A 112791-nucleotide genomic window follows, 5' to 3' on the forward strand; every position below is an offset into this window, starting at 1 on the left:
GGACCCGGTGCGGCGCGCGAGGCGGCCCGACCTCCTCAGCGGCGTCACGGCGGCCCTTCCTGATCTCCCCCCGGGATCGGAGGCGGGCCCCGGGACGACCGGGTCGGACCCGCCGGGCGCGTCGCCTCCGATCGGTCCTCCGGTCTGTCTCCCGGTCCGTCCCCCGGTGGTCACCGGGTGCGTGGGGGGTGGTCCGGCACCCCGTACGATCTGCAGGCCGCCCGGAGTCGTGCGGCTCGATCGCGATCCAGGAGCCCCACCCGCATGGCGAAGTCCCCCGACCGGAACATCCGGCGTGCCAGCCCGTCCCGCACCCGCCAGCACCTGCGCCACGGTCTGGTGGTCGGCCTCGTGGTGCTCGTCGGTCTGGGTGTCGCCATCGCCGCCGCGGTCCTGCTCCAGCGTCAGCTGACCAGTGACGAGGGCGCCTCCGGCGACCGGTTCGTCGTCGCCGACCTGCCCGACGCCCTCGCCCTGCCGGAGGCGCCGCGCTACGTCGCGCTCGGCGACTCCTTCAGCGCGGGCCTCGGCATCGCGCCCGCCGCGGCCGAGCAGCCCGGCTGCGGCCGCTCGACGAACAACTACCCGAACCTGCTGGCGCGCCGCATCCAGGCCGCCACGCTGGTCGACGCGACCTGCGCGGGGGCGAGCACCGCCGCCTACTACGACGTGCAGGCCACCAGCGATCCCCTCGGACCGCCGCCCCAGCGCGACGCCATCACCCGCGACACCGACCTGGTGACCGTCGCGCTCGGCGGCAACGACGACGACATCTTCGGCACCCTGATCGACCGCTGCCCGAAGGTCGCCTCGCTCGATCCCGAGGGCTCGCCGTGCGTGGACTCCCTCGACGTCGACCTGCTGGCGCGCGCCGAGGAGGTGCGCGGCCGCGTGCTCGACGTGCTGCGCGACATCCGGCAGAGGGCCCCCGATGCCGTGATCCTCTACGTCGGCTACCCCATGATCTTCGAGGGCGACACGTGCGCCGCCATGGGCTTCGCCGCCGGGGACGCCGCGTACGCCAGCAAGGTCTTCGCCCGCATCGACGAGGTGCAGCGCGAGGCCGCGGCCAAGGCGGACGTGCCATTCATCAACCTGCGCTCGGCCACGGTCGGGCGGGGGATCTGCGGGGAGGACCCGCTCGTGGCCGGCTTCGAGCCCACGGCGTTCTCGGCGGCCGCCTGGCACGCCGGCTCGGAGATGGCCGGCTTCGTGGCCGACACGCTGGCCTCGGTCCTCACCGTCGGCTGACCCGCGCCGGGCGGGTCGGGACCGGGTCGGACCGGGTCGGAGTCAGGCCCGCGCGGTGGCGCGCACGGCCGCGGCCCAGCCGGGCACCACACGGTCGTAGGTCAGGTCGCCCGCCCGACGCCGTGCGGCGGCGCCGAGCCGGGAGCGCAGGTCGGCCGAACCCAGCACCGTGGCCAGCGCGGCGGCGAGGGCGACGGCGTCGCCGGGCGGGTAGAGCCAGCCCGACGTGCCGTGCTCGATCAGCTCGCGGGGCCCGCCGGCGTCGGCGGCGATCACGGGCAGCCCGCACGCCATCGCCTCCAGCACCACCTGGCCGAACGGCTCGGGGCGGGTGCTGGCGTGCACGACGGCGTGGTGACGGCCCAGCGCGCCGGGCACGTCGGCCACGTGGCCGTGCCAGTGCACGGCGGACGCCACCCCGAGCTCGGCGGCGCGGGCCTGCGCCTGCTCGCGGTAGGCGACGTCGCGGGGGAACAGCGCGTCGCCGTAGAGGTGCAGCTCGGCCCGGGCCAGTGCGCTGTCCGCCGCGGCGTCCGTGCGCAGTCGGGCCCGCGCCTCGATCGCGACGTCCTGGCCCTTCCAGGGCGAGATCCGGCCCACGAGCGCGAACGCCGGGGCGACGTCGTCGGCGGGGGGCGCGGCCGGAGCGGCCGGCAGGTCCACCGGGCACGGCACGTTGACCGCCCGTGCACGCTGCCGGGGGCGCAGCGAGTCGCGCGTGGCCTCGGAGTTCACCAGCACCGTGGCGGCGCGGGCCACGGCGGTGTGCAGCGCCGCCCGGTTGGCGCGCCCGAAGCTGTCGGCGGCGATGCGGTCGTGCACGTGCAGCACCACCGGGATCCGCGTGCCGACCAGGGCGGCCGTCATGAGCACGTGAGCCTTGGCGGAGTTGGTGTAGACGACGTCGGGTGCCGCGCCGCGCAGGTGCGCGCGGAGCCGGCGCACGGCGGCGGGCAGCGCCGTGGCCGCGCGGGCCAGCTGACCGCCCGAACCGCCGGCGGCGACGTCGGCCACCTCCGCGGCCAGGGTGAGCACCTGCACCGGGCAGCCGATGCCCTCCAGCCGCTCCCGCAGCGGGCCGTCCTCGAGCAGCAGCACCGACACGTCGAGCGCGCCGTCGTCGCCGGCCAGATCAGCGTGGGCGAGCATGCCGTGCAGGAACAGCTCGGCACCCGAGAGCGCGGCCGAGTGGTCGACCACCAGGACGCGGGGCGCCCCGGGACGTGCCGTGGCGGTCACCCGCGCCGGCCGCGGCCCTTGTCGCTGCGGTACTCGTAGTAGAGCCCGCTGTTCACCGGCACCTGGTTGAGCACGACGCCCACGAGGTTGGCGTCCACGGCCCGCAGGCCGTAGTGCGCGCGCCGCAGGTCCATCCGCTTGGTGCGCTTGGCCTGGGCCACCAGCAGCACGGCGTCGCTCACCGTCGCCACGATCGCGGCGTCGGTGACGGCCACCAGCGGCGGGGTGTCGATGATGACGCGGTCGTAGCTGGCCTTGAGCGTCTCGATGAGGTTGCTGAACACCTGGGTGCCGAGCAGCTCGCTGGGGTTGGGCGGGATCGGACCGCTCACGACGGCGTCGAAGTAGTCGCTGCTCTGGATGGCGTCCTCGAGCGGCACGCGGCCGGCGACGACGGTGGAGAGGCCCACGTCGTCGCTGACGCCGAGCAGACGCACCAGCGAGGGCCGTCGCAGGTCGGCCTCGATGAGGATGGTGCGCTGGCCGCTCTGGCCCAGCGAGGAGGCGAGGTTGGCCGCGGTGAGGGACTTGCCGTCGCCCGGGAGCGCGCTGGTGACGGTGATGACCCGCGCCGGGTTGTCGGGGTCGATGTAGGACAGGTTGGTGCGCAGCTTGCGGTAGGACTCCGCCCACACCGTGTTGCTCGGCGTCGCGTCGAGCAGCGGCTGGGCCGAGACGTCGCTGTTGGTGGGCACGTGGGCCAGCGTCGGCAGGCCGGTGGCCTCGGTGACGTCGCCGTCGTCCTTGATGGTGGTGTCCAGCGCCTCGCGCAGCGCGGCCAGCGCGACGCCGATCAGCAGGCCCAGCACGAGCCCGAGGGTGAGGTTGAGCGCCGGCACGGGGGAGCGCGCGGAGGTCGGCGGGATCGCCGGCCGCGTGACGCTGACGCGCACCGGCGAGCTGCTGTCCTCGCGGGTTCGGTCGAGGTCCTCGACCACCGAGGCGAGGTTCTCGGCCACCGTGTTGGCGATGAGCGCGGCCTGCGCCGCCGACGGGTCGTCGACCAGCACGGAGAGGAGCACGGTGTTGGGCGCCACCTCGGCGCTGACCTCGTCGGCCAGCTGCTGCGGGGTCACGCCCAGGCCCAGGGCGTCGATCGTGGGCTGCAGGACCAGCGGGGAGTCGACCAGGTCGGGGTAGGACTTCACCCGCTGCGAGGCGAACTGCCCGGCGAAGCTGAGCTCGCTGGCGGTGCCGCTGGAGTCGATCGCCACGAACAGCTGCGTGGACGCGCGGTAGACCGGCGTGGCCTGGTAGGTCAGACCGGCGGCGGCGAGGATGCCGACCAGGACGACACCGATGACGATGCGCCAGCGCCGTGCCACCACGGCGAGAAACTCGAGCATCCAAGATCCTTCGTTCGCGGTGGCCGTGCTCCCAGGCCATTCCCGGGTGAGTATCGCACGCGGAGGCCGGCCTCCACGCCAGGAGGCGCCACTCTGGGCACCGGGTGCGCAGCGTGGACCACGGCGGGCCACGACGGGCCGAGGCGGGCCAAGGCGCGGACCACGGCTGCTCGGGATGTCGGCCGGGCCCGTGCGCGCTCGGTACAGTGGAGCGCCGCGCGGTCGCGCGGTGACGGGGGACACCGACCCCAGCGAGGGAGGGGCGCACGCCATGGCCGCACGCGAGCAGCGCGGGCGTCGCACCGCCCTGCCCTCCGCTCCGTCGGAGGGCACCACCACCGCGGTCCTGGCCACCCTGCTGGCCTGCACGGCCGTGGTGCCGCTGATCCCGCTGCTGGTGCGGGTCGACCCCAACCACGTGGCGCCCACCGTGGCGCACGCGGCGCTGTGCGGCGTCGGCGCCGGCATCGCGGTGTTCCCGCGCTTCCGCCCGATGCTGCTGATCGCCTCGGTGTTCCCCTACTGCTGGCTCGTGCTGCCCTCGATCTACCAGATCGCCACCACCCAGGCCGCCTGGGGCGACGCCGGCGTCACCACGCAGTTCAGCGCGACGCTGCGCGCGCAGCTGGTGCTGGCCCTCGCCCAGGGCTGCCTGCTGGTGGGCTACCTCGCCTACGGCCGCCGCGCACCCCGGCCCGAGCTGGCCTGGCGCATCGCCCCGGGTCGCCGGCGTCGGATGACCCTGCTGGCCGGGGTCTACCTGGTCGGCGCCCTCGCGCTCACGCCGCTGCTGGTGAGCGCGGCCGGTGGGCCCGGCGCGCTGTTCTCCTCACGCAACACCGTCGGCGAGAACGCCGCCTCCGCGGGCCTCGGCACCGACACCCAGGTGCTGGGCAGCCTCGTGCGCGTGGCCCCGAGCGGGTTCGCGATCGCCGCGAGCGTGCTCGCGCTCTGGCTGATCCGCGCCACGGTGAAGGGCACCCGGGAGCGGGCGCTGGCGGTGGGCCTGAGCGGCGTGGCGTTCCTGCTCCTGCTGATCGTGGCCAACCCGTTCACGACCCCCCGCTACTTCGTGCTCGCGGCGTTCGGCACCTTCATCATCGCCCTGCTCCGACCGCGCGGGAGTCTGGTCGCCTTCGGCTGGCTCGTGATGGGCGTCGTGGCCCTGCTGCTGGCCTACCCGGCGGCCAACTACTTCCGCTACGGCGAGGCCCTCTCCGGGCCCGAGCAGATGCTCGCCAGCCCCGACTTCGACGGCTTCCAGCAGATGGTCAACACCGTCACCCTCGTCGACGCCCAGGGCTGGGACTTCGGCCTGCACCTGCTCTCGGCGATCTTCTTCTTCGTCCCGCGCGCCTTCTGGGCGGCCAAGGCCGAGCCGAGCACCTTCGAGATCGCCGGCGCCCGCGGCTACGACTTCCTCGACCTCTCCACCCCGTTCCCCGCCGAGACCTACCTCGCCTTCGGCTGGGGCGGGGTGATCGTGATCATGCTCGGCGTCGGGGCGCTGTGGGCGTTCCTGGACCGGCACTGGCTCGACCAGTCCCGGATCGCGGTGATCGCCGGCTACCTCGCCGTGGCGCAGGTCGGCATGTGGCGCGGACCGTTCGGCTCGCTGTCCGGCGTGTTCGGCTTCACCGTCGGGCTGCTCGTGGTCGCGGTCTTCCTCACCACGGGCAATCCCGACCTCGACGAGCCGGGCGACCCGAACGACGCCACGGGGCCCGACGCGGTGCTGCCGGGCGAGGTGCGCGGCGGCCAGCGACGTCGTCGTCGCGGCGCGCTCACCGGCGCGGGGACCACCGCCCGGCGCACCTCCCGCGCCGCACGTGCGCCGCTGAGCTGACCCCCGGTCGGGGCGGTGCCGGGCGCCCCGGCGTCCGCATTGGCCGATGCCCCCGCGAGGATCCGGGGCGCCGCCTACGATACGGGGGTGCGATCCCCCGTCCTCCCCCGCCCCGACGCCTCCAGCGCGGCCTCCGGCCGCCGCCGAGAGGCCCCGCGCGCCTCCTCCACCCGCGGCGACATCCAGGGCCTGCGCGCGGTCGCCGTCGGCCTCGTGATCGCCAACCACGTCTTCGACGTGCCCACCGGCGGCTTCGTCGGCGTCGACATCTTCTTCGTCCTCTCGGGCTTCCTCATCACCGATCTGCTGCTGCGCGAGCACCACCGCGAGGGCCGGATCAGCTACCTCGACTTCTACCGCCGCCGCGTGCGCCGCATCGTGCCGGTCGCCACGCTCGTGCTGGCCGTCACGATCGCCTCGACCTACCTGCTCTACAGCGGGGTGCGCGGCAAGGAGGTCGCCACCGACGGCCTGTGGGCCTTCGGGTTCGTGGCCAACTGGCGCTTCGCCGACGTCGGCACCGACTACTTCGCCAGCGGCGGCCCGGTCTCCCCGCTCCAGCACTACTGGTCGCTCTCGGTGGAGGAGCAGTTCTACGTCGTCTGGCCGACGCTGCTGGTGCTCACCCTGGCGGCCGCGGCGCTCATCGGCGGGCGCCGGCTGCGCACCCCCCTGGTCACCGCGGTCGTGCTGATCGTGGGCGGCGCGTCCTTCGTCTACTCCCTGGCCCACACCGTCGACTCGCCCACCGTGGCCTACTTCTCCACCCTCGACCGCGCCTGGGAGCTGCTGGTCGGTGCGCTGATCGCCGTCACGGCCGGAGCCTGGTCGCGGCTGCCCGACCTCCTGCGCCCGGTGCTGGCCTACGCCGGCCTGGCCGCCATCGTGGCCTCGGTGGCCCTGATCGGGGAGGGCGACCCGTTCCCGGCCCCGTGGGCGGCCCTGCCGGTGTTCGGCACGGCGGCGGTCGTGGCCGCCGGCGTCGGCCGGGAGTCGCGGCTGCTCTGGCCGCTGCAGAACCGGGTGGCCCGCTACCTCGGCGACATCTCGTACTCGCTGTACCTGTGGCACTTCCCGCTGGTGATCCTGCTGCTGGCCTACTTCCCCGACGGCGGGCTCACCTACCAGGTCGTGGCACTGGCCTCGACGCTGGTGCTCTCGGTGTTCAGCTACCACATGGTCGAGAACCCGATCCGGCACTCCTCCTGGCTCGAGCCACGCTGGAAGCGGGTCCTGCACAACGGCCCCGCCAACCACTCCCACCGGCTGGCCAACACCTGGCTCGCCATCGGTGCGGTCGTGGCGGTCGTGCTGTCCGCGGCCGCGGTGGCGGCGCCGGAGTCCGACACCGCCGACCAGCAGCTGCTCACGGCCGCCCCGGCGACGACCGAGCCGGGCCAGACCACGGTGGACGACCCGCAGCAGCAGTACCTCACCGAGCGGATCACCCAGACCCTGCAGCTGAACAAGTTCCCGACCCTCACCCCGTCGGCCGACCAGCTCGGCATCCAGCAGTGGTTCGCCGACATGGAGGACTACGGCTGCGTCGCCGTGGTCGAGGCCAACTACGGCGACTGCTCCTTCGGTGACGCCGCCGCGAAGAGCACGACCGTGGTGTTCGGCGACTCCATCGCGATCGCCTGGATGCCCGCGGTGCGCGAGGCGCTCAGCGACGTCAGCCGGATCCAGCAGCTGACGCTGCAGGAGTGCCCGCCCTTCGACATCGTCACCAACAAGTTCAGCGGTGGGGCGTTCCCGGAGTGCCAGGCGTTCCGGCCCTGGGCGGTGGGTCAGATCGAGGACCTCGACCCCGACCTGGTCATCATGTCCTCCACGATCCTCTACGCCTTCGGGGCGCTCAGCGACGGCGCCACGGGTCCCGCCGCGCTCGACGAGATCTCCGCCGGCCTCAAGCGCACCCTGCAGCAGATCAGCGCGCCCGGCCGCACGATCGTCTTCCTCTCCGCCCCTCCGGGCGCCGGCGACCTCTCCGCCTGCGCCACGAAGGTCGGCTCGCCCGACGACTGCGAGCTGCAGGTGCCCCAGGAGTGGTACCAGTACAACGACACCGTGCGCGACGTCGTCGAGGCCGCCGGCGGGGTGTTCGTCGACACCCGCGACTGGTTCTGCGTCGACGACTTCTGCCCCGGCTTCATCGGCACCACCCCGGCCTTCGTGGACGGCGAGCACCTCACCGTGCAGTACTCCAAGCAGCTCGGACCCGTACTGCGCGAGACGCTGCGGGCCGACCTCGGCGCGGCCGAGGGTGCGGGCGACAAGGGTGGCCAGGGCGGCAAGGGCGGGAAGGGCCGCCGCGGCTGAGCCGTGGATGCCCGGTCCGCCGTCCGGCCAGCCGACGGGGCGACCGGCTGACCGGCCAACCGGAGCGACAGGGGCGCGACCGGGGCGACCGGTCGGTCGCGGCGTGTCAGTCGGCGACGCGATCGGGCGCGCGGTGCCGCTTCGCGAGGCGGTGGCCGACCTTGATCAACGGCTGCTCGAGCAGCCGGTGCAGCACCCAGGCGCCGAAGACCGCGAGGCCCAGCCCGATGATCGGGGCGATCACGCCCTGGGCCACGCCGGTCGCCGGGAGCAGGGCCTGCACGAGGTTCAGCGCGAATCCGTGGGTGAGGTAGAAGGCGTAGGACACCGCCCCGAGGAACACCAGCGGGCGTGAGGACAGCACCGCGACCCCGCGGTGGCGACCCGTCACCAGGCCCGCCAGGAGCAGGGTGACCGGGAGGCCGTAGGCGACGTAGCCGGGCTGGTCGAGCTCGATCCGGTCGGTGCCCAGCTGCAGGGCCACCACGACGAGCAGCACGCCGAGGAAGACCCGTGGGCGCCCGAGCACCGAGAGCCGGCCGTACCAGCGGGCGTCGTCGAGCAGCAGCGCCAGCACGCAGCCCATCGCGATGAGGGCGTAGGGACGCAGCAGGTAGCCGACGGGGCTGAGCACCAGGGGCGCGCACGCGAAGGCGGTGCCCATCACAACCAGCCAGCCGATCCGCAGCCGCTGCGAGTGCCGCGAGCGGGCGAGCAGCCAGAAGCCCACGATCGGCCAGACGAAGTAGAACTTCTCCTCGATGCCCAGCGACCATGCGGCCGCGAACGGCGGTTCGACGCCGGTGGAGTTCAGCAGCGCCTGCTCGGGCAGGAACAGCAGGTAGTAGGGCAGGGAGTCCAGGAACGCGGCCCGGCGCTCGGGCTGGAAGCCCAGCACCAGGATCAGCACCGCGTAGCCCGCGAGCACCGTGGCGTAGAGCGGGTAGATCCGGAACACGCGACGGATGTAGAAGGCGCGCAGGTCGAGCCGGCCGCGGCGGTGCTCCTCGCGGCGCGAGAGGGTGGTGATGAGGAAGCCGCTGAGCACGAAGAAGAACGTCACGCCGGTGCCGCCGTGCAGGCGGTCCCAGAACAGCGCGTCGATGTGGCTGCTGAACACCAGCAGGATCGACACGGCGCGCAGGCCGTCGAGCTCCCCGAAGTAGCGCCGGGCCCGGTACTCCTCGTGGGTCCAGGGGGCGGTGCCTGCGCCGCCCTCGCCGCTCGTGCTGCCGGCGGTCAGGTCGGTCTCGCGGGTGCTCATCGGACTGCTCCCGTGGTGACGGAGTCGAGGACGGCGGCGCCGTAGTGCGCCCAGTCGGGGTGGGGCCGGTCGAGGCCGCGGAAGGCGCGGGCGTGGGCCAGGCGCGTGTCCCAGTCCAGCGCGACGACGGCGTGCAGCGCGGCGGCGAGGTCGCCCGTGCCGTCGGCGCCGAGCGGATCCACGGTGGTGGTGGCGGGCAGGGCGGCCACGACCTCCCGGGCCCCGCAGTGCGGGCTGAGGATCAGCGGCAGACCGGCCGCCGCGGCCTCGGTGACCACGAAGCCGAAGGTGTCGTCGAGGGTGGGCAGCACGAACGCGTCCGCGGCGCGGTACTCCGCGCGCAGCGCGACCGGGTCGAGGGTGCCGAGCACCGTGACGTTCGAGGGCAGGTCGGCCAGCAGGTGGGCGTGGAACACCGGGCCGGCCAGGCGCACGTCGACCCCGGGGACGCGGCGCGCGGCCTCCAGCAGCGAGGGGATGCCCTTGCGATGACACACCTGCCCGACGAACAGCACCCGGGGCCGCGCGTCGGGCCGGGCGGGGGCGTCCTCGCCGTCGGTGAGGCCGAAGTCGGCCAGCGACACCGCGTAGGGGTGCACCCGCACCTTCTCGGCCGGCACGCCGTGGCGGGTCATGCCGTCGGCGGTGGCGCGGCTGGGCACCAGCACGTGGTCGGCCAGGGCCAGCTCGGCCTCGATCCGCTCGACCAGGGCGTCGGGGTAGATCTCGGCCCGCGCCGCCGCACGGCCGTAGGCCTCCTCCAGCACCCGGTTGTGCTCGCGCGGGTGGGCGTCGATCGCGTTGAACACCCGCACGACGCCCGCGGGCGCCGTCGCGAAGGTCCGCAGGCTCGAGCCCGGCATCCCGACGACGACGTCGCCGGGACCCAGCGGTCGCCGCGCCAGGCGCCGGGCGACCGCGTGGTCGTAGGCGGTCTTCCACCGCCGCTCGCCGAGCTCCCAGCCGGTGCGGGGGTCGGTGACGGCCCCCACCACGCGCATCAGCTCGGGGCGGCGGCCCACGCGCACGTCGCCGGCCGCGCTCTGGCGCGCGGAGCGCTCCCGGGCCCGCGCGGCGTGGGCGCGCGCGGAGGCGCGGAAGCCGCCCTTGAGCAGGGCCAGGCCGGCGACGAACCGGTCGTCCACGACGTAGCGCGCGTCGAGCTCGCCGCGGCGCGCGGCCTCGGCGGCGATCGCGGTGATGCTGTGGTCGCGCCACGAGGCGGCGACGACGACGCGCCGGCCGGCGGGCTGCGCGTGAGGGTGCGGGAGGGGGTCCGAGAGGGGCTGCGGGGAGGCGGACGAGGGGTCGTCAACCGGCATGCGGGGGGTCATCCTGTCCGGAACGGGGGGTGGGCAGGTCGGGCTGTCCGGCGGCGGCGACGGCGGTGGCGCTCGGCGGGACGGGTTCGAGCGGGTCGCCGGCGACGGCCATCTCGAGCGCCGGGTCGGGGAGGAGGTCGTGCGGCACCGGCCCGGCGAGGTGCCCGTCCCCCATCCTGCGGCGCAGCACCTGCACCTCCATCACGTAGACCACGAGGTGGACCCCGATCCACACGCCGAGCGCGAGCTCGACCGAGTCCAGCCGCGCCGAGAGGTAGAGGGCCGCCACCGCGGCGAAGGACCACCAGGCGTTGATCGTGAACACCGGCTTGGCCAGGTCGCGGGGGAACATGATGAGCAGCTCGAAGCTGCGCAGGGTCATGGTGCTGGCCAGCGCGACGCCGATCAGCACCGAGGTGCCGCGGTCGAGCTCGAGCTTGCCGGCGAACAGGAAGTCGGCGGCCACCGGCCCCAGCGCACACCACGTGAGCAGGGCCGCCAGCGGCAGCCAGGTGAGCACCAGCGCCTCGGGACGTCGGGTCCACAGCGAGCCGAGCGGTACCCGCGCCGCCACGCCGGCGGCGGCGACGGCGATGAACGCCTGCGGCAGGATCGAGGTCGCGCTCACCGAGGTCTTGAGCATCTGGTCCACGGCGTTGAAGTGCGCGAGCGAGGCGGCCGCCCCGAGGGCGAAGATGGTCGGGCCGCCGAGGGTGAAGAAGGCGAACCCCGAGCGCGCCAGCGTGCCGTCGAACTGCACCCGCAGCTCGGCGAGGTGCTCGGCGCGGCTGATCGGACCGCACGGTGCGGTGATGCGCAGGATCGAGCGGGTGTTCAGCCCCAGGGTGACCAGGCTGGCCACGACGTTGAGCGCGGCGTAGGTGGCCAGCGGCGCGCCCGCGGCCAGCGCGGCCGTGGCCAGGGCGTAGCCGGAGAGCCGGACCACCCCCTCGTTCACCGCCAGCTGGCCGGGGTTCTCGGTGCCGCCGTAGAACCACGACATCGAGAAGCTGTTCAGCGCCAGGCCGACCATGAACAACCAGGCGGCGCCGGTGTCGTCGACGTCGACGACCCAGATGATGGCCGTGGCGATCGGCAGCGCCGCCGCGAGCACGATCCCCCGGGTGGACAGGCTCAGCCAGAACAGCCGGCGCCGCTCGACGGCGTCGCCCACCGCCACCCGGTGGCCCCCGATGGAGGCCCAGGCCAGCCCGCAGATGATCGTGAGCACGGCGCCGACGCTGATGCCGGTGCCCAGCGACACCCAGCCCGCGGGGCCGAAGTTCGAGGCGACCAGCGGCAGCAGGACGAGGCTCGCCATCAGCGAGAACGCGGGGAGGAGCGCGAACCCTGCGAGGCGTCGGACGTGGGAGATCATGGGGGGCCCTTCCGATCGGTGCGGCCTCACCCTACGCCTGCGGGGGCATGCCCGCCCCGGGATCGCCCGCCCCGATCATCCCGCCCCGATCACACGTGCCGATCCCACGCCCCGCGTACAGTGCGGCCTCGAGGTCGCGCCGCCGGTGCGACCCCGGACCCGGGTCCGGTGAGTGGAGGCAGGAGTGAGCCAGCGGTGATCGAGCGCGTCGTCGAGTGGGTGCGCACCCACAACCCGCGGCCGGTCATGGCCGTCGTGGTGCTGCTGCGCACGGTGCTGGAGTGGCTGATCCCCGGGCGCCGCCGCCGTGCGGTCGAGGCCATGCGGCTCTTCCGGCCCGAGGCCGACGCCCGCACCCTGCGCCGGCTCGCCTGGCGCCACCTGCGCTTCGCCAACTTCCGCAGCGAGGTGCGCTACCGCCCCGGCGACCTCGTGCGCCAGCGGGTGGAGGGCCTCGAGCACCTCCACGCGGCCCAGGCCGACGGCACCGCCACGATCCTCACGTTCCTCCACCACGGCTACTACGCCGGCGCGTACGCGTCGCTGGCCAACGCCGGCGTGCCGCAGACGATCGTCGTCTCGGACGAGTCGATGGCCGAGCGGCCGCCGCTGTGGTTGCGCCACCACATCAAGATGGCCGGCTCGGGTCCCGGCATCACGTTCGTGGGCGTCGGCATCGGCTTCCGCGGCATGGTCGCGGTGCTCGAGAGCGGCGCCACCCTCACCATGGCCTGCGATGTGCCGGGCCGCCACCGGGTGGAGTTCCTGGGGCGCTCGTGGTCGGGCACCACCAGCATCGCCGGACTCGCCGTCCGCACCGGCGCGCGCATCGTGCCGGTCACCAGCGAGCAGCGTGACGGCACCCCCGTCGTCGTGGTCAACCCCGCGCTCGACCCCGCGGACTTCCCCGACGCCGACGCACTCACCACCGCGCTGCTCGCCACCCTCGCCCCCTCGGCCCTGGCCTGGCCCGACGGCTACGACGTGCCGCTGCAGATGTGGCAGCCCTGGCCGGGGGCCGACCGGGCCTGAGGGACCCGGCCTCAGGGAGCGGGTTCCCGGGGGTGGAGGGTCGGCTGGACGGGGTGTCTGAGGAAATACCCCGGGCTGCATAGACAGGCATAACCCCACGGGGTTTCGTTCGTTGTGCACGTGTCCGGCCACGATCCGGTGCTGTCGGACACGACCCCCCGTCGACCTCTTCCCCCCGAGAGGCCCCCTTGTGAACCCCCTCAGCCCCACCCCCCCACCCGCCGCCCCCTTCACCGACGTGCCCGGGAGCTCCTCCACGTCCGTGCGACGTCCCACCGACCTGCCCCCGCGTGCGGCCGCCTCCTCCGCCCCCGTGCTGCCGAGCCCCGTGCTGCCCACCCTCGAGCTCCCGCCCGCCGGGGCCCGCGGCCACCGCGCCACCCTGCGCCCGGCGATCTCGCGCACGCGGCTCACGATCGTGACGATGCTCACCGACGCCCTGCTGCTCGGTGCCGCCGCGGTGCTCGCCGCCGTCGCCCGCGACCACCTGCCGGTGTTCGAGGAGGGGTACCGCGTCACGCAGTCGCTGTGGCTCATCGCCCCGGTGCTGGTCTCGATGTGGCTCGCCCTGATCGCGGCCGTCGGCGGCTACGGCTCCGAGGTGTTCGGCGTCGGCACCGACGAGTACCGCCGGATCGTGCGCGGCTCCACCCTCACCGCCGCCGCGGTCGGCATCACCTGCTTCCTGCTCGACTTCCCGCTCTCCCGCGGGTTCTTCTTCGTCGTCTTCACCGCCGGCGTCCCCGCGCTGCTCGCGGGTCGGCTCGTGCGACGCCAGCTGCTCAAGAGCGCCCGCTCGCGGGGTCGCCTCGCCACCCGCGTGCTCGTGTGCGGCACCCCCGACCACGTGGACGAGATCGCCGCCGTGCTCGGCCGTGAGACCTGGCTCGGCTACCGCGTCGTGGGGGCCCTGCTCCCGCACGACGCGATCGGGTCCGCCATGGCCGAGGGTGGCCGCACCCGACGCGGTGTGCGGGTGCTCGGCGCCGCGGACGACGTCGTCACCGCCGTGCGCGGTCACCAGCCCGACGTCGTCGTGCTGGCCGACGGTGCGGTGGGCAGCGACGACCAGGCCCGCCGCCTGGTCTGGCAGCTCGAGGACGACGACGTGCGGGTGATGCTCGCCCCGCGCCTGACCGACGTGTCCCAGGAGCGGGTGCGGATGCGCCCGATGGCGGGCCTGCCGCTGGTGCACCTGGAGAAGTCCCGCTCCCTGCGCGCCTCGCGGGCCGGGAAGCGGCTCTTCGACGTCGTCGCGGCCTCGTTGCTGCTCGTCGTCTTCAGCCCGGTGTTCCTCGTCGTCGCGGTGGCCATCAAGCGCCACGACGGTGGCAGCGTGCTGTTCAAGCAGCGTCGGGTGGGCATGCGGGGCGTGCCGTTCGACTGCGTGAAGTTCCGCACGATGGTGCCCGACGCCGAGGCCCTGCTCGCCTCGCTCAAGGTGGGCGACGGTCCGGGCCTGTTCAAGCTCGACAACGACCCGCGCATCACCGCGCCCGGCGCCTGGCTGCGCCGTTACTCCCTCGACGAGCTGCCCCAGTTGCTCAACGTGCTCAAGGGCGACATGAGCCTGGTCGGACCCCGACCCGGTCTCATCTCCGAGGCGCGCCACTACGCCGGCGGCATCGAGCGTCGGCTGCGCGTGCGCCCCGGGATGACCGGCCTGTGGCAGGTCTCGGGTCGCGCCGACCTCACCTACGACGAGTCCGTGCGCCTGGACCTGTACTACGTCGACACCTGGTCGATGGTCCAGGACCTGCAGATCCTCGTGCGCACGCTCACCGCGGTCGCCGGCGGCCGCGGAGCGTACTGAGCGTGGGGACCGCGTCCGGCACCTCCCGCACCCCCTCCGGCGCCCCACGCCACGTCGTCCACGTCACCGAGACCTTCGGCGGCGTGGAGACCTACCTGCGGTTGCTGCTGGCCTACTGGCAGGACCCCGGCGTCCGGTTCTCCTTCGTGCTCGGCGCGGAGGGGCCCTTCGCCGAGGACCTGCGGGCCGAGGGCTACGCGGTGGAGATCGTGCCCATGCCCCGCTCCACCACGCAGCTCGGCGCGCTGCGGGCCCGCGGCCCGCTGCGCCGCGCGCTGAAGCGGCTCGACCCCGACGTCGTGCACCTGCACAGCTCGCAGGCCGGCTTCGTGGGCCGGCTGGCCTGGCGGCGCACGCCGATGTTCTACACCCCCCACGCCTTCTTCTACCTGGGCCAGTCGGGGCTCAAGCGCTGGATCTTCCTCACCGCCGAGCGGGTGCTCGGACGGCTCAACGACGCCACGGTCCTGGCCACCTCGCCGAGTGAGTGGGACCGCGCCGTCGGCGACGTCGGACTGCCGCTGGACCGCGCGGTCACGGTGCTCAACGGGGTGGAGGCCGCACAGGTCGAGCCGCGCGAGGGCACCCAGGACGTGTTCCGCGTCGGGATCGCCGCCCGCGTGGCGCCGCAGAAGGACCTCGGCACCTTCCTCGAGGCGGTCGCCGAGCTGCGCCGGCGACGTCGCGCCGACTTCGCCTTCGACCTCGTCGGCGTCGGGCACTACGACGGCGACGGCGCCGTGCTCGCCGGCGCGCTGGCCTACGCCGGCGTGGCCCCGGAGGACGTCGGCATCCACCCCTGGATGCCGCGCGCCGACCTGCTGGCCTGGCTCGAGACGTGCGACGCGATCGTGCTGACCTCGAAGTTCGAGAGCTTCGGGTACCTGCTGGCCGAGGCCACCGCCCGGGGCGTGCCGGTGGTGGGCACCGACGTCGACGGCATCCGCGACATCATCCAGCACGGCCGCACCGGACTGCTCGTGCCGCCCAGCGACCCGCACGCGGTGGCCCGGGCGCTGGAGTGGCTGGCCGCGACGCCGGAGTACCCGGAGATCAGCGAGCGGGCGCTCGCCGACGCCCGGGCCCGCCTCGGCGTCGAGCGGGTCGTGCGTCAGCTGGCGCTGCTCTACCGCTCGGCCGGCGGCGACCGCGACCTCACCCCGTCGGCCGTGGGCTCGGCCCCGGCCGCCACCCGTCACTGACCACCCCAGCCCTGGGTGCGTGTCTCCCGTTGTCACCAGCGACAGGCCCCGGTTGCCGGCCTGAACCGGTGCATTCCGCTGGTGACAACGGGAAACGGCGACCCCAGGACGGCGCGGACGGGTGAGGGGTCGTGTCCTAGCGTGGGAGGTGTGCTGACCCGTGCCCTCGACGCCGTCCTCGACCGGTCCCTGATCCTGGGCTACACCCGCATCGGTCCCGCGCTGCGGCGCCGGTGGTGGCCCGCCGACGCCGCGCCGGGGTCGCTGGAGGGCCGCCACGTCGTCGTCACCGGGGCGACCTCCGGGCTGGGGGAGGCGATGGTCGTGCCGCTGCTGCGCCTGGGCGCCACCGTGCACGTGCTGGGCCGCAACCCCGCCAAGGTCGCCGACGTGATCGGCGCCGTGCGGCGTGCGCACCCCGACCTGGCGGGAGAGCCCGGGCAGGTGCTGGTGCCGGAGGTGTGCGACGTCGGCGACCTCGACGCCGTGCGCGCCTGGTGCGCCGACCTCGCCGCGCGGGTGCCGGTGCTGCACGGTCTGGTGCACAACGCCGGGGTGATGGTGCCGACGCGCACCGAGACCGCCCAGGGCCACGAGCAGGCCCTGGCCGTGCACGTGCTCGGCCCGCACCTGATGACCGAGCTGCTGCGTCCGCAGCTGGCCGCCGCCGCAGGCGCGTCCGGTCCTCAGGGTGGGGGCGCGGTCGTGGTGTGGATGTCCTCGGGCGGGATGTACTCCGCGGGGCTGCGCACCACCCCCGACACCATCGAGTACCGCGACGGCACCTACGACGGCGTGCGCGGCTACGCCCGCACCAAGCGGATGCAGGTCGTGCTCGCCGACGTCTGGCATGACCGGGTGGCGGCCGAGGGCATCGCGGTGTACTCCACCCACCCCGGCTGGGCCGCCACTCCGGGGGTCAGCGACAGCCTGCCGGGCTTCGACAAGGTGATGGGACCGCTGCTGCGCGACGCCGCCTCCGGCGCCGACACCGCGGTCTGGCTGGTCGCCACCCGGCCGGCCTCGCCGGGCCGCCACCACTTCTGGCACGACCGGGCCGCCCGGCCGACCACCTACCCCGTGCAGCGCGAGCCCGCGGCCGCCGCCGTCGCGGCGTTCGTGGCCTACGTGGAGGAGGCGACCGGCACCCGGGCGCCGGCCCGATGAGTGTCCGGTGAGTGCCCTGAGGAGTGCACCGGTGAGGCGGCGTTGACCCCCGGGGAGGGCACGGAGGGGCTGGCCGAGCCGCTGCGCTCGCGCTGGAGCCCCTCCTCCTTCGACCCCGACCACGTGCCGGACGACGCCGTCGTGGAGCGGCTGCTGCAGGCGGCGCGCTGGGCGCCGAGCTGGGGCAACCGGCAGTCGACGCGGCTGGTCGTGCTGCGGGCCGGCACCCCGGGGCACGCGGCGTTCCTCGCTCGGCTGCGCCGCGGCAACGCGGGCTGGGTGCCGACGGCACCGCTGGTGGTCCTCGTCGCCCTGCAGCGCGAAGCCGAGCCGGCGGCGGCGGGGGCGGCGTCGTCGGAGCGCGGCGGGGGGCGCGACTTCGCGGTCTACGACGCCGGGCAGGCTGCCGCCCACCTCACCCTCCAGGCGCGCGCCGAGGGGCTCGAGGCCCATCAGCTGGCGGGGTTCGACCACGCCGGCGTCGCGGTCGACCTGGGCGCGCCGCCCACGCTCGAGGTGCTGGTGGCGATCGCCCTCGGCCGGCACCGCCCGCCCGAGCTGCCCGAGCTGGCCGAGCGGGAGGCGCGTCCGCGCGAACGGCGGCCGCTGGCCGAGCTGGCGCGCGACGGCGGGTGGCGTCGTGCGTGGGGCGACCCACCCGAGGTGGGGTGAGGGATCAGGTCGGTCCTGGCAGGATCGGATCATGACCGCTCTCCAGGACTTCTCCGCCACCAGCATCGACGGCCGCGAGGTCGCCCTCAGCGACTACGCCGGCAAGGTCGTGCTCGTCGTCAACACCGCCTCCCAGTGCGGTTTCACCCCCCAGTACAAGGGGCTGCAGGAGCTGCACGAGCGCTACGCCGAGCAGGGCCTGGTGATCCTCGGGTTCCCGTGCGACCAGTTCGGTGGCCAGGAGCCCGGCAGCGACACCGAGATCGCCTCCTTCTGCGAGCGCAACTTCGGGGTCACCTTCCCGCTGTTCTCCAAGATCGAGGTGAACGGCGACGGCGCCCACCCGCTGTACCAGTGGCTGCGCAGCGAGAAGGGCGGCGCGCTGGGCAGCAAGATCAAGTGGAACTTCACCAAGTACCTCGTGGGCAAGAACGGTCAGGTCATCGACCGCTACGCCCCCACCACCAAGCCGGAGAAGCTGGTCAAGGACATCGAGAAGGCGCTGGCATCCTGAGCACCTTCGAGACCGGGACCACCGCCTCGGCGGTGGTCCCGGTGCCGCGCGAGCAGGTGTGGGCGGCCCTGGTCGACCCTGCCCTGATCGCGCACCTGACGCCGTTCGTGGCCCGGATCGAGCCCACCGGTGCGAGCGTGCCCGACGGCTTCGACCCGCTCACCGGCGACGGTCGGCAGCACTGGGCCTGGACGCTCTCGGGGATCGCCGTGGCGGGACTCGACTTCGCCGCCACGTTCACCGAGGAGATGACGTTCACCGCGCCGTCGCGGCTGGAGTTCCGCCACGACCCGCCGCGCGGGGAGAAGGAGCGGGCCGGCGTCACCGGCTGGTACGCGCTGTCCGAGCACCCCGAGGGCGCGCTGCTCGAGACGAGCCTGACGATCCGGGTCGAGCTCCCGCTGCCCCGGATGTCGGGTCCGGTCGTGCGCCGCACCATGGGCGCGGTGGTGGAGAAGATGGGCGACCGGTTCTCGGCGCGGCTGCTGGACCACCTCGGGGTCTCGGGTACTCCCGAGTAGCCCTCTAGGGTCGCAGGGGCGGCGTCGATCGGCGTCGCGCGAGGCGAGTCGAGAGGTGGACGGCGTGGACACGTCACAGCGGATCGGGGTCATCGGAGGCGGCCTGATGGGCGCCGGCATCGCGGAGGTCAGCGCGCGTGCGGGGCACCCGGTCACGGTCATCGAGGCCACCGACGTCGCCGCCAAGGCGGCCCTGGGCCGGCTCGAGGCGTCGCTCTCGCGCGCCGAGGCCAAGGGCAAGATCGACTCGGCCGCGGCCGTGCTCGACCGGATCGCGGTCGAGACCGAGCTCGACGCCGTCGCCGACGCCGCCGTGGTGGTGGAGGCGATCGTGGAGGACGAGGCCGCCAAGGTCGCGCTCTTCAAGCGGCTCGACGAGGTGCTGATCGCCCCCGACGCGATCCTGGCCTCCAACACCTCCTCGATCCCGATCATGAAGCTCGGCGTGGTCACCAGCCGCCCCCAGCAGGTGATCGGCATCCACTTCTTCAACCCCGTGCCGGTGCTCTCGCTGGTCGAGCTCGTGCCCTCGCTGCTCACCGGGGAGGAGACGATGGCCCGCTCGCGCGCCTGGGTGCAGGACTCCCTGGGCAAGAAGGCGATCGACTGCCAGGACCGTGCCGGGTTCGTCGTCAACGCCCTGCTGATCCCCTTCATCCTCTCCGCGATCCGGATGTACGAGTCCGGCTTCGCCTCGGCCGAGGACATCGACCGCGGTCTGGTGCTGGGGGCCGCCCACCCGCAGGGCCCGCTCGCCCTGGCCGACCTCATCGGCCTGGACACCACCAAGGCGGTCGCGGAGTCGCTCTACGAGGAGTTCAAGGAGCCGCTGTACGCGCCCCCGCCGCTGCTGCAGCGGATGGTCGACGCCGGTCTGCTGGGCCGCAAGGCCGGTCGCGGGTTCTACACCTACTCCCGCTGACGCCGGCCCCACCCGCCGACCGGCCCGGTTGACCGTCGGGTCCGACGGTTACTTGATCGTCACCGACGACGCCCCTCAGGGTGGCGGTATGTCCCGCACCGCCACCACGTCGTCCTACTCGATCACCATGCGCCTGTTCACCGACCCCGACCACGGCGTCGTCGGGGCGGTGGCCACCGCGATCTCGGACGCGGGCGGCATCGTCACCGCGATCGACGTCGCGGAGTCGACCCACACCCGGCTGGTGCTCGACGTCACCTGCTCGGCCGTGGACGCCGACCACGCGGCGCAGCTGCGCGACGCCGTCGACGCGGTGCCGGGCGTGGCGGTGCACAAGGTCTCCGACCGCACCTTCCTGCTCCACCTCGGCGGCAAGATCGAGGTGTCCTCCAAGGTGCCGCTGCGCACCCGCGACGACCTGTCGATGGCCTACACCCCCGGGGTCGGGCGGGTCAGCCTCGCGCTGGCCGAGAACCCCGAGGACGTGCGGCGGCTGACGGTGAAGGGCAACTCGGTCGCGGTGGTCACCGACGGCTCGGCGGTGCTGGGGCTGGGCAACATCGGTCCGGGTGCGGCGCTGCCGGTGATGGAGGGCAAGGCGGCGCTGTTCAAGCGCTTCGCGGGGATCGACGCGTGGCCGATCTGCCTCGACACCCAGGACACCGACGAGATCGTGCGCACCGTGGAGCTCATCGCCCCCGGGTTCGGCGGCATCAACCTCGAGGACATCGCCGCCCCGCGGTGCTTCGAGATCGAGCGCCGGCTGCGCGAACGCCTCGACATCCCCGTCTTCCACGACGACCAGCACGGCACGGCGATCGTCGTGCTCGCCGCGCTCACCAACGCCCTGCGGGTGGTGGGCAAGGAGCTGGCCGCGGCCCGCATCGTCGTCTCGGGCGCGGGTGCGGCGGGCAGCGCGATCGTGAGCCTGCTGCTGGCCGCCGGCTGCGTCGACATCGTGGTCTACGACCGTGAGGGCTGCCTGGTGCCGGACCTGCCCGACCTCGCCCCCGCCAAGCGCGACCTCGCCGCGCGCACCAACCCCCGCCGCGTGACCGGCAGCCTGCGCGACGGCCTGCAGGGCGCCGACGTGTTCATCGGCGTCAGCGCCCCGAACATCCTCGACGCCGACTGGATCCCCGAGATGGCCGCCGACGCCGTCGTGTTCGCCCTGGCCAACCCCGACCCGGAGGTCGACCCCGGCGACGCGGCGCGGCACGCCAAGGTCGTGGCCTCGGGCCGCTCGGACTACCCCAACCAGATCAACAACGTGCTCGCCTTCCCCGGCGTCTTCCGCGGCCTGCTCGACGCCCGCGCCCACGAGGTCACGGTGCCGATGCTGCTGCGGGCGGCCGAGGCGCTGGCCCACGTCGTCACCGACGAGGAGCTGAACCCCACCTTCATCGTGCCCAGCGTCTTCCACCCCGACGTCGCGGGGGCGGTGGCCGCGGCCATCCGCGACGCCGCCTCCCCCACCACCTGAGCCCGGGTCGGGCCGGGTCGGGTCGGGTCGCCCCCCGCCGGCGCCCCCCGGGGGGTCAGTCGGCGGCGGAGAGGGGCACCTGCTCCAGCTGCCCGGCGGGGCGGAACTGCACCAGGTCCTCCAGGGCCGCGTCGCGGGTGACGGCGTCGGGGGCGGCGACCTCCACCGCGAAGGGGTGGTCGGCGTAGGCGATCGCGGCCTCGTAGCCGGCCGGGCGCCGGTCGGCGTCCTCGAAGCGCACCCGGCCCCCGGAGATCGGCAGCGGACCGGTCGGGAAGATCGCGTCGAGGTAGGACAGGCCGCGGGTCAGGGTGGTGCGGCGGCTGTAGGTGACGGTCACCAGCCGCTGCCGGAACTGGTAGCTGCACCGCAGCTCGGTCGGTCGTTCCAGCGCGCGGGCCGGCCGCTCGACCGGGCCGCAGCGCGGGCTGCGGACGTTGAGCGAGGGGAACACCCAGGCCAGGCCCCGCAGCCCGTCGGGGGTGCCGCAGGTGCCGGTGTCGGCGATCGAGCCGTCCCAGCAGCGCACCTGGTCCGGCAGCGGCGCGGGGTCCGGGAGCGGTGCCCACAGGAGGCGCTGGCCCGTCGCCGCGGTGCCCGCGAGTAACGCCAGGGCCGGGACCAGCACCAGCACCACCCGCCAGCGTCGCCACCACCCCGGGCGGGCGTCGACCTGCACCACCGGCACCGGTGCCCCGCCCGACCCGCCGGCGTGCGCGGCGTCGGCCGGTCGGGGGGGCCCGGGGTTCAGCCGGGACAGCAGATCGTCGGACATCGGGTTCTCCAGGGGTGGGGGGAGCCGGGTCATTCTCCACGACGGGCGCCGCTCGTGGGGCGGCCGCCGCGCGAGCAGTGGGTGAACGGCGAGGAGATTTACCCCCCGGGACGTCGCCGTCGCGGTGTGGCCGGGAGCACACTGGAGGGGTGTCCTACGGAGTGCTCGCCTCGAAATCCGCCACCGTGATGGTCGAGTCGCTGCCCGGATCCGGCAGCTCCAGCGGGCCCGGCACGGCGTCCGATGCGGTGCTGGACCGCTTCCGCGCGGCGTGGGGGTCGGCGTGGGTGCCGGCCCGGCTCACGCTCACCCGCCTGCACCTCAACCTGATCCCGACCCGGGCCGTGCCGGGGCTGGCCATGGTCGACCTCGACCTGCCCGACATCGTGCGGGTCGAGCTCAGCGGCGCCCGGCTGTCGAAGGAGATCGGTGTCGTGCTCGCCGCGCACCGGCTGCAGGTGCGCGTCGTCGGGGCCTCGACCCTGGCCCAGCTGATCGCCAGCACCGCCGAGGCCGCCCGCACCGCGCCCCGGGCCGCTCGTCCCCGCCCGTCGGCTCCGTCCGCCCCGGGCGGGGCGGTCGCGCAGCCCCCGCGGGCCCCGGGGACGCCGGGAACGCCGGGAACGCCGGGAGCACCGGGAGCACCGCGTCCGGCGGAGCCGTCGGGGCGTGCGACCCCGGGTCCCGCCCGCGGCGGCGGGCGCCACGTGCCGGCCTGGCTGCGGACGCCGGTGGAGGAGCACTCCTCCGTGCGGGGTGGTTGGTGACGCCCGTCACTTGACATCTCCAACCCTCTTGTCAAGCGGCTTTACATCCCCTACCTTGATGTAAACCTTGCGAGCGGGCCGCGGCCCGCTCGCCCCAGGACACCCAGGACAGGGGGCATCGATGGAGATCGCCAACAGCACCGTGCCGGTCGGGTCGACCGAGCAGTGGAAGGACAAGAAGCGCTACCTGTGGCTCATCGGCCTGGTGGTGCCGTCCCTGGCGTTCGTCGCCGTCGGGATGCACGAGCTCACCGGCTGGGGCGTGTGGTTCTGGATCGGCCCGATCGTGATCCTCGGCATCGTGCCGATGATCGACCTCGTCGCCGGGCTCGACCGCAGCAACCCGCCGGACGACGTCATCGAGGAGCTCGAGAACGACCGGTACTACCGCTGGGTGACCTACCTCTTCCTGCCGATCCAGTACGCCGGCTTCATCGGCGCCTTCTGGCTCATCACCCAGGGCGATCTGTCCACCTGGGACAAGATCGGCCTGGCCGTCTCGATCGGCTGCGTCGGCGGCATCGGCATCAACACCGCCCACGAGCTCGGGCACAAGCGCGAGGCCAACGAGCGCTGGCTGTCCAAGATCGCCCTCGCCCAGGTGGCGTACGGCCACTTCTACATCGAGCACAACCGCGGTCACCACGTGCGCGTCGCCACGCCCGAGGACCCCGCCTCCAGCCGGCTGGGCGAGAACTTCTACCAGTTCTGGCCCCGCACGGTCGGCGGCTCGCTGAAGAGCGCCTGGCACCTGGAGAAGAAGCGCTACGCCCGCAAGGACACCCACCCCTTCCACTGGGGCAACGACGTGCTCAACGCCTGGCTGATGACCGCCGTGCTCTGGGGCGGGCTGGTGGCCTGGCTCGGGATCGAGATCCTGCCGCTGCTCGTGCTCCAGGCCGTGATCGGCTTCTCGCTGCTCGAGGTCGTCAACTACATGGAGCACTACGGCATGCTGCGCCAGAAGGTCGGCACCGCCGAGCGCCAGCGCTACGAGCGGGTCGACCCCTCGCACTCGTGGAACTCCAACAACATCGCCACCAACGTGCTGCTCTACCACCTGCAGCGCCACAGCGACCACCACGCCAACCCGACCCGCCGCTACCAGACGCTGCGCGACTTCGAGGAGAGCCCGGTGCTGCCCACCGGCTACGCCGGCATGATCGTGCTGGCCCTCGTCCCGCCGCTGTGGCGCAAGGTGATGGACCAGCGCGTCGTCGACCACTTCGGGGGCGACGTGTCGCGGGCCAACATCGTGCCCCGCAAGCGTGAGCGGATCCTGGCCAAGTACGGCGTCGCCCCCGCCGCCGTGGTCGAGGAGCCCGTGGCCTCCGACCACACCCCCGGCGCGGTGGCCGAGGTCCTGGCCGCCCGCTGCCCCGGCTGCAGCTACACCTACGAGGTCGAGGTGGGCAACGAGCTCGAGGGCTTCGCCGCCGGCACCGCCTGGGCCGACATCCCCGACGACTGGACCTGCCCCGACTGCGGCGTGCGCGACAAGGTCGACTTCGTGCCGGTGGACCCCCAGGACCGGGTGGGTGCCTGAGATGGGACGCATCCACGTCGACTACGACAAGTGCGAGGGCCTCGGCATGTGCGAGGCCATGGCCAGCGACTACTTCGAGCTCGACGACGACGAGCAGATGCACGTGCTCGCCGAGGAGGTGCCCGGCGCCGACCGCGCCCGGGTGAACGCCGCGGTGCAGGCCTGCCCGGTCCTCGCGCTCACCCTCGAGTGACGCGGGGGACGACGAGCCCCCTCCGGACGCCCGCCCCCGTCCCGGGTGGCGGGCGTCTGGCTACCCTGGAGCGTGTGAGCACTCCGGCGCCGACGACCCGCGCCCGGCTGGTCGAGGCCGCGGGGCGGCTCACCGCCGAGCACGGGTGGGCGCAGGTCACCATGGCCCGCCTGGCCGACGAGGTGGGGGTCAGCCGCCAGACGGTCTACAACGAGGTGAGCGGGCGCGCCGGCCTCGCCGAGGCGATGATCGAGCGTGAGCTCGAGCGCTTCCTCGAGGTCGTCACCGGCGCCTTCGACGCCCATCCTCCGCCGGGCCCGGCGGCGCTCGTGGCGGCGATCAGCGACGCCTGCCTGGGCTGCCTGCACCTGGCCACCGACAACGCCCTGCTGCACGCCATCGTCTCGGCCACCCACGGCGCCGACACCGAGCTGCTGCCGCTGCTCACCACCCACGCCGGCTCGCTGCTCGAGGCCGCCAAGGCCGTGGTCGTGGAGCGGGTCCGGCCCTACGAGCACGGCCTGGCCGACGACCGGCTGTCCCCGGTGGTCGACATGGTGGTCCGGGTGGTGCTCAGCCACGTGATGCAGCCCTCCGCCGACCCCGGCTCCACCGCCGCCGACCTCGCCTGGCTCGCGGCGCGGGTGCTCGGCACCGCCCCTCCGGCCTGAGCCCCGCCGCCCTCCGCGGGGTGGGGTGGTCGGTTCCGGCCCGCCGTCCTGGGGTGGCTCGATACCCTGAGGGGCGGAGGTGGAGGCGATGTCGCAGGGGAGGCTGCGCTCCGGGATCCCGCGCGCGCGGCTGGTCCCGGCGGCGCTGGTGACGGCGGTCGTGGTGGCGGCGTGCGCGGCGCCGCGTGCCTCCGACGACGCCGGCTCCGCCGACGGCTCCGGGAGCGGCGCCACCCCGGCCGGGGGGCCGACGACGCCCGCTCCGGACAGCCCGACCGACACCACGACCGGCAGCCCGACCGACACCGGGCTCGATCCTGCCCTGGCGATGCCGGCCCCCGGCCCGCGCACCGAGCCGCTGGCCAGCGCCGACGTGCTCGTGCAGGCCGCCACCCCGCTCGGAGCGGACGTGCAGGCCCGACTCGCGGCGCTCACCGGCGTCACGGCGTCGCTGCCGCTCTCGGTGGCCCAGGTGAGCGTCGAGAGCCAGGTGTACACCGTGGCCGCCGTCGACCCCGCCGAGTACCGCCGGTTCACCGCCGCGCGCAGCGCCGAGCTCGACGAGCAGTGGGCCCGGGTCGCGGCCGGCGAGGTGGCCGCCGACACCCCGCTGCGCGCCAAGGACCTGGTCGACGACGCCGGGTTCCTGCCCCTCACGATCGGCGACACCACGCGGCGGCTGCACATCGGCGCCTGGGCGCCCCAGGTGCCGGGCATCGACCTGGTCGTCAACGAGCGCGTCGGGGAGGCCCTCGGGATGCCCGCCGACAACGCCGTGCTGCTCTCCACCGGCACCACCGCGCCGCAGGTCGTGCGCCGACCCGTGGTGCGCACCGTGGGCGACCGCGCCTCGGTGCAGAACCTCGACGTCGTCGCGCGGCTGGGCCTCGACCCCGGCGCGGTGCAGACCGCGGTGCTGGTGGGCGCCTTCAGCGACGCCGTCGGCACCTTCACCTACACCCCGATCGGCGGGGGCCGGGTGGCGCCGGACCCGGCCTGGGTGCGCGAGCACATCCGCACCGAGGTCGTGCCGATCCTCGGGTCGGTCACCTGCAACAAGGACCTGTTCCCGCAGCTGCGGGCCGCGCTGGCCGAGGTCGTCAGCCGGGGCCTGGCCGACGAGATCAACCCCGACGAGTACGCCGGGTGCTACTACCCCCGCTTCATCGCCGGGTCCTCCACGCTGTCCAACCACTCCTTCGGCCTCGCGCTCGACCTCAACGTCCCGGGCAACCAGCGCGGCACGGTGGGGGAGATGGACCGCGACGTCGTCGACATCTTCAAGTACTGGGGCTTCGCGTGGGGCGGCGACTGGAACTACACCGACCCCATGCACTTCGAGCTCGCCCGGATCGTCCGGCCCGGCTGAGGCCCTCGGGTCCGGTCACCCTCAGCCGTGGATCCGGGCTCAGTCGTGCAGCGCCGCGCGGATGCGGCGCGCCATCTCGGCCATCGTGGTGCGGGCCCGCACCGGGTCCTCGGTGAGGAAGTAGTGGTCGACGCCCGGCGTGAGGTCGTACCAGACCTCGACGCCGGCCTCGCGCAGTCGCGCGGCGTAGCGGTCGCCGTCGGGGCGCAGGGTGTCGCGCTCGGCCACCAGCACCAGCGCGGGCGGCAACCCGGTGAGGTCGGGGGCCAGCACCGGGGAGGCGTAGGGCTCGGTGCGGGTCGCCGGGTCGGGGAAGTACACCCGCCGCACGAGGCCGCGCAGCTGCGGCGAGATCATCCCGCCGCGCACGGGCACCTCGCCGGCCAGGTCCAGCGCCGGGATCGCCAGCACCTGCAGGCGGGGACGGAAGCTGCCGGCGTCACGCGCCTGCAGCGCCACCGACGCCGCCAGCCCCCCACCGCTGGAGAAGCCCCCGACCGCCACCGGGGCGGACGCCGCCACGGCGGCCGCGACGTCGTGGCACTGGTGCTGCGCCACCGGGTAGGTGACGTAGGGGCCGGTGCGGAAGTCGACGTTGAGCACCCGCACGCCGGCGGTGGCGGCGACGTAGCGGCACCACCAGTCGTCCATCTGCGGGTAGCGCATCAGCCAGGCGCCGCCGTGGAAGTGCACCAGCGCCGGGGTGGTGTCGTCGTGCTCGGGGCCCGGGCGGTACTCCCAGGCCGTGACGCGTCCGTGGCGCGTCTCGAACCGGCGCCTGGTCGGGCGGGGCAGCTCCTGACCGGCGAAGCGCAGGTCCTCGCCGTAGCGCACGGTGAAGCGCGCCGAGGCGTGCAGGAGCATGGCCTGGATCCGATCCGACGTCCTCACCGGCGTGGTTCGGTGCCGGGCCGCCCGCGGATGCCGGCGCTCTCCCGCGCCCGGGGGGCGCTGGCTAGGGTGCTGGTCATGCGCGCAGCCCAGGTCGTCACGCTCACCGGTCCCGACGACGTCGTCGTCAACGACGTCCCCGAGCCCGTCCCCGGCGAGCACGACGTGCTCGTGGAGGTGGGTGCCGTCGGGGTCGCCTTCCCCGACCTGCTGATGACGCGGGGGCAGTACCAGATCAAGCCCGAGCCGCCCTTCACGCTCGGGGTCGACGTCGCCGGCACCGTGATCAGCGGCGGCGGGTTCGAGCCCGGCACCCGGGTGGCCGCCGTCGGCGGCTGGGGCGGCGCGGCCGAGCGGGCACTGCTGCCGGCGGCCTTCACCTTCCCGCTGCCCGACGAGCTGTCCTTCGCCGAGGGTGCCGCGCTGCCGATGAACTACCTCACCGCCGAGTTCGCCTACGAGCAGCGGGCGCAGCTGCGCGCCGGGGAGACGGTGCTGGTGCACGGTGCCGCCGGCGGGCTCGGCACGGCGATGATCCAGGTGGCCAAGGGCATGGGTGCCACCGTGATCGCGGTGGCCAGCACGCCGGAGAAGCAGGAGTTCGCCCGCGCCGCCGGCGCCGACCACGCGATCGGCCTCGACGGCTTCAAGGACGCCGCCAAGGAGCTCACGGCCGGTGTCGGGGTCGACGTCGTGGCCGACATCGTGGGCGGCGAGGTGTTCCTCGACTCCCTGCGCAGCCTCGCCCCGCAGGGCCGGTTGCTCGTGCTCGGCTTCGCCGCCGGGCAGGGCATCCCCGAGGTCAAGGTCAACCGGCTGCTGCTCACCAACACCGACGTGCGCGGCGTCGGGTGGGGCGAGTACGCGATGCGGCGTCCCGAGTACATGGCCGCCCAGTGGCAGCGGCTGCTGCCGATGATCGCCGGCGGCGCGGTGAAGCCGCCGATCGGTGCGGTCTACCCGCTCGCCGAGTTCGGTCGGGCGCTGGTCGACATGGACGAGCGCCGCGCGCTCGGCAAGCTGGTGGTCGACCCCACGCGATGACCCCCACCGGGGGTGTCGACCCGGCCCACCGCCAGACGCCGTTCGCGGTCCGGCTCGAGCACGGCCCCACCGGGGCGCGGGCGCTCGTGGAGGCGGGTGACGTCGAGGTGGCGGTGGTGGTGGACGTGCTGTCCTTCACCACGACCACCACGATCGCGGTGGCGCGCGGGGTGGAGGTGCTGCCTCTCGCCTGGCGCGACGACCGCGCCGCCGCCCATGCCCGCGCCCATGACGCCGTGCTGGCGCTGGGTCGGCTCGAACGGCAGGCGCTGCCCGAGGCCGAGCGCGCGGGCGCGGCGAGCCTGTCCCCGGCCGCGATGCTCGCCTACGACGGCGCCCGGCGGATCGTGCTCCCCAGCCCCAACGGCGCCACGATCGCCGCGCTGCTCGCCGACGGCGGCGCGCAGGTGGTCGCGGCTAGCCTGCGCAACGCCGCCGCGGTGGGCCGGCACCTCGCCACCGCCGTCGGTTCGGGCGCCCGGGTCGCGCTCGTCGCGGCGGGCGAACGCTGGCCCGACGGCACGCTGCGCCCCGCGATCGAGGACCTCGCGGGCTGCGGCGCGGTGCTCGCCGCGCTCCTGGCAGCCGCGCCCGGCACGTCGGTCTCACCCGAGGCGCGGCTCGCCCTCACCGCCCTCGCCGACCTCACGCCCGAGGCCCTGCTCACCTGCGCCAGCGGCGCCGAGCTCGTGGCGAAGGGCTTCGCCGACGACGTCCGCGCGGCCTCGCAGCGCGACGTCGACGACGTCGTCCCGGTGCTCACCGCCCCCGGCCCCGCCTTCCGCCCCCACTGATTCCACGGCGCCGGTGGTGCTCGCCGTCGTGGGAAGGACGTCAGGTACCTGACGAATTGTCGGGGGGCCGCGGCGGGGTGGCAGTGGGGACCGGCGGCCGGACCTCAGACCGGCAGCAGCGGGTGGATGGCGACCTCCCCGGTGAGCAGCGGACCGACGACGGCGAACGCCTCGCCGATGTGGGGCTGGGTCATGTGGGCGTCGAGGTCGGCCTGCGACTCCCACTCCTCCACCGTCACGTAGACCCCCGGCTGGCCGGCCGAGGCGTAGACCTCGTACTTCAGGCAGCCGGCGTCGCCGCGGGAGGCGGCGGCCAGCCCGGCGAGGGCGGGGCCCACCTCCGCGGTGCGCTCGGGGTCGGTGGGGATGGTCGCGACGACATGCAGGCTCATGGGCGCGACAGTAGTACGCACCCACGACGCACCCGTGGACGCGGCCGGTGACCACCCGGGGGTCTGGGGGAGGTGCCCTAGGCTCGGGAGGCGTGAGCATCCTCGACGACGCCCGTGCGGGCATGGACGACGCCATCCGTCCCCAGGACGACCTGTTCGGCCACGTGAACGGCCGCTGGTTGGCCGAGACCGAGATCCCCGCCGACCGCTCCAGCTGGGGCCCCTTCGTGCAGCTCGCCGACGTGGCGGAGGAGCAGGTGCGGGTCATCATCGAGGAGCTGGCGGCCCAGCCCGACGCCGGTTCCCACCCCGACGACGCCCGCCGGATCGGCGACCTCTACGCCTCCTTCATGGACGTCGCGGCGATCGAGGCCCGCGGTGCGGAGCCGATCCGGCCGCTGCTGGCCGCGGTCGAGACGCTGCACGACGTGCGCGACCTCGCCGCGTTCCTCGGGGAGTTCGAGCGCATCGGCGGTCACGGCATCTTCGGGTCCTACATCGACAACGACGACAAGGACTCCGAGCGCTACGTCATGAACCTCTACCAGGGCGGTCTCGGCCTCCCGGACGAGTCGTACTACCGCGAGGAGAAGTTCGCCCCGCAGCGCGAGGCCTACGTCGCCTACCTCGAGAAGCTGCTCGGCCTGGCCGGGGTCGACGACGCCGCCGCGGCCGCCGCGCTCGTGCTCGACCTCGACACCCGGATCGCCGCGGGGCACTGGGAGCGCGCCGAGACCCGCGACGTGCAGCGCACCTACAACCTGCTCACCCACGACGAGCTGGTGGCGCTGTGCCCCGCCTTCGACTGGGACGCCTACCTCACCAACCTCGGCGGTGGCCGCGAGGTGCTGGCCGAGGTGTGCGTGCGCCAGCCCAGCTTCTTCGCCCACCTGTCCACCGTCCTCACCGAGGTGCCGATCGAGTCGTGGCGCACCTGGCTGGTCAGCCACGTCGTGCGCGCCAGCGCCGCCTACCTCTCGAGCGACTTCGTCGAGACCAACTTCGACTTCTACGGCCGCACCCTGTCCGGCACGCCCGAGCTGCGGGCCCGCTGGAAGCGCGGTGTCGCGTTCGTGCAGGGCGCGGTGGGCGAGGCCGTGGGCCGCGAGTACGTCGCGCGCCACTTCCCGCCGACGTCCAAGGCGCTGATGGACGAGCTGGTGGCCAACCTGCTCGCGGCCTACCGCGACTCCATCGCCGAGCTGGACTGGATGACCGAGGAGACCAAGCAGCGGGCCTACGACAAGCTCGCCACCTTCCGGCCCAAGATCGGCTACCCCGAGACCTTCCGCGACTACGCAGCCCTCCGGGTCACCCGCGAGGACCTGCTCGCCAACGTGCACGCGGCGGCGTCCTTCGAGACCGACCGCCAGCTGGCGAAGATCGGCGCACCGGTGGACCGCGACGAGTGGTTCATGCTGCCCCAGACCGTCAACGCCTACTACAACCCCGGCACCAACGAGATCTGCTTCCCGGCCGGCATCCTGCAGAAGCCGTTCTTCTCCCCCGACGCCCACCCGGCGGAGAACTACGGCGGCATCGGTGCGGTCATCGGCCACGAGATCGGCCACGGGTTCGACGACCAGGGCGCGCAGTACGACGGCGCCGGCAACCTCAACGACTGGTGGACCCAGGCCGACAAGGAGGCCTTCCAGGTCAAGAGCCGGGCCCTGATCACGCAGTACGACGGGTTCGAGCCGCGCACGCTGCCCGGCGAGCGCGTCAACGGCGCGCTCACGGTGGGGGAGAACATCGGCGACCTCGGCGGTCTCACGATCGCCCACCGCGCGTTCGTCATCAGCCAGGGCGGCAGCGCCTCGGTCGAGGACCGTCGTCGGCTCTTCCTCAACTGGGCCTACGTGTGGCGCACGAAGCGGCGCAAGGAGCAGGAGCAGCAGTACCTCACCGTCGACCCCCACAGTCCGGCGGAGTTCCGCGCCAACATCGTGCGCAACCTCGACGAGTTCCACGAGGTGTTCGCGACCGCGCCGGGCGACGGGCTGTGGTTGGAGCCCGCCGCGCGCGTGCGCATCTGGTGAGGCCGCCAGGCCCGACCCCCTGACCCGACCCCCGGCCCGATCCTGAGACGACACGACCCCCGCCCGGAGCCCCGGGCGGGGGTCGCGCCGTTCGGTGCGGGGGTCAGCGCACGACGACGGTGACCGGCTTGGAGTTGGAGCTCTGCACGGCCTCGGAGCCGACGAACTTGGCCACGAAGCGGTAGCGGCCCGGCAGCAGCGGGTTGCGCACCTGGATGGTCACGGTGCCGTTCTGCCCGGCGTCCAGGCCGGCGCCGCTCAGCTTCTTGCCGTTGGCGTAGAGGGTGACCCGACCGGTGGGCTCGACGTTGCGCCCGGCCTTCACCACGACCTTGAACAGCGGCCGCTCCCCGCCGCGCAGCAGCTGCGCGGTGGTGGTCGTGGGCGAGGAGGTCAGGGTGATGACGTTGGAGCGGGCGGTGCCGTCCTTGTACCCGGCCCGGCGGGCGGTGACGACGACGATGATCACGCCGCCGAGGTCGGCCTGCCGCACGGTGTAGGTCGTGGTGTCGGCGGCGATGGGGTCCACGGCGCCGTCGACCGCGCGGAACCAGCGGTAGCTGAAGGTCGGCGTCGGGGTGCCGGTCCAGGTGCCGGGGGTGACGGTGAGCTTGGCGCCCACCTGCGGCTTGCCGCTGAGCACGGGCGCCTTGGTGTTGGCGATGGCGTCGCCCTGCAGGCCGGTGACGGGGTCGCTGGTGGAGGTGCCGGAGGACAGCAGCGCGGTGGCGGTCTCGACGACGCGGATCTCCTGGGCGACGTCGGCGGCCTGCACGACGTAGGTCGTGCCGGTGGCGTCGGCGATCGCCTGCCCGCCGCGGGTCCACTGGTAGGACACGCTGTCGGGCTCGGGGTCCCAGGTGGCCGGGGTCGCGGTGAGCGTCTCGCCGACCTTCGGGGTGCCGGTGATGCCGACCGGGCTGGTCGGGGTGATGTCACCGCCCGGCAGGCACAGCGGGGTGCCCGGCAGGCACGTCGCCGCCGAGGCGGGCGCCAGCGGGGCGGCCACGAGCAGGCCGCCGCTGAGCAGGGCGGCGGCGATCAGGGGAAGGGCACGGGAGCGGACCATGGCGGTCACAATAGGCGGGTCCTCCCCGCTGTGACGCCGTTTCGGCGTGCGGCGCCCGCAACTGGCGCCCCTCTGGCGGGGTTCTTGCGCGGATCCTGACCCGCCGGGCCGGGTCACCCGGGTCAGCCGAGTCAGCCGGGTCGGCCGGTCTCGCCGCGCCGGCGCTCCTGCTCGGCCTCGATCCGGGCCGCCACGGTCGGCGCCTGCTCGAGCACGCTGCTGAGGCCGCGCGGGGTGAGCACGAACGCCTCCACCGGGCCGACGGCGGTCACGGTGGCGGTGCGGGGCGCCCGCCCGTGCAGCAGCGACATCTCGCCCACGAGCTCGCCGGGCCCGACGTGGGCCACCACGACGCCGTCGACGCTCACCTCGGCGCTCCCGCTCAGCAGCAGGAAGGCCTGGGGGTCGACGGCGCCCTCACGCACCAGCACGGTGCCGGCCGCCACCCGCACCTCGTCGAGCAGCGGGGCGAGGTGGTCGAGCTCGCGGGGGCTGCAGCCGGCGAACAGCGGCAGTGCCGCCAGCCGTGCGGTCTTCGGGTCGTGGGCCATGGGACCTCGCGGGGGCGCGTCGGGGTGGGGAGGCCGGCCCCCGGTGGCCGGACGAGGGGAACGAAAGCAGGTCCGGGGTCCCCGCGTCCAGGGCCGGACGTGGACGGCGGTCCCCCGGATCGGCCCCGGATCAGCCCGGGATCAGTCCCGGATCAGCCGTGATCAGCCGTGATCAGCCGTGATCAGGAGGCCAGGGTCTCCAGCGCGGCAGCGCGGCGGGCCCACTCGCGGTGCACGCGCTCGGCGACCACGGGCGAGAGGTTGAGGATGCTGGCGAGGTCGCGCGGCGTCAGCACGAAGGCGACCACGGGGGTCAGCGCGGTGACGGTCGCGGTGCGCGAGCGGGTGCGGTCGAGCAGCGAGATCTCACCGACGAGCTCCCCGCCGCTCAGCTCGGCCACCACGACGCCGTGGGCGCGCACCTCGGCGCGACCCGAGGCGAGGAGGAAGGCCTGGGGCTCGATGGCGCCCTCGTGGGTGAGGGTGGCGCCGGCCGGCAGCGCGACCTCGTCGAGGTGGGCGCCGATCTCGAGCAGCTCCTTGGTGCTGCAGCCCTCGAAGAGCGGCAGCTGGGCCAAACGGGCGATCTTGGGGTCGATGCGAGCCATGGGTGAGCTCCTCGGACGCTGGTGACGGGGTGGTGCCGGTGCGTCCCGGACCGGACCCTGCCACGGTAGGCCGCGCGGTGCGGCGGCGCTGTTCCGTGCTTCACAGATCGGCTGTGAGGTGCCCGACAGCCCCGCGCCCCCGCGGGGTGGTGCGGACCGACGCCGCCGCTGTGGAGGACCGCGCGGGCCTGTCGGGACCGGCTGGTAGACACGGGCCCCATGAGCACCCCCACCGGCGTCGGCACGATCCCCGTCCGCGAGCAGGCCGAGGCGCACCTGCGCGCACTGGTGGGCCACGACGACGCCCGGCTGCGCGAGGACCAGTGGGCCGCGATCGAGGCCCTCACCGAGCAGCAGCGCCGGGCACTGGTGGTGCAGCGCACGGGCTGGGGCAAGTCGGCGGTGTACTTCGTGGCCACGCTCCTGTTGCGCGCCCGCGGGGCGGGACCGACGGTCATCATCTCGCCGCTGCTGGCCCTGATGCGCAACCAGATCGCGGCCGCCGAGCGCGCGGGCATCCGGGCGGTCACGATCAACTCCACCAACCTGGAGGACTGGGAGGAGGTCCACGCCGCCATCGCCTCCGGGGCGGTCGACGTGCTACTCGTCAGCCCCGAGCGGCTCAACAACCCCTCCTTCCGCGACGACGTGCTGCCGCGCCTGGCCGCCACCTGCGGCCTGCTGGTGATCGACGAGGCCCACTGCGTGAGCGACTGGGGTCACGACTTCCGCCCCGACTACCGGCGCATCCGCACCCTGCTCGGCGAGCTCCCGGCCGGCATCCCGGTGCTGGCCACCACCGCCACGGCCAACGCGCGCGTCACCGCCGACGTCGCCGAGCAGCTGGGCACCGACGCCCTGGTGCTGCGCGGCAGCCTCGACCGCGCCACCCTGCGGCTGGGGGTGCTGCGGCTGGCCACCAACGAGCAGCGGCTGGCCTGGCTGGCCGACCACCTGGCCGAGCAGCCGGGCTCCGGCATCGTCTACTGCCTCACCGTCGCCGCCACCGCCGAGGTCGCCGAGTACCTGCGCTCGCGCGGCCACGACGTCGCGGCCTACTCGGGCCAGACCGAGACCACCGAGCGGCTCGCGCTGGAGGAGGCGCTCGCCGCGGGTCGGGTCAAGGCGCGGGTCGCGACCAGCGCCCTGGGCATGGGCTTCGACGCGCGGCTGGGATTCGTGGTCAACCTCGGGGCGCCGTCGTCGCCGGTGGCCTACTACCAGCAGGTCGGCCGCGCGGGCCGTGGCACCGACGACGCCACCGTGGTGCTGCTGCCGGGGCGCGAGGACGCCGACATCTGGGCCTACTTCGACTCCCTGTCCTTCCCGCCCGAGCCCACCGTGCGGGCGGTGCTCGCCGCGCTCGCCGACGCCGGGCGTCCGCTCAGCACCCAGGCGCTCGAGCCGCTCGTCGAGCTCAGCCGCACCCGGCTCGACCAGCTGCTCAAGGTCCTCGACGTCGACGGCGCCGTCCGGCGGGTGCGCGGCGGGTGGGAGACCACCGGCCGGGAGTGGCACTACGACGCCGAACGCTACGCCCGCGTGCGCGAGGCCCGGGAGCGCGAGCGGGCGGCGATGCTGGCCTACCAGGCCACCACCGGGTGCCGGATGCGGTTCCTGCGCGAGCAGCTCGACGATCCCGAGGCCGCCGACTGCGGGCGCTGCGACACCTGCGGCGGGCTCACCCTCGACGCCGGGACCTCGGCGGAGGCGGTGGCCGCCGCCGGGTCGCTGCTGCACCGACCCGGCGTGGTCGTCGAACCGCGCAAGCTGTGGCCCACCGGCGCCGCCGCCCTCATCGGGGGGCGCAAGGGCAAGGTCGTCGGCCCCGAGGAGGGGCGGGCGCTGGCCCGGCTCACCGACCTCGGGCACGGCCCCGCGCTGCGCGCCCTGTTCCGTCCGCCGCTGCAGGCCGGGGCGCCCGACCCGCGCGGTCTCCCCGACCTCGCAGGGGTGCCGGGCCTGCCCGACCTCAGCGAGCTCGTGGAACCGGCCTGGCTCGACGAGGTGGAGGGGCCCGCCGAGCCGAGCCCGGCGCGCCCGGAGGTCCCGGCGCAGGCCGCGGCGCCGGCCGCGCCGCCGGCACCGGCCCGGGCGGTCGGGATCCCGCCGCAGCTGGCGCGCGCGATGGTCACGGTCCTGCAGGACTGGGCGCCCCGGGTCGACGGCCTCGTGGTCGTGGAGTCCGCCACCCGCCCCGGCGTGGTGGAGGACCTCGCGGCCGGCGTCGGACGCACGCTGGGGCGTCGGGTGGTCGGTCGATGGGCCCTGGTCGATCCGGGCGTGCGGCCCGGCCAGGGCGCGGCCAACTCCGCGCAGCGGGTGGCGGCGGTGATGCGGCGCGGTGCGCTGCGGCTCGACCCGGGCATCGACGTCACGGGCCGACGCCTCCTGCTCATCGACGACCTCGTGGTCACGGGCTGGACCCTCACCTGCGCCGGCGCGGCGCTGCGCGAGGCCGGTGCCGAGGCCGTGCTGCCGCTGGCCCTGGCGGTGGAGCGGTGACGCGGCTCGGGACTGGGCTCGGGACCGGGCTCGGGACCGGGCTCGGGACTGGGCTCGGGGCGGGGCCGGCGCTCGGCCCCGCCGCGTAGGGTCGCGGCATGCGCGTCGGCCTCACGATCCTCACCGATCTCCCCTGGCGGGAGGCGCGGCCGCGGTGGCGCGCCGCCGAGGAGATGGGCTTCGACCACGCCTGGACCTACGACCACCTGGTCTGGGGCGGCCTGCCCGAGGCGCCCTGGACCACGCCCACGCCGGTGCTCGGCGCCGTCGCCGACCTCACCGAGCGGATCGGGCTCGGCCTCATGGTCGCCACCCCCAACTTCCGGCACCCCTACCAGCTGCACCGCGACGCCCAGGCGCTGGAGGACCTCGCCGACGGCCGCTTCCTGCTGGGGGTGGGTGCGGGCGGCAGCCGCGACGCCACGATCCTGGGCGCGCCCGCCCTGCCCCCCCGCGAGCACGCGGAGCGCTTCTTCGAGTTCGCCGAGGCGCTGGTCCGGTTCCGGGAGGAGGACCACGTCACGCTGTCGGGTCGCTGGTTCCGCACCGACGACGCTCGCACCCTGCCGCCCCTGCGCCGCACCCCGCTGATCCTGGCGGCCAACGGTCCGCGCTCGATCCGGTTCGCGGTCGCCACCGGCGACGCCTGGGTGACCACCGGCCCCTGGGGCACCGACACCGACACCTGGTGGGGCGCGCTCACCGAGTCCGCCGCCCTGGTCGACGGTCTGCTGCGCGAGCGCGCCGCCGCCGGCCCCGCCGGTGCCGACTTCCGGCGCTACCTGCTGCTCGACACCGCGCCCGGCCCCGACTCGCCGGGTCGCACCGCGCTGGCCTCCGTCGAGACCGCCGAGGAGATGATCGCGCGCGCCGAGGCGCTGGGGTTCACCGACGTCGTCCTGCACTGGCCGCGCCCCACCGAGCCCTACCGCGCGAGCGAGCAGGTGCTGGAGCGCTTCGCCGCCGAGGTGCTGCCGCGCCTGCAGGATCCGGTGCAGGGCTGAGGCGTCGTGGTCGTCGTCCTCCACATCGGCGCACCCAAGTCGGGCACCACCGCGCTGCAGAGCCGACTGCAGGCCCACCACGCCGTCCTCGCCGACGCCCGCGTGTGCGTGCCACGGGCACCGGCCGCCGACGGCGAGACCACCCTGGCCTTCCGGGCGGCGCTCGACCTCACCGGCGTCCACCTGGGTCGGGGTCCGGAGTACGCCGCCGGCTGGTGGTCGCGCCTGGTCGACGCGGTGGCCGGGCAGTCGCACGCCGTGGTCAGCCACGAGGCCTTCGTGCGCGCCGACGACGCCGCCGCGGCCCGGGCGGTGGGCGAGCTCGGCGGGCCCGCGCGGGTGCGGGTGGTCTACACCGCCCGCGACCTCGGTCGCGGGCTCACCTCCACCTGGCTGGAGGGGCTCAAGCACGGCACGACCCGCACCTACGCCGAGCACGCCGCCGCAGCCCGCGCGGGGTCGCTGCCGGTGATGCGCGGCCTCGACCTGCCGGCGGTGGTCGGGCGCTGGGCCGACCACGCGCCGGTCACCGTCGTCACCGTGCCGCCCGAGGGGGCCGACCGGTCGCTGCTCTGGACCCGGTTCGCGCAGGCCTGCGGCCTCGACCCCGCCCTCGCACCCGGCGAGCCCGCGCGCGAGAACCGCGCGGTGGGGGTGGCCCAGGCCCAGGTGCTGCGCCTGCTGCACGTGCACCTCGACGGCCGCAGCGCCCGGGGCCGGGGCCTGCACGCGGTGGTGCGCGACGTCGTCGCCGAGCGGGCGCTGGCGGGGGGCGAGCGGGTGCGCCCCGCACCCCACGACGTCGCCTGGCTCACCGAGCGCGCCGCGGAGCACACGGCCTGGCTGGCCGCACCGGGCACCCGCTTCCCGGTCGACGTCGTCGGCGACCCGGCCGACCTGCGCCCGGCGGCGATCGACCCCGCCGGGTGGACCGACCCCGACGAGCCCACCCCCGCCGTGCTCGACGCCGCGGTGCACGCCCTGGCCGTCCTGGTGCGTGAGCTGCGTCGGGCCCGGCGCCGCGCGGAGGACTGAGCCCGTGGGGTTCGTCCCGCTCACCGGCCCGGCCGCCTGGGAGCCCGGCCCGCCCGGCTCGGCGCGACAGAGCACGGTGACCTTCACCGGCGGCGGTCGGGAGGTGCCGATGCAGATGCGGGCCGCGGTGCCGATCCTCGCCCGCGCCCGGCGTCAGGACGACCTCCACCCCACCGTGAGCCTGCTCTCCGGGGCGGTGCTGCTGGCGATGAAGGTGGTGGCCGAGGGGCGGCTCGCGCCGGACGCCGACGGCGGCTGGGCGCTCACCGCGCTCGGCCCGGGCGAGCGCGCGCAGGTGGTCGGCCTGGTGCGGGCCCACCCCGAGGTGCCCGACGCCGCCGCGTGGGTGCCGCAGGTGATGGCCGCCGTCGCCGACACCCTCGCCCCGGGCTCCCCGACCACCCGGGCCGTGGCCGCGCGCCGCGGCCGGTCCGCCCTGAGCCCCGGCGGATCGGGCGGGTCCGGCGGGTCCGGGTACGACCGTGAGGCCTTCGCGGCCCGGCTCCAGCAGCGGGTCGAGCGGCAGCGCGACCGGGCGGCCGCGGGGCGCGACCCGGACGCCCTCGACCGTCCGCGCCGGGCCTCCGACCTGCCCCACCTGGTGCGCCTCGCCCTCCGCATCGAGGCCGAGGAGGAGGACCTGCGCGCCGGCCGGGTGCGGCTGGTGGTGCAGGTGCACGACGAGACCCGTGCCTGGCACTTCTGCGACGCCGCCGCGCTGTGGGCCGACGACCCGGCCGAGGTCGGCTTCGGCGAGCGCGCCCGGCTGCACACCACCCTCGCGGTGCGGCGCGCGGCCGAGGCGTGGTCGGTGCTCGACCGGTTGCTCGACCTGGCGGTGCCCGACGAGCTCGAGCTGGACGCCGTCGAGATCGGCGACCTGCTCGAGCACGGCGTCGCGGCGCTGCGCGGCCACGGCATCGACGTGCTGTGGCCGCGCTCGCTGGGTCGCGACCTCGTGGCCGCCCCGGTGCTCGACACCCGACCCGTCACCCGCGAGCGGCCGCTGGGCAGCCGTGAGGAGCCGTTGCAGGACCCGCTGCTCGGCACCGAGGCGGTGGCCGGGTTCCGGTGGCAGCTGGCCGTGCACGGCGATCCGCTCACCGAGGAGGAGATGGACGACCTCGCGGCCGCGGCGGCCCCGATCGTGAAGCTGCGCGGCACGTGGACCGTGGTCGACCCCGCCACCGCGCGGCGCGCCCGCAAGCGGCTGATCCGCAGCGTCACCCCGGCCCAGGCCATGGCCGCCGCGCTCACCGGCGTCGCCGTGCTCGACGGGGTGGAGCAGCAGGTCGTCGTCGCCGCGTCGCTGCAACGGGTGCGCGAGCAGGTGCTGGCGGCCGCCTCGCGCGACCCCCTGCCGGCCCCGGCGCTGCTGCAGGCCACCCTGCGCGACTACCAGCGCCACGGCCTGACCTGGCTGCACGACCTCACCCGGCTGGGGTTCGGGGGATGCCTGGCCGACGACATGGGTCTGGGCAAGACGATCACGGTGATCGCACTGCACCTGCACCGTCACGCCGACCCCGGCACCCGGGAGGCTGATCACGGGGCCGGGCCCCTGCTGGTGGTGTGCCCGGCGAGCCTGCTGGGCAACTGGGCCGCCGAGCTGGCCCGCTTCGCCCCGCACCTGCCCGTGCGGCGGTTCCACTCCCAGGCCCGCGACCTCACCGACCTTCCGCCCGACGCCGTCGTGCTCACCACCTACGGCACCGCCCGGGTCGACGCCGAGCGACTCGGCGCGGTGCCCTGGGGTGTGGTGGTGGCCGACGAGGCGCAGCACATCAAGAACCCCGCCTCGGCCACCGCCAAGGCGCTGCGCACGATCGGGTCCCAGGCCCGGGTCGCGCTCTCGGGCACCCCGGTGGAGAACGCGCTCGTCGAGCTGTGGGCCATCCTCGACTGGGCCACCCCCGGCCTGCTCGGCAGCCGCAACGCCTTCCGCAAGGCCTGGGCGCAGCCCATCGAGTCCGGCACCGAGCCCGCCCGGGCCCGCCAGTTCGCGGACCTGGTCGCGCCGTTCCTGCTGCGGCGTCGCAAGAGCGACCCCGGCATCGCCCCGGAGCTGCCGGCCAAGACCGAGACCGATCATCCGCTCACGCTCACCCGCGAGCAGGTCGTGCTCTACGAGGCCTTCGTGCGCGAGACCCTGGAGCGCCTGGCCAGCCTCGACGCCGATGCGCGCCGGGGCCTGATCCTGGCGCTGCTCACCGGGCTGAAGCAGATCTGCAACCACCCGGCCCACTTCCTCAAGGAGTCGGGCGGCCGGATCGCGGGCCGCTCGGAGAAGCTGGACCTGCTCGAGGAACTGGTCGCCACGGCCGTGGCCGAGGACGGCGCGGTGCTGGTCTTCACCCAGTACGTCGCGATGGCGCGACTCGTCGGCACCCACCTGGACTCCCTCGGGATCGGTCACCAGCTGCTGCACGGCGGCACGCCGGTGGCGGAGCGGGAGGCGATGGTGGCCCGCTTCCAGGCCGGGGAGGTGCCGGTGTTCCTGCTCTCCCTCAAGGCCGGTGGCACCGGCCTGAACCTCACCCGCGCCGACCACGTCGTGCACCTGGACCGCTGGTGGAACCCCGCGGTGGAGGAGCAGGCCACCGACCGTGCCTACCGGATCGGTCAGACCCGGCCCGTACAGGTGCACCGCATCCTGATGCGCGGCACGGTGGAGGAACGGATCGCCCAGCTGCTGGCCCGCAAGCGCGGCATCGCCGACGCCGTCCTGGGCCGCGGCGAGGCGGCCCTCACCGAGCTCTCCGACGCCGAGCTGCGCGACCTGGTCGTCTACCGGCCGGAGGCCTGAGCCGGTGCGCGCGTTCCCCCCGATCGAGGCGCGCCGTGGCGCCTGGGGGCGCACCTGGTGGGCCAAGGCGTGGCTGCGGGGCGTGGAGGAGGCGGCGTTCAGCGACACCGACCTCACCCTCGCCCGCCGGCTGGCCCGCAGCGGGGTGATCGGCGGGATCGTCGTCGGCCCGGGGCAGGTCGTGGCGGCGGTGCCGGACCGGCGCGGCATCGTCACCGGCGCCTCGCGCGGCCTGGTCACCGTCGAGGTGCGCGTGCCGGCCTTCGACGACGAGGCCCGGGCGGCGTTCGCCGAGGCCGCGGCCGCGGCGTCGGGTCGGGTCGCGGCGCTGCTGGGCGGCGAACTGCCCCACGACCTCGTGGAGGCCGCGGAGGAGCTGGGCGCCGAGCTGGTGCCCTACGGCACCGAGCTGGAGTGCCGCTGCACCTGCGTCGGCTGGCTCGACCCCTGCCCCCACGCCCTCGCGGTGCTGTGCCAGGTCACGTGGCTGGTGGAGCACGAGCCGCTGCTGCTCCTGCTGCTCCGCGGCGTCGATCGCGAGGAGCTGCTCGACCGGGTCGCCGCCCTCACCGCCCGCCGGGCCCCCGACGTGCCCGTGCTGCCCGGCGTCGGGTGGGAGGAGGGCGAGCCCGAGGCCGCCGCCGACCTCGAGACCGACCTCGACCTCGCCGAGGCCGCCCTCCACGCCGCCCGCGACCTGCTCGCCCAGCTCGCTGCGGAGGAGCACCGCGAGGAGGCTCCCGGGGGGTGACGTCGTACCAGTGAGGACGGTCGGAGGCGTCAGGGGGTGGGGGCGAGGGCCCGGTGGGCCATCTCGGCGAGCAGCACCCGCATCCGATCGGTGGGCAGCAGGCCGCTGTGGGGGGTCGAGTTGATGAGGCCGAAGGCGGCGTGCGCACGGGCCCGGGCGGTGTCGAGGCCGACGACGACGCCGAGCCCGGCGTCGCGCTCCTGCAGCACCCGGGCCCAGAGGTCGACGTAGGAGCGCTGCAGCGCCCGCACCCGCTCGCGGGCCTCGGGCGGCAGGGAGGACCAGTCGCGGTCCTGCACCACGATCAGCGCGCGGTGACGCAGCGCGAAGTCGACGTGCCAGGCGATCAGCGCCGCGAGGGCGGCCTCGGCGCCGTCGGCGTCGTCGACCCGCTGCTCGCCCACGCCGAGCAGCTGCTCGGAGATCGAGACCAGCATCTCGGCGAGCACGGCGTCCTTGCCGGCGAAGTGCTTGTAGAGCGCCGGCCCGGAGACGCCGCACGCGGCGCCGATGTCGGACACCGAGACGCCGTGGAAGCCGCGGGCGGCGAAGAGCTCCGCTGCGGTGGCCAGGATCTGCTCGCGCCGGGAGGCGGGCGCGGGGGTGTCCTGGCCACCGCTCGGAGGTGCTGGCATGGAGGAAGGTTAGCCAGCGTTCACCGGCTCGGCGGCCGGCGTCTCCTCCACCTCCGCCCCCGGGCCGCGGTAGCCGCGCCCCGGCAGGGCCAGGGCGGCCGCCGCCGCGCCCACCAGGCAGAGGATCCCGATCAGCAGGCAGCCGGCCGAGAGGCCGTCGAGGAAGGCGGCGTCGACGACGGCTGAGACACCGGGCACCTCGGCGGCCACGACCTCGGCCGCGCCCACCGACTCCTCGACGGCGGCGAGCTGCGCGGGGTCGAGGGTGCCGCCGAGCTGGTCGGCGATCCGGTCGGCGTACAGCGAGGCGAACAGCGAGCCCACGATCGCGACGCCGAGGGTGCCGCCGAGCTCGCGGGTGGCGTCGTTGACCGCCGAGCCGACGCCGGCGCGGGCCGGGGGCAGCACCTGCATGATCGACTCGGTGGCGCAGGTGCTGACCAGGCCCAGGCCCAGGCCCATGAGGATCATCTGGGGCACGATCGTGGTCGGGTAGGACACGTCGACGCCGGTGGTGCTGATCCACAGGAACGAGCTGCCGAGCAGCGTGAGGCCGCCCGCCACGACGGTGCGGGTGCCCAGGCGCGGGGCGATGAGCCCGCCCACCACCGAGGCGATCGCGATCGAGGTCGCCACCGGGATGATGCGGGCGCCGGTGCCGAGCGGGGAGTAGTCGCGCACGAACTGGAAGAACTGCGTGATCAGGAAGATGAACCCGAACAGCGAGAAGAACGCGATCGTGACGGCTCCGCAGGCGGCGCTGAAGCGGCGGTCGAGGAACAGGGTGACGTCGAGCATCGGGTGCGCGGCGCGGCGCTCGACGAGGATGAACAGCACGAGCAGGGCGGCCGCGACGCCGAACCCGACCAGGGTGGGCGAGGAGGTCCAGCCGCGCTCGGGCGCCTCGATGATGGTGAAGGTCAGCAGGCCGAGCATCGCCACGGAGACGCCGAGGCCGGGCACGTCGAGGGCCGGCACGTCGGGGTCGCGGGACTCCGGCACGAACAGCACCGTCATCACGATCGCGATCAGGCCGACCGGCACCAGGGCCCAGAACACGCTGTGCCAGGAGAAGTGCTCCAGCAGCGCGCCGCCGGTGACCGGGCCGAGCGCCACGCCGAGGCCGGTGGCCGCCCCCCACAGGCCGAGGGCGGCCGCGCGCTCGCGGCGCTCGGTGAAGGTGTTGGCGATGATCGACAAGGTGGTGGGGAAGATGATCGCCGCGCACACGCCCATGACGAACCGCAGCGAGATGAGGGCGCCGCTGGAGTCGACCAGGGCGGCGACGCCGCTGGCCAGGGCGAAGCCGGCGAGGCCAAGGATCAGGGCGGGTCGGCGGCCGAACTTGTCCGACAGGCTGCCCATGGCGAGCACGAGTGCGGCGAAGGCGAGGTTGTAGCCGTCGACGATCCACAGCAGCTCGCGGGTGTCGGCGTCGAGCTCGCGGGCCAGGCTCGGCAGCGCGACGTTCACGATCGTGGTGTCGAGGTTGATGGTGAGGGCGGCCAGGCAGACGGTGGCCAGGATCAGCGGCTTGCGGAGGGCCGGGCCGCCGGCGGTACGGGTGGGTGAGGACATCGGGGGCTCCTGGTGCGGGGTGCCACGACGCCCCATGTGGACGCCGTCAACATGAAGGATGACCGTGAGTGTGGACGGTGTCAACATCCCGGCGGTGAACGGTAGGGTGGGCGGGTGACCGCCACCCGCTACCACCACGGCAACCTGCGCGAGGCCCGCGCGCAGGCCGCCGTCGAGGCCGCGCGCGAGCACGGCCCGGACGGCCTCGCGATCCGCGAGCTGGCCCGCCGGGTCGGGGTGTCCCACAACGCCGCCTACCGCCACTTCGCCGACCGCGAGGCGCTGGTCGACGTCGTCGCCCAGGTCGCGATGCAGGGCCTCACCGACGCCATGGCCCGCCGGCAGGACGACGTCGATCGCACCGCGCCCGACGACGTCCCGCCCTCCCCGCAGGAGCGCGCGCGCGCCCGGCTGCGCGCCACCGGCCTGGGCTACGTCGACTACGCCCTGGCCGAGCCGGGGCTGTTCCGGGTGCTCTTCACGGCCTATCCCGAGGCCCCCGACGCCACCCCCGACGCCGACGACCCCTTCGGTCGCCTCAACCTCGCCCTCGACGAGATGGTCGAGGTCGGTGCCCTCGACCCCGCGCGTCGGCCCGGCGCGGAGATCGCCTGCTGGTCGGCCGTGCACGGGTTCTCGATGCTGCTGCTCGAGGGCCCCCTGCGCGGCCTCGACCCCGACACCCGCACCGCCTGCCTCGACGTCCTCCTCGACACCCTCGACCGGGGCCACCCCGCTGCCTGAGGTTTCGCTAGTTGCAACGGCCCCCCGGTGACCACGGGAGGTCAGGGGCCGAGGAGGCCGTCGTCGAGGAAGCGGGCGACGGCGGGGTGGTAGCCGGGGGGTTCGAGGAGGAAGGAGTCGTGGCCCCAGGGCGAGGCGATCGTGCGGTGGGCGACGTCGTAGCCGCGGGCGGCGAGCTGCTCGGCGATGCGCGCGGAGTGGGCGGGCGGGAAGCGCCAGTCGGAGTCGAAGGAGATCAGCCCGACGGCGGGCAGGTCGGCGTCCTCGCGCGGCACGACGGGCAGGTGGTCGGGGAAGGGGTCGAGGTAGTCCATGACCCGGCTCAGCACCAGGTAGGTGTTGGCGTCGAAGCGGGTGAGGAACCGCTCGCCCTGGTGGGCCAGGTAGTGCTCCACCGCGAAGTCGGGCTCGAGACGCCGCTGCGCCCCCACCGTGTCGCGGTCGCGCCCGAACCTGGTCTCCAGCGACTCCGCCGAGACGTAGGTGAGGTGGGCCAGCATCCGCGCCGCCCGCAGCCCGGCGGCGGGCACGACGTCCTTCTCGGCATAGCGGCCGCCGTGGAAGTCGGGGTCGCCGAGGATCGCCTGCCGGGCCACCGAGGAGAAGGCGAGGTTCTCGGTGGAGAGTCGCGAGCTGGCCGCGATCAGCAGCGCCCGATCCACCTCGCCGGGGTGGTCGAGCACCCACTGCAGCGCCTGCATCCCGCCCAGCGACCCGCCGACGACGGCGTGCACCCGCGCGACCCCGAGGTGCTGCAGCAGCCTGCGGTGCACCGCCACGAGGTCGACGACGTCGAGCAGCGGGAAGTCGGGCCCGTACGGCAGCCCGGTGTCGGGATCGGGCGAGCCGGGGCCGGTGGTGCCCCGGCAGCCGCCGAGCAGGTTCGCGCACACCACGTGGTAGCGGTCGGTGTCCACGGCGCGGCCGGGGCCGATGAGGGTGTCCCACCAGCCCCGGCGCGCGGGATCGCCGTGGTGTCCGGCGGCGTGGGCGTCGCCGGTGAGGGCGTGGCAGACCACCACCACGTTGTCGGCGGTCGGCGCGGCGCCGTAGGTCTCGTAGGCGACCTCGACGTGGCGCAGCTCGACGCCGCTGTGCAGCCGCAGCGGGTCGGCCGCGGTGGCCACGACCGCCCGCCGCGTGTGCACCTCGCCCAGGCCGGGCGGGGGGTGGTGATCGGTCATGCCCGAGCCCTCTGCAACCCGCGGTCTACTTGGCCGCGGTGAGGGCCTGGTCGAGGTCGGCGATGAGGTCCTCGACGTTCTCGATGCCCACCGAGAGCCGCACCAGGTCCTCCGGCACGCCGGCCGCCTCGAGCTCGGCCGGGGTGAGCTGGCTGTGGGTGGTGGTGGCGTTGTGGATGGCCAGCGACTTCGCGTCGCCGATGTTGGCGAGGTGGCTGAACAGCTGCAGCGCCTCGACGAACCGCTTCCCGACGTCGCGCCCGGACCGCACGCCGAAGCTCACCAGCCCGCCGTAGCCGCGCCCGGTGAACACCCGGTCGGCCACCGGCTTGGCGGCGTCGCCCTCCAGGCCGGGGTAGCTCACCCAGCTCACGGCCTCGTGCTGCTGCAGGAACCGCGCGATCGCCAGGGCGTTGCTGCTGTGCCGCTCCATGCGCAGGTGCAGGGTCTCCAGGCCCTGCAGGAACAGCCAGGAGTTGAGCGGGGCGATGGAGGCGCCGGTGTTGCGCAGCAGCACGGTGCGGGCGCGGATGATGTAGGCCAGCTCGCCGACGGCGTCGGTCCAGACGACGCCGTGGTAGGCGGCGTCGGGCTGGGTGAGGCCGGGGAAGCGGGCGGCGTGGGCGGCCCAGTCGAAGGTGCCGGCGTCCACGATCACGCCGCCGATGCTGGTGCCGTGGCCGCCGATGTACTTGGTGGCCGAGTGCACCGACACGTCGGCGCCGTGGTCGAAGGGCCGCACGAGGTAGGGCGTGGGCGTGGTGTTGTCCACGATCAGCGGCAGGCCGTGGGCGTGGGCGGCGTCGGACCACGCGCGCAGGTCGACGACGTTGAGCCTGGGGTTGCCGACCGTCTCGGCGAAGACCAGCTTGGTGCGCTCGTCGACGTGGGCGGCCAGGCCGGCCGGGTCGTCGGGGTCGACGAAGCGCACCTCGATGCCGAACTGCGGCAGCGTGTGGGCGAAGAGCGCGTAGGTGCCGCCGTAGAGGGTGGAGAGCGCCACGATGTTGTCGCCGGCGTAGGTCAGGTTGAGCACGGCGTAGGTGATCGCGGCCGACCCGGAGGCGGTGGCGAGCGCCCCGACGCCGCCCTCGAGCTGGGCGATGCGCTCCTCGAACACCGACTGGGTCGGGTTCATGATCCGGGTGTAGATGTTGCCGGGCTCGGCGAGCGCGAACAGGTTGGCGGCGTGCTCGGTGTCGTTGAAGACGTAGCTGGTGGTCTGGTAGATCGGCACCGCGCGGGCGTTGGTGGCGGGGTCGGCCTGCTCCTGGCCGGCGTGCACGGCGAGGGTCTCGGGACGGTAGGTCATGGGGTCACTCCGGTGCGTCGGGGGTCGGGCTGGGCTCAGCCGCTCTTTTGAGAATAAAGTAGATTGACATGAGCGCCAATGAGCAGGCGCCGCGGATCCGCTTCAACGCCTTCGACATGAACTGCGTGGGCCACCAGTCCCCGGGGCTGTGGCGCCATCCGGCCGACCGGTCGCGCCACTACCGCGACCTCGACTACTGGACCGACCTCGCCCGGCTGCTCGAGGGCGGAGTGTTCGACGGCCTGTTCATCGCCGACGTGCTCGGCACCTACGACGTCTACGGCGGTGACGACGCCGCCACCCTGCGCGCCGGCACCCAGGTGCCGGTCAACGACCCGCTGATGCTGGTCTCGGCGATGGCCCACGTGACCGAGCACCTCGGCTTCGGCGTCACCGCCGGCACCGCCTACGAGCACCCCTACCCCTTCGCGCGGCGGCTCTCGACGCTGGACCACCTCACCCGGGGCCGCGTCGGCTGGAACGTCGTCACCGGCTACCTGCCGTCCGCGGCGCGCAACATGGGCCACGACGACCAGCGCGAGCACGACGAGCGCTACGACCACGCCGAGGAGTACCTCGAGGTGCTCTACAAGCTCTGGGAGGGCTCCTGGGACGACGACGCCGTGCGGGCCGACGCGGAGAGCGGCGTCTTCACCGACCCCGCCAAGGTGCACCCGATCGAGCACCACGGCCGCTGGTTCGACGTGCCCGGCATCCACCTGTGCGAGCCCTCGCCGCAGCGGTCGCCGGTGATCTTCCAGGCCGGCTCGTCCCCGCGCGGGGTCGCGTTCGCGGCGCAGCACGCCGAGGCGATCTTCGTGGCCCCGCCCACGAAGGCGCTGCTGGCCGAGACGGTCTCGCGCATCCGCGCCGCCCTGGTGGAGGCCGGACGGGCGCCCGACTCCGCGCGCATCTACGCGCTGATGACGGTGATCACCGACGCGACACCGCAGGCCGCCCGGGCCAAGCACGAGGACCTGCTCTCCTACGCCGACCTCGAAGGCGCGCTGGTGCTGTGCTCGGGCTGGATGGGCGTCGACCTCTCCCGCTACCGCCTCGACGAGCCGGTGGGCAACATCCACTCCAACGCCATCCAGTCGGCCGTCGCGGCGTTCAACCAGGCCGACCCCCACGGCGAGGAGTGGACCGTGGGCGACATCGCCCGCTGGGCCGCGATCGGCGGCCTCGGCCCGCGCATCGTCGGCTCGGGCGAGGAGGTCGCCGACGAGCTCACCGACTGGGTGCGCGAGACCGGCGTCGACGGCTTCAACCTCGCCTACGCCGTCACCCCCGGCACCTTCGCCGACGTCGTTCAGCACGTCGTGCCGGTGCTGCAGGAGCGGGGTCAGTACCCCCGCGCCTACCCCACCCGTCCCGACGGCGCCCCGACCACCCTGCGCGACCAGCTCTTCGGCCGCGGCCACCGGCTGCCTCCCGAGCACCACGGCGCGCGCTTCCGCCGCCTGCCGGTGTAGTCCGGCCGCCGTCTGCAACGTCCCCCGGCGACCCCCTCGACCCGGCGGTTAATGATCGCTAACCTGGGCCGGTGAGCACCCCGGATCTGCGCAGCCTCACCGCCGAGCTGCACGAGCGCCTGGCCCGCGTGCGGCAGGGCGGCAGCGAGGCCGCGCGCCAGAAGCACACCGCGCGCGGCAAGCTGCTGGCCCGCGACCGCATCGACCACCTGCTCGACCCCGGCAGCCCGTTCCTCGAGCTCGCACCGCTCGCGGCCTACGGGATGTACCACGACGACGACCCGTGGGCGGTGCCCAGCGCGGGCCTGGTCGCCGGCATCGGGCGGGTGCAGGGGCGGTTGGTGATGATGGCGGCCAACGACGCCACGGTGAAGGGCGGCACCTACTACCCGATGACGGTCAAGAAGCACCTGCGGGCGCAGACCGTCGCCGCGGAGAACCGGTTGCCGTGCCTGTACCTCGTCGACTCCGGCGGGGCGTTCCTGCCGCGCCAGGACGAGGTGTTCCCCGACCGCGAGCACTTCGGCCGGATCTTCTTCAACCAGGCCAACATGAGCGCCCGCGGCATCCCCCAGCTGGCCAGCGTCATGGGTTCCTGCACCGCCGGCGGCGCCTACGTGCCCGCGATGAGCGACGAGACCGTGATCGTGGCAGGCCAGGGCACGATCTTCCTGGGCGGACCGCCGCTGGTGAAGGCCGCGACCGGCGAGGTCGTCACCGCCGAGGAGCTCGGCGGCGGCGAGGTGCACGCCCGCACCTCCGGCGTCGTCGACCACCTCGCCGAGGACGACGACCACGCCCTGGCCATCCTGCGCGGCATCGTCGACACCCTCCCGCCCGACCCCGAAGCCCCCTGGGAGGTGCGCCCGCCGGAGGAGCCGCTGCTCGACCCCGCCGACCTGCTCGACGTCGTGCCGGCCGACACCCGCACCCCCTACGACGTGCGCGAGGTGATCCGTCGCGTCGTCGACGGCTCGCAGTTCAGCGAGTTCAAGCAGCTCTACGGCGAGACCCTGGTGTGCGGCTTCGCCCGGATCTGGGGCCACCCGGTGGGCATCGTGGCCAACAACGGCATCCTGTTCAGCGAGTCGGCCCGCAAGGGCGCGCACTTCGTGGAGCTGTGCAACCAGCGCGGTATCCCGCTGCTGTTCCTGCAGAACATCTCCGGCTTCATGGTCGGCCGGGAGTACGAGAACGGCGGCATCGCCCGCGACGGCGCCAAGCTGGTGACCGCCGTGGCGTGCAGCGTCGTCCCCAAGCTCACCGTGGTGATCGGCGGCTCGTTCGGCGCGGGCAACTACGGCATGTGCGGGCGCGCCTACGACCCCCGCTTCCTGTGGATGTGGCCCAACGCCCGGATCTCGGTGATGGGCGGGGAGCAGGCCGCCACGGTGCTGGCCACCGTCGCCGGCCGCGAGAGCGACGAGGAGTTCAAGGCCCCGATCCGCGCGCAGTACGAGGAGCAGGGCTCGGCCTACTACGCCACCGCCCGGCTCTGGGACGACGGCATCATCGACCCCGTCGACACCCGCCGCGTGCTCGGCATGGCGCTCGCCACCGTCGCCCACGCCCCCGTCCCCGAGCCGTCCTACAGCATCTTTCGGATGTGAGTGCGCCCATGACGATCCAGACCGTCCTCGTGGCCAACCGCGGCGAGATCGCGATCCGCGTGATGCGCACCGCCGCCGCGATGGGCATCCGCACCGTCGCGGTCTTCACCGACCTCGACTCCCGCGCGCCGCACGTGCGGGAGGCCGATGAGGCCGTGCACGTGGGGAACTACCTCGACGTCGACGCCGTGGTGGCCGCCGCCGTGGCGGCCGGGGCCGACGCGGTGCACCCCGGCTACGGCTTCCTCTCCGAGCGCGCCCCCTTCGCCGCGGCCGTGGCGGCGGCGGGGCTCACCTTCGTGGGGCCGTCGGCGCAGGTGATCGAGGCGATGGGCCGCAAGGACGCCGCCCGCGAGATCGCCGTGGCCGCCGGCGTGCCGGTCGTGCCCCGCGGCGACGGCGACGGCGTGCCGACGTCGTTCCCGGTGCTGGTCAAGGCCGCGGCCGGCGGTGGCGGCAAGGGCATGCGGATCGTGCGGTCGGCCGCGGAGTACGACGAGGCGGTGATCGCCGCCCGTCGGGAGGCCGAGCGCTCCTTCGGCGACGGCACCCTGCTGGTGGAGAAGTACGTCGAGCGAGGCCGGCACCTGGAGGTGCAGGTGCTCGCCGACGCCCACGGCACGGTGGTGCACCTGGGCGAGCGCGACTGTTCCAGCCAGCGCCGTCACCAGAAGGTGATCGAGGAGGCGCCGGCCCCCGACCTCGACGCGAGCGTGCGCAGGCTGATCCACGAGTCGAGCGTCGCCCTGGCCCGGCAGGTGGGCTACACCAACGCCGGCACCGTGGAGTTCCTGCTCGACGTCGACACCGGGGAGGCCTACTTCCTGGAGATGAACACCCGGCTGCAGGTCGAGCACCCCGTCACCGAGATGGTCACCACGATCGCCGGGCAGCCGCTGGACCTGGTGGAGCAGCAGCTGCGGGTGGCGGCCGGCGAGCCGCTCGCCTTCGGCCAGGACGACGTCGTCGTGCGGGGTCATGCGATGGAGGCCCGCGTCTACGCCGAGGACGCCTTCGCGGGCTTCTTGCCGCAGGCCGGCACCGCCACCCACGTGGTGTGGCCCGAGCGGGCGCGGGTCGACCACGCCCTGGAGGGCGGGCAGGTCGTGAGCACCGCCTACGACCCGATGCTCGGCAAGGTGATCACGTACGGCGAGGACCGCGAGCAGGCCCGCCGCGCGCTCGTGGACGCCCTCGACGAGACCGCGATCCTGGGGCTGACCACCAACGTCGGTTACCTCCGCGTGCTCGCCGACACCCCGGAGTTCACCGCCGGCGCCCTCGACACCGCGTGGCTGGACCACCACACCCTCCCCGTCCCCGACGACGCCGCCGCGCGGATGCTGGCGGGCGCGACGCTGCCGCGCGCCGACGGCGCCGGCCCCTGGACCGCCGACGGCTTCCGCTCCGCCGGCGGCCCGGCATCCCTGGTGGAGCACGGCCGCGAGCTGCCGGCGACCACCGGGCACTGGTACGGCCGCGATCTCGACGACGGACTGCTGCGGCTGGAGAACGACCCCTGGGCGACCGCGCCCCGCGTCGGCTTCGTGCGGCGCGGCGCCCGCACCACCGAGGTCGTCGTGGCCGGTCAGCGCCACGTGTTCGCGCCCCGCGAGACCGCGTGGACGGGCACGAGCGCGGGCGACGGCACGCTCACCTCGCCGATGCCCGGCACCGTGCTCGACGTCCGGGTGGGGGTGGGAGCGAGCGTCGCCGCCGGCGACGTGCTGGGCGTGGTGGAGGCGATGAAGATGGAGCTGGCGATCACCGCACCCTTCGACGGCACCGTCACCGGGGTCGAGGCGGTCGCGGGCCGTCAGGTGGCGCTGGGCGCCCCGCTGTTCACGGTGGAGCCGGCGTGACCGGCCCGACCGGCCTGCCGATGCGCGTGCCCCTGCCCGGCCTGCCGGCCCCGACGACGCGCGTCACCGTCTACGAGGTGGGCGCCCGCGACGGGCTGCAGAACGAGTCGGGTGTCGTGCCGCTGGCGGTGAAGGCCGAGCTGATCACCCGCCTGCTCGACGCCGGCCTCCCGGTCGTGGAGGCCACCAGCTTCGTGCACCCGCGCTGGGTGCCGCAGCTGGCCGACGCCGCCGACCTGATGACCTCCCTCGCCGACTCCCTCGGTGACCGCGCCCGCGACCTGCCGGTGCTGGTGCCCAACGAGCGCGGGCTCGACCGCGCGCTGGAGCTGGGGCAGCGCCACGTCGCGGTGTTCGGCTCGGCCACCGAGACCTTCGCCCGGCGCAACCTCAACTGCGGCTATGACGAGCAGTTCGCGATGTTCGCCCCCGTGGTCGAGCGGGCGCTGGCCGCGGGCGTGCGGGTGCGCGGGTACCTCTCGATGTGCTTCGGCGACCCCTGGGAGGGCCCGGTCGCCCTCGAGCGCGTCGTCGCCGCCGGCGTCCGGCTGCTCGAGCAGGGCGCGGAGCAGCTGAGCCTCGGCGACACGATCGGCGTCGGCACCGCCGGGCACGTCGAGGCGCTCGTGGCCGCCTTCGACGACGCCGGCGTGGGCGTCGACCGGCTCGCGCTGCACTTCCACGACACCTACGGCCAGGCGCTGTCCAACGTGCAGGCCGGGCTGCGGGCCGGCGTGCGGACCTTCGACGCCTCCGCGGGCGGCCTCGGCGGCTGCCCCTACGCGCGCAGCGCCACCGGCAACCTCGCCACCGAGGACCTGCTGTGGTTCCTCGACGGGCTCGGGGTCGAGCACGGCGTCGACCTCGCCGCGGTGGCCGCCACCAGCGCCTGGCTCGCCGACCACCTCGGCCGCCCCAGTCCCTCGGCGGCCGCCCGCGCCCTGGCCCCGCAGGCGACCACCACTACGATCCAAGGGTGAGTCGCCGGGTCTTCCTCCACATCGGCGCCCCCAAGACCGGCACCACCTACCTCCAGGACCGGCTCGCGCTCAACGCGAAGGCGTTGTCCGCCCACGGGGTGCACGTCCCCGCCCGCAACGCCGTCACCAGCCCCGGCCTGAGTCACTTCCGTGCCGCGCTCGACCTGCTCGACCAGGACTGGGGCGGCCCGCCCGGCCACGCCGACGGTGCCTGGGACGCGCTGATGAAGCGGGTACGGCGCCTGGACGGCACGGTCGTGATCAGTCACGAGATCCTCGCGCCCGCCGAGCCCCACCAGATCGCGCGCGCCAAGCAGGACCTCGCCGGCGCCGAGCTGCACATCGTCTACACCGCCCGCGACCAGGGCCGGCAGCTGCCCGCCGCCTGGCAGGAGAGCATCAAGCAGGGCCGGTCGTGGACCTACAAGCGCTACCGCCGCCGGCTGCAGCGCGGCACCCCGTGGTTCGCCCGCGCGTTCGACCTCCCCGCGGTGCTCGCCGCCTGGGGCGAGGGGCTCCCGCCGGCGCACGTGCACGTCATCACCGTGCCCCACGGTCGCAGCGACGCGCTGTGGGAGCGGTTCGCCGCCGTCGTCGGCATCGACCCGGCGTGGGCGCCGAAGGAGAGCGAGCGCCTCAACCGCTCCCTCGGCGTGGCCGAGACCGCGGTGCTGCGCAAGCTCAACCAGCGGCTGGCCCGCACCAGCCGCCACTCCGAGCACGACGCGCTCGTGCGCGACCTGCTGGCCGAGGGCTACCTCGTCAACCGCGACGGCACCCGGCTGCGGATGCCGCCCCGCATGCACCCCTGGGCCGTCGCCCAGGCCGAGCGCTGGATCGAGTGGCTCGAGGGCAGCGGGGTCGACGTCGTCGGCGACCTCGCCGAGCTGCACCCGGCCCCGCCGGTGCCCCGGCAGGACTACGTCGACCCGGACCGCATCGGCGCCAAGGCCCAGCTGGCCGTCGCCCTGGACGCCCTGGCCCTGATGACCTCGGAGGCCGCGCGCCGCCCCGATCCCGACGACGGCGTCACGAGGAAGGTGCGCGAGCGCTGGCGCGAGCGGCGCCAGGACTGAGCCGCCAGGACTGAGCCGCCGTGCCCCGGCGGCTCAGTGTGGTTCAGCGGGGGCGGGGCAGCCACTCCCGCTTGGCGTAGCGCCCGATGCGCCAGGTGGCCCAGGCGTCGGCGCTCAGGCCCACGACGCCGCCCAGGAGCGGCACGCGGCGGCCCACGGTGGTGGCGACCCGGCGTCCGGCGACCCGACCGATCAGCTCGCCCGCCACGGCCGTGGCGATCGTGGCGTCCAGCGCCGGCAGGTGGGCGGGGGCCGTGGCCAGCGCCATCGGCGGGGCGGGGATCTGCTTCTTCTTCAGCGCCTCGTTGATGCGGTCCTCACCCAGGATCGTGACCAGGATGGCGTTGCGCACGCGCGGGTCGGCGAGGTCGTAACCGCGCAGGTGGGCGATGCCGGCCACCATCCGGCACTGCAGCAGGGTGAGGCCGGTGATGTTGGCGGGCACGGTGACGGTCATCGTGACCAGGCCGCCGAGGTTGGTGAGCAGGCCCTGCATGCCGGCGTAGCTGACGTGGTTCTCCACGACCTCGCGCACCGCGCGGTCGACGTCGCCCTGCTGTTCGGCCAGCTGCTTGTCCGCCGCCGCGGCCGCGCCGGGCAGCGGGCCCACACCGTCGATGGCGCGGGTGAGCGCCTGCCGGACGAAGCCAGTGGTGAGCCCGGGGGCCACCTCGGTGATCCGGGGCGCCAACTGACGCGCTGCCTGCTTGCCGACGTTGCGAGCCACACCCATGCCTCCACCCTACGAAAGGGCCGGGAATCGGGTCCTCTAGGTTCACCCCATGCGCTGGCCGCCGGTCGATCCGCCCCCGACGGCGTGGGTGTTCCCCGACGCCGACGCGCTGGCCGGGGTGGAGGACGACCTGGTCGCGCTCGGAGCCGATCTGGAGCCCGCGAGCGTGCTGGAGGCCTATCGCCGCGGCCTCTTCCCGATGCCCGTGGGCGACCCCGGGGCCCGGCACTCGCCGATCGGCTGGTGGAGCCCGGAGCGTCGGGGGGTGCTGCCGTTGGACGGCCTGCGGGTCTCGCGGTCGCTGCGCCGCGCGTGCCGCGACTTCGAGGTGCGGGTCGACACCGCCTTCGACGCCGTGATCGACGCCTGTGCCGACCCGACGCGGCCGCACGGCTGGATCGACGACCGCATCCGTCGGGCCTACCTGCGTCTGCACGAGCTCGGCTGGGCGCACTCGGTGGAGGCCTGGCGCGACGGCCGGCTCGAGGGCGGTCTGTACGGCCTGGCACTCGGCGGGCTGTTCGCGGGGGAGTCGATGTTCCACCGCGCCCGCGACGCCTCCAAGGTCGCCCTGGTCGGGCTCGTCGACGTGCTCGGCGGCGCGGCGGGGGCCGCCGAGGGCCGGCTCATCGACGTGCAGTGGAACAGCCCCCACCTGGCGAGCCTCGGCGTCGTGGAATGGCCGCGGGAGGAGTACCTGGCCCGCCTGCCCGACGTGCTCGCGGTCGCGCTGCCCACGGGGCTGGCCCCGGGCGCGCCGTAGGGCCTGCACCTGATTCACTGGTCGCCGTGCGGGTGAGGCGGACGGGCGAGCGGCGACGACGCGTGTTGCCTGGGTTGCCCGGTTTGCCTGGTCTGCCCGCCGTGGCGGCCGCGGCCCTGCTGGTGGCCGGCTGCACCACCACCTCGGCCACCCCGGTCGACGCCACCGCTGCCCCCACCGACGCCGCCCCGGGCCCGTTCTGCGCGCAGTGGCGGGTGATGGTCGGGCTGCAGCCCGACGACGTCGACGGCGGCCGGGTCGAGGAGGTCCGCGCCGCCGCGCGCGAGCTGGCGCGCATCGGCACGCCCGGCGACATCCCGCGCAGCGCCCGCGAGGGGTTCGTGCGCTATGTCGCCGCGCTCTCGGTGCTCACCGAGGAGCAGGCCCGCGACGGCGCCGCCGCCCCGCTCGGCGACGTCACCGCCGCGCTCGGGCTGGCCGTCTCCGACGGCGGCGACCTCGCCGCCGTACGCGACTACGGCGCCGGCACCTGCTTCAGCTGAGGTCGGCCGGCGGCGTCGCCGCCGACGCGGTGGCAGCCCTCAGATGACCTGCGGGTCCTGGCCGTCCTCGCTCACCATCGGCCGTCCGGCGGCCTCCCAGTCGAGCATGCCGCCGTCGACGTTGACGGCGTCGTGGCCGTGCTGGGTGAGGTACTGCACCGCCTGGGCGGAGCGGCCGCCGGCCTTGCAGATCACCAGCAGCCGCCCCGCGGGCACGTCGCCGATGCGCACGGGCAGGGTCGAGAGGGGCAGGTGCACGGCGTTCGGCGCGTGACCCGCCTGCCACTCCACGACCTCACGCACGTCGAGCAGGACGGTGCCGTCGGGGAGGTCGTCGGGGACGTCGGACACGGTGATGCTGGAGATGCTCACGCTCTCCAGCCTCCCACGCCACCCCACCCTTCCCGGGTACCCGGGCACGTGTCCCGTGCGCTCGCCCTGCGCTCACTCCTGCGCTCACTCCTGGGCGAGCAGGTCCTCCATGGTGGCGATCTCGGCCTGCTGGCCCTCGATGATCTGCCGCGCCAGGTCGACCGCAGGGGCGTAGGTGCCGTCCTCGACCTCGGTCTGCGCCATCTCGATCGCGCCCCGGTGGTGGGCGATCATCGCCTCCAGCCAGCGCTGCTCGAAGTCGGTGCCCGCGGCCGCCAGGGCGTCGAGCTCCTCGCCGCTGAGCATGCCGGGCATCGAGGAGTCCATGCCCTCCATGCCCTCCATGCCGTCCATCCCCGACATGCCGTCCATCGAGTGGCCTGCGTGGTCGCCGGCGTTCACGTGGTCGCGCATCGTCGCCGGGATCGGCTCGCCCCAGGCCTGCAGCCAGTCGACCATCTGCTCGATCTCGGGGGCCTGGGCCGTGCGGATCTGCTCGGCCAGGGTCGCCACCGCCGGCGTGAGGTCGCGGTCGAGGGTGAGGTCCACCAGCGACAGGGCCTGGGCGTGGTGGGGGATCATCTGCGTCGCGAACGCGACGTCCTGCGCCGAGTGCTCGGTGGTGGAGGTCGCCGACGAGCCGGCGGGCTCGGCGTCGCCGCAGCCGGTGGCGCCGAGGGCGAGGGCGGCGGTGAGGACGAGCGCGGTGCCGAGACGGCGTGCGGGCAGGCGGAACGGGGTCGTGCGGGTCATGTGGGTCTCCGTGGTGTGGTGCGGATGAGGGGGCGGTGACGCGCGGCGGCGTCGCGGGCCCTCCTCAGCAGCGCATCACCAGGGGGATCCCGGGCGGGGGCCGACGCAGGCAGGCCCCGGGGGGACGGCGCAGCACCGCACCGGCGCGGGGCAGCCGCAGCCACCACCGCTCGGCGCGGGCGCGCAGCAGCAGGACGGCGACCCCGAGGGCCGCCACCGCGAGCAGTGCGCCGCACAGCAGCGCGAGCCCGCCGTGACCGTGCGCCTCACCGGACCCGGCGGACGCTGCCGATCGCGTCGTCGTTCCCTCCTCGGCGGACGCCGCGGCGTGATGACCGGCCGCCGTCATCGACGTCATCGACGTCGTGGCCCCGGTCGGGGCGGCGGCGTCCTCCGGGCAGCAGGTGCGCCACAGGTGGGCGGCCAGGCCGATCGCGAGGGCCGCGACGAGCAGCAGCACACCGGCGCGCCACCGGCGCTGGTGCGGCCCGGCGGCGGGCCCGCTCGACGTCGCGGACATGGTCCGACCAGGGTATCCGGGGGTCCCGGCACCCGGAAGGGCTACTTGAGCAGGCGGCTCATCCGGCGGTCGGCGAGGGGCTTGCCGCCGGTCTGGCAGGTGGGGCAGTACTGCAGGCTGGAGTCGGCGAAGGAGACCTCGCGCACGACGTCGCCGCACACCGGGCACGGTTGCCCCGTGCGGCCGTGCACGGCGAGGTTCGACTTCTTCTCGCCCTTCAGCTCGCTGGCCGCCAGACCGCGGGAGCGGTCGACGGCGTCGCCGAGGGTGGTGCGGATGGCGTCGTAGAGCACCGCGCGGGCGTCGGGCGACAGGCCGGAGGCGGGGGCGTAGGGCGACATCCGGGCGGCGTGGAGGATCTCGTCGGAGTAGGCGTTGCCGATGCCCGCGATGGTGCCCTGGTGGCGCAGCACGCCCTTGATCTGCTTGCGGCCCTCGCGGTCGAGGATCGCATCCAGCACGGCGGGGGTGAAGTCCTCGCCGAGCGGGTCGGGGCCCAGGCTCGCGATGCCCGGCACGTCCTGGGGGTCGCGCACGAGGTACATCGCCAGGCTCTTCTTGGTGCCGGCCTCGGTGACGTCGAGGCCGGTGTCGTCGTCGAGCACGATCCGCACCGCCAGCGGCGACTTCTGGCTGGGGCGCGGGGGCAGCGCGGGCACGGCGTCCTTCCAGCGCACCCAGCCGGCACGGGCGAGGTGGAACACCAGGTGCAGCCCCGAGGCATGGACGTCGAGGAACTTGCCGTGGCGGGTGACGTCGTCGACCAGCGTGCCCTGCAGGGCGCTGACGGGCGGGTCGAAGGTCTTGAGCGCGCTGAACGCGGCGAGGTGCACCGCGACGATCGCGCGGCCGTCGAGCCGGCCCCGCAGATCCTGGGCCAGCGCCTCCACCTCGGGCAGCTCGGGCATGTCGAGCAGCCTAGTGCGACCGGCCCGGGCGCGTCGGGCGCAGAATCTAGGGAATCGCCTAGAGAGGCCGATACGGTCCGATCGTGGATCCCGTGCGCAACCCCTACGCCCCCGGCGCCGGCCAGCGCCCGCCCGAGCTGGCCGGGCGCGACGACCAGCTGCGCGCCTTCGACGTCGTGCTGGAACGGGTGGCGCGGGGTCGTCCGGAGCGCTCGCTGGTGCTCACCGGCCTGCGCGGGGTCGGCAAGACGGTGCTGCTCAACGCCCTGCGCGGCCAGGCGGTGCGGGCGGGCTGGGGCACCGGCAAGCTCGAGGCGCGCCCCGACCTGCCGCTGCGTCGTCCGCTGTCCTCGGCGCTGCACCAGGCGGTGCGCGAGCTCGGCCACGGCCGCGCCGACCAGGTGGAGCACGGCCTGGGCGTGCTGCGCTCCTTCGCCGAGCGCGCCGCCGGGACCGAGGCCAAGCTGCGCGAGCGGTGGAGCCCGGGCATCACCGCGCCGGCGGTGCGGGGCCGCGCCGACTCCGGCGACATCGAGATCGACCTGGTCGAGCTGCTCACCGACCTCGGAGGGCTCGCGGCCGAGGCGGGGCGCGGGCTGGCGGTGTTCATCGACGAGATGCAGGACCTCGCTCCCGACGACGTCTCCGCGCTGTGCGCGGCCTGCCACGAGATCAGCCAGTCGGGCCTGCCGGTGATCGTGGTCGGCGCCGGCCTGCCGCACCTCCCGGCGGTGCTCTCGGCCAGCAAGTCCTACTCCGAGCGGCTGTTCTCCTACCACCGCATCGACCGGCTCTCCCGCGAGGAGGCCGACCGCGCGCTCACGGCGCCCGCCGCCGAGGAGCGCGCCGAGTACACCGCGCAGGCGCTGAGCGACCTCTACGCCGTGACCGGCGGCTACCCCTACTTCATCCAGGCCTACGGCAAGGCGGTGTGGGACCTCGCGCCCGGCACCCCGATCACGGCCGAGGACGTCGCCGTGGCCGCGCCCGAGGCCGAGGCCGAGCTGGCCGTGGGGTTCTTCGGCAGCCGCTTCGAGCGCGCCACCCCGGGCGAGCGCGACTACCTGCGCGCGATGGCCGACGTGCAGGCCGCGGCCCTGTCGGGTGGAGTGTCGGGTGCTGGGTCGGGCGCCCCGGACCCCGTGGCCGCGGTGGCCACCGCCGACGTCGCCGCCGCCCTGGGCCGCACCCCGCAGGCGCTCTCCCCGGCCCGCGACGCCCTGCTCAAGAAGGGGCTGGTCTACGCCACCGAGCGGGGGCGCGTCGCCTTCACCGTGCCCCACTTCGGCCGCTACCTGCGCGACCACGCCTGAGCCCGGACCGATCGGGGCTGCGAGCCCCGATCCGCGGGCGTGACGACGCCGCGCGCGGCGTGGCATCGTGCTCCCATGACCGCCCCGCCCCCGGAGCCGGCCGCCGTCCCCGACCGGCCGGGCGCCCCGGCGCCGCAGGTGGTCGCCCACCGCGGGGCCAGTCATGACAACGCCGAGCACACCCTCGGCGCCTACCTCGCCGCGATCGAGGCCGGGGCCGACGCGCTGGAGTGCGACGTGCGGCTCACGGCCGACGGCCACCTGGTGTGCGTGCACGACCGCGACCTGCGCCGCACGGCCAGCAGCCGGGGTGTGGTGTCGACGATGGACCTCGCCGAGCTGCACGAGCTCGACTTCGCGGCCTGGAAGAACCCGTGGGCCGACCTCGACGACGAGGCCCCCGAGCGCGACGACGACCTCGACGGCGTGCTCACCCTGCGGCGGCTGCTCGAGACCGTGGCCGACGCGGGCCGACGGGTGGAGGTGGCGATCGAGACCAAGCACCCCACCCGCTTCGGCGGACTGGTGGAGCGCCGGCTGGTGGAGATGCTCGGCGACTTCGGCTGGGACCGCGCCGGCGCGCCGGTGCGGGTGATGAGCTTCTCCTACACCGCGCTGCAGCGGGTGGAGCGGCTCGCGCCGGAGGTGCGCCTGGTGCAGCTGCTCGAGCGCGCCCAGCTGTGGCCGATGCTGCGCCGCGTGGTGGGGTCGGACTGGGTGATGGGCCCGGGGATCGCCCTGCTGCGCGAGAACCCCGCGCTCGCCACCCGGATGCAGCGCTCGGGCCACGACGTGCACGTGTGGACGGTCAACACCGAGGAGGACCTGCAGCTGTGCCGGCGCCTCGGGGTGGCCGCCGTGATCACCGACCGACCGGGCTGGGTGCTGGAGACGCTGGGACGCTGATGGCGCGGGCGCCCGGGCGGGTCGGTAGGTTGCCCCCATGGCCAAGCGCTCCCGCCAGAAGTCCCAGCCCGTCGCCGCCGGCGAGGTCGGCCCGCGTCAGCCCTGCCCGTGCGGCTCCGGCAAGCGCTACAAGGCCTGCCACGGCTCGGGCGACGCCGTCTACGTCGCGCGTCCCTTCGAGGGGCTCGCGGGCGAGTGCGACCTGGTCGCCCTGCGCGAGCTGGTGCCGGCCGCCACCGCCCCGCTGCAGGTCAAGGGCACCGACAAGGTGGTGCAGCTGTGCACCCTGCTGCCGATGGCGGTGCCGGCCATGGCGCGCGACAGCGGCCAGGTGTGGCTCGGCCTGCAGGTGCAGCACGCCTACGGCGACCCCTCCCGCGACCTCGGCGCGGTGCTCGAGCAGGCCGTCGCCGCCACCGAGCCCGGCCTCATCGGCCTCACCGAGGCCCCCGGCCCCGGCCCCCGCCTGCAGGACCTGCTCGAGAACACCACCCTCGAGGTCACCGTGCACGACGGCTTCGACTTCTGGGTGGCCGACATGCCCGACGCCGAGGGCCTGGACGCCGCCCTCGAGCAGGCCAACGCCGCCGCCACGCCCACCGCGCGCCTCACCGGCGTCGAGGCCGGCTACTGGACCAACGTCGGCACCAAGGAGCACCTGCGCTGGGTGATGCCCGAGCCCGAGGACGAGCTGCTCGCCGCCCTCGCCCGGCTCCACGTCGCGGGCCGCGACCGGATCGTGCCCGACGCCCGCCTGGTCGGCATGTTCCGCGCCCACGGCCTGCTCGTGCCCGTGTGGGACCTCCCGGTGGGCACGGGCGCTGAGGCCCTCGAGGAGCCGGCCGTCGCCTTCCGGGCCGCCCTCGACGAGGCGCTGGCGCTGGGCACCGACCTCTCCGCCGAGGAGCGGGCCGCCCGCAACGGGTTGGCCAACCGCCAGGTCACCATCCGCTGACACGCCGGCCCCGCTGAGACCCCCGCTGAGACCTTCGCCGGGGGCGGCCTCCGGGCGGCCGCACCCCGGGGACGGGTCCGGTCAGGAGAAGCGGGCGACGAGGGCGTCGCCGAGCGCCTGCACGTTGCGCAGGGCGTCGTTCCCGGCGTCGGGCTCGGTGTAGACGATGGCGTACACGCTGGTGCCGTCGGGGGAGAAGGTGAAGGCGGCGTAGTCGGGGTCGTCCTTCACCGTCGTGGTCCACGCCACGACGTCGCCGACGTCGGCGCGGCGCACCTCGCGGTTGCCGTCCATCGGGTCGGGGTAGCGGCCGGCGCCCTCGCGCTCGGTGTAGAGCTTCACCAGCCCCTCGCTGCGCACCAGGGTCAGGCCCAGGGTCGGCACGGTGGCGGCGTCGGCCGTCGCGGTGCCCTCGGGGGCGTAGACGCAGGCCGACTCCGAATCCGACTGCCGGCGCTCGGCGTCGTCCTCGCCCAGCAGCGCGGCGTCGTCGCCGATGAGCGCCACCGCGTCGTCGAGGGTGAGCACGTCGCACGGCTTGGCGGTGGCGACGTCGAGGCCGCTCGGGGCGTCCTCGGGGTCCGGCAGGTCGGGACCCTCGCCGGAGTCACCGGGCTCGCTCGGGTCGTCGGTGGCGCCGGGGGTGTCGTCACCCGCGTCCGGGTCCGGCGTGGCGTCGTCGGTGCTGCCCGGCGTCGCCGGGTCGTCGGTGGGGCCGGCGCCCTCCGACGTGGCCGCGGCGGACGCGCCGTCGCCGGCCTCGGAGTCGTCGCCGCCGCAGCCGCTCAGCAGCAGGGAGGAGGCGAGCACGACGGCGGCGCTGCGGCGCGCGAGGAGCGTGGGGGTGCGGAGGAGGCGCATGGCCCCAGGCTAGGCGAGCACCCGGGCCCCGCCGAACCGGCGGGAGGAGGATGGAACGCCCCCGCCCCGCCCGGTCAGCCCGGTCAGCCCGGTCTGCCCGGTCTGCCCGGTCAGTCCGGATCGTCGGCCCGGCGCAGCCGCCAGGCGCCGAGGTGTCCGTAGCCCTTGGCCGCGAAGCCGCGCACGCGCCGCAGCCGCAGGTCGGGGTCGGCCTCCAGGGCCGTCCTCGCGCCGGCGTCCACGAGCACGGTGTGGGGTCGGGCGCCGGAGGTGAGCCGCGCGGCGAGGTTGACGGTGGGCCCGAAGACGTCGCCCAGCCGGGCGACCACCTCGCCCCAGGCCAGTCCCGCACGGACGTCGGGGAAGGTGTCGTCGGGGTCGGCGGCGCGCCGGGTGAGGTCGAGCAGCACCCGGGCGGCGGCGTGCACGTCGTCGGAGACGAAGAGCACCTCGTCGCCGATGTTCTTGATGACCCGACCACCGGCCGCGACGACGGCCGCGGTGACGGTGGCCTCGAAGCCCTCGAGCCACTCCACGAGCTCGGTCTCCTCCAGGGAGGTGCTGCGGGCGGTGTAGCCGACGATGTCGACGAACCCGACCGCCGCGCGCACCGTGGGGCTGGTGGGGTCGTCCTCGAGCAGCCGTCCCGCGGCGCTGGCGAGGTGGCGGCGCCAGACGTAGGCCTGCAGCGCCTCCACGCGCGGCAGGACCTCCTCGACGAGCACGGGGTATCCCGCGGCGGAGGCGCCCGGGTCGGCCGCGGCGGTCTCGATCGCGACAGTGGCCAGCAGGCTGGTCTGCCACTCCGCGAGCCGCGCGAAGCTGCGACCCCACGTGCGCACCAGCGCGTCCTGCCGCTCGGGGGTGAGGATGCCGAGCGCGACGAGCTCGCGGGCCAGCCGCAGGGCGTCGACGTCGGCGGAGGTGAAGGCGACCTCGTCGTCGGGCACCTGGGCGAAGCCCAGCAGGCCCCACAGCCGCTCGGAGTCGAGCTGGGGGACCCCCGAGAGCCGGTTGACGTCGAGGCGCGTGAGGCTCGGCGTCTCCCCGAGCACGAGCGCCTCGAGCACCCCGGCGGCCTCCCCGAGGCTCACCGGCGTGCCCCGGCCGGCGGCGCGCTCGTCCAGGGCGGGGTCGGCGGGGTCCTCGGGGGTCACCGGGGTCGGCCCGAGCGGGGGGATCGGCGGCGCGTCAGTGGCCGACGCGCTCCTGCACCAGGGCGGTGACCTTCTCGCGGAAGCTGGGCATCTCCTCGAGGAGCTCCTTGAGGTCGCTGTCGGTGAAGTGGATCGCGACGAGCGGGGTGAGCGCCACGATCGAGGCGGTGCGCAGGGTGTGGCCCACGATCGCGGCCTCGCCGACGATGTCGCCGGGGCCGAGCTGGGCGATCTCGCTGCCGTCGCGGCGCACGGAGACGCTGCCCTCGAGCAGGATGTAGGCCTTGTCCGCCGGGGTGTCCTCCCAGATCGGCGACCAGCCCTCGGGCAGCTTCACACGGCGTCCGTGCGCGCTGATCCGAGCCACCTCGCGGGGAGTGAAGGAGTCGAAGAACGAAGCCATCGGGAGACCTTTCGTCGAAGGGGCGTGAACGTCGTCACGCGCCGGGTGCAGTCTTGTCGGTGCCCGGGGTCGTGTCCAGCGCGGGGTCGCCGCGTCTCGCGGGGGCGAGGTCGCGCCACCAGCGAGGGGGCGCGAAGGCCCACGGCACGCGCGCCAGGGGTCGGGCCAGGGCGAGGGACACGGCGAGTGCCAGGGCGGCGGCGAGCGGCACCGCCACGAGACCGGCGAGGTCGCCGGCCCCGGTGAGGCCCATGCGGTCGACCGTCACCGCGAGGACGTGCAGCACCACGACGTGCAGCACGTAGACCTCCAGGGTGCGGCGCCCGCAGGCCGCCAGCGGCGGGGCGAGCCGGGTGCGCGAGAGCGCCACCGCCGCGGCCAGGCCGCCGGTGCCCATCAGGGCGACGGTGAGGGGGAAGAGCCCGGGCAGCCGTGCGACCTCCTCCACCGGGACGCCCAGCAGCTGCGGCACGGTCGAGACGGCGGCCGCGGCGAGGATCAGGGCCGCGGCGGCGAGCGCCGCGGTGCGGGTCGCGAGGTCGCCCAGACGCCACAGGGCCGGGCGGGCGAGCGCCCCGACGACGAAGCACACGAGGAACCGGCCCGCGGAGTCCCACACGAAGAACTCCACCGGCAGCGGCGCGGCGGCGACGACTCCGCACAGGACCGCCGCCGCCGCAGCCAGCCAGGCCAGGCCCTGCCGGCCCGAGGCGTGCCACAGCAGCCGGCACAGCGCCAGGAACAGCGGCAGGGCCAGCAGGTACCAGGTGGCCGTGCGTGGTGCGTACAGCAGCGTCGTCCAGGTGCCGGCCCGGTCGAGCGGACCGCCGACGCCGGGCAGCACGAGCAGGCCGAGGACGACGGTGGCGACCACCGACCACAGCAGGTAGGCCCACAGCCAGCCGGCCAGCTTGCGGCGCCACAGCTCGTCCCACGACCGGGTGAGCCAGGGGCCGGCGAGCATCCCCGAGATCAGGAAGAACAGCGGCAGGCGCAGCGGCACGAGCGCGGTGCTCAGCACCTGCCACGCCTGCGTGCCGGGCAGCACCTCGGCCATCCAGAACCGAGCATGGTGCACCACGACGAGCGTGATCGCGATCCCGCGGGCGACGTCGACCCAGGCCTGCCGCCCCGACGGGTGCGACGACGGGTGCGACGACGGGGGCGACGTCATCGCGCGCGTCGTCCGCCCCGCCTCAGGCGGGCAGCGGGTCGCGGGCGATCGGGCAGCTCATGCAGCGCGGCCCGCCGCGGCCCGAGCCCAGCTCGGAGCCGGCGATCGGGACCACCTCGATGCCCGCGGCCTCCAGGCGGGCGTTGGTGGCGTCGTTGCGCTCGTAGGCCACCGCGACCCGCGGGCCGAGGGCGAGGGTGTTGTTGCCGTCGTCCCACTGCTCGCGCTCGGCGGTGACGGGGTCGAGGCCGGTGTGGATGCGGTGCAGCGCGTCGATGCCCATCGCCTCGGCGGCCGCGGCCAGGAAGGGGCGGGGCGCCGCGATCGCGAGCCGGCCCTCCTCGCCGCGGGTGACGGCGTGGGCCACCAGGGAGTCGGCGACGTTCTCGTAGACGATCATCTGGTCGACGTCGACCATCGTGCAGATGGTGTCGAGGTGCATCGTGGCCCGCTCCTGGGCGATCGGCACCGCGAGCACGGTGTGGGCCAGGTCGTCGTCGAAGACCTGGCGGGCCAGGCGCTCCACGCCGGCCGGGGTGGTGCGCTCCCCGACGCCGACGGCGATGACGCCAGGGGCCAGCAGCAGGACGTCGCCGCCCTCGACGTGCTCGAGGTGGTGGCCGTGGATGCGCGGGGTGCCGGCGAAGCGCGGGTGGTGGGTGTAGATCAGCTCGGTGAGCTGGGTCTCGCGGCGACGCGCGGGCATGGCGAGGGAGGTGATGGCCACCCGGTCGCGCACCCACACCGAGGAGTCGCGGGTGAAGAGCAGGTTGGGCAGCGGGTCCACCAGGAACGCGTCGGCGTCGAGCAGGGAGGTGACCAGGCCGAAGCCGCCGCGCACCTCGTCGTTGCGGATGCCGGCGGTGAGGTAGGAGGTCAGCTCGGCGGGCGTGGCGTCGGAGAGGAAGCGGTGCAGGTAGTCGTGGAGCGTGTCGCCGAGGTGGGGATCGTCCAGCGTGGTGTCGATCGCGACGGCGCGGGCCTCGGGCACCTCCAGGCTCTGGGTGAGCAGGTCGGTGAGGTAGAGCACCTCCACGTCACGGTCGCGCAGGGCCTGGGCGAAGGCGTCGTGCTCCTCCTGCGCCCGCGCCACCCACGGCACGCCGTCGAAGAGCAGCCGGTCGTTGTTGCGCGGGGTGAGACGGCTCAGCTCCTTGCCCGGCCGGTGCAGCATGACCGTGCGCAGCCGGCCCACCTCGCTGTCGGCGCCGTGCGGGGCGGGGGTGCGGGCGGCGGCGACGTCGTCGGGCATGGCCGCAGCCTAGGGAACCCCGGATTGTCTGACAATCTGCGGCGCGGTCGGGGGGCCGCCGTCGCTCAGCGGACGAGCTCGACCACCGTGAGCCCGGCCAGCAGGCCGCAGACGCCGGCGCCCGCGAAGTGCAGCACGTGGATCGGGACGACGCGCAGCAGGCTGCGGCCCACCACGACGGCCAGGCCGCTGACGGTGAGCAGGGCCGCGAGCGCGCCGAGGAACACCGCCACCGGGGCGTCGTAGCGCGCCGATAGCGAGAGGGTGAGCAGCTGGGAGAGGTCGCCCCACTCGGCGGCGAAGAGCACCACGAAGGAGGCCAGCACGGCGCGCCAGCCGTCGGCGGGGCGGGCCTTCTCGCCGAACTCGGCGCCGTCGTCCTCCTCCGCGGCCCGGCGGTGCTTGAGGCCCTCGCGCACCAGCAGGGCGGCGCCGGCGAGGAACAGGGCGATCGAGGCGCCCTTCACCACGCCCTCGGGCAGCACGGTGACGACCTTGCCGAGGGTGACCGCCACGGTGGTCTGCACCGTGAAGGCGAGGCCGACGCCGATCCACACCAGCAGGGGGCGGTACTTCGTGGCGAGCACGAGGGTGGCCACGAAGGTCTTGTCGGGCAGCTCGACCAGGAAGATCGCACCGAAGGTGAGGAACAGCGCGGCGAGGTCCATCCGGCCATCCTCCCAGCGACTACCGTGACCCCATGATCGTGGGGGTGCTCGCCGGGCTCGCGCTGGTGGTGGCCGTCGCGGCCCTGGTGGTCGCCTGGCGCGCCGCCCACCCCCGGCCCCGGGCCGACGGCGCCGACCTGCCCACCGACGTGGCCGGCCTGCGCCGGGAGGTGGCCGCGCTGCGGGCCGAGAACGCCGGTGCGGTGCGCCACGTCGGCGTGGTGCGCTACGACGCGTTCGGCGACATGGGCGGGCACCTGTCGTGGTCGGTGGCGCTGCTCGACGACGCCGGCGACGGCGTCGTCCTGACCGCCATCCACGGTCGCCAGGACACCCGCAGCTACGCCAAGCCGGTGGCGGCGGGGCGCTGCGTGCAGCCCTCGCCCGAGGAGATCGAGGCGATCCTCCAGGCCCGCGGCGAGTAGCGGCTCAGGGCTCGAGGGTGTAGCCGACGCCCGGCGTCGTGATGAGGTGGCGGGGCCGGGAGGGGTCGGCCTCGAGCTTGCGGCGCAGCTGGGCCGCGTAGACGCGCAGGTAGTGCCCCTCGTGCAGGTACGCCGGTCCCCAGACCTCGCGCAGCAGCTGCTCGCGGGTGACCAGGCGGCCCAGGTGGCGGGTGAGCAGCTCCAGGAACGCCCACTCGGTGGGTGTCAGGCGCACGTCGACGCCGTCGCGGGCCACCCGCTTGCGGGCCAGGTCGATGCGCAGGTCGCCGACCTCCACCACCGCGGCCGCGGGGGCGGGCTCGGCGGCACGCCGCACCGCGGCCCGCAGCCGCGCCATCAGCTCGTTCATCGCGAACGGCTTGGTCACGTAGTCGTCGGCGCCGAGGTCGAGCGCCTCCACCTTGTCGTCGCCGTGCTGGCGCGCGGAGAGCACGACGATCGGCACGCTGGTCCAGCCGCGCAGGCCGGCGATCACCTCGGTGCCGTCGAGGTCGGGCAGGCCCAGGTCGAGCACGACGACGTCGGGGTGCTCGGTCGCGGCCGCCTCCAGCGCCGAGCGACCGTCGGCGGCCGTCACGACGTCCCAGCCGTGGGCGCGCAGGTTGATGGCCAGCGCCCGGGCCAGGGCCGGCTCGTCGTCGACGACGAGGACCTTCACACCGCCACCTCCCGATCGGCGGGCTGCTCGGGCACGGGCAGCCCGTGCCGCGGCAGGGACAGCACGAGCGTGAGGCCGCCGCCGGGGGTGTCCTCGGCCACCAGCCGCCCGCCGAGGGCCTCGGCGAACCCGCGGGCCACCGCGAGGCCGAGCCCGAGGCCGCCCGGGCCGTGGTCGTCGAGCCGTTGGAAGGGGGCGAACATCGCCTCGCGCCGGTCGGGCGGCACCCCGGGCCCGCGGTCGACGACGAGCACGTCCACGGTCTCGGGCAGCACCTGGGCCAGCACCCGCACCGGTCCGCGCGCGAGTCCGATGTCGCCGGCGTGGCGCACGGCGTTGGACACCAGGTTGGCCACCACCCGCTCCAGCAGCCCGGCGTCGGTGACGACGACGGGCGCCGGCTCGGCGACGTCGAGCACGACCGTGCCCGGCGGGTGGCCGGCCACCGCGAGCGGCAGCACCTCGTCGAGGCTGCGCTCGCGCAGCACGGGCGCGACCAGCCCCGACTCCAGGCGCGAGAGGTCGAGCAGGTTGCCGATCAGCGCCTCCAGGGCGTCGGTGGAGGTCGCCAGCGTGGTGACGAGCTCGGCGCGGTCGGCCCCCTCGACCCCGCCGACCAGCCCCTCCACGGCCGCGCGGATGGTGGCCAGCGGGGTGCGCAGGTCGTGCGAGACCGCGCGCAGCAGGGCCGTGGAGGTGGCCTGGGCGCCCTCCAGGGCCGCCGCACGCTGCTCGCGCTCGCGCAGCCGCCGGTACTCCAGCACCAGGCTGGTCTGCACCGCGAAGGCCTCCACCACTCGCTGGTCGCTGGCGCGCAGCGGCTCGCCGCGCAGGCACAGCACGTGGTCGTCGTCCACGCGGACGCGGGTGTCGCCGGCGTCGGGGGAGCAGGCGTGGTCGGGGCCGCTGCTGGCCACCACCTGCCAGGCGCCGACACCGGGCGGCACGCGGCCCAGCAGCGAGACCGAGCGCTGGGCGAAGACCTCCCGCACCCGGGCGGTGATCGCCTCGGCGGTGTCGGCGCCGGTGAGCACCGAGCGCGACAGGGAGGACATCGTGGCGGCCTCGGTGCGGGCCCGCACGGCGTCGGCGGCACGGCGCGAGGCCCGGTCGACGACGGTCGCCACGCCCGTGGCCACCGCGAGGTAGACCAGCAGCGCGATCAGGTTGGCCGGCTCGCCGACGGTGAGCACCCCGGTCGGCGGGGTGAAGAAGTAGTTGAGCAGCACGAAGCTGACCACGGCCGTGGCGATCGCGGGCAGCAGGCCGCCGATCAGCGCCACGAGCACGGTGCCGGCGAGGAACAGCATCTCGGCCAGCGGCAGCTGGTCGGTGTCCTCGAAGGCGCGCAGGAACGTGAGCAGCAGCGGCGGCAGCAGCACGGTGACCAGCCACGCCGCCACCTGGCGCTCCCGGCTCAGCGGAGACAGCCGCGGGGCGCGCCGGGCGGCCCCGCCGATCTCGTCGTGGGTCACCAGGTGCACGTCGATGGCCCCGGCCAGGGCCGCGATCCGATCGCCGGTCGTGCCGGTGAACAGGCGTCGCAGCCGCGAGTGCCGCGAGACGCCGACCACGATCATGGTGGCGTTGCTGCCGGTCGCGAAGTCCACCACCGCGGCCGCGACGTCGTCGCCCACCACGGAGTGGAAGGTGCCTCCGAGGCTGGCCACGAGCTGCTGGGCCCGGGCGATCCGGGTGTCGTCGGGGCGGGTGAGCCCGTCCTGGGCGATGACGTGCACCGCCAGCAGCTCCGAGCCGGCCGCGCGCTGGGCGAGCCGCGCGCCGCGTCGCAGCAGGGTCTCGGACTCCGCGCCGCCGGTCACCGCCACCACGATCCGCTCGCGGGTGGGCCAGGGGTGCTCGATGCGGTGGGCGCGGCGGTAGTCGCCCAAGGCGTCGTCCACCCGGTCGGCCAGCCACAGCAGGGCGAGCTCGCGCAGGGCGGTGAGGTTGCCGAGGCGGAAGAAGGAGGTGAGGGAGGCGTCGATGCGGTCGGCGGGGTAGACGTTGCCGTGGGCCATCCGGCGGCGCAGCGCCTCGGGCGACATGTCGACCAGCTGGATCTGGTCGGCGGTGCGCACGACCTCGTCGGGCACGGTCTCGCGCTGCCGCACCCCGGTGATGCGCTCCACCTCGTCGTTGAGCGACTCCAGGTGCTGGATGTTCACCGTCGTGACGACGTCGATGCCGGCCGCGCGCAGCTGCTCGACGTCGCCGACCCGCTTCTCGTGGCGGCTGCCCGGCACGTTGGTGTGGGCGAGCTCGTCGACCAGCACCACCGCGGGGCGCCGGGCGAGGATCGCCTCGGTGTCCATCTCGCTGAACCTCGCGCCGCGGTGCTCCACGACCCGGCGCGGGATCACCTCCAGGCCGTCCAACATCGAGGTGGTGTGGGGCCGCTCGTGGGTCTCGACCACCCCGACGACGACGTCGGTGCCGCGCGCGAGGCGGCGCTGGGCCTCCCCGAGCATCGCGTAGGTCTTGCCGACCCCCGGGGCGGCGCCGAGGTAGACCGTGAGCCGGCCGCGGCGGGTGGCGTCGACCGGGGTCCCCGGGTCCTGGGCCTGCGCACCGTCCACGGGATCCACTATGGCGCGTCGTCCGCGCGGGCGGCGGTCACGGAAAGGTTGAGTTCCAGCACGTTCACCCGCGGCTCGCCCAGGAACCCGAGGGTGCGGTCCCGGGTGGCGTCGGCCACCAGCGCGCGCACGACGTCCTCGCTCAGCCCGTTCTCGCGCGCCACGCGCGGCACCTGCAGCGCGGCGTAGGCGGGGGAGATGTCGGGGTCCAGGCCCGAGCCCGAGGCCGTCAGCGCGTCGGGCGGCACGGTGGCCGGGTCGACGTCCTCCCGGGCTGCCACCTCGGCGCGCCGCTCCCGGACGGCCGCGATCAGGTCGGGGCTCTCCGGGCCGAGGTTGGAGCCGTAGGTGGCCAGGGTGTCGTAGCCCTCGCCGGCGGCCGAGGGCCGGGGGTGGAACAGCCGGGGGTCGTCGTTCACCTGGCCGATCAGCGACGACCCGACGGCCTCGGAGACCGAGGTGGTGCGGGTGCCCTCGGCGGTGAGCAGCGAGCCGCGCGCCTGCCAGGGGAAGGCCACCTGGGCCACACCCGTCACGAGCAGGGGGTAGGCGAGGCCGGTGACGACGGTCATCGCCACGAGCAGCCGCAGGCCGGCCAGGGAGTGCCGGAGCAGGGCGTACAGATCGGACATCGGGTTCCTCGGATCGGGTCGGTGCGGGTGCGGGTCGGGGCGGGCGGCTCAGAGCCCGGGCAGCGGCGAGAGCAGCAGGTCGAGCAGCTTGATCCCCACGAACGGGGCGATGAGGCCGCCGACGCCGTAGATCAGCAGGTTGCGGCGCAGCAGCGCCTCCGCCCCGGCGGGCCGGTAGCGCACCCCGCGCAGCGCCAGCGGGATCAGCGCGATGATCACCAGGGCGTTGAACACCACCGCCGAGAGGATCGCCGACGCGGGGCTCGAGAGCTGCATGATGTTGAGGACGTCCAGCTGCGGGAAGGCCACCACGAACATCGCCGGCAGGATCGCGAAGTACTTGGCGACGTCGTTGGCCACCGAGAACGTCGTGAGCGCGCCGCGGGTGATGAGCAGCTGCTTGCCGATCTCCACGACCTCCAGCAGCTTGGTGGGGTCGGAGTCGAGGTCCACCATGTTGCCGGCCTCCTTGGCCGCGCTGGTGCCGGTGTTCATCGCCACCCCGACGTCGGCCTGCGCCAGCGCGGGGGCGTCGTTGGTGCCGTCGCCGCACATGGCGACCAGCCGACCGCCCTCCTGCTCGCGGCGGATCAGGGCCAGCTTGTCCTCCGGCGTGGCCTCGGCCAGCACGTCGTCGACCCCGGCCTCGGCCGCGATCGCGGCGGCGGTGACGGCGTTGTCGCCGGTGATCATCACCGTGCGGATGCCCATCGCCCGCAGCTGGTCGAACCGCTCGCGGATGCCGTCCTTCACGACGTCCTTGAGGTGGATGACCCCGAGCAGCCGGGCCGGGGCGTCGCCGATCCGCTCGGCCACCACCAGGGGGGTGCCGCCGGTGCTCGACACCGCGGCCACGTGGGCCTCGATCGCCGCGGCGGCCGGGTCGTCCCCGCCGGTGCCACCGGCCACCCAGGCGATCACGGCCGAGCCGGCGCCCTTGCGCACGAGCCGGGCGGGTCCGGTCGCGGTGGCGGGGAGGTCGACGCCGCTCATGCGGGTGGTGGCGGAGAACTCCACGAGCTCGGTGCCGGCGGGCAGGTCGGGTCGGGTGCGCGCGGCGTCGCTCAGCACCAGCTCGACGATCGAGCGGCCCTCGGGCGTCTGGTCGGCCAGGGAGGACAGCAGCGCGGCCTCGGCCAGGTCGGCCGGGTCCACCCCGGGCACGGGCAGCAGCGCGCTGGCGCGACGGTTGCCGTAGGTGATCGTGCCGGTCTTGTCGAGCAGCAGCACGTCGACGTCGCCGGCGGCCTCCACGGCGCGTCCGGACATCGCCAGCACGTTGCGCCGCACGAGCCGGTCCATGCCGGCGATCCCGATGGCCGAGAGCAGGGCGCCGATGGTGGTGGGGATCAGGCACACGAGCAGCGCGATCAGCACGAGCACCGGCTGCTCGGTGTCGCTGTAGTCGGCGAAGAAGTACAGCGTGCCGACCACGACGACGAACACCACGGTGAGCGCCGAGAGCAGCACGTTGAGCGCGATCTCGTTGGGGGTGCGCTGACGCTCGGAGCCCTCGACCAGCGAGATCATCCGGTCCACGAAGGAGTGGCCGGGTGCGGCGGTGATGCGCACGACGATCCGGTCGCTCAGCACGGTCGTGCCGCCGGTCACCGCGCAGCGGTCGCCGCCGGACTCGCGGATCACGGGGGCGGACTCACCGGTCACGGCCGACTCGTCCACCGACGCGACGCCGTCCACGACGTCGCCGTCCCCGGGGATCCGCTCGCCGGCCTCGACCACCACCAGGTCGCCCACCCGCAGCTCCGTGCTGGGCACCTCCTCCAGCTCCGGAGCGGGTGCGCCCGGGTCGGTGCCGCGCAGCCGGCGGGCGGTGGTCTCGGTCTGCAGGGCGCGCAGGCTGGCGGCCTGGGCACGGCCGCGACCCTCGGCCACCGACTCGGCCAGGGTGCCGAACAGCACGGTGAGCCAGAGCCAGACCGTGACCGACCAGCCCAGCGTGCTGGGGTCCAGGGCGGCGAGCACGGTGGTGGCCACCGCGCCGACCTCGACCACCAGCATCACGGGGGTGGCGAGCAGGGCCCGGGGGTCGAGCTTGCGGAACGCCCCGGGCAGGGCCTCGAGCAGCTGGGCCGCGCTGAGGACGCCGCTGCTGCCGCCGGCGTCGGGGCCGGCCCCGGGGGTGACATCGGGGGTGGCATCGGGGGTGGGCGTGACGACGTCGCTCATGACAGTGACTCCGCGATCGGGCCGAGTGCGAGGACCGGCACGTAGGTGAGTCCCACGACCACCAGGGCGACCCCGGTGAGCAGGACGACGAACAGGGGCTTGTGGGTGGGCAGCGTGCCGGCGCTCGGGGGCGCGGGCGGCGTCGCGGCGAAGCGGCCGGCCAGGGCGAGCACCAGCAGGATCGGCACGAACCGGCCGAGCAGCATGAGCGTGCCGAGCAGGGTGTTCCAGAACGGGGTGTCGGAGGTGAGCCCGCCGAAGCCGGAACCGTTGTTGTTGGCCGCGGAGGTCACGGCGTACACGGCCTCGCTCAGCCCGTGGGGCCCGTCCTCCTGGAGCCCGGCCAGCCCGGCGGGCACGCTGAGGGCCAGCGCGCCGCCGACCAGCACCAGGGTCGGGGTGAGCAGCACGTAGCCGGCCACCAGCACGATCTCGCGCTGCCCGATCTTCTTGCCGAGGTACTCCGGGGTGCGGCCCACCATCAGGCCGCTGAGGAAGACGGTCACGACGGCGAGCATCAGCATCCCGTACAGACCGGAGCCGACCCCGCCCGGCGCGATCTCGCCCAGCATCATGTTGAACATCGCGATGCCGCCGCCGGGGGCGGTGAGGGAGTCGTGCATCGCGTTCACCGCGCCGGTGGACGTGCCGGTCGTGACGGCGGCGAACAGTGCCGAGGCGGCGGTGCCGAACCGCTGCTCCTTGCCCTCCATCGCGCCGCCGGCCAGCGTGGGCGCCGTGCCGGGGCCGGCCATCTCGGCCCAGGTCAGCAGGGCGATCGAGCCGAGCAGCAGGATCGCCATGACCGCAGCGATCGCCGCGCCCTGGCGCCGGTCGCCGACGATGATCCCGAAGGCCCAGGCCATCGAGAACGGCAGCACGAGGATGAGCCAGAGCTCGAGCAGGTTCGACAGCGGCGTGGGGTTCTCGAAGGGGTGCGCGGAGTTGACGTTGTAGAACCCGCCGCCGTTGGTGCCGAGCTCCTTGATCGCCTCCTGCGAGGCCACCGGGCCGCCGGTGAGGTGCTGGGAGCCGCCGGTGAGGGTGTCGAGGAGCCGGGCGGGCTCGAGGTTCTGCACCGCGCCCCAGGCCACCAGCAGCACCGCGGCCACCACCGCGGTGGGCAGCAGCACCCGGTACACCGTGCGCACGACGTCGGCCCAGAAGTTGCCGACGCACCCCTGTCCGGCCTCGCCGTCGCGCCGGGCCAGGCCGCGGGCGAACGCCGCCGCCACCGCCATGCCGACGGCCGCGGACAGGAAGTTCTGCACCGTCAGCCCCGACATCTGGATCAGGTGGCCCAGGGCGGCCTCGCCGGAGTACCACTGCCAGTTGGTGTTGGTCACGAACGAGACGGCGGTGTTCCACGACCCGTCGGCCGGCAGGGCGCCGAACCCGAGGGAGAGCGGCAGGTGCTGCTGCAGCCGGCCGAACGCGTAGAGCGCCAGGATGCCGACCAGGCTGAACCCGAGCACCGAGAGGGCGTAGGTGCGCCAGTGCTGGTCGGCGTCGGGGTCGACCTTCAGCACCCGGTAGGTCACCCGCTCGAGGGCGAGGTGGCGGGGCGGGGTGTACAGGTGCGCCAGCAGCCGGCCCACGAAGGGCACGACCAGGGCGACGAGCAGGACGAGGGCGAGGATCTGGGCGATCGCCGGGCCGGTGGCGCTCACCGGTCGAGGACGCCGACCAGGAGCGCGAGCAGCGCGAACGCCACCAGCGTGATCAGCACGTAGAGGACATCGGTCACCCCCTCATCGCAGCCCCCCGGACGCCGCCCTCACGGCCCCCTTGACGCTTCCTTGACGCCCCCTGGCCCCCTCTTGACGCCCCTCCTGACGGTCCTGTGGTCGCCGTCTCCCGTCGTCACAAGCAAACGGCATGCGATCCGGCCGAGTTCGCCTGCCGTTTGCTTGTGACGACGTCCCTCGGTGACCCTGAGCGGGCGTGAGGGTCAGACGTGGCCGGCGACGGCGTGGGGCCGGTAGCCGGAGCCGAGGACGTCCAGCTCGTCGGGGGTGAGGGTCAGGTCGACGGCGGCGAGGGCGTCGGTGAGGTGCTCGGGACGGGTGACGCCGACGATCGGGGAGGTCACCCCGGGCTGGGCCATCACCCAGGCCAGCGCCACCTGCGCGCGCGAGACCCCGCGTCGCTCGGCGACGGCGGCGACGTCGGCCACGATGTCGGCGTCCTCGGGCCGGTACAGCGTGGCGCCGAAGGCGTCGGTCTCGCTGCGGGCGGTGCTGGTGTCCCAGTCGCGGGTGAGGCGACCGCGGGCCAGCGGCGACCACGGCAGCAGCCCGACCCCCTGGTCGCGGCACAGCGGGTTCATCTCCCGCTCCTCCTCGCGGTAGAGCAGGTTGTAGTGGTTCTGCATCGACACGAACGGCGTCCAGCCGTGCCGCTCGGCGACGTGCTGGGCCTTCGCGAACTGCCACGCCCACATCGACGACGCCCCGAGGTAGCGCACCTTCCCGGCCCGCACGACGTCGTGCAGCGCCTCCATCGTCTCCTCGATCGGGGTGGCGGGGTCCCAGCGGTGGATCTGGTAGAGGTCGATGTGGTCGACGCCGAGGCGGCGCAGGCTCGCGTCCACCTGGTGCAGGATCGCGGCCCGCGAGAGCCCCGCGCCGAGCGGTCCGGGGTGCATCCGACCGTGCACCTTGGTGGCGATCAGCACCTCCTCGCGGCGGGCGTAGCGGGCCAGCAACCGGCCGGTGATCTCCTCCGAGGAGCCGCCGGAGTACACGTTGGCGGTGTCGAACAGCGTGACGCCGGCCTCGACGGCCGCGCGCACCAGCGGGGCGGCGTCGTCCTCGCTCATCACCCAGGGGTGGCCGCCGCGGGCGGGGTCGCCCCAGCTCATGCAGCCCAGGGTGACGGCGGAGACCTGCAGGCCGGTGGCACCGAGTCGGAGGTAGCGCATGGGTCCATTGATCCACCCGACGCCAAACCTGCTGGTTTCGCGGCCCTCCCCCGCGGAAGAGTGCGGTCCATGAGCCGCCGCCCCCACCGCCCGGTCGGGTTCCTGCCCCGCCGACGCCGCCGCGAGCGCCGCAAGCGCGACTGGGGCGAGGGCCTCGACGTCGTCGACTGCTGCGACAGCCCCTGCCTGATCGCCCACCTCGGGCTGGTCCTCACCATGCTGGTGCGCACCGCCGGCGGGTACTTCCGGGTGCCGCCGGTCACCGATGCGCCGTCGTCGCAGCGGGTGGTGCTGCGGGCGCTGCGCAGCTACCAGGCGCACGTCTCGCCGCGCCGCGGCCCGGTGTGCCACCTGGAACCCACCTGCTCGCGCTACGCGATCATCTCGGTGCGGCAGCGGGGCCTGCTGCGCTCGATCCCCGCGATGCGGGCGCGGTTCCGGGCCTGTGCGCAGGCGGGCCGGGCGGGCCGGGCCTGATCGGCAACCGATCGGGCGCGCGGCGCGTCTCCCGAGGGTGACCCCGTTGCGCGCCGCGCCCCCGCTCCCCCTGCTCCTCCTGGTCGGGCTGCTCGGGCTGCTCGGGCCCGTCCTGGCGGGGTGTGGCCTGCCGTCCCCGGGCGGCGGCCCGCAGGACCGGCTGACGCCGGCAGCAGAGACGACGACGCGCGCCCCGCGCGTCCCGATCACCCCGCTGCCGCGCTCGGAGTGGCGCCAGGGCGACCTGCCCGCGCTGTTCCCGGCGGTCGACCCCGGCGAGGGGCTGCCCGTCGGGCAGGTCGGCACGCTCTCCGACGGCACGGTGGTGAGCCTGGGACAGGGTCCGGCCGGCGAGGTGCTGGTCACGATCACCGGCCCCGACGGGCTGGCGCGCAGCCTCGCGCTCGGGATCGACGACCCCGCCGCCGTGCACGTCCGCCCCGATCCGCTGCCCCTCGCGCCGAGGGAGGTCCCGGGCGGGGTGGACGCGGGGTCTGCGGTGGTCGTGCACGAGGACCTCGGGCACGCCACCCGCGACGTCGTCGTGGCGGTGTCGTCCGACGGCGACCTCGTGGCGCTCCCGCCACCCGCCCCGGGGCTGCGTGCGAGCCGCGGCGGCCCGGAGGAGCCCACGACCGTGGTGTGGCAGATCCCCGACGGCCGGCTGGTCACGGCTCGCACCCGCCCCGAGACCCTGATCGCCCGGCTCACGGCCTGGGAGTGGACCGCCGACGCCGAGGCGTCGCCGCGGCTGGTGCCCACCGACCTCGGCGTGCTCTGCCTCGACCTGGCACGCGCCGAGTACGGCCGCTGCTGAGCGTCGCGGGCGCGGCCCGGCGCCCTACGATGAGCCGGTGAGCGCCACCCTCGTCGCCAAGGACCTCAGCGGCGGTCACGGCCACCGCGTGCTCTTCGAGGGCCTGGACCTCACCGTCGCCGCGGGCGACGTGGTGGGGGTGGTCGGGGCCAACGGCGCGGGCAAGTCCACGCTGCTGCGCCTGCTCGCCGGCGTCGACGCGCCGATGGCCGGCCGGGTGAGCACGGCCCCGGCCGACGCGTTCGTGGGCTGGCTGCCCCAGGAGCACGAGCGGGTGCCGGGGGAGACGGTGGCCGCCTACGTCGCCCGGCGCACCGGCTGCGCGGAGGCCACCGCGGCGATGGAGGCCACCGCCGCGGCGCTCGGCTCCGACGATCCGGGCGCCGACGACGCGTACGCCGTCGCGTTCGACCGGTGGATGGCCAGCGGTGCGGCCGACCTGGAGGACCGGCTCGGCCCGGTGCTCGCCGACCTCGGTCTGGCCGACGGCGTCGTGCACGGCGGGGCCCTGATGACCGACCTCTCGGGCGGCCAGGCCGCCCGGGTCGCGCTCGCCGCGCTGCTGCTCAGCCGCTTCGACGTCGTGCTGCTCGACGAACCCCCCAACGACCTCGACCTCGACGGCCTCGCCCGGCTCGAGACCTTCGTGCAGGGCCTGCGCGGCGGGGTGGTGCTGGTCAGCCACGACCGCGAGTTCCTGGCCCGCTGCGTCACGCGCATCGTCGAGCTCGACCTCGCCCAGCACCAGGTCACCGTCTACGACGGCGGCTACGAGACGTTCCTCGAGGAGCGGGCGGTGATGCGGCGTCATGCCCGCGAGGCCTACGACGAGTACGCCGCCGCCCGCGCCGACCTCGTCGCCCGTTCCCGCACGATGCGCGAGTGGAGCAGCCAGGGCGTGCGCAACGCGATGCGCAAGTCGCCCGACAACGACAAGATCCGGCGTCGCGCGGCCACCGAGTCCTCGGAGAAGCAGGCCCAGAAGGTGCGCCAGATGGAGTCGCGGATCGCCCGCCTGGAGGAGGTCGAGGAGCCCCGCAAGGAGTGGGTGCTGCAGTTCGACATCGCCCGCGCCCCCCGCTCCTCCAGCGTCGTCGCCACCCTCGACGCCGTCCTGGTGCGCCGCGGCGACTTCACCCTCGGGCCGGTCTCGCTGCAGGTCTCGGCCGGCGACCGCATCGGCATCACCGGACCCAACGGCGCCGGCAAGACCACCCTGCTGCGCCTGCTCCTCGGCGACCTCGCCCCCGACGCCGGCCGCGCCAGCCTCGGGGCGTCGGTGGAGGTCGGCGTCATCGACCAGGCCCGCACCGGCCTGGCCGACGACCTCCCGCTCGGACGGGCCTTCGAGGAGGTCGTGCCGGACCTCACCACCGAGCAGGTGCGCACCCTGCTGGCGAAGTTCGGGCTCAAGGCCGACCAGGTGGGCGCCCGCGTGGCCGCGCTCTCGCCCGGCGAGCGCACCCGCGCCGCGATGGCGCTGCTCCAGGCCCGCGGCGTCAACCTGCTCGTCCTCGACGAACCCACCAACCACCTCGACCTGCCCGCCATCGAGCAGCTCGAGCAGGCCCTGGACTCCTACGACGGCGCCCTGCTCCTGGTCTCCCACGACCGCCGGCTCCTCGCCGGCGTGAGGCTCGACCAGCGCTGGGAGGTCGACGCCGGCGCCGTCGTCGTCCGCGCGTAGGCGGTGGGTCGCCGTCCCCCGTTGCAACTAGCGAATTGTGCAACAGGGACCGCGGTACCCACCGCGGCCCCCGCACATTTCGCTCGTTGCAACGCACCCCCGGCGACCACCGACGGGCCGGGAGGGTCAGCGGGGGACGCGCACGAGCACGCGGCCGTGCAGGCACTCCATGTGGAGCTCGCGGCCGGCGCCGATGGAGTCGCCGTCGAGCTGGCGGGGGGTGTCGACGGCGGCGCGGATGGACACCGTGCGGCCGGTCATCCGGTTGACGGTGTCGTCCACCCGACGGCGCTTGGCGAGCACGCGCAGCGCGAGCGGGATCCAGGAGAAGAAGGTGCGCGGGTAGAGCAGGACGACGTCGAGGCGGCCGTCGTCGATCACCGCGTCGGGCAGCAGGGGCATGCCGGCCTGGAGGTAGCCGACGTTGCCGACCAGGATCGTGCGGGCGCGGTGCTTGGTCCACTCCCCGCCGTCGACGCTGAGCTCGACCTTCACCGCGGGGAACATCAGCGACTTCAGTGCCGAGAGCACGTAGGCCAGCCAGCCCACGCGCTTCTTGATGTCCTCGTTGACGCCCTCCATGATCGCGGCGTCGAAGCCCATGCCGGCCATGACGAGGAAGTGGGAGTCGGGGCGGTCGGCCAGCTCGCCGTCGCCGGTGACGCGCACCATGTCGATGGCGCGGTCCTGGCCGGTGAGCGCGACGTCGATGGCGGCGCGCAGGTAGAGCGGCAGCTCGAGGTTGCGGGCCAGCAGGTTGCCGGTGCCGGCGGGGATGATGCCCACCGGGATGCCGGTGCCGGCCAGCTCGGCGCACACCTCGCGCACGGTGCCGTCGCCGCCGCACACGATCACCAGGTCGGCGCCGGCCACGGCGGCCTGCTCGGCCTGCCCGGTGCCGGAGTCCTCGGGGGTCGTGAGGTACCAGGTGGGCTCCTGCCAGCCGGCCTCCACCGCCAGGCTGCGCACGGTCTCGCGGAACACCGCCTCGTCCTCCACCTTGATGGGGTTGAGCACGACGGCGAGGCGGCGCGTGCTCGGCACGGCCTGCGGCAGGGGGTCGCTCTTCTCGGCGTGGCTGCGCGGCAGGGGGGAGTACACCGCCAGACCCAGCAGGACGACGGCCGCGCCCAGCAGCGCCCCGCCGACGACGTCGCTGGGGTAGTGGCGCCCCAGCAGCACCCGGTCGAGGTACACCGCGAGCGCCACCAGCACCACCAGGCCGGTGAGGGCGCGGCGCAGCTGCGCGCGGCGGATCAGCATCGAGCCCAGCACGAGCACCACCCCGCCGAGCGCGGTGATGGAGGAGGCGTGGCCGGAGGGGAACGCGGGGTTGGTGAGCAGCTCCTCGGGGTGCTGCCACACCGGCCGGTCGCGGTCGGTGAGCGCCTTGAGCAGCGTCGTGACCAGCGACGTCGTCAGCACCGTGCCGGCGGCGAACCCCGCGGCCCGGCGGTGACCCTTGGCCACCAGCGCGATCGCGAGCACGACCGTGATCACCGTGATGCCGATCGTGCCGAAGGCGTCCTCCACGCCCAGCAGCAGCTGCCGCAGCCCGCGGTCGTCCACCGCCCAGGTCTCCGCGCCCTCGCCGCGGTGGTCGAGGTCCACCAGCCAGGCGACGTCGGTCAGCACCGCCGCGGTGAGCGCGGCCAGCGCCGCGAGCAGCCCGACGACCCAGGTCAGCAGCTGGCGCGGGGGTCGCTCGATCACGCCCGTCAGTATGGCGACGTCGCGGCCCGACGCCGAGTCCGGGCGGGTGCGACGCCGGTCACCGCGGGTCGATCCCCAGCGAGGTGTCGATGCGCTCCATCATCGCGGTGAGGGTCTCCAGCTCGGCGGGACGGGCGTAGGCGTTGAGCTGCACGACGTAGAGGCCGACCTCGGCGGGCACCACGGCGGTGTACTGGATGATCGTCAGCGGGGAGTCGCCGGCCGGGATCGTGCCGGCGTAGCGCACGGCGTCGAACCCGGCGAGCCGGAACCGGTCGGGCTCGTCCACCATCGCCTCGAACCCCGGCAGCTCGAGCAGCTCGTTGGGGGCCAGCTCCAGCAGGCGGGCGGGATCGACCGCCGCCGACCCGAGCTCGATGGCCAGCATGAGCACCCGCGGTGGCTGCTGCGGGTCGGTGCCGCCGTCGAACACGAGCGCGCCGTAGGGGGCGTAGGGCGGCTGGTCGGGGGTGAAGGTCCAGCCCGGGGCGCGGGGGACGTCGAGGAACCCGGTCGAGGGGGCCACGGTCCGCTGGGTGGCCCCGAGCCCGGCGAGGTAGGTCGCGATCGTCTCCCTGCCCGTGGTGCCGTCCGGGGTCTCCGCCGGGGTGCCGGGTGCACTCGGGCTCGTGGTCTCCGCCGGGCTCTGCGGGGCCTCCGGGGTCGTGGGGGTCTCGGAGGGGGCCTCCGTGCTCGCCGAGGGGGAGTCGGCCGATGCTCCGCCGGACCGCACGCCGGCGTCGCCGCCCGAGCAGGCGCTGATCAGCAGGGCCGTGACGGCGACGGCGGCGACCCGGGCGACCCGGGTGCGAGGGCGGGGGCGGTGCGGCTGCATGGGGTCTCCGGGGATCGTCGAGGGGCCTGACGGCCGACGTGCAGGGCTCCGAGGTCCCACGTGGGGGCACCCTAGGCCTGCGGACCTCGGGGCGTCGAGGGCCGCCAGCCCCGCGCGACGGCGGCGGGGGAGCGCCGCGGGCCCGGGTATCCGCATCGCCCGGGTGGTCGCTGCCCGATAGCCTCACGGGTGTGATCGATCCCCGTGTGCTGCGTGACGACCCCGACCTCGTGCGAGCCGCCCAGGCCAAGCGCGGGCTGTCCGCCGACGTCGTCGACGACGCGCTCGCCGCCGACGCCGACCGCCGTGCCGCCATCGCCTCCTTCGAGGCGCTGCGCGCGGAGCAGAAGGACCTCGGCAAGTCGGTGGCCAGGGCGGCCGGGGACGAGAAGGCCGCGCTGCTGGAGCGCACCCGCGCCCTGGCCGCGCAGGTGAAGGAGGCCGAGGCGGCGCGGGTGGCCGCCGACGAGCGCTGGAGCGCCGCCCTGATGGCGATCCCCAACCTCGCCGCGCCCGAGTCGCCCAGCGGTGGTGAGGACGACTACATCGTGCTCGAGACCGTCGGCACCAAGCCGGAGTTCGACTTCGAGCCCCGCGACCACGTCGAGCTCGGCCGGCTGCTCGGCGCCTTCGACCTCGAGCGCGGCGCGAAGGTGTCGGGCTCGCGGTTCTACTTCTACACCGGCATCGGCGCCCGCCTGCACCGCGCGCTGGTGAGCATGGCGCTGGACCAGGCCGCCGCCGCCGGCTTCACCGAGGTCGTGCCGCCCTCGCTGGTCAAGCCGCGCGCGATGGAGGGCACCGGCTTCCTCGGCCAGGCCGCCGACGACGTCTACCGCATCGAGGGCCAGGACCTCTACCTCGTCGGCACCTCGGAGGTGCCGATGGCGGCCTTCCACAGCGACGAGATCCTCGACGCCGCCAGCCTGCCGCTGCGCTACGCCGCCTTCAGCCCCTGCTTCCGCAAGGAGGCCGGCTCGCACGGCAAGGACACCCGGGGCATCTTCCGCGTCCACTGGTTCGACAAGGTCGAGATGTTCGTCTACACGACCCTGGCCGACGCCGAGGCCGAGCACGCGCGGCTGCTGGCCTGGGAGAAGGAGTTCATGGACAAGCTCGAGCTCCACTACCGCGTCATCGACGTCGCCGCCGGCGACCTCGGCACCTCGGCCCGGCGCAAGTTCGACTGCGAGGCCTGGATCGCCAGCCAGGGCCGCTTCCGCGAGCTGACGTCGACGTCGAACTGCACCGACTTCCAGTCCCGCCGCCTCGACACCCGGATGCGCGACGGACAAGGCGAGTCGCAGCCGGTGGCCACCCTCAACGGCACGCTGTGCTCGACCAACCGCCCGATCATCGCGCTGCTCGAGACCCACCAGCGCGCCGACGGGTCCGTGCGGGTGCCGGAGGCGCTGCGACCCTACCTCGGCGGCCTGGAGGTGCTCAGCCCGATCGGCTGAGCGCGCCCCCGATGACCGCGACCCCGCGCCCCGACTGGACCCCGCGCCTGCTCGCCCTCGACATCGACGGCACCCTGCTGGCCTGGGTCGAGGACGCCGGCGCCACCTACGAGACCATCGCCCCGCGGCTGCAGCGCGCCATCGACCGCGCCTGGGAGGCCGGCGCCCACGTCGTGCTGTCCTCGGGCCGCTCGGCGCACGGCATGACCCGCATCGCCGACCTGCTGTCCCTCAAGGGCCAGCCGGCCGACCAGCCGCTGTGGATCGTGGCCTCCAACGGCGCCGTCATCGTGCGCTACACCGTGGGCGGGGAGCCGGAGGTCGTGCACGAGGAGACCTTCGACGCCGGCCCGGCCGTGCGGGCGATCCTGGCCGAGCACCCCACCGCACGGATGGCGGTGGAGGAGCGCGGCCTGGGCTACCGCGTCACCACGCCCTTCCCCGAGGGCGAGCTGACAGGCGAGATGATCCTCACCGACGTCGACGAGCTGGTCGCCGACCCCGTGAGCCGCGTGATCGTGCGCGACCCCGACGCCACCGCCGAGGACTTCCTCAGCCTGACCTCCCGGCTCGGCCTGCACGGCACCGACTACGTCGTGGGCTGGACCGCCTGGCTCGACCTGTCTCCGGTGGGGGTCTCCAAGGCCTCGGGCCTGGAGCACGTCTGCGCCGCGCTGGGGCTCACCGCCGCCGACGTGCTGGCCATCGGCGACGGCCGCAACGACGTCGAGATGCTGGCCTGGGCCGGGCGCGGCGTCGCGATGGGCCAGGCGGTGGAGGAGGTGCGCGCGGCGGCCGACGACGTCACCGCCACCGTGCACGACGAGGGGGCGGCGGTCGAGATCGAGCGGTGGTTCGGGTGAGCGCTGCGGTCCCCGTGCTGCCCGAGCGGCTGCAGACCGAGCGGCTCCGGCTCATCCTCATCAGCCCCGACGACGCCGCCGCCATGCAGCAGGGCCGCCACGACGACGTGCGCTGGCACCCCGAGTACCCCCGGCCCGACGACGTCGCCGCGGCCTCGATGGTGCGCACCGGCGCGAACACCTTCGGGCCGCGCCACATCGTGGCCGGCACCCAGGCGGTGGGGTCCATCGGGTTCCACGCCCCGCCGGAGCTGGCGGGCGAGGAGCTCGAGGTCGGCTTCGGGCTCGTGCCCGCGGCGCGCGGTCGCGGCTTCGCCCGCGAGGCCCTGCTGGCCCTGGTCGGGGCCGTGGAGGAGCGGGGGCTGCGGGTGCGGGCCTCGGTGGCCCCCGACAACCGCCCCAGCCTGCGGGTGCTGGCGGCCTGCGGGTTCACCGACCTGCGGGGCAGCGACGAGGACGGGCACCTCGTCATGGCGCGCGTGGTGACGCGGCCGTGACCGCCCCCGAGCCCGCTCGCCGCCCCCGGCTGGTCGCCACCGACCTCGACGGCACCCTGCTGCGCTCCGACGGCACCCTGTCGGACTACACGCGGCGCGTCATCGCGGCCACCGACGAGGCCGGGGTGCCCGTCGTGTTCGTCACGGGGCGGCCGCTGCGCTGGATGCACCACCTGTGGGACGCCGTCGGGGCCCACGGGCTGGCGATCCTCGGCAACGGCGCGATCGTCTTCGACGTCGCCGCGCGCGAGGTGCGGACCCTGCACGGCTTCGCCCCCGACCCCGGTCTGGCCGTCGCGGAGCGGATCCGCGCGGCGGTGCCCGGCGTCGAGCTCGGGCTGGAGGACCTCGAGGGTCTGCTGGTCGAGAACGGCTTCGAGGGTCACCGCGCGGGGGTGCGGGTGGGCCCCTTCGCCGAGCACTGGCGCGCCCCGGCGGTGAAGCTGCTGGCGCGGCACACCACGATGCCGCCCGAGGAGCTGCAGGCCGCGGTGGTGGCCGCGGTGGGCGACGACGCCACCGCCACCTGGTCGATGCCGGGCCTGGTCGAGATCAGCGCGGCCGGGGTCACCAAGGCGTTCGCGCTGGCGCGGGTGTGCGCGGAGCTCGGCATCGACGCCGCCGACGTCGTCGCGTTCGGCGACATGCCCAACGACCTGCCGATGCTCGGCTGGGCCGGGACGGGCATCGCCGTCGCCAACGCCCACGAGCAGGTGCGGGCCGCGGCCGATCGCACCGCCCCCGCCAACGACGAGGACGGCGTCGCGCGCACCGTGGCCCCGCTGGTGGGGCTCACCGGCGATCTGGTCTCATGGGAGGCGTGACGCCCACCCCCACCTCCGACCGACGCGCCCCGCGCGCCGCGGTCGCGCTGGTCCTGAGCGCCCCGGTCCTGATGATCGCGGTCCTGGCCGCCGTCCTGTCGCCCTCGGTCGCCGTCGCGGCCCCGGCCGCCGCGCGGCCCGAGGCCTCGGTCGAGATCTTCACCGGCGTCGCCCAGGGCGGGTTCACCGCCGTTCCGGGTGACCGGACCTCGCAGCGCCTGCGGCTCACCGTCGAGGAGGTGTGGGGCGACAGCCTGCTGCGCGCCACCGAGATCGACGTCGTCGTGCCGCGCACCTTCGTGCAGCGCTGCGACCGCTCCGGTGCGGGTGACCGGCCGCCGGCCGTCGACGGTGTGCGCTACGTCGTGCGGGCCCAGCGGGTCGGGGGGGCGCTGACCGCCACCCGGTGCGCCCAGATCAAGGTCCTCACCACCGCCGAGCGGCAGCGGCTGCTCGACGTCTACGGTCAGCCGCGTCCGCCCGAGACCACCCCCGGCGGCGAGGGCCCCGCCACCCTGGACCCGGTCGTGTTCACCTGCCCCGACGACGACGCCGTGCTCGGCGAGGTCGAGGACGAGCGGGCCGCCTGCCCGTCGTTGGCCGACACCGAGGACGCCGGCCGCGCCGCCCTGCCCGGCGCCGCGGTGGCGCTGGTGGGCCTGCTCGGGCTCGTGGTCGCCCGCTGGGGAGCGCGCCGCGCGCGACGCTGAGCCGGCCGGCTCAGGGGCGCCTCAGAGGTACATGCCGCCCGAGGAGCCGGGACGCTCCTCGCCCTGCGGGGCGGGTGCGCCGGGGGTGCCGGCGCCGGGACCGAGGGCGCCCTGGGGCAGCGCCCGCCGGATCTGCTCGAACTGCGCCCGGGCGGCCATCTGCTGGGCGGAGATCGCGGTCTGGATGCCGTGGAACAGGCCCTCCAACCAGCCCACCAGCTGGGCCTGGGCGATGCGCAGCTCGCCCTCCGAGGGCGTGGTGCCCTCGGCGAAGGGCAGCGAGAGCCGCCGCAGCTCCTCCACGAGCTCGGGGGCCAGGCCCTGCTCGAGCTCGGTGATCGAGGACTGGTGGATCTCCTTGAGGCGGTTGCGGCTGGCCTCGTCGAGCGGGGCCGCCTTCACCTCCTCCAGCAGCTGGCGGATCATCGACCCGATCCGCATGACCTTGGCCGGCTGCTCCACCAGGTCGGTGAGACCCCGCTCGCCGTCGTCCTCGCCCGGCGCCGCCCCGTCGATCGGGGCGGTGGCCATGAGGATGATCGGCTGCTCGCCGTCACCGGTGGGGGCGGCCTGCGACTCGGGCTGCTGGTCCTGCGTCATGATCCCCACCGTAGCCAACCCCTCCGACCACCCACGCCCCTCCCGGGGTGGGGCCCGGCCCGGCTCGGGGGCGTGTGGCGTCAGAGCGTGAGGACGATCTTGCCGCTGTGGCCGCCGGCGTCCATCAGCTCGTGGGCCTGGCGCACCTCCTCCAGCGGCAGTACCCGGTCGATGATCGCGCGCACGGCGCCGGACTCGACCAGCGGCCAGACGTGCTCCTCCACCGCCCGGCAGATGGTGCCCTTGCCGGCCACCGGACGCCCGCGCAGCGACGTCGCGATCACCGCGCCGCGCTTGGCCAGCAGGGTGCCGATGGGCAGCTCGCCCTTCGCGCCGCCCTGCATGCCGATGATCACCAGCCGGCCCTCGGTGGCCAGCGCCTCGACGTTGCGGGGCAGGTACTTGGCGCCCATGTTGTCGAGGATGACGTCGGCGCCCCGGCCCTGGGTGGCCTCGCGGGTGCGGGCCACGAAGTCGTCCTCGCGGTAGTCGATGGCCAGGGTGGCGCCGAGGTCCTCGCACAGCTGCCGCTTCGCGGCGCTGCCGGCGGTGGTGAGCACGCGGATGCCGAGGGCGTGGGCCAGCTGGATCGCCATGGTGCCGATGCCGCCCGCACCGCCGTGCACCAGGAAGGTCTCCTCGGCCTGCAGCCCGGCCACCATGAACACGTTCGACCACACCGTGCAGGCCACCTCGGGCAGCGCGGCGGCGGTGACCAGGTCGATCCCGGCGGGCACCCGCATCACCTGCGGGGCCGGCACGACGACGCGCGAGGCGTACCCGCCGCCGGCCAGCAGCGCGCACACCGGCTGCCCGACCTCGAGGCCGGTCACGCCCTCGCCCAGCGCGGCGACGGTGCCGCTGCACTCCAGGCCGATGACGTCGCTCGCGCCCGGCGGCGGGGGGTAGAAGCCCTGGCGCTGGAGGGTGTCGGCGCGGTTCACCGCGGTCGCGACGACGTCGATCGCCACCTCGCCGGGTCCGGGCTGCACGTCCGGCAGCTCGGCCACCTCCAGCACCTCGGGTCCACCGGCACCGTTCGTCACGATCGCGCGCATCACTCCTCCTCCTCGCTGTCGTCGTCGCTGTCGTCGCCGTCCTCGGCGTCGTCGTCCGTGGTCAGGGCGCCGCCCAGGGCGAGCGGGTCGACGTCGTCGGGCTCGACGTCGTCGTCCTCGACCTCCGCGGCCGGCTTGTCCCAGGCCTCGGCCAGCTCGGTGGCCCGCGCGGCGAGCCGCTCGACGGTCGCGGGCCCGGCGCCGCGGCTCGCGGCCGCATAGCCCAGCAGGTAGGCGGTGACCGGGCCGGCGAGCCGGTCGACGTTGTCGTGGGCGACCTCGGCGAGGTCGTTCACCAGGCCCTCGTCGACCTCGGTCTCGAGGTCGAGCAGATCGCAGAGCTCATCGATCCAGTCGTGGAGGTTCACGGGCACCAGCCTGTCGAGCGCGCCCCGCGCGCCGCAACCCGGGTCACCCCGGCGGGCGTCCGCCCAGCCCGTCGGACCTCAGGCGTCGGCGAGGTCGCGCAGGTCGTCCCACCCGTCGACGTCGCGGTGCTCCTCGCCGCGCGCCGCCTCGGGGATGAGTCGCAGCGCGTCCAGCAGCACCCGCAGCGGCAGCCCGTGGCGCTCCTCCAGCCCGGGCACGGCGGCCGCGACGGCGTCGCGGCGCGCCACGAACGCCAGCTGCCGGCGTCCGTCGGGATCCACGAGCACGGCGCCGTCGCCGCCCTGCGCGGCCGTGCGGCGCAGCCGCTGCACGGTGCCGAAGGTGACGCGCGGCATGTCGACCGCCAGCACCACCAGCCACGGCGCGGTCGCGAGGTGCTCCAGACCGGCCCCCAGTGCGGCGACGGGGCCCCCGAAGGCGGGGTCCTCGCGCACGAACGTCACCGGACGCTCGGTCGGCACCGGGTCGCCCACCACCACCACGTCGGCGGCGTCCACGACGGCGTCGAGGGCGTGGGCCAGCAGGGTGCGGCCGTGCAGCTCGATGCCGGCCTTATCGACGCCGCCCAGCCGGGTCGCGCGCCCGCCGGCGAGCACGATCGCGCCGCACGACTCCCACATGCCCTCCAGACTGCCAGCGATCGGGCCGCGACGTGCCACTCTGGTGCGGTGAGCGACGTGATCCGCATCGCCCTCGTGCAGACGGCGGCCGACCTCGACCCGGCCGTCAACCGCGCCCGCCTGGCCGGGACGGACACCGGCGACGCCGACCTGGTCGTGTGGCCCGAGGCGGCGGCCCGCGACTTCGGCGCCCCCGGCTCCGACGTCGCCCCCTACGCCGAGTCGCCCGATGGCCCGTTCGCCACCGCGCTCGAGGCCGCGGCGGGGTCGGCCGTGGCCGTAGCGGGGATGTTCGAGACCGGCCCCGACCCCGAGCGGCCCTTCAACACCCTGCTCGTGCGCGGCGCCGGCGGGTCTGTCCGCGCCTCCTACCGCAAGGTGCACCTCTACGACTCCTTCGGCTACCGCGAGTCCGACCGCCTGGCCGCCGGCCCGCTCGAGCCGTGCGTGGTCGACGTGCACGGCTGGCGGGTGGGTCTGATGACCTGCTACGACCTGCGCTTCCCCGAGTGGGCCCGGCTGCTGGTGGACGCCGGTGCCGAGCTGCTCGTCGTGCCCGCCGCCTGGGTGGCCGGCCCACGCAAGGTCGACCACTGGCGCACGCTGCTGCGCGCCCGCGCGATCGAGAACACCGTGTGGGTGGCCGCCTGCGGGCAGCCGGCCCCCCGCTACACCGGCCACTCGGTCGTCGTCGACCCGTGGGGCGAGGTGCGGGCCGAGGCCGGCGACGGCGAGCAGGTGCTGCACGCCACGATCACGCGCGACGTGCTCGACGACGCCCGCGCCACCAACCCCTCGCTGCGCAACCGGCGGCTCGGACCGGCGGCGAGCCGATGACCGGGTCCGAGGGGGCGACGCCGGTAGGGTCGAACGACGTGCCCGCCCCCACGACCGAGACCTCCACCGCCGGGACGCCCGCGCCCCCCGCGTCCGCGAACCCGTTCGCCGCGCTGGGGTCGGATCCCTCGGGCCGGCTCGCGCGGCTCGGCACGGCGGCGTGGCCCTGGCGGCTGGGCGCGCTGCTGGGCGTGCTGGCGCTCGCCGCCCTTGTGGCCGCCGCGGTGCCCGTGGGCCCGGACTGGTGGGCCGACGCCGGCGCGGTCACGATCTCGACCCTGTCCGCCGCTGCGCTGGCCGCGCGCGTGGGCGGCCGGCCGCTGCGCCTCGGCGGCCTCGCGCTCGTGCTCGGCGCGCTCACCCTGGTGCTCGACACCGACCCGCTGCGCGCCGGCGCCGCCGTGCTCACCTGTGCCGCCGCGGCGATGCTCGGCGTCGTCGTCACGGTGCCCGCCGCCACCTACGGCGCCGCCGTGCGCGAGGCGCTGCTCGCCGTCCTGGTCGCGGCCGCCGGCGGCCTGGCCGCGCTGGGCTACGCCCCCGGCGTCGACCTCACCCGCTTCGAGTACGCCTCCTTCGGCATCGCCCTGCTCGGCGTGCTCGGCGTCGTCTACCGCCTCGGCGCGGGCTTCCACGGCCTCGGACGCCGCGGCCAGGCCATCGCGCTGGTCGGCGCCCTCGGGGTGCTCGGCACCGCTCTGTACGGCGAGCTGCTGCGTCGCTACGGCACCCCCGGACTGGTCGACCAGCTCACCGACGTCGTGGCCTGGAGCCGCGACACCCTCGGCGCCTTCCCCCGCCCCATCGCGACCCTGCTCGGCGTGCCGGCCCTCATCTGGGGGGTGCACATGCGGGCCCGGCGCCGTCAGGGCTGGTGGCTGTGCGCTTTCGGCGTGACCGCCACCGCCGCCGCCGCCAACGGCTTGGCCAACCCGGCCACCGACTACACCGAGGCCGCGCTCGTGGTCGCCTACGGCCTGCTCCTCGGCGCCGTCGTCGCCTACCTGCTCGTGCGCGGCGACCAGATGGTCACCGGCGGCGGCAGCTCCCGCGGCCGTCGCAGCCGCGTCGCCGAGCGCAGCACCGCCGTACGTCCCGAGCCGAGGCGCACCGCCACCTTGCTCTGAGCACCGCCGTGGGTGGTGGCCGTCTCCCGTTGTCACCAGCGGCAAGCCCCGGTTTCGGGCCGATATCGGTGCATTCCGCTGGTGACAACGGGGACGAGCAGCCCAGCGTCAGGCGAGGGGCTCCCACTCGGAGCCGTTCCAGCGCCACCTGCCGTCCTCGCTGATCGCGCCGGGGGTGGGCTGGCCGGCCGGGTAGGCCGGGGTGCCGACCGGCACGGCGGCGGTGACGTCGGGGTTGGGGCGGGCCACCGGCGTCTTCTTGTAGCGGGCCTGGCGCTGGGCCACGCGCTCGCGGGCCTTCGCGACCAGCTCGGGGTCGAGCGCGTCGAGGGCGGTGAGGCCCTGCATGCGGCGCATGACCTGCTCGTAGCCGTCGGTGGAGCCGTCGAAGAACACGACGTTGCCCACGCCGTCCTTGGCGACGTCGCGCAGGGTCTCGGTCCACATCTGGAACGACAGGACGCCGGGGTCCACCCCCTGGGCGGCGAGCTCGTCGGCGGCCTCGGCGAAACCGGCGGCCAGCGCCCGGCGGAACGACGCCAGTCCCTCTCCGCGCAGCCGGGCGGCCTCGGCCTCGTTCTCGGCGGCGATCTTGATCGCCGCACCCTCGGCCTCGGCCTCCTTGGTGCGCCGGATCAGCAGCGCCTGGCCCTCGAACTCCGCGGCTGTCTGGGCGTTCTTGGCCGCGACCACCCGCGACATCGACTGCATGACCTCGGCGTCGAAGGCGATGTCGTTCACCGTGAGGTCGATCAGGGTGTAGCCCCAGGAGGCCAGCTGCTCGTCGAGGGAGTCCTTGGCGTGGGCCACGATCGTGCCGCGTAGCCCCAGCACCTCGGCCTGCAGGTTGGTGGCCACGAACTCGCGCACCGAGGCCTCCACCGCGCTGGTGAGGGCGGTGGAGAAGGCGCGGGAGTCGACGAAGGCGAACGCGACGCGCTGGATGGTCTCGGCCTGGTGGTCGGAGACGGTGAAGATGATGGTCGCGGTGAAGTGGACGTTGGCCTGGTCGCGGGTGATCGCCGCGAACTGCAGCTGGGCGGTCTGGTTCTGCACCGGCACCTTGGAGTGGATCTGCTCGAGGAGCGGGATCACGAAGTTCAGGCCGGGGGAGAGCACCCGCCGGTACTTGCCGAACATCGTGACGACGCCGACGTGCGCCTGGTCGATCGTGCGGATCGAGAGCACGGCGAGCAGCACCAGCAGGGCCAGCAGGACGAGTGAGACGATGCCGGCGGTTCCGAGAGAGTCCATGGGACGCCTCCTCCTAGCGGGCGCGGGGCCCGGTCGTGTGGGTGGGCCCAGCATGGTGCCCCGGGGGCGCCGTTGTCATCGCGTGGATCGCCGCTGGCAGAGGGGGCGGGATTCGAACCCGCGGTAGGTCTCCCTACGACCGCTTTCAAGGCGGTTCCGATCGGCCACTCCGGCACCCCTCCACGGCCCGCGCGGCCGAGGCCGGAGGACCGGCGCCGAGTCTAGGACGTCAGGGGTGCAGGACCACCAGCACGTCGCCCTCCTGCACGACGTCGCCGGGCGCGACCTTGATCTCCGCGACGGTGCCGCCGTGCTCGGCCAGCACGGGGATCTCCATCTTCATCGACTCCAGGAGCACCACCTCCTGGCCGGCCGCGACCGGGTCGCCCTCACCGACCCCCACCTGGAGGACGGCGGCCACCATCTCGGCGACGATCTCGATGCGCTGTGCAGCCATGCAGCCGAACCTAGGCGTTACCGCCGGGTACCCGAACTCGCCCGGCCGGGGCCGGCGGTCCGCGCGCCGGCGGGCCGCCCGGCGGGTGGGGGCGCTCGGGGAGAATGGCGGGGTGAGTGCCGAGTCCGTCCCGCCCGCCCCCGCCTCGCAGTACCGTCTCGCGCCGGTGCTCGCCACCCGCCTGGTGGGCAGTGCGCTGGTCGCGCTGGCGCTGGTCGTCTTCCTGCTCACCGCGCTGTCCTTCGCGCTGGACTGGCCGCGCGACCCGATCCTGGTCGTGGTCGGACTCGGTCTGGCCGCGGTCTTCGGCCTCGGCGGCTGGCTGCGGGGCCCGGCCAGCGTCGTGCGGCTCGACGACGCCGGCTACCGCGTGCGCCTCATCCGGGGTGCCGGGGTGAAGCAGGGCGCCTGGTCGGAGGTCTCCGAGGCCTCCGCGCAGACCCGGCACGGGCTGCGCGTCGTCGTGCTGGAGCGTCACGACGGCCGCGAGACGGTGATCCCCGTCGACGCCCTGGCCGCCGACCGGGAGCACTTCGCCGACGCCGTCCGCGCGCGACTGCGGGCCGCCCACGGCTGACGCCCCGCCGGAGCGGGCCGGGGTCGGCCGACGGGCGGGCGACGGGCGGGCGACGGGCGGGCGATTCGCCCCGGGCCCGCGCGGCGCGCTAGCCTGAGGCCGCGACTGCGGTGCGAGCCGATGGTCGTGTGGAGGCGTCGCCTAGTCCGGTCTATGGCGCCCGCCTGCTAAGCGGGTTTGGGGTAAAACCCATCGCGGGTTCAAATCCCGCCGCCTCCGCGTCGAGCCCGTCACCGCTCCGGTGGCGGGCTCCGAGGTTTTCCCCCGATTCCCACGGTTCCCGATGGTTTGGCCGCCGCGGTGGCAGGGTATCGATGAGCCACGCGTGCGGATCGGGCTGCACCGGGTGCTCGACACCATCGACTGTGAACGGTCCTGGTGCGGTGCGTGGCGCTGAGGCCGCGGATCGTGTCAGGGCCCGGGGGGCCGGTCGGCCCGAGGAGGAGAAGCAGGGATGCGCATGCTGAAGAAGGTGGCTCTGGTCCTGGCCAGCGCCACGATGGTCGTGGGACTGGCCTCGGTCGAGGCCCCGACGGCCCACGCCGGCGACACCGGATGGGGTTGCGGCAACTGCCGTCCCGGCCGCTGAGGCCGGCACCGACCACGACGACGAGGGCGCCCTCCCGGCAGCGGGAGGGCGCCCTCGTCGCGTCCTGCTGTGGCGGACGGGCTGCCCGTGGGCGGTGGCTCAGTCCCCGTCAGGTGGGATCGCCGGGTCGTCGGTGGGGTCGTCGGTGGGGTCGGCCGGCTCCTCCAGACCGGTCACCTGCGCCCGTCCCATCGTGTAGCCCAGCTGGAAACGCGTCTCGGCGTCGTACTCGGCCTTGAGGTCGGCGACGTAGCCGGCGAAGGTGCGGGGGCTCACGCCCAGCCGCTTGGCGCTGACGGGGTCGGAGTGGCCCTCGATGAGCATGCGGATCGTCATGGCCCGCTGTTCGTTGGCGATGTCGGCGAGCACCGCGCTCTCCCGGTCGCCGAAGGGGCGGGCGCGCTCCCAGCTGCGCTCGAACATGTCCACCAGGAAGGCCACGATCGCCGGCTCGCGCACGGCCAGCGCCACCGAGTGGTCCTCGGTGGCCGGGATGATGGCGATGCGCCGGTCGGCGATGATCATGCGCCGGAAGAACTCGTCGAGCGTGCGCACCTGGGCCCCGCGTGCCGTCACGGCCGCGACGTACTTCTGCGTGACCGAGGAGCGCCGTGCGCTGTGCTGGTAGAGCGTGCGCAGCTTCGCGCCGCGCTCGAGCAGCGCGGTGTCACGCAGCGCGGCGGCGGCGATGGTCTGGGCGTCGCGCCCGATCTGGGGCTGGGCGGTGAGCACCTCCTCGCGTGCCTCGGCCACCATGCCGGCGATGAAGGGGTTGATGGTGGTGGCCCGCAGGTAGGTGAACAGGTCGCTGCTCTGCGCGGCGGGGGAGCGGCGGTAGGCCTGAGCCAGGGTGCCGAGCGCACGCGACAGGGCCGCGGACTCCTCCAGCAGCCGGGTGCCCTCCTGGGTCATCGGTGACACGACGCCGGCCTGCACGGTGGCCGGGTCGGCCGCACGCCACACCTCGCCCTCGCGGTGCAGCAGGCCGAGCTCGACCAGCACGTCGAAGGCGGGTCGCTCGGCGGCGTCGTCGGCCAGCCGGGGGTCGTCGGCGCGCAGGCCGTCCTCGGCCACGGCGTCCTCGTAGAGCCCGACGGCGGTGGACTCCAGCAGTGCGCGCTCGTGGGGCCCGGGGGTGTTCACGCCGGTGTCCTCTCGCCTGGGGGATGGGTCCGACGCGCAGGTGCGTCGGAAGGGGCGGGGGGCCTCGGCGTCCGTGCGGGCGCCGTCGTCCCGCATCGTGCCACAACGGGTTCGGCCCCGCCCCGGAAACCGGGACGGGGCCGAAGGCCGGTGATGCGGTGGGGGTCAGAGACCCAGGCGCGAGCGGAGTCCGTCGAGCTCGGTCCAGAGCACGGCGGGCAGCTGGTCGCCGAACTCCTCGAACCACTCCTGGATCTGCGGGATCTCGGCCTTCCACTCCTCGGCGTCGACCTTGAGGGCCGCCTCGAGCTGGGCCGGGGTCATGTCGAGACCGTCGGTGTCGAGGGACTCAGGCGTCGGGACGTGGCCGATCGGGGTCTCGACCGCGGCGGCCTGACCGTCGATGCGCTCCACGACCCACTTGAGCACGCGGCTGTTCTCGCCGAAGCCGGGCCACAGGAAGTCGCCGTCCTCGCCCCGGCGGAACCAGTTGACGTAGAAGATCTTCGGCAGCTTGGCGGCGTCGTTGTCCTTGCCGACCGAGATCCAGTGGTTGAAGTAGTCGCCGGCGTGGTAGCCGATGAAGGGCAGCATGGCCATCGGGTCGCGACGCACCACACCGACCGCACCGACGGCGGCCGCGGTGGTCTCGCTGGACAGGGTGGCGCCCAGGAAGGTGCCGTGGGTCCAGTCGCGGGCCTCGAAGACCAGCGGGATGGTGGTCTTGCGGCGACCACCGAACAGGATCGCGTCGATCGGCACGCCGCGCGGGTCGTCGTACTCGGGCGCGAGGATGTCGCACTGCTTGATCGGGGTGCAGTAGCGGCTGTTCGGGTGGCTCGACAGCTCCTCGCTGTCGGGGGTCCAGGGCTGGCCCTTCCACGAGGTGGCCTGGGCCGGGGTGTTCTCCAGGCCCTCCCACCAGATGTCGCCCTCGGGGGTCAGCGCCACGTTGGTGAACACCGAGTTGCCCTTGTTGATGGTGCGCATCGCGTTGGGGTTGGTGTGCTCGTTGGTGCCGGGCGCGACGCCGAACAGGCCGTACTCGGGGTTGACGGCCCACAGGCGGCCGTCCTCGCCGATCCGCATCCAGGCGATGTCGTCGCCCAGCGTCTCGACCTTCCAGCCCGGGATGGTGGGCTGCAGCATCGCGAGGTTGGTCTTGCCGCAGGCGCTCGGGAAGGCGGCGGCGATGTACTTGACCACGCCCTGGGGGCTGGTGAGCTTGAGGATGAGCATGTGCTCGGCGAGCCAGCCCTCGTCGCGGGCCATCACCGAGGCGATGCGCAGCGCGAAGCACTTCTTGCCCAGCAGCGCGTTGCCGCCGTAGCCGGAGCCGTAGGACCAGATCGCGCGCTCCTCGGGGAACTGCACGATGTACTTGGTGTCGTTGCACGGCCAGGCGACGTCGGCCTCGCCCTCGGCGAGGGGGTGGCCCACGGAGTGCACGGCGCGCACGAAGTCGCCGCCGGTCTCCTCGAGGCGGCGCAGCACGTGGGTGCCCATGCGGGCCATGACGCGCATGGAGACGGTGACGTAGGCGGAGTCGGTGAGCTCGACGCCGAACATCGGCTTCTCGGCGTCCAGGTGGCCCATGACGAAGGGGATGACGTACATGGTGCGGCCCTTCATCGCACCGTCGTACAGACCCCGCATGAGGTCCTTCATCTTCTCCGGGTCCATCCAGTTGTTGGTGGGCCCGCAGTCCTTCTCGTCGACCGAGCAGATGTAGGTGCGGTCCTCCACGCGCGCGACGTCGATCGGGTCGCTGGCGGCGTAGAAGGAGTTCGGCTTGATGGCCGGGTTGAGACGGGTGAACGTGCCGGTCGCCACCAGGGCGTCGGTCAGCTCGGTCCACTCCTCGTCGGAGCCGGTGCACCAGTGGATGCGGTCCGGCTTCATCAGGGCGGCGACCTCGGTGACGAAGTCGATGATGCCCTGGTGGGTCGTGGGGGCGGCCTGGGTGGCGGTCATGCGGTACCTCTCGCGCATTCTCGGCCGAGAGGGGCCCCGGCCGGCCGTCGAGCGTGTCGACGGTGTTGTCGTGGAGAAGATCGCCGGCTCCGTTGCGTGGCGGTCTCGTCTTGATGTGGGGCCCGCGAGGAACGCCCGATCGTCGAGCCGACCCCGCGATTCGCCGAGGGTATCCAGCGAGTTCGGGGCCCTCCTATTGGATCGATCCAGGACTCGTGATCCAGATCACGACCGCTTGCCGGCCTGCAAGCACCCCCGGTGGTCACCCGCCCGCGCGAGCCGACGGTGCGTCCCCGGTTAGGCGCCCTCGCGCGCCGTCCGCTATTGTCGTGGAGTCCTCGCCGCTGGCCTGGACGGGCGCCCGTAGCTCAACGGATAGAGCATCTGACTACGGATCAGAAGGTTTGGGGTTCGAATCCCTACGGGCGCGCAACCAAGTAACATCCACTGAAGGGCCTCTGACCTGCGGAAACGCAGCGCAGAGGCCCTTCGGCGTTGACGGGGTGAGGTGGATCAGTCCACACAAGGAGGCCGGTGTGGTCCACACAAAGACACTCGCGTCGGACCCGAGGACGACGCCGCACCCGGTGATGGGCAGGCCCGGTGAGAGTGGAGTGGATCACCCCACGCCGAGTTCTCCTGGTCCGGACCCCTCGGCGAGAACCCCGGTGCGCGCCAAGCAATCGTGGATGGCACGCCGCGGCCGGTCCCGCTCTCGCGGCCAACCGTGATCGGGCCGGTTCGTCGGAAGAGGCCAGTAGGTTCTTCCCACCACGCCGGTGTTTTGACCCGACAGTGTGAGGTGCTCACTGCTGTGGGTGTCGTGGACAGTTGCGTGGACCGGGCGTGAGAGCGGAGAGCGGGATGGAGACCGTCAGCCTGTGGGGCCAGTCCGGATCCCACCTGCCCCTGGAGCGTCCTGCTGACATCAGCGCTCTGCGAGCCTTCCTGCGCACGGCACCCACCAGCGCCGCCGACCGCAGCGACGCCTCGTTCGAGGCTGAACTCCACATCGTCGGCAACCGCATCTGCGCCCGGGTCGAGGGAGTGACGCTGGGATGGATCCCCGACAACCTCGCCCCCGGCTATCGCCCCGTCTTGCAGCGGTTGCTCGACCAAGGTCTGCGTCCCACCGTGACCGCCCGCTGGAACCTCTACGGAGACGCGCTCACCGAGAGCGACGCGTACTACGACCGAGATGACCCGCTGGGATCCAACGGGGCGCTTGCGCTCGGGCTTCCCCACCTCATCACCCCCGCCAACCAGCCGCCGTCCGCTGCCCATCTCGCCCTGCCCGTCGGTCACCGCCTCAAGGTCGCGGTGGGTGCCACGGCGCCGGAGGGGGTGTGGCGCCCGTGGGTGCAACGCCACGGTGGTGCGTGGGTGCACGCCACCCTGCACACCCGCACCGAGCAGCTCGCTCGCACTACCCGAGACATCGTCGAGGTCAGGGTCGACTCGGTCCTGATAGGGACCCTCACTCCCGCCTCAAGCAAGCGCCTCGTTCCACTCATCGGACTCATCGCCGCCACTGGACGGCTCACGGTGGCCCGCGGCCTGATCCAAGGCAACAGCCTCGCGGTCGAGATGGTGATCGCGGTCGTGAAGGCGGCAGAGGTGTCCGAACGCTGGCTGGCCGCCAACGGTCTCACCGGACGCGCAGCTACCGCTTCCGTCCCCGGTGTTGCAGAAGCCCAGGCGACTGCATCTCCGTCCGTCGTACGCGAGCCTGGCTTCTACCCCGACCCGGATGGTGTAGCAGATCAAAGGTTCTGGGACGGCCACGAATGGACGAGCCGCATCCGCATGAATCCTCACTGAGATGAGCCGATCGCCGACGTGGTCGCTGTGAAGGTTCACGCCTACGAACAACTGGTACTCGGACGCCAGTGGGGCCATTGCTGGTCCGCGGGTGAATGCGGCATGACGTAACGCCAACGCGTGCGAAACCGGTCGGACTCGCAGAACCGGCGTCAGGTGCGACCAGTGGTCAGGTACCCGTCACACATCGGCCGAGTCGCAGTGTTCCGGGTGGCGTCGCCGCCACCGCCAGCAAGGCAGTTCACCTCGGCCCGTCCTGCTCATTCAATCGTGTCGGGTGTCACGGAGGCGGCCGGCACCCCTGCCCGCGATGGCCCCGACCACCATCCCGAAGACCGCGCTCACGAAGAGTGCGTACGCCTGATCCGTGATCGGGCCGCCGGCGATGAGGCGCAGCGGCACCGTGAGGGCGAGCGCGGCGAGTGCGGCAAGCGCGCCATGGATCGCCGGCCGGCGGGCGATCCCGACGCGTGTCCCAGCGACCACGAAGCCGGCGGCACCGACGAGGGAGAGCCAGAACAGGCCGAGGGTGGCGTTGAGTCCGGAGGCGAGAGGCGAGAGCAGCTCCCCGATGATCAGCACCGTGAACCCGGTGGAGGCGCCCTTGATGAGCGCCGCCTCATCGACCGCGCGACCGCGCGCGGTCATGGCATGGTCCAGGTCAGGCACGAGCGCACGAACGGGTCGTTCTGCTGGAGGAGGACGTCCCACGGCGCCTGCGCCACCACCGCGTTGTCATGCACGACGGCGACACTGTCCGCCGTGCGCACCCACTCATCGGCGGTGCATGCGGTCGTCAGGACGCTGCACAGGTGAGGCACGACGCGGAGCAGGTCAGGGAGCAGCCTGCCCAACGTGGGGTCGAGATCTCCGTCGATGACCAAGAGGGGGCGCTCGAGGCCGAGGGCACGCGCGAGCGCGACCCGCCGCCGGTCCGAGACGGACAGGACGGATGTGGGCGCCTCCGCGAGCGCGGACATCCCCACCAGGTCGAGCCAGTCACGCGCCCGATCCTCCGGGATCCCGGCCAGGGCACGATGCGGGCTGCAGAGGTTCTGGAGCACCGTGAGATCGAGGAGTACGCCGTCGCTCTGTGGCACGTAGGCGACGTGTTGAGGCACGCGCCGCCGACGCCGCCCGGTGATGCGTTCTCCCAGCGCGAGCAGCTCGCGGACGATCACGGTCTTGCCTGCGCCCGACGGGCCGAGGAGGACGACCCGCTCACCGTCATCGATGCGGAGTGTTCCGTGGACCGGGTGGGCGAGTTCGGCCAGCCTCATCGTGGAGCTCCTGTGACGGGGGGGACGACCGACGATCCGGGCTCGGGGCGGAAGGCGTCGGCGTAGCGGACGTCAGCCTCGTCCATCAGCACCCGGATCTCCTCGTTCCACCGAGCGAGGGATCGGTCCAGAGTCAGCCGCGTGCGGATGTCGTCACGTAGGGCGGTGTAGGTCGTGCGCGGCGGCACGATCGCCGTCACCTGCCCGATGTACCAGCCGAGTGAGGTCCGCACAGGACCGAAGAGCGCGCCGCGAGGTGCGGCGAAAGCGGCGGCCCCGAAGGCCGGATCGAGGTCGCTGCGCCGGAGCAGTCCGATGTCCCCCCCGATATCGCGGCTGCTGGCGTCCAGGCTGGAACGCGCGGCCTCGGTGTCGAACGCAGCGCCAGCCCGCAAACGTGCTGCGACACCGAGTGCGGCCTGGCGTGACGCCGTCACGATGGTGCGGATCCGTCGTGTCTCCGGCTGAGCCCAGGCCTGCGGGGCGCTGTCGAAGGCAGCCCGGACCTCCTGGTCCGACACCTCGACATCGGCCGTGACGATGTCGAAGAGTCGTTGTCCCGAGAGTTGTCGCCGGATCTCCTCCCGCACCTCCTCCTCATCGATCCCGAGCTCTGCGAACTCGGCTGAGAACGCCGCGCGAGCATCCGATGCCGTGCCGTATCGGCTCTTCAGGTAACGGTCGAACGCGGCGTCCACCTCCGACTCGGACACCGTCACACCCGCGTTCCCTGCGGCATCGTCGAGCACGAGTGTGGTCGCGAGTGCCTGAGCCGCCCCACGGCGGTAGTCGCCGAGCTCGTCCTCGGCCGGCGCAGCAAGTCCGTAGACCGCCGCAAGCACTCGGGCGCGTTGATCGACGGCGTCCTCGGTCACCGTGGTGCCCGCGATCACGAGCGCCGCTCCCGGAGGCAGGGAGGCCGCCCCCGAGGGGTCGTCCTGGGTCCGGGCCCTCGCCGCTGCTGCGATCCCGAGCGCCACCACGACGAAGCCCACCAGGACCACCAGCCGGCGTCGGGACCAGCGTGTGCTCCCACGAGGCTCACCCGGATCGGTCTCACCCGGATCGGTCTCACCCGCCTCGAGCACGTCCACCTCGGGCTCCACCGCCTCGTCGATCACTGCCTCCTCAGTCCCCGGTCCGTGTCGCCGGGCGCCCACCAGTGTGCGTCGGGAGCTCGGCGAAGGCTTTGGCCGCTGGAACAAATTGCGACCCCGAATTGGTCTGGTGTTCCGTTTCCGGAGTCCTGTGACGCCGATTACAGTCACGCCGCCGCCTGCTCCGGAAGCCCGATCTCAGGACGGCGAGGCATTCCATGAAGGAGACGCCCGTGGTCGCCGCAACCCCCCGTTCGGGGGGTCTTCGCCCCCCGAACGGAGCGGTGAGTGGGGGTCGTGGCCGGGTGTGGCGCCGGTTACACATAGTCGAGCGAGTGACAGAGAAGAGAGGTGAGTCGGCATGGATGAACGTTCAAAGCACCGTGCGGTTGCGACGGCAGACAGCGGCGTGGTGTCCGCGCCCACAACTCCTGGGCTGCCGGTGGAGGCGGCTCCAGCGAGCGAGCGTGCGCCCCGCAACAACCCACTCCTCGGAGCCCTGCGTGAGACGGGCGAGATGATGGTGCTCGCCAAGGAGGTCGTCGTCTCCGCCGTCAGGGAGCCGCGGGGCTACTGGGGCGAGGTGCGCGAGCAGATGTTCGCGATCCTCAAGCTGTGCATCATCCCTCTGACGGTCTCCTGCATCGCGTTCGGTCTCGGCGCACCGGGGCTGCAGGGTGGCAACCTCTACAGCCTCTTCGGCATCCCCGAGCGGCTCGGCTCCTTCTTCATCATGGCCAGCATCCGGGAGTTCGCTCCGTGGATCGACGCCATGATCGTCGCCGGCGTGGTCGGCACCGCGATCACCGCCGACCTCGGCGCCCGCCGCATCCGTGAGGAGATCGACGCGCTCGAGGTGCTCGGCATCGATCCGGTCCGGGCTCTGGTGATCCCCCGCGTCATCGCGCTGACGATCATGACCGGTCTGCTGGTCATCTTCGCCCTCTGCTGCGGTGTGATCGGTGGCTTCATCGCCGCGGTGCCGATCCTCGACGCGACCCCGGCGGCGTTCGTGACCAACTTCTGGTCGAACGCCTCGACTGTCGATCTCATCGGCAGTGTCCTGAAGACGACCATCTTCGGGTTCCTGATCGGTGTCATCTGCTGTTTCAAGGGCCTCAACGCGAAGGGCGGATCGATCGGCGTCGGCCGGGCCGTCAACCAGGCGGTCGTGATCAGCTTCGCGGTGATCTGGATCTTCAACTACGTCTTCACCACCATCATGCTCGGGCTCTACCCCGGCATCCAGGTCGCGAGGTGATGGCGTCATGACCATGGTCGAGCCCACGAACTCGGAGCCGATGTCTGCACCCGCGAGCCGTGCGCAGGTCAAGGACGACGACTACGTCGACTTCTCGCCCGCGTCCCTGCGACGCCAGCTCACCGGATCCTTCACCACCTTCGGTGAGTTGGCACGCTTCTCGCTGGCCGCCCTGCGCGCCATCCCGGGACTGCGTCACTACCCCACCGAGGTCTTCCGCCAGGCAGCCATCCTGATCCTGTCCAGCGGATTGATCATCTTCCTGATGATGTTCGTCATCGGGGCCCAGTGCGGCATCGAGGGCAGCTACACCCTCAAGCAGATCGGTGCACCCCTGTATTCGGGCATCTTCACGGCCTGGTGCGGCCTGCGCGAGATGGGGCCCTACATGTGGGGCTACATCCTCGCCGCCAAGGTCGGCTGCGGCCTCGTGGCGGAGATCGGCTCGATGCGGATCTCCGAGGAGATCGACGCCACCGAGGTGATGGGCATCGATTCCATGAGCTACATCGTGGCCTCGCGCATCGTCGCGGCCTGGCTCGCGATGCCGTTCCTCTACGTCACCGGTCTGGCGCTCATGTTCCTCGCCGAGAAGCTCGTGGTCGTCGACCAGCTCGCCTCGGTGTCACCAGGTGGCTACTCCTTCATCTTCTGGCTCTACCAATCGCCAGGAGACCTGCTGTTCTCACTCATCAAGATCATGGCGATGGGGACGGTCATCATCTTCGTCGGCTGCTTCTTCGGCTACAACGCGACCGGCGGACCCGTCGGCGTCGGCCGCGCCACTGCTCGCTCGATGATCCTCAACATGGTGTTGATCCACATCATCGGCCTGCTCGGCACCCAGCTCTTCTGGGGGCTGTCCCCCAACGCTCCCATCGGCAATTAAGGACGACAACATGACCGCCACCATGCCCTCTCGGGACGACGTCGCCACCGAGGGTGACAACGCTGTCGAGGTCCGCAGGCTGGAGAAGTCCTTCGGCAGCTTCAAGGTCCTGCAGGGACTGGACCTCGACTTCCGACGCAACTCGATCACCACGGTGCTCGGCCCCTCCGGTACCGGCAAGTCGGTGCTGCTCAAGCACATGGTCGCGCTGCTCGAGCCCGACGCCGGCGACATCGTCTTCTTCGGCAAATCCGTGTCCAGCATGACGCGGCAGCAGAAGTACGCGATGCGCCAGCGTTACGGGGTGCTGTTCCAGGACGGTGCGCTGTTCGGGTCGATGAACATCTTCGACAACGTCGCCTTCCCGCTGCGCAAGCACACGGACAAGGACGAGGACGAGGTGCGTGACATCGTCCTGCGCCGCCTCAGCGAGGTCGGCCTGGAGGCCTCGTTGAGCAAGTACCCCAGCGAGGTGTCCGGCGGCATGCGCAAGCGGGCGGGCTTCGCCCGGGCCCTCGTGCTCAACCCCGACGTGGTGCTCTTCGACGAGCCGGACTCCGGCCTGGACCCCGTTCGCACCTCGCTCCTCAACGACCTGATCCTCGACGTCCACGCCGAGTACGGCGGCACCTACGTCCTGGTCACCCACAACATCCCCACCGCTCGCAAGGTGAGCGACTACGTGGGGCTGGTGTGGCAGGGCAAGCGCATCCACTACGGCCCGACCGAGGAAGCCTTCGACTCCGCCGACCCCTTCGTGCGCCAGTTCCTCGCTGGTGACTCCGCCGGCCCGCTCGGGATGGACTGATGGCGGCGACGACGAACACAGTCCGGCCGCGCCTGCTGCTCCTCGCAGCCGGTGCTCTCGTGCTCGGCCTCGCGGTGATGGGCGGGCTCCGTCTCACCCGGGGCGACGGCTACCAGCTCCAGTTGGTCTTCCCCTCGGCCCCGGCCGTGGTGAAGGGACTCAAGGTCCAGGTGGACGGCTTCGATGCCGGCCAAGTGACCGATCTCGACGTGCGTGACGGACAGGCGGTCATGACCGTGACGCTGGAGCCGGAGTTCGACGACGTACCGGAGGGCTCGACCGCGAGCATCGAGTGGAAGGCGGTGCTCGGCGAGCGGGTCGTCCAGATCACGCCGGGTCCCACCTCTGGTCGCCCGCTGCCTGACGGTGCGATGGTCCGCGGCGACGACCGAGTGGAGATCGACCAGGTCCTCGCCGCGCTCGACGCGCCGACCCGCGCGCGACTCGAGTCGACGATCGTCTCGCTCGACAGCGTCCTGAAGAACCGGGGAGACGACGTCAACGCGACGCTCGAGAGGCTCGGGCCCGCCGTGAAGGCACTCTCCGCGGTGCTCGGTGGTGTCGGAGCCGACGGCCCGGCGATCCGCAACGTCGTGACACGGTCCGCGGACCTCATGGCGGTCCTCGACGGCAACTCCGAGGAGATCCGTTCGATCATCCGGGACCTGGACGCGCAGCAGTCGGCGCTCGCCACCGAGGACGACACCATCTCCGAGGCGCTCGCCGAGCTGCCCTCGACCCTCCGGCAGGCCCAGGACACGCTGGGCAGCGTGCCGCCGGCGGTGGGTGCCGTGAGCCCGTTGCTCGGTGAGCTCACGCGTTCAGCGGACGAGCTGCCCGCCTTCCCCCGTGAGGCGTTGCCTCTCCTCGCCGACCTCAACCCGGCCCTGGCCGATACACGGGTCGCGATGCAGCGCCTCTCCTCGCTCCTCGGGATCTCTCCCGAGTTGCTTCGCAGTTCGACCCAGCTCCTGCCTCAGGTGAACGATGCGGCCGGGGGTGTGTTGCCCACGCTGGCTTTCCTGCGTCCCTACACGCCGGAGATCACGGGCTTCTTCACCAACTGGGCCTCCGCCGGACAGCAATACCTCGGTGACTACCACGTCGCCCGCATCAAGGTGCAGGAAGGCACCACGACCCCGATCGACCTGCTCAATTCACCGCCTCCCGGCGTGACGCAGGATGAAACTCCCCTCCCCGGCAGCAACGTGGGTCAGGGCTGGACGGACGCCACCGGAGGTCGCATCCGATGAAGAGAAGGAAGCAAGGTGCCGTGCACTTCCTGCGTGCCCGACGTCGCGCCGCGCTCGGCGTGGTGGGCGTCACCGTCGGAGCGCTCGTCGCTACCGCTGCATCCTCGGCAGCCGATGACTTCGGCGGCTCCGGCGAGGAGCTGACGCTCTTCGCTGAGACGACCGACGCCGGCGCCCTGATCGTCGGCAACGACGTGCGGATGTACGGGGTGAAGATCGGGGTCATCGACGACCTCGAGGTCGTCGACAACGCACGGGCTCGTCTCACGCTCGCGCTCACGACGACGCAGACCCCGATCCACCAGGACGCGACGCTGCGCATCCGACCGGTCAGCCTCCTGGGCGAGCGGTACATCGAACTCACGCCGGGGAGCCCCGGCGCGCCTGTGGTGGACGACGGCGACACACTCCCTGCCGAGCAGGTGTCGCGCGCGGTGGATCTCGACGAGGTCCTGGACGCGGTGGACGAGCCCACGGGTGAGGCGCTCTCCATGCTCCTGACCACCCTCGGTCAGGGTCTGGCCGGCAACGGCGAGAACACCTCCGACGCGATCGCGAGCCTCGCGCCCTCCATGGAGCAGGCGGACAAGCTGGTCGCGGTCCTGGAGGACCAGACCAGCACCTTGCAGCAGCTGGTGGACTCGTTCTCCCCGGTCGCCGCCGCACTCGCGGTGAACCAGGGCGGCACCACCGACGCGCTGTTCGACTCGGCCGCTGAGCTCCTCAACGCGACCGCGGACGAGCGTTCCGCGCTGGAGGCGACACTCGAGGAGCTGCCGGCGACCCTGCGCACCGCGGAAGGCACGCTGGACCGGCTCTCGACTCTGTCGGACGAGACCATCCCCGCACTCCGCTCGGTACAGCCGTTCACCTCCCAGCTCGAGCAGGTGGCCGACGAAGCAGGTGCGTTCGCGACTGCGGCCCAGCCCGCCATCGAGAGCATCCGTCCGGTGCTCGTCGAGGCCAGGAAGCTCGTGGACCAGGCGACGCCGCTGGTGTCCCAGCTCGCTGGCAGCAGCGACGCGATGTTCGCGAACGCCGCCAACGGCTCCCGGTTCCTGCTCGACCTGACCGACCGGCTCGACGGCCTGCTGGACTTCATCACCTACTGGTCGCTGACGACGAACGGCGAGGACGGTCTGTCCCACTACTTCCGTGTCCAGCTCATCAACCACCCCGACACGGTCACCTCGCTCGACCCCACCGGCACCCTGCCCGTCGACCCCCTGCAGCCAGGAGCACTCGGCGACCTCGACGTGCCGGTCCTCCCGGGGCTGCTGGACGCGGTCCCGTCGGTCCCTGACGTCCTCGGAAGCCTGCCCGGGCTCGGCGGCGGCAAGGGAGGCCTCGGCGGCAGTGGCACCTCAGGCGGCCTCGGCGGCCTGTTCAACTGGCGTGCCGCCGACGCCCAGGACAGTGCCACGGGGCTCTCGATCTCGCAGGAGGAAGCGTTGTTCTCGATGTTGACCGGAGGTGCCTCGTGAGTGGCTCCTCGCGTTCTGGATGGCGACAGCCCACCGTCCTGGCCGGTGCCGGCCTGATGGTGTTCTTCGTGATCTCGCTCCTCGTGGCGTTCACCGTCCAGAAGGGCGTGCCGGGCAAGAGCTACACCTACGCCGAGGTCGCCTTCGAGGACGTCGGGTCCCTGCGTGTCGGTGACGACGTCCGCCTCCGCAGCGTGCGGGAGGGTCAGGTCTCCGCGATCGAGGTCGGCGACGAACACGCCATCGTCCGCCTCCAGCTGCCTGCGGACATGACACTCCACCGGGATGCGACGGCCACGATCCGCGCCCGTTCCGCCCTCGGGCAGGCGTACGTCGACCTGCAGCCGGGCAGCGAGTCGGCGGGTGACCTGGGCAATGACGTCCTCGGCCTGAGCCAGACTCGCAGCCAGGTCCAGCTGGACAGCCTCCTCGACGTCTTCGACGAGCGCACCCGCGCTGCCGGCGCAGCCGCGGCGCGCGAGGCCGGACTCGGGGCAGCACGCCATGGACAGGATCTGAACTCCTTCCTCAGCACGGCCCCCGACACCTTGGCAGACCTCGCGGAGGTCTCGGACGCCCTCAGCTCCGACGACGCGGACCTCGCGACGACGCTGCAGGCAGCGGCGACGCTCTCGGAGCACCTGCGCGCCAGCAGCACCGAACTCGCCACGCTCATCGAGTCGAGCAACGCCGTCCTCGATGCGTTCGCTGTCGACGACACCGACCCGCTGCGCCGCACGCTGCGTGCGGCACCGTCGACCCTGAGCGACGCACGCAGCGCTCTCGACGCGCTCCAGCAGCCCGTCGAGTCCGCGACGTCCGCGGTGAGGGCGCTGCGCCCGGGGCTCGACGACCTCGGACGCCAGACCTCGTCCTTGCGCCAGGCACTCGTCAGCGGCACGACCACCCTGGACCAGGTGCCGCCCGTGGCCGAGTCGGCCCTCCCGGCGGTCACGTCCCTGACGGGGACGGCGTCGGACCTGCGGCCGCTCTCGGTCCAGCTCTCCTCGACCTTCGATCGTGCCAGGCCCTTCACCGCGGGTATCGGCGACTACGGCACCAACGCCGGTCTGTTCTTCGAGTGGTTCGCCGACGCCCTGTCGCAGAGCCTTCCGAACGGCGACCACTACCTGCGCTTGGACCTCGTCACCGGACCGTCGGCGATCGCCGGCACCATCCCCGGGCCGTCGCCGCTCACCCCGAACAACCCGTATCCCGGCCCGCGCGAGGCCTACAACGAGGGAGGACGCTGAGATGCAGATCCCGGCCAGATTGCGACGCCTGAGCACGACGCAGGTGGGGGCCATCGCCGTGGCTCTCGCCCTGGTGATCGGCACGCTCCTCTTCCTCAAGACCCAGATCGGCGTTGCGCTGCGTGCGGGGGAGACGGTCACCGTCGAGTTCTCCCGCGACTACAAGGTGCGGCCCAACGTGACCCGGGTGAAGGTCGCCGGCGTTCCGATCGGCGTCGTCACCGACGTCGAGGCTGCGGGTGACGGATCCCGCGTGACCCTCAAGGTCGACGAGGGGATCCGCGAGCTGCTGGGGAGCGAGCCCTCCGCGGCGATCCGGCCGACGACCATCCTCGGTGGCAACTACTACATCGACCTCAAGCCGGGAGGCGACCGCGGCGTCGCGGCGCAGGGCCCGATTCCCGCGACGCGGACGACTGTGCCGGTCGAGCTCGACGCGACGGTCGGGATGCTGACCCGGCCCGCTCGCGACGCGGTCCGCCAGGACATCGCCCTCGTCGACGACATCTTCTCCGGCCCCGCGACCCCGGCGCTGCGACGGTTCGTCCGCACGACGCCCCCGGCGCTGCGAAGTTCCGCGCTCCTGCTGCGCGCCGTCGCCGGCACCCGTCCGGCGCAGGACCTCACCGACGCGATCAGCGGTCTGGACTCCGTGGCGCGGCAGCTCACCGAGGACCGGGAGGCCCTCGCCGCGGACATCGAGGGACTCGCGACCGTGGCGTCTACCTTCGCCGACCGCTCCGCCGACATCCGCTCCGCCGTCGACCGGGCACCGCAGACGCTCCGCAGCTCGCGCAGCGGTCTCGAGCGCCTCGACTCGGTCCTTGCGGAGGTCATCGAGACCAGCGAGGTCGCGATGCCCTCTGCTGAGGCGCTCACGTCCCTGCTACGCACCGCGCCCGGCGATCTGAGCGAGGTGCGGCCGGTCGTGCGCAACCTGCGGCCCCTGATGAAGGACCTCAGCCCCGCCCTGGCGGATCTCGACCCGAGCGCCCGCAAGCTGCAGACGGTCGTCAACGACGTCAAGTCGCCGGTGATCTCCCGGATCAACGGGCCCGTGCTCGACACCCTCAACTCGCCCGTGGGCGGTGCGGACTCGCCGCTGGGCTACGAGCAGATCGCCTACATGTTCACGATCCTGAACCTCAACTCCATGACCACCGATTCCAACGGAGCCATGATCAACTTCCAGCCGGGCGTGGGCCCCGACACCGCCACCGAGTTCGGGATCCCCCGGACCACCACCGACGTGGGCAGCCGACTCCTGAGCCTGTTCTCGAGCGAGGGACGATGACGGGCCGGATCTCCCGCGCCTGGGGGCAGTTGAGGCGCACACCCGGCTTCGGCCGTGACGTGGTGACCGTGGTCCTGACGATCGCGATTGGGATCGGCGTGGCCGGCTTCCTGCTCGTGCAGCAGCGCATCCAGTGGCCCTGGGCCGAAGACTTCACCTTCCAGGCCCGTTTCGTCGAGGCACCGGCCATCAGCCCCGGCAACGGGCAGGAGGTCCGGATCGCCGGCGTCCCGGTGGGAGAGATCACGCACGCGTCGGTCAGCCAGGACGGCGAGGCGCAGCTGACCTTGACGATCAAGCCCGACTACGAGGTCTACCGCGACGCCCAGCTCGTCCTGCGGCCCAAGAGTCCGTTGAACGAGATCTACGTCGAGCTGTACCCGGGGACACCGGAAGCCGGACCTCTGCCGGAGGACGGCGTGGTCGCCTCGACGCAGACCGCGGCGCCGGTGCAGGCCGACGAAGTGCTGCAGAACCTGGACGGCACCACGCGGTCCGCGATCACCACGCTGCTGTCCCAGTCCGACCAGGCCCTGGCGTCCTCGGAGGTGTCCCTCGCGCCGGGCCTGGATGCCACGGGTGACACCCTGGAGCGACTCCAGGCCGTGTCCGACGCCCTGGACTCGCGACGCGCAGCCCTGGCCGAATTGGTCACCTCGCTAGGCGTGGTGGCTCAGGCGGTCGGTCACGATGACGATCGCCTGGCCGCGCTTGCCGTCGATGCCCAGGAGACGTTGGCCGCACTCGACGCCAAGAACGAGCAGCTCGACGGGTCACTGGCGGCGCTTCCCGATTTCGAAGCGAGCCTGCGTGACGCGACGTCGAGGATCTCGACGTTGTCCGACGAGCTCGTGCCGACCTTGCAGAGCGTGCGCCGCGCGAGCGGTGAGCTGCCGGGGGCGCTGACGCGCCTGCGTCAGACGCTGACCGACCTCGCGGACCTCAGCAGCGTCGCCGGCCCGCTCGTCGAGGATGCCCGGCCGTTGGTGCGCGACCTGCGCCCGCTCGCCGCCGCGGGCAACCGGAGCCTGGCGTCCCTCCTCCCGTTCACCGGGCGTCTCGACTCGATCACGGCTCGCATGATCGACCGTCTCGACTACCGGGGCGACGGCCGGTTGGGATATCTCCAGGACTTCCTCGCGAACACCACCAGTGTGGGCTCGCTGCGCGATGGGAACGGCGGCATCTTCCGAGCCGAGCTCGTTCAGTCGCCCCAGTCGCTCCTGCAGTTGACCGATGGAGGTAACGGACAGTGAGAATCCGTCGAAGTGCGCTGCCCAAGTGGCGGCTCGGCACGATCATCGCCTTCTCGATCGCGATGGCCATCGTCTTCCTCTTCCTGTGGTCCAACTCAGGAGGTCGGCTCCCGGTCGGCGGCAGCGACTACCAGGTGACGCTCCAGTCGCAGGACCTGCAGAACCTCGTCGAGAACTCCGACGTCACCATGGCGGGTGTCAAGGTGGGCAGCGTCCTCGCCGTCGACGGCCGTGGGGAGAACGCGACGGCGGTGATCGCGCTGGACGACGAGGTCGTGCCGCTCCACGAGGGTGCGACATTCGCGCTGCGGAGCAAGACCCTCGTGGAGGAGACGTACGTCGACCTCACCGACGGCACCGGCGGCGAACTGGCGGACGACGCCGTGCTGCCGTTGTCGGCGAACTCGTCGTCGGTCCACCTCGACCAGGTGCTGGCCGAGCTGACGCCGAAGGCGCGTGAATCCCTCGGCAGCCTGGTCCGGGGGGCCGGGCGCGCCACGGATGATCGCGCGATCGACATCCACGTCCTGCTCGCCGGAGCCGGTGTCCTGGGCGAGGAGGGCCACGACGCCCTGAGCGCACTCGCAGAGCAGCAGGCTGATCTCGTCCGCCTGAGCCGCACCAGTGCGCGGGTGCTCGCCGCGTTCGACGAGCGCCAGGGCCAGGTCGCCCACCTCGTGACGATGGCCCAGCGGAACATGCTCGCCACGGCGCGCCAGCGGTCGTCGCTCGAGGACACGGTGCGCCTCCTGCCCGGCGTCCTGGACAGCGCGTCCGAAGCCGCGCCGGCACTGCAGACGCTCGCCTCCGACCTCGGGCCACTGGCCTCCTCGCTGGAGACGGCCGCTCCGGGACTCAACGACGTCCTCGCCCGGCTCCCCCAGACGACTGCCGAGCTGCGCGACACGTTCCCCGTCGTGAGCACCGTCCTGACGAAGGCGCCCGCCACGCTCGACCGGATCCCGGCGCTGGACTCGGAGTTGGAGCCGCTGATCCCGAACGTGTCCGACGCCCTCACCGATCTCAATCCGATGATCGGCTACCTCAGCCCGTACGGTCGCGACCTCGCCTCCTTCTTCGCCAACGACTCGTCCGTCTTCGGTCTGAAGGACGAGACCAGCCGCTTCGTACGAGTGTTCGCGGTCCTCAACTCCACGAGCCTGGTCGGAAACCCGATCCCCACCACCGGTATCGGCGGTGTCGGTCAGAACCCGTACCCGGCACCGGGTACGCTCGGCGATCCCGACGTCCGCTTCGGCGGGGACTACCCGAAGGTGGAACGCGAGGAGTGACGGTCCGGTCCGATCAGGCAGCAGGACGCTCCGGCTCTCGGATGGTCGCCGGAGTGCTCCTGGTGATC

105 protein-coding genes and 3 tRNA genes (1 of these 108 running past the window's edge) are annotated in these 112791 nt (G+C 73.9%); 62 read left to right on the forward strand and 46 right to left on the reverse strand.

Features of this window, described 5'->3' with window-relative positions; genetic code table 11:
- The first annotated feature begins 264 nt into the window (after positions 1–264).
- Positions 265–1251 carry an SGNH/GDSL hydrolase family protein gene (locus ACERUJ_RS18015; RefSeq protein ID WP_370250269.1) on the forward strand — a complete coding sequence of 329 codons (987 nt, stop codon included), beginning with the start codon at positions 265–267 and terminating at the stop codon, positions 1249–1251.
- 42 nt (positions 1252–1293) lie between these two features.
- Here the strand turns inward: ACERUJ_RS18015 and ACERUJ_RS18020 are convergent, their stop codons facing one another.
- A complete protein-coding gene (locus ACERUJ_RS18020) occupies positions 1294–2490 on the reverse strand; it encodes a glycosyltransferase (protein WP_370250270.1) in 1197 nt (398 codons plus the stop codon).
- Entirely contained in the window at positions 2487–3836 is a 1350-nt protein-coding gene (locus ACERUJ_RS18025) for a polysaccharide biosynthesis tyrosine autokinase (RefSeq protein ID WP_370250272.1), read from the reverse strand. The genes ACERUJ_RS18020 and ACERUJ_RS18025 overlap by 4 nt, the downstream gene beginning before the upstream one ends.
- 271 nt (positions 3837–4107) lie before the next feature.
- On the opposite strand from ACERUJ_RS18025, the gene ACERUJ_RS18030 reads away from it, so the two are divergent.
- Complete coding sequence (locus ACERUJ_RS18030; protein ID WP_370250273.1) at positions 4108–5682, forward strand: hypothetical protein; 1575 nt, start codon at positions 4108–4110, stop codon at positions 5680–5682.
- 87 nt (positions 5683–5769) lie between these two features.
- Complete coding sequence (locus tag ACERUJ_RS18035) at positions 5770–8004, forward strand: acyltransferase family protein (protein WP_370250274.1); 2235 nt, start codon at positions 5770–5772, stop codon at positions 8002–8004.
- A 106-nt stretch (positions 8005–8110) separates the two neighbouring features.
- Here ACERUJ_RS18035 and ACERUJ_RS18040 read toward each other — a convergent pair whose 3' ends face one another.
- Genes ACERUJ_RS18040 through ACERUJ_RS18050 form a run of 3 tightly spaced genes read right to left on the reverse strand, consistent with a single transcriptional unit; the run spans position 8111 to position 11968 of the window.
- The gene (locus tag ACERUJ_RS18040) at positions 8111–9268 is read right to left on the reverse strand and encodes an acyltransferase family protein (RefSeq protein ID WP_370250276.1); all 1158 of its coding nucleotides are present in this window, start codon (positions 9266–9268) and stop codon (positions 8111–8113) included.
- Positions 9265–10590 (reverse strand): glycosyltransferase family 4 protein, encoded by a 1326-nt coding sequence (locus ACERUJ_RS18045; RefSeq protein WP_370250277.1) that lies wholly within the window; start codon positions 10588–10590, stop codon positions 9265–9267. The genes ACERUJ_RS18040 and ACERUJ_RS18045 overlap by 4 nt, the downstream gene beginning before the upstream one ends.
- Positions 10580–11968 carry a hypothetical protein gene (locus ACERUJ_RS18050; protein ID WP_370250279.1) on the reverse strand — a complete coding sequence of 463 codons (1389 nt, stop codon included), beginning with the start codon at positions 11966–11968 and terminating at the stop codon, positions 10580–10582. The genes ACERUJ_RS18045 and ACERUJ_RS18050 overlap by 11 nt, the downstream gene beginning before the upstream one ends.
- 195 nt (positions 11969–12163) lie before the next feature.
- Here ACERUJ_RS18050 and ACERUJ_RS18055 point away from each other — a divergent pair, with 195 nt between their 5' ends.
- From ACERUJ_RS18055 to ACERUJ_RS18095, 9 genes are all read left to right on the forward strand, one after another.
- Positions 12164–13000 (forward strand): hypothetical protein, encoded by an 837-nt coding sequence (locus ACERUJ_RS18055; RefSeq protein ID WP_370250281.1) that lies wholly within the window; start codon positions 12164–12166, stop codon positions 12998–13000.
- Positions 13001–13262: 262 nt separating this feature from the next.
- Positions 13263–14813 carry a sugar transferase gene (locus ACERUJ_RS18060; protein WP_370250282.1) on the forward strand — a complete coding sequence of 517 codons (1551 nt, stop codon included), beginning with the start codon at positions 13263–13265 and terminating at the stop codon, positions 14811–14813.
- Positions 14814–14815: 2 nt separating this feature from the next.
- On the forward strand, positions 14816–16015 hold the full coding sequence (locus tag ACERUJ_RS18065; RefSeq protein ID WP_370250283.1) for a glycosyltransferase: 1200 nt from the start codon (positions 14816–14818) through the stop codon (positions 16013–16015).
- Between the two features lie 150 nt (positions 16016–16165).
- Entirely contained in the window at positions 16166–17182 is a 1017-nt protein-coding gene (locus tag ACERUJ_RS18070; RefSeq protein ID WP_370250284.1) for an SDR family NAD(P)-dependent oxidoreductase, read from the forward strand.
- Positions 17183–17224: 42 nt separating this feature from the next.
- Positions 17225–17854 carry a nitroreductase family protein gene (locus ACERUJ_RS18075; RefSeq protein ID WP_370250285.1) on the forward strand — a complete coding sequence of 210 codons (630 nt, stop codon included), beginning with the start codon at positions 17225–17227 and terminating at the stop codon, positions 17852–17854.
- 31 nt (positions 17855–17885) lie between these two features.
- Entirely contained in the window at positions 17886–18368 is a 483-nt protein-coding gene (locus ACERUJ_RS18080) for a glutathione peroxidase (RefSeq protein WP_370250286.1), read from the forward strand.
- A gap of 32 nt (positions 18369–18400) precedes the next feature.
- A complete protein-coding gene (locus tag ACERUJ_RS18085) occupies positions 18401–18889 on the forward strand; it encodes an SRPBCC family protein (protein WP_370250287.1) in 489 nt (162 codons plus the stop codon).
- Positions 18890–18953: 64 nt separating this feature from the next.
- Complete coding sequence (locus tag ACERUJ_RS18090) at positions 18954–19811, forward strand: 3-hydroxybutyryl-CoA dehydrogenase (protein WP_370250289.1); 858 nt, start codon at positions 18954–18956, stop codon at positions 19809–19811.
- A gap of 88 nt (positions 19812–19899) precedes the next feature.
- Positions 19900–21294 carry an NAD-dependent malic enzyme gene (locus ACERUJ_RS18095; protein ID WP_370250290.1) on the forward strand — a complete coding sequence of 465 codons (1395 nt, stop codon included), beginning with the start codon at positions 19900–19902 and terminating at the stop codon, positions 21292–21294.
- A gap of 55 nt (positions 21295–21349) precedes the next feature.
- Here ACERUJ_RS18095 and ACERUJ_RS18100 read toward each other — a convergent pair whose 3' ends face one another.
- On the reverse strand, positions 21350–22069 hold the full coding sequence (locus ACERUJ_RS18100; RefSeq protein ID WP_370250291.1) for a hypothetical protein: 720 nt from the start codon (positions 22067–22069) through the stop codon (positions 21350–21352).
- Between the two features lie 149 nt (positions 22070–22218).
- Between ACERUJ_RS18100 and ACERUJ_RS18105 the strand changes: the two genes are divergently transcribed.
- The 5 genes from ACERUJ_RS18105 (at position 22219) to ACERUJ_RS18125 (ending at position 26615) form a co-directional block, all read left to right on the forward strand.
- Complete coding sequence (locus ACERUJ_RS18105; RefSeq protein ID WP_370250292.1) at positions 22219–22836, forward strand: hypothetical protein; 618 nt, start codon at positions 22219–22221, stop codon at positions 22834–22836.
- A gap of 121 nt (positions 22837–22957) precedes the next feature.
- Complete coding sequence (locus ACERUJ_RS18110; RefSeq protein WP_370250293.1) at positions 22958–24382, forward strand: fatty acid desaturase; 1425 nt, start codon at positions 22958–22960, stop codon at positions 24380–24382.
- Position 24383: 1 nt separating this feature from the next.
- Positions 24384–24575, forward strand: a complete 192-nt coding sequence (locus ACERUJ_RS18115; RefSeq protein ID WP_370250418.1) for a ferredoxin — start codon at positions 24384–24386, stop codon at positions 24573–24575.
- Between the two features lie 74 nt (positions 24576–24649).
- Complete coding sequence (locus ACERUJ_RS18120; protein ID WP_370250294.1) at positions 24650–25246, forward strand: TetR family transcriptional regulator; 597 nt, start codon at positions 24650–24652, stop codon at positions 25244–25246.
- Positions 25247–25334: 88 nt separating this feature from the next.
- Positions 25335–26615 carry a M15 family metallopeptidase gene (locus tag ACERUJ_RS18125; RefSeq protein ID WP_370250295.1) on the forward strand — a complete coding sequence of 427 codons (1281 nt, stop codon included), beginning with the start codon at positions 25335–25337 and terminating at the stop codon, positions 26613–26615.
- Positions 26616–26654: 39 nt separating this feature from the next.
- Here the strand turns inward: ACERUJ_RS18125 and ACERUJ_RS18130 are convergent, their stop codons facing one another.
- Entirely contained in the window at positions 26655–27479 is an 825-nt protein-coding gene (locus tag ACERUJ_RS18130; RefSeq protein ID WP_370250296.1) for an alpha/beta hydrolase, read from the reverse strand.
- Positions 27480–27584: 105 nt separating this feature from the next.
- On the opposite strand from ACERUJ_RS18130, the gene ACERUJ_RS18135 reads away from it, so the two are divergent.
- Positions 27585–28550 carry an NADPH:quinone oxidoreductase family protein gene (locus tag ACERUJ_RS18135; protein ID WP_370250297.1) on the forward strand — a complete coding sequence of 322 codons (966 nt, stop codon included), beginning with the start codon at positions 27585–27587 and terminating at the stop codon, positions 28548–28550.
- Positions 28547–29344: a 2-phosphosulfolactate phosphatase gene (locus ACERUJ_RS18140; protein ID WP_370250299.1), complete on the forward strand. Its 798-nt coding sequence runs from the start codon at positions 28547–28549 to the stop codon at positions 29342–29344. The genes ACERUJ_RS18135 and ACERUJ_RS18140 overlap by 4 nt, the downstream gene beginning before the upstream one ends.
- A 104-nt stretch (positions 29345–29448) precedes the next feature.
- Here the strand turns inward: ACERUJ_RS18140 and ACERUJ_RS18145 are convergent, their stop codons facing one another.
- Positions 29449–29736 carry a putative quinol monooxygenase gene (locus tag ACERUJ_RS18145; protein WP_370250300.1) on the reverse strand — a complete coding sequence of 96 codons (288 nt, stop codon included), beginning with the start codon at positions 29734–29736 and terminating at the stop codon, positions 29449–29451.
- 92 nt (positions 29737–29828) lie between these two features.
- Between ACERUJ_RS18145 and ACERUJ_RS18150 the strand changes: the two genes are divergently transcribed.
- A complete protein-coding gene (locus tag ACERUJ_RS18150) occupies positions 29829–31775 on the forward strand; it encodes a M13 family metallopeptidase (RefSeq protein ID WP_370250301.1) in 1947 nt (648 codons plus the stop codon).
- 103 nt (positions 31776–31878) lie between these two features.
- Here the strand turns inward: ACERUJ_RS18150 and ACERUJ_RS18155 are convergent, their stop codons facing one another.
- The 3 genes from ACERUJ_RS18155 to ACERUJ_RS18165 form a co-directional block, all read right to left on the reverse strand.
- Positions 31879–32844 carry an Ig-like domain repeat protein gene (locus ACERUJ_RS18155; RefSeq protein WP_370250303.1) on the reverse strand — a complete coding sequence of 322 codons (966 nt, stop codon included), beginning with the start codon at positions 32842–32844 and terminating at the stop codon, positions 31879–31881.
- 131 nt (positions 32845–32975) lie between these two features.
- Positions 32976–33395 (reverse strand): cyclic nucleotide-binding domain-containing protein, encoded by a 420-nt coding sequence (locus tag ACERUJ_RS18160; RefSeq protein ID WP_370250304.1) that lies wholly within the window; start codon positions 33393–33395, stop codon positions 32976–32978.
- Positions 33396–33577: 182 nt separating this feature from the next.
- Positions 33578–34003 carry a cyclic nucleotide-binding domain-containing protein gene (locus tag ACERUJ_RS18165; protein WP_370250305.1) on the reverse strand — a complete coding sequence of 142 codons (426 nt, stop codon included), beginning with the start codon at positions 34001–34003 and terminating at the stop codon, positions 33578–33580.
- A 219-nt stretch (positions 34004–34222) separates the two neighbouring features.
- Between ACERUJ_RS18165 and ACERUJ_RS18170 the strand changes: the two genes are divergently transcribed.
- The 5 genes from ACERUJ_RS18170 (at position 34223) to ACERUJ_RS18190 (ending at position 42104) form a co-directional block, all read left to right on the forward strand.
- Positions 34223–36508, forward strand: coding sequence for a DEAD/DEAH box helicase (locus ACERUJ_RS18170; protein WP_370250306.1), 2286 nt, complete (start codon positions 34223–34225; stop codon positions 36506–36508).
- 98 nt (positions 36509–36606) lie between these two features.
- Positions 36607–37512, forward strand: a complete 906-nt coding sequence (locus ACERUJ_RS18175) for an LLM class flavin-dependent oxidoreductase (RefSeq protein WP_370250307.1) — start codon at positions 36607–36609, stop codon at positions 37510–37512.
- 6 nt (positions 37513–37518) lie between these two features.
- Positions 37519–38547 carry a hypothetical protein gene (locus ACERUJ_RS18180; RefSeq protein ID WP_370250308.1) on the forward strand — a complete coding sequence of 343 codons (1029 nt, stop codon included), beginning with the start codon at positions 37519–37521 and terminating at the stop codon, positions 38545–38547.
- 4 nt (positions 38548–38551) lie between these two features.
- Positions 38552–41353 (forward strand): DEAD/DEAH box helicase, encoded by a 2802-nt coding sequence (locus ACERUJ_RS18185; protein ID WP_370250309.1) that lies wholly within the window; start codon positions 38552–38554, stop codon positions 41351–41353.
- Between the two features lie 4 nt (positions 41354–41357).
- Complete coding sequence (locus ACERUJ_RS18190; protein ID WP_370250310.1) at positions 41358–42104, forward strand: hypothetical protein; 747 nt, start codon at positions 41358–41360, stop codon at positions 42102–42104.
- Positions 42105–42133: 29 nt separating this feature from the next.
- Here ACERUJ_RS18190 and ACERUJ_RS18195 read toward each other — a convergent pair whose 3' ends face one another.
- Together ACERUJ_RS18195 and ACERUJ_RS18200 are read right to left on the reverse strand one after the other, a co-directional pair.
- Positions 42134–42739 (reverse strand): TetR/AcrR family transcriptional regulator, encoded by a 606-nt coding sequence (locus tag ACERUJ_RS18195; protein WP_370250311.1) that lies wholly within the window; start codon positions 42737–42739, stop codon positions 42134–42136.
- Between the two features lie 9 nt (positions 42740–42748).
- Complete coding sequence (locus ACERUJ_RS18200) at positions 42749–44317, reverse strand: MFS transporter (protein ID WP_370250312.1); 1569 nt, start codon at positions 44315–44317, stop codon at positions 42749–42751.
- Positions 44318–44431: 114 nt separating this feature from the next.
- Between ACERUJ_RS18200 and ACERUJ_RS18205 the strand changes: the two genes are divergently transcribed.
- Positions 44432–45061, forward strand: a complete 630-nt coding sequence (locus ACERUJ_RS18205) for a TetR/AcrR family transcriptional regulator (RefSeq protein ID WP_370250313.1) — start codon at positions 44432–44434, stop codon at positions 45059–45061.
- 41 nt (positions 45062–45102) lie between these two features.
- On the opposite strand, the gene ACERUJ_RS18210 is transcribed toward ACERUJ_RS18205, so the two are convergent.
- Positions 45103–46245, reverse strand: a complete 1143-nt coding sequence (locus tag ACERUJ_RS18210; RefSeq protein WP_370250314.1) for a homoserine O-acetyltransferase — start codon at positions 46243–46245, stop codon at positions 45103–45105.
- A 25-nt stretch (positions 46246–46270) separates the two neighbouring features.
- The gene (locus tag ACERUJ_RS18215; RefSeq protein WP_370250317.1) at positions 46271–47557 is read right to left on the reverse strand and encodes an O-acetylhomoserine aminocarboxypropyltransferase/cysteine synthase family protein; all 1287 of its coding nucleotides are present in this window, start codon (positions 47555–47557) and stop codon (positions 46271–46273) included.
- 68 nt (positions 47558–47625) lie between these two features.
- On the opposite strand from ACERUJ_RS18215, the gene ACERUJ_RS18220 reads away from it, so the two are divergent.
- From ACERUJ_RS18220 to ACERUJ_RS18240, 5 genes are all read left to right on the forward strand, one after another.
- Complete coding sequence (locus ACERUJ_RS18220) at positions 47626–49032, forward strand: LLM class flavin-dependent oxidoreductase (protein ID WP_370250318.1); 1407 nt, start codon at positions 47626–47628, stop codon at positions 49030–49032.
- A 71-nt stretch (positions 49033–49103) separates the two neighbouring features.
- Positions 49104–50642: an acyl-CoA carboxylase subunit beta gene (locus tag ACERUJ_RS18225; RefSeq protein ID WP_370250319.1), complete on the forward strand. Its 1539-nt coding sequence runs from the start codon at positions 49104–49106 to the stop codon at positions 50640–50642.
- An 8-nt stretch (positions 50643–50650) separates the two neighbouring features.
- Entirely contained in the window at positions 50651–52504 is a 1854-nt protein-coding gene (locus ACERUJ_RS18230) for a biotin carboxylase N-terminal domain-containing protein (RefSeq protein WP_370250320.1), read from the forward strand.
- Positions 52501–53484: a hydroxymethylglutaryl-CoA lyase gene (locus ACERUJ_RS18235; protein WP_370250321.1), complete on the forward strand. Its 984-nt coding sequence runs from the start codon at positions 52501–52503 to the stop codon at positions 53482–53484. Before ACERUJ_RS18230 ends, ACERUJ_RS18235 begins: the two co-directional genes overlap by 4 nt.
- On the forward strand, positions 53481–54560 hold the full coding sequence (locus ACERUJ_RS18240; RefSeq protein WP_370250323.1) for a hypothetical protein: 1080 nt from the start codon (positions 53481–53483) through the stop codon (positions 54558–54560). Before ACERUJ_RS18235 ends, ACERUJ_RS18240 begins: the two co-directional genes overlap by 4 nt.
- A gap of 43 nt (positions 54561–54603) precedes the next feature.
- Here ACERUJ_RS18240 and ACERUJ_RS18245 read toward each other — a convergent pair whose 3' ends face one another.
- Complete coding sequence (locus tag ACERUJ_RS18245; RefSeq protein WP_370250325.1) at positions 54604–55293, reverse strand: EcsC family protein; 690 nt, start codon at positions 55291–55293, stop codon at positions 54604–54606.
- Between the two features lie 49 nt (positions 55294–55342).
- On the opposite strand from ACERUJ_RS18245, the gene aat reads away from it, so the two are divergent.
- Complete coding sequence (gene aat / locus ACERUJ_RS18250) at positions 55343–56056, forward strand: leucyl/phenylalanyl-tRNA--protein transferase (protein WP_370250327.1); 714 nt, start codon at positions 55343–55345, stop codon at positions 56054–56056.
- An 83-nt stretch (positions 56057–56139) separates the two neighbouring features.
- Positions 56140–56559 (forward strand): hypothetical protein, encoded by a 420-nt coding sequence (locus ACERUJ_RS18255; protein WP_370250329.1) that lies wholly within the window; start codon positions 56140–56142, stop codon positions 56557–56559.
- Positions 56560–56598: 39 nt separating this feature from the next.
- On the opposite strand, the gene ACERUJ_RS18260 is transcribed toward ACERUJ_RS18255, so the two are convergent.
- From ACERUJ_RS18260 to ACERUJ_RS18275, 4 genes are all read right to left on the reverse strand, one after another.
- Complete coding sequence (locus ACERUJ_RS18260) at positions 56599–56931, reverse strand: rhodanese-like domain-containing protein (RefSeq protein WP_370250331.1); 333 nt, start codon at positions 56929–56931, stop codon at positions 56599–56601.
- Positions 56932–57015: 84 nt separating this feature from the next.
- Positions 57016–57684 carry a DUF305 domain-containing protein gene (locus tag ACERUJ_RS18265; RefSeq protein WP_370250332.1) on the reverse strand — a complete coding sequence of 223 codons (669 nt, stop codon included), beginning with the start codon at positions 57682–57684 and terminating at the stop codon, positions 57016–57018.
- A 64-nt stretch (positions 57685–57748) separates the two neighbouring features.
- Positions 57749–58204 (reverse strand): hypothetical protein, encoded by a 456-nt coding sequence (locus tag ACERUJ_RS18270; protein WP_370250333.1) that lies wholly within the window; start codon positions 58202–58204, stop codon positions 57749–57751.
- A gap of 41 nt (positions 58205–58245) precedes the next feature.
- On the reverse strand, positions 58246–59112 hold the full coding sequence (locus tag ACERUJ_RS18275; protein ID WP_370250334.1) for an Fpg/Nei family DNA glycosylase: 867 nt from the start codon (positions 59110–59112) through the stop codon (positions 58246–58248).
- A gap of 83 nt (positions 59113–59195) precedes the next feature.
- Between ACERUJ_RS18275 and ACERUJ_RS18280 the strand changes: the two genes are divergently transcribed.
- The 3 genes from ACERUJ_RS18280 (at position 59196) to ACERUJ_RS18290 (ending at position 62286) form a co-directional block, all read left to right on the forward strand.
- Complete coding sequence (locus ACERUJ_RS18280) at positions 59196–60425, forward strand: ATP-binding protein (protein ID WP_370250335.1); 1230 nt, start codon at positions 59196–59198, stop codon at positions 60423–60425.
- A gap of 75 nt (positions 60426–60500) precedes the next feature.
- Positions 60501–61331: a glycerophosphodiester phosphodiesterase family protein gene (locus ACERUJ_RS18285; protein WP_370250337.1), complete on the forward strand. Its 831-nt coding sequence runs from the start codon at positions 60501–60503 to the stop codon at positions 61329–61331.
- 37 nt (positions 61332–61368) lie between these two features.
- Positions 61369–62286, forward strand: a complete 918-nt coding sequence (locus ACERUJ_RS18290; RefSeq protein WP_370250338.1) for a DUF5926 family protein — start codon at positions 61369–61371, stop codon at positions 62284–62286.
- Positions 62287–62367: 81 nt separating this feature from the next.
- On the opposite strand, the gene ACERUJ_RS18295 is transcribed toward ACERUJ_RS18290, so the two are convergent.
- The 6 genes from ACERUJ_RS18295 to ACERUJ_RS18320 all read right to left on the reverse strand — a co-directional run bounded on the left by ACERUJ_RS18295 (position 62368) and on the right by ACERUJ_RS18320 (position 67801).
- Positions 62368–63147 carry a hypothetical protein gene (locus ACERUJ_RS18295; protein WP_370250339.1) on the reverse strand — a complete coding sequence of 260 codons (780 nt, stop codon included), beginning with the start codon at positions 63145–63147 and terminating at the stop codon, positions 62368–62370.
- A gap of 110 nt (positions 63148–63257) precedes the next feature.
- Positions 63258–64304: an adenylate/guanylate cyclase domain-containing protein gene (locus ACERUJ_RS18300; RefSeq protein ID WP_370250341.1), complete on the reverse strand. Its 1047-nt coding sequence runs from the start codon at positions 64302–64304 to the stop codon at positions 63258–63260.
- Positions 64305–64338: 34 nt separating this feature from the next.
- Positions 64339–64707 carry a Crp/Fnr family transcriptional regulator gene (locus ACERUJ_RS18305; RefSeq protein WP_370250342.1) on the reverse strand — a complete coding sequence of 123 codons (369 nt, stop codon included), beginning with the start codon at positions 64705–64707 and terminating at the stop codon, positions 64339–64341.
- A 34-nt stretch (positions 64708–64741) separates the two neighbouring features.
- Positions 64742–65881 (reverse strand): acyltransferase family protein, encoded by a 1140-nt coding sequence (locus ACERUJ_RS18310; RefSeq protein WP_370250344.1) that lies wholly within the window; start codon positions 65879–65881, stop codon positions 64742–64744.
- 22 nt (positions 65882–65903) lie between these two features.
- Positions 65904–67133: an arginine deiminase gene (locus ACERUJ_RS18315; RefSeq protein WP_370250346.1), complete on the reverse strand. Its 1230-nt coding sequence runs from the start codon at positions 67131–67133 to the stop codon at positions 65904–65906.
- Positions 67134–67198: 65 nt separating this feature from the next.
- Entirely contained in the window at positions 67199–67801 is a 603-nt protein-coding gene (locus ACERUJ_RS18320; protein WP_370250347.1) for a TMEM165/GDT1 family protein, read from the reverse strand.
- A 32-nt stretch (positions 67802–67833) separates the two neighbouring features.
- Here ACERUJ_RS18320 and ACERUJ_RS18325 point away from each other — a divergent pair, with 32 nt between their 5' ends.
- Complete coding sequence (locus tag ACERUJ_RS18325; protein WP_370250348.1) at positions 67834–68226, forward strand: DUF4446 family protein; 393 nt, start codon at positions 67834–67836, stop codon at positions 68224–68226.
- Between the two features lie 4 nt (positions 68227–68230).
- Here ACERUJ_RS18325 and ACERUJ_RS18330 read toward each other — a convergent pair whose 3' ends face one another.
- The 6 genes from ACERUJ_RS18330 to ACERUJ_RS18355 all read right to left on the reverse strand — a co-directional run bounded on the left by ACERUJ_RS18330 (position 68231) and on the right by ACERUJ_RS18355 (position 77226).
- Positions 68231–68905, reverse strand: coding sequence for a response regulator (locus ACERUJ_RS18330; protein WP_370250349.1), 675 nt, complete (start codon positions 68903–68905; stop codon positions 68231–68233).
- Positions 68902–71484: a DUF4118 domain-containing protein gene (locus tag ACERUJ_RS18335; RefSeq protein ID WP_370250350.1), complete on the reverse strand. Its 2583-nt coding sequence runs from the start codon at positions 71482–71484 to the stop codon at positions 68902–68904. The genes ACERUJ_RS18330 and ACERUJ_RS18335 overlap by 4 nt, the downstream gene beginning before the upstream one ends.
- A gap of 8 nt (positions 71485–71492) precedes the next feature.
- The gene (gene kdpC, locus ACERUJ_RS18340; RefSeq protein WP_370250351.1) at positions 71493–72116 is read right to left on the reverse strand and encodes a potassium-transporting ATPase subunit KdpC; all 624 of its coding nucleotides are present in this window, start codon (positions 72114–72116) and stop codon (positions 71493–71495) included.
- 48 nt (positions 72117–72164) lie between these two features.
- Positions 72165–74303 (reverse strand): potassium-transporting ATPase subunit KdpB, encoded by a 2139-nt coding sequence (gene kdpB / locus ACERUJ_RS18345; protein ID WP_370250352.1) that lies wholly within the window; start codon positions 74301–74303, stop codon positions 72165–72167.
- On the reverse strand, positions 74300–75973 hold the full coding sequence (gene kdpA / locus ACERUJ_RS18350) for a potassium-transporting ATPase subunit KdpA (protein WP_370250353.1): 1674 nt from the start codon (positions 75971–75973) through the stop codon (positions 74300–74302). The genes kdpB and kdpA overlap by 4 nt, the downstream gene beginning before the upstream one ends.
- Positions 75974–76254: 281 nt before the next feature.
- Positions 76255–77226: an aldo/keto reductase gene (locus ACERUJ_RS18355; RefSeq protein WP_370250354.1), complete on the reverse strand. Its 972-nt coding sequence runs from the start codon at positions 77224–77226 to the stop codon at positions 76255–76257.
- Between the two features lie 69 nt (positions 77227–77295).
- On the opposite strand from ACERUJ_RS18355, the gene yidD reads away from it, so the two are divergent.
- From yidD to ACERUJ_RS18370, 3 genes are read left to right on the forward strand one after another with little or no spacing between them, the layout of a single operon-like run.
- Positions 77296–77703 (forward strand): membrane protein insertion efficiency factor YidD, encoded by a 408-nt coding sequence (gene yidD / locus ACERUJ_RS18360; protein WP_370250356.1) that lies wholly within the window; start codon positions 77296–77298, stop codon positions 77701–77703.
- 46 nt (positions 77704–77749) lie between these two features.
- Positions 77750–78520 carry a hypothetical protein gene (locus ACERUJ_RS18365; protein ID WP_370250357.1) on the forward strand — a complete coding sequence of 257 codons (771 nt, stop codon included), beginning with the start codon at positions 77750–77752 and terminating at the stop codon, positions 78518–78520.
- Between the two features lie 37 nt (positions 78521–78557).
- A complete protein-coding gene (locus tag ACERUJ_RS18370) occupies positions 78558–80207 on the forward strand; it encodes an ABC-F family ATP-binding cassette domain-containing protein (protein WP_370250358.1) in 1650 nt (549 codons plus the stop codon).
- A 126-nt stretch (positions 80208–80333) separates the two neighbouring features.
- Here ACERUJ_RS18370 and ACERUJ_RS18375 read toward each other — a convergent pair whose 3' ends face one another.
- Complete coding sequence (locus tag ACERUJ_RS18375) at positions 80334–81920, reverse strand: diacylglycerol kinase family protein (RefSeq protein ID WP_370250360.1); 1587 nt, start codon at positions 81918–81920, stop codon at positions 80334–80336.
- A 58-nt stretch (positions 81921–81978) separates the two neighbouring features.
- Positions 81979–82755: an LpqN/LpqT family lipoprotein gene (locus ACERUJ_RS18380; protein ID WP_370250361.1), complete on the reverse strand. Its 777-nt coding sequence runs from the start codon at positions 82753–82755 to the stop codon at positions 81979–81981.
- Positions 82756–82946: 191 nt separating this feature from the next.
- Here ACERUJ_RS18380 and serS point away from each other — a divergent pair, with 191 nt between their 5' ends.
- Genes serS through ACERUJ_RS18405 form a run of 5 tightly spaced genes read left to right on the forward strand, consistent with a single transcriptional unit; the run spans position 82947 to position 87109 of the window.
- Positions 82947–84215, forward strand: coding sequence for a serine--tRNA ligase (gene serS, locus ACERUJ_RS18385; RefSeq protein WP_370250363.1), 1269 nt, complete (start codon positions 82947–82949; stop codon positions 84213–84215).
- 11 nt (positions 84216–84226) lie between these two features.
- Positions 84227–85078, forward strand: a complete 852-nt coding sequence (locus tag ACERUJ_RS18390; protein WP_370250365.1) for an HAD family hydrolase — start codon at positions 84227–84229, stop codon at positions 85076–85078.
- Positions 85075–85575: a GNAT family N-acetyltransferase gene (locus ACERUJ_RS18395; protein WP_370250367.1), complete on the forward strand. Its 501-nt coding sequence runs from the start codon at positions 85075–85077 to the stop codon at positions 85573–85575. Before ACERUJ_RS18390 ends, ACERUJ_RS18395 begins: the two co-directional genes overlap by 4 nt.
- Positions 85572–86399 (forward strand): HAD family hydrolase, encoded by an 828-nt coding sequence (locus ACERUJ_RS18400; RefSeq protein WP_370250369.1) that lies wholly within the window; start codon positions 85572–85574, stop codon positions 86397–86399. The genes ACERUJ_RS18395 and ACERUJ_RS18400 overlap by 4 nt, the downstream gene beginning before the upstream one ends.
- Positions 86396–87109: a hypothetical protein gene (locus tag ACERUJ_RS18405; RefSeq protein WP_370250370.1), complete on the forward strand. Its 714-nt coding sequence runs from the start codon at positions 86396–86398 to the stop codon at positions 87107–87109. Before ACERUJ_RS18400 ends, ACERUJ_RS18405 begins: the two co-directional genes overlap by 4 nt.
- 21 nt (positions 87110–87130) lie before the next feature.
- On the opposite strand, the gene ACERUJ_RS18410 is transcribed toward ACERUJ_RS18405, so the two are convergent.
- The 4 genes from ACERUJ_RS18410 to ACERUJ_RS18425 all read right to left on the reverse strand — a co-directional run bounded on the left by ACERUJ_RS18410 (position 87131) and on the right by ACERUJ_RS18425 (position 89777).
- On the reverse strand, positions 87131–87709 hold the full coding sequence (locus ACERUJ_RS18410; protein WP_370250371.1) for a bacterial proteasome activator family protein: 579 nt from the start codon (positions 87707–87709) through the stop codon (positions 87131–87133).
- Between the two features lie 80 nt (positions 87710–87789).
- Positions 87790–88767, reverse strand: coding sequence for an NAD(P)H-quinone oxidoreductase (locus tag ACERUJ_RS18415; protein ID WP_370250372.1), 978 nt, complete (start codon positions 88765–88767; stop codon positions 87790–87792).
- Positions 88767–89135, reverse strand: a complete 369-nt coding sequence (locus tag ACERUJ_RS18420) for a DUF6457 domain-containing protein (protein ID WP_370250373.1) — start codon at positions 89133–89135, stop codon at positions 88767–88769. The genes ACERUJ_RS18415 and ACERUJ_RS18420 overlap by 1 nt, the downstream gene beginning before the upstream one ends.
- Positions 89136–89213: 78 nt before the next feature.
- On the reverse strand, positions 89214–89777 hold the full coding sequence (locus ACERUJ_RS18425; protein ID WP_370250375.1) for a molybdenum cofactor guanylyltransferase: 564 nt from the start codon (positions 89775–89777) through the stop codon (positions 89214–89216).
- 48 nt (positions 89778–89825) lie between these two features.
- On the opposite strand from ACERUJ_RS18425, the gene ACERUJ_RS18430 reads away from it, so the two are divergent.
- Complete coding sequence (locus ACERUJ_RS18430) at positions 89826–90614, forward strand: carbon-nitrogen hydrolase family protein (RefSeq protein WP_370250376.1); 789 nt, start codon at positions 89826–89828, stop codon at positions 90612–90614.
- 38 nt (positions 90615–90652) lie between these two features.
- Positions 90653–91741: a hypothetical protein gene (locus ACERUJ_RS18435; RefSeq protein ID WP_370250378.1), complete on the forward strand. Its 1089-nt coding sequence runs from the start codon at positions 90653–90655 to the stop codon at positions 91739–91741.
- Between the two features lie 108 nt (positions 91742–91849).
- Here ACERUJ_RS18435 and ACERUJ_RS18440 read toward each other — a convergent pair whose 3' ends face one another.
- From ACERUJ_RS18440 to ACERUJ_RS18450, 3 genes are all read right to left on the reverse strand, one after another.
- Positions 91850–92995: an SPFH domain-containing protein gene (locus ACERUJ_RS18440; protein ID WP_370250379.1), complete on the reverse strand. Its 1146-nt coding sequence runs from the start codon at positions 92993–92995 to the stop codon at positions 91850–91852.
- Between the two features lie 94 nt (positions 92996–93089).
- Positions 93090–93177 (reverse strand) — tRNA-Ser (locus ACERUJ_RS18445).
- Positions 93178–93224: 47 nt separating this feature from the next.
- Positions 93225–93452 carry a biotin/lipoyl-binding carrier protein gene (locus ACERUJ_RS18450; protein WP_370250380.1) on the reverse strand — a complete coding sequence of 76 codons (228 nt, stop codon included), beginning with the start codon at positions 93450–93452 and terminating at the stop codon, positions 93225–93227.
- 112 nt (positions 93453–93564) lie between these two features.
- On the opposite strand from ACERUJ_RS18450, the gene ACERUJ_RS18455 reads away from it, so the two are divergent.
- From ACERUJ_RS18455 to ACERUJ_RS18465, 3 genes are all read left to right on the forward strand, one after another.
- Positions 93565–94029: a hypothetical protein gene (locus ACERUJ_RS18455; protein ID WP_370250382.1), complete on the forward strand. Its 465-nt coding sequence runs from the start codon at positions 93565–93567 to the stop codon at positions 94027–94029.
- Between the two features lie 130 nt (positions 94030–94159).
- Positions 94160–94248: transfer RNA gene (locus ACERUJ_RS18460), tRNA-Ser, on the forward strand.
- 235 nt (positions 94249–94483) lie between these two features.
- A complete protein-coding gene (locus ACERUJ_RS18465) occupies positions 94484–94618 on the forward strand; it encodes a hypothetical protein (protein WP_370250383.1) in 135 nt (44 codons plus the stop codon).
- 99 nt (positions 94619–94717) lie between these two features.
- Here ACERUJ_RS18465 and ACERUJ_RS18470 read toward each other — a convergent pair whose 3' ends face one another.
- Together ACERUJ_RS18470 and ACERUJ_RS18475 are read right to left on the reverse strand one after the other, a co-directional pair.
- Positions 94718–95761 carry a LuxR family transcriptional regulator gene (locus ACERUJ_RS18470; RefSeq protein WP_370250384.1) on the reverse strand — a complete coding sequence of 348 codons (1044 nt, stop codon included), beginning with the start codon at positions 95759–95761 and terminating at the stop codon, positions 94718–94720.
- A gap of 165 nt (positions 95762–95926) precedes the next feature.
- Complete coding sequence (locus ACERUJ_RS18475) at positions 95927–97735, reverse strand: phosphoenolpyruvate carboxykinase (GTP) (RefSeq protein WP_370250385.1); 1809 nt, start codon at positions 97733–97735, stop codon at positions 95927–95929.
- A 357-nt stretch (positions 97736–98092) separates the two neighbouring features.
- Here ACERUJ_RS18475 and ACERUJ_RS18480 point away from each other — a divergent pair.
- Together ACERUJ_RS18480 and ACERUJ_RS18485 are read left to right on the forward strand one after the other, a co-directional pair.
- Positions 98093–98165 (forward strand) — tRNA-Arg (locus ACERUJ_RS18480).
- A gap of 434 nt (positions 98166–98599) precedes the next feature.
- Entirely contained in the window at positions 98600–99556 is a 957-nt protein-coding gene (locus ACERUJ_RS18485) for a DUF2510 domain-containing protein (RefSeq protein ID WP_370250386.1), read from the forward strand.
- Between the two features lie 264 nt (positions 99557–99820).
- On the opposite strand, the gene ACERUJ_RS18490 is transcribed toward ACERUJ_RS18485, so the two are convergent.
- The 3 genes from ACERUJ_RS18490 to ACERUJ_RS18500 are packed head-to-tail and all read right to left on the reverse strand — an operon-like array spanning position 99821 to position 101957.
- Positions 99821–100225, reverse strand: a complete 405-nt coding sequence (locus tag ACERUJ_RS18490; RefSeq protein ID WP_370250387.1) for a hypothetical protein — start codon at positions 100223–100225, stop codon at positions 99821–99823.
- Positions 100201–100836 (reverse strand): ATP-binding cassette domain-containing protein, encoded by a 636-nt coding sequence (locus ACERUJ_RS18495; protein ID WP_370250388.1) that lies wholly within the window; start codon positions 100834–100836, stop codon positions 100201–100203. Before ACERUJ_RS18495 ends, ACERUJ_RS18490 begins: the two co-directional genes overlap by 25 nt.
- Positions 100833–101957: a peptidylprolyl isomerase gene (locus ACERUJ_RS18500; protein ID WP_370250389.1), complete on the reverse strand. Its 1125-nt coding sequence runs from the start codon at positions 101955–101957 to the stop codon at positions 100833–100835. The genes ACERUJ_RS18495 and ACERUJ_RS18500 overlap by 4 nt, the downstream gene beginning before the upstream one ends.
- 493 nt (positions 101958–102450) lie before the next feature.
- Between ACERUJ_RS18500 and ACERUJ_RS18505 the strand changes: the two genes are divergently transcribed.
- The 10 genes from ACERUJ_RS18505 to ACERUJ_RS18550 form a co-directional block, all read left to right on the forward strand.
- Complete coding sequence (locus ACERUJ_RS18505; RefSeq protein ID WP_370250391.1) at positions 102451–103194, forward strand: MlaE family ABC transporter permease; 744 nt, start codon at positions 102451–102453, stop codon at positions 103192–103194.
- Positions 103195–103201: 7 nt separating this feature from the next.
- Complete coding sequence (locus tag ACERUJ_RS18510; RefSeq protein ID WP_370250392.1) at positions 103202–104083, forward strand: ABC transporter permease; 882 nt, start codon at positions 103202–103204, stop codon at positions 104081–104083.
- Between the two features lie 10 nt (positions 104084–104093).
- The gene (locus ACERUJ_RS18515) at positions 104094–104891 is read left to right on the forward strand and encodes an ABC transporter ATP-binding protein (RefSeq protein WP_370250395.1); all 798 of its coding nucleotides are present in this window, start codon (positions 104094–104096) and stop codon (positions 104889–104891) included.
- Positions 104891–106144 carry an MlaD family protein gene (locus ACERUJ_RS18520; RefSeq protein ID WP_370250396.1) on the forward strand — a complete coding sequence of 418 codons (1254 nt, stop codon included), beginning with the start codon at positions 104891–104893 and terminating at the stop codon, positions 106142–106144. Before ACERUJ_RS18515 ends, ACERUJ_RS18520 begins: the two co-directional genes overlap by 1 nt.
- The gene (locus ACERUJ_RS18525) at positions 106141–107628 is read left to right on the forward strand and encodes an MlaD family protein (protein WP_370250398.1); all 1488 of its coding nucleotides are present in this window, start codon (positions 106141–106143) and stop codon (positions 107626–107628) included. Before ACERUJ_RS18520 ends, ACERUJ_RS18525 begins: the two co-directional genes overlap by 4 nt.
- Positions 107625–108881, forward strand: coding sequence for an MlaD family protein (locus ACERUJ_RS18530; protein WP_370250399.1), 1257 nt, complete (start codon positions 107625–107627; stop codon positions 108879–108881). The genes ACERUJ_RS18525 and ACERUJ_RS18530 overlap by 4 nt, the downstream gene beginning before the upstream one ends.
- Position 108882: 1 nt before the next feature.
- Complete coding sequence (locus ACERUJ_RS18535; protein WP_370250401.1) at positions 108883–110175, forward strand: MlaD family protein; 1293 nt, start codon at positions 108883–108885, stop codon at positions 110173–110175.
- On the forward strand, positions 110172–111431 hold the full coding sequence (locus tag ACERUJ_RS18540; protein WP_370250402.1) for an MlaD family protein: 1260 nt from the start codon (positions 110172–110174) through the stop codon (positions 111429–111431). The genes ACERUJ_RS18535 and ACERUJ_RS18540 overlap by 4 nt, the downstream gene beginning before the upstream one ends.
- A gap of 62 nt (positions 111432–111493) precedes the next feature.
- Positions 111494–112723: an MlaD family protein gene (locus ACERUJ_RS18545; RefSeq protein ID WP_370250419.1), complete on the forward strand. Its 1230-nt coding sequence runs from the start codon at positions 111494–111496 to the stop codon at positions 112721–112723.
- Positions 112724–112776: 53 nt separating this feature from the next.
- Positions 112777–112791 carry the beginning of an RND transporter gene (locus ACERUJ_RS18550; RefSeq protein WP_370250403.1) on the forward strand. The gene runs 2229 nt beyond the window's last position, so only the first 15 of its 2244 coding nucleotides appear in the window; it begins with the start codon at positions 112777–112779; the stop codon falls past the right edge of the window.

It is taken from the genome of Nocardioides sp. (assembly GCF_964228225.1).
In the GTDB taxonomy this organism is placed as follows: domain Bacteria; phylum Actinomycetota; class Actinomycetes; order Propionibacteriales; family Nocardioidaceae; genus Nocardioides.

Excerpts from the sequence above, each read along its gene's own strand:
- ACERUJ_RS18015 (WP_370250269.1), top strand. The coding sequence starts at position 265 with ATGGCGAAGTCCCCCGACCGGAACATCCGGCGTGCCAGCCCGTCCCGC.
- ACERUJ_RS18025 (WP_370250272.1), bottom strand. The coding sequence starts at position 3,836 with ATGCTCGAGTTTCTCGCCGTGGTGGCACGGCGCTGGCGCATCGTCATC.
- ACERUJ_RS18030 (WP_370250273.1), top strand. The coding sequence starts at position 4,108 with ATGGCCGCACGCGAGCAGCGCGGGCGTCGCACCGCCCTGCCCTCCGCT.
- ACERUJ_RS18040 (WP_370250276.1), bottom strand. The coding sequence starts at position 9,268 with ATGAGCACCCGCGAGACCGACCTGACCGCCGGCAGCACGAGCGGCGAG.
- ACERUJ_RS18045 (WP_370250277.1), bottom strand. The coding sequence starts at position 10,590 with ATGCCGGTTGACGACCCCTCGTCCGCCTCCCCGCAGCCCCTCTCGGAC.
- ACERUJ_RS18050 (WP_370250279.1), bottom strand. The coding sequence starts at position 11,968 with ATGATCTCCCACGTCCGACGCCTCGCAGGGTTCGCGCTCCTCCCCGCG.
- ACERUJ_RS18080 (WP_370250286.1), top strand. The coding sequence starts at position 17,886 with ATGACCGCTCTCCAGGACTTCTCCGCCACCAGCATCGACGGCCGCGAG.
- ACERUJ_RS18095 (WP_370250290.1), top strand. The coding sequence starts at position 19,900 with ATGTCCCGCACCGCCACCACGTCGTCCTACTCGATCACCATGCGCCTG.
- ACERUJ_RS18100 (WP_370250291.1), bottom strand. The coding sequence starts at position 22,069 with ATGTCCGACGATCTGCTGTCCCGGCTGAACCCCGGGCCCCCCCGACCG.
- ACERUJ_RS18110 (WP_370250293.1), top strand. The coding sequence starts at position 22,958 with ATGGAGATCGCCAACAGCACCGTGCCGGTCGGGTCGACCGAGCAGTGG.
- ACERUJ_RS18115 (WP_370250418.1), top strand. The coding sequence starts at position 24,384 with ATGGGACGCATCCACGTCGACTACGACAAGTGCGAGGGCCTCGGCATG.
- ACERUJ_RS18125 (WP_370250295.1), top strand. The coding sequence starts at position 25,335 with ATGTCGCAGGGGAGGCTGCGCTCCGGGATCCCGCGCGCGCGGCTGGTC.
- ACERUJ_RS18130 (WP_370250296.1), bottom strand. The coding sequence starts at position 27,479 with ATGCTCCTGCACGCCTCGGCGCGCTTCACCGTGCGCTACGGCGAGGAC.
- ACERUJ_RS18135 (WP_370250297.1), top strand. The coding sequence starts at position 27,585 with ATGCGCGCAGCCCAGGTCGTCACGCTCACCGGTCCCGACGACGTCGTC.
- ACERUJ_RS18140 (WP_370250299.1), top strand. The coding sequence starts at position 28,547 with ATGACCCCCACCGGGGGTGTCGACCCGGCCCACCGCCAGACGCCGTTC.
- ACERUJ_RS18145 (WP_370250300.1), bottom strand. The coding sequence starts at position 29,736 with ATGAGCCTGCATGTCGTCGCGACCATCCCCACCGACCCCGAGCGCACC.
- ACERUJ_RS18155 (WP_370250303.1), bottom strand. The coding sequence starts at position 32,844 with ATGGTCCGCTCCCGTGCCCTTCCCCTGATCGCCGCCGCCCTGCTCAGC.
- ACERUJ_RS18160 (WP_370250304.1), bottom strand. The coding sequence starts at position 33,395 with ATGGCCCACGACCCGAAGACCGCACGGCTGGCGGCACTGCCGCTGTTC.
- ACERUJ_RS18165 (WP_370250305.1), bottom strand. The coding sequence starts at position 34,003 with ATGGCTCGCATCGACCCCAAGATCGCCCGTTTGGCCCAGCTGCCGCTC.
- ACERUJ_RS18170 (WP_370250306.1), top strand. The coding sequence starts at position 34,223 with ATGAGCACCCCCACCGGCGTCGGCACGATCCCCGTCCGCGAGCAGGCC.
- ACERUJ_RS18175 (WP_370250307.1), top strand. The coding sequence starts at position 36,607 with ATGCGCGTCGGCCTCACGATCCTCACCGATCTCCCCTGGCGGGAGGCG.
- ACERUJ_RS18195 (WP_370250311.1), bottom strand. The coding sequence starts at position 42,739 with ATGCCAGCACCTCCGAGCGGTGGCCAGGACACCCCCGCGCCCGCCTCC.
- ACERUJ_RS18200 (WP_370250312.1), bottom strand. The coding sequence starts at position 44,317 with ATGTCCTCACCCACCCGTACCGCCGGCGGCCCGGCCCTCCGCAAGCCG.
- ACERUJ_RS18210 (WP_370250314.1), bottom strand. The coding sequence starts at position 46,245 with ATGACCGATCACCACCCCCCGCCCGGCCTGGGCGAGGTGCACACGCGG.
- ACERUJ_RS18215 (WP_370250317.1), bottom strand. The coding sequence starts at position 47,557 with ATGACCTACCGTCCCGAGACCCTCGCCGTGCACGCCGGCCAGGAGCAG.
- ACERUJ_RS18220 (WP_370250318.1), top strand. The coding sequence starts at position 47,626 with ATGAGCGCCAATGAGCAGGCGCCGCGGATCCGCTTCAACGCCTTCGAC.
- ACERUJ_RS18230 (WP_370250320.1), top strand. The coding sequence starts at position 50,651 with ATGACGATCCAGACCGTCCTCGTGGCCAACCGCGGCGAGATCGCGATC.
- ACERUJ_RS18245 (WP_370250325.1), bottom strand. The coding sequence starts at position 55,293 with ATGGGTGTGGCTCGCAACGTCGGCAAGCAGGCAGCGCGTCAGTTGGCG.
- aat (WP_370250327.1), top strand. The coding sequence starts at position 55,343 with ATGCGCTGGCCGCCGGTCGATCCGCCCCCGACGGCGTGGGTGTTCCCC.
- ACERUJ_RS18265 (WP_370250332.1), bottom strand. The coding sequence starts at position 57,684 with ATGACCCGCACGACCCCGTTCCGCCTGCCCGCACGCCGTCTCGGCACC.
- ACERUJ_RS18270 (WP_370250333.1), bottom strand. The coding sequence starts at position 58,204 with ATGTCCGCGACGTCGAGCGGGCCCGCCGCCGGGCCGCACCAGCGCCGG.
- ACERUJ_RS18275 (WP_370250334.1), bottom strand. The coding sequence starts at position 59,112 with ATGCCCGAGCTGCCCGAGGTGGAGGCGCTGGCCCAGGATCTGCGGGGC.
- ACERUJ_RS18285 (WP_370250337.1), top strand. The coding sequence starts at position 60,501 with ATGACCGCCCCGCCCCCGGAGCCGGCCGCCGTCCCCGACCGGCCGGGC.
- ACERUJ_RS18290 (WP_370250338.1), top strand. The coding sequence starts at position 61,369 with ATGGCCAAGCGCTCCCGCCAGAAGTCCCAGCCCGTCGCCGCCGGCGAG.
- ACERUJ_RS18295 (WP_370250339.1), bottom strand. The coding sequence starts at position 63,147 with ATGCGCCTCCTCCGCACCCCCACGCTCCTCGCGCGCCGCAGCGCCGCC.
- ACERUJ_RS18305 (WP_370250342.1), bottom strand. The coding sequence starts at position 64,707 with ATGGCTTCGTTCTTCGACTCCTTCACTCCCCGCGAGGTGGCTCGGATC.
- ACERUJ_RS18310 (WP_370250344.1), bottom strand. The coding sequence starts at position 65,881 with ATGACGTCGCCCCCGTCGTCGCACCCGTCGTCGCACCCGTCGGGGCGG.
- ACERUJ_RS18315 (WP_370250346.1), bottom strand. The coding sequence starts at position 67,133 with ATGCCCGACGACGTCGCCGCCGCCCGCACCCCCGCCCCGCACGGCGCC.
- ACERUJ_RS18320 (WP_370250347.1), bottom strand. The coding sequence starts at position 67,801 with ATGGACCTCGCCGCGCTGTTCCTCACCTTCGGTGCGATCTTCCTGGTC.
- ACERUJ_RS18325 (WP_370250348.1), top strand. The coding sequence starts at position 67,834 with ATGATCGTGGGGGTGCTCGCCGGGCTCGCGCTGGTGGTGGCCGTCGCG.
- kdpC (WP_370250351.1), bottom strand. The coding sequence starts at position 72,116 with ATGTCCGATCTGTACGCCCTGCTCCGGCACTCCCTGGCCGGCCTGCGG.
- kdpB (WP_370250352.1), bottom strand. The coding sequence starts at position 74,303 with ATGAGCGACGTCGTCACGCCCACCCCCGATGCCACCCCCGATGTCACC.
- ACERUJ_RS18355 (WP_370250354.1), bottom strand. The coding sequence starts at position 77,226 with ATGCGCTACCTCCGACTCGGTGCCACCGGCCTGCAGGTCTCCGCCGTC.
- yidD (WP_370250356.1), top strand. The coding sequence starts at position 77,296 with ATGAGCCGCCGCCCCCACCGCCCGGTCGGGTTCCTGCCCCGCCGACGC.
- ACERUJ_RS18380 (WP_370250361.1), bottom strand. The coding sequence starts at position 82,755 with ATGCAGCCGCACCGCCCCCGCCCTCGCACCCGGGTCGCCCGGGTCGCC.
- ACERUJ_RS18390 (WP_370250365.1), top strand. The coding sequence starts at position 84,227 with ATGACCGCGACCCCGCGCCCCGACTGGACCCCGCGCCTGCTCGCCCTC.
- ACERUJ_RS18410 (WP_370250371.1), bottom strand. The coding sequence starts at position 87,709 with ATGACGCAGGACCAGCAGCCCGAGTCGCAGGCCGCCCCCACCGGTGAC.
- ACERUJ_RS18415 (WP_370250372.1), bottom strand. The coding sequence starts at position 88,767 with ATGCGCGCGATCGTGACGAACGGTGCCGGTGGACCCGAGGTGCTGGAG.
- ACERUJ_RS18425 (WP_370250375.1), bottom strand. The coding sequence starts at position 89,777 with ATGTGGGAGTCGTGCGGCGCGATCGTGCTCGCCGGCGGGCGCGCGACC.
- ACERUJ_RS18440 (WP_370250379.1), bottom strand. The coding sequence starts at position 92,995 with ATGGACTCTCTCGGAACCGCCGGCATCGTCTCACTCGTCCTGCTGGCC.
- ACERUJ_RS18450 (WP_370250380.1), bottom strand. The coding sequence starts at position 93,452 with ATGGCTGCACAGCGCATCGAGATCGTCGCCGAGATGGTGGCCGCCGTC.
- ACERUJ_RS18465 (WP_370250383.1), top strand. The coding sequence starts at position 94,484 with ATGCGCATGCTGAAGAAGGTGGCTCTGGTCCTGGCCAGCGCCACGATG.
- ACERUJ_RS18475 (WP_370250385.1), bottom strand. The coding sequence starts at position 97,735 with ATGACCGCCACCCAGGCCGCCCCCACGACCCACCAGGGCATCATCGAC.
- ACERUJ_RS18485 (WP_370250386.1), top strand. The coding sequence starts at position 98,600 with ATGGAGACCGTCAGCCTGTGGGGCCAGTCCGGATCCCACCTGCCCCTG.
- ACERUJ_RS18495 (WP_370250388.1), bottom strand. The coding sequence starts at position 100,836 with ATGAGGCTGGCCGAACTCGCCCACCCGGTCCACGGAACACTCCGCATC.
- ACERUJ_RS18505 (WP_370250391.1), top strand. The coding sequence starts at position 102,451 with ATGATGGTGCTCGCCAAGGAGGTCGTCGTCTCCGCCGTCAGGGAGCCG.
- ACERUJ_RS18510 (WP_370250392.1), top strand. The coding sequence starts at position 103,202 with ATGACCATGGTCGAGCCCACGAACTCGGAGCCGATGTCTGCACCCGCG.
- ACERUJ_RS18515 (WP_370250395.1), top strand. The coding sequence starts at position 104,094 with ATGACCGCCACCATGCCCTCTCGGGACGACGTCGCCACCGAGGGTGAC.
- ACERUJ_RS18520 (WP_370250396.1), top strand. The coding sequence starts at position 104,891 with ATGGCGGCGACGACGAACACAGTCCGGCCGCGCCTGCTGCTCCTCGCA.
- ACERUJ_RS18525 (WP_370250398.1), top strand. The coding sequence starts at position 106,141 with ATGAAGAGAAGGAAGCAAGGTGCCGTGCACTTCCTGCGTGCCCGACGT.
- ACERUJ_RS18535 (WP_370250401.1), top strand. The coding sequence starts at position 108,883 with ATGCAGATCCCGGCCAGATTGCGACGCCTGAGCACGACGCAGGTGGGG.
- ACERUJ_RS18540 (WP_370250402.1), top strand. The coding sequence starts at position 110,172 with ATGACGGGCCGGATCTCCCGCGCCTGGGGGCAGTTGAGGCGCACACCC.
- ACERUJ_RS18545 (WP_370250419.1), top strand. The coding sequence starts at position 111,494 with ATGGCCATCGTCTTCCTCTTCCTGTGGTCCAACTCAGGAGGTCGGCTC.